93 protein-coding genes and 1 riboswitch (2 of these 94 running past the window's edge) are annotated in these 112,803 nt (G+C 68.7%); of the genes, 32 read left to right on the top strand and 61 right to left on the bottom strand.

The genetic code is table 11. The features are described 5' to 3' along the window. From ACFWZ1_RS01000 to ACFWZ1_RS00955, 10 genes are all read right to left on the bottom strand, one after another. Positions 1-521, bottom strand: partial view of a c-type cytochrome gene (locus tag ACFWZ1_RS01000; protein WP_439665122.1) — the 5' portion only. It extends 52 nt beyond the left edge of the window; 521 of the gene's 573 nt are visible here — the first part of the coding sequence; it begins with the start codon at positions 519-521; its stop codon lies beyond the left edge, outside the window. After that, a complete protein-coding gene (locus ACFWZ1_RS00995; protein ID WP_439665121.1) occupies positions 499-2,283 on the bottom strand; it encodes a methanol/ethanol family PQQ-dependent dehydrogenase in 1,785 nt (594 codons plus the stop codon). Before ACFWZ1_RS00995 ends, ACFWZ1_RS01000 begins: the two co-directional genes overlap by 23 nt. Beyond that, the gene (locus tag ACFWZ1_RS00990; RefSeq protein ID WP_439665120.1) at positions 2,280-2,594 is read right to left on the bottom strand and encodes a hypothetical protein; all 315 of its coding nucleotides are present in this window, start codon (positions 2,592-2,594) and stop codon (positions 2,280-2,282) included. The genes ACFWZ1_RS00995 and ACFWZ1_RS00990 overlap by 4 nt, the downstream gene beginning before the upstream one ends. Then, positions 2,591-2,986: a hypothetical protein gene (locus tag ACFWZ1_RS00985; RefSeq protein ID WP_439665119.1), complete on the bottom strand. Its 396-nt coding sequence runs from the start codon at positions 2,984-2,986 to the stop codon at positions 2,591-2,593. The genes ACFWZ1_RS00990 and ACFWZ1_RS00985 overlap by 4 nt, the downstream gene beginning before the upstream one ends. Then, entirely contained in the window at positions 2,983-4,218 is a 1,236-nt protein-coding gene (locus ACFWZ1_RS00980; RefSeq protein WP_439665118.1) for an NRAMP family divalent metal transporter, read from the bottom strand. The genes ACFWZ1_RS00985 and ACFWZ1_RS00980 overlap by 4 nt, the downstream gene beginning before the upstream one ends. 9 nt (positions 4,219-4,227) lie before the next feature. After that, positions 4,228-4,671, bottom strand: coding sequence for a hypothetical protein (locus ACFWZ1_RS00975; protein ID WP_439665117.1), 444 nt, complete (start codon positions 4,669-4,671; stop codon positions 4,228-4,230). Between the two features lie 219 nt (positions 4,672-4,890). After that, complete coding sequence (gene pbpC, locus ACFWZ1_RS00970; protein ID WP_439665116.1) at positions 4,891-7,305, bottom strand: penicillin-binding protein 1C; 2,415 nt, start codon at positions 7,303-7,305, stop codon at positions 4,891-4,893. A 228-nt stretch (positions 7,306-7,533) separates the two neighbouring features. Beyond that, a complete protein-coding gene (locus tag ACFWZ1_RS00965; RefSeq protein ID WP_439665115.1) occupies positions 7,534-12,519 on the bottom strand; it encodes an MG2 domain-containing protein in 4,986 nt (1,661 codons plus the stop codon). Between the two features lie 168 nt (positions 12,520-12,687). After that, positions 12,688-13,440 carry an anti-sigma factor family protein gene (locus ACFWZ1_RS00960; protein WP_439665114.1) on the bottom strand — a complete coding sequence of 251 codons (753 nt, stop codon included), beginning with the start codon at positions 13,438-13,440 and terminating at the stop codon, positions 12,688-12,690. After that, positions 13,437-13,952 carry an RNA polymerase sigma factor gene (locus ACFWZ1_RS00955; protein ID WP_231322794.1) on the bottom strand — a complete coding sequence of 172 codons (516 nt, stop codon included), beginning with the start codon at positions 13,950-13,952 and terminating at the stop codon, positions 13,437-13,439. The genes ACFWZ1_RS00960 and ACFWZ1_RS00955 overlap by 4 nt, the downstream gene beginning before the upstream one ends. 132 nt (positions 13,953-14,084) lie before the next feature. Between ACFWZ1_RS00955 and ACFWZ1_RS00950 the strand changes: the two genes are divergently transcribed. Together ACFWZ1_RS00950 and ACFWZ1_RS00945 are read left to right on the top strand one after the other, a co-directional pair. Next, a complete protein-coding gene (locus tag ACFWZ1_RS00950; RefSeq protein WP_439665113.1) occupies positions 14,085-15,143 on the top strand; it encodes a catalase family peroxidase in 1,059 nt (352 codons plus the stop codon). Further along, positions 15,140-15,703: a cytochrome b gene (locus ACFWZ1_RS00945; protein ID WP_439665112.1), complete on the top strand. Its 564-nt coding sequence runs from the start codon at positions 15,140-15,142 to the stop codon at positions 15,701-15,703. Before ACFWZ1_RS00950 ends, ACFWZ1_RS00945 begins: the two co-directional genes overlap by 4 nt. Positions 15,704-15,773: 70 nt before the next feature. Here ACFWZ1_RS00945 and ACFWZ1_RS00940 read toward each other — a convergent pair whose 3' ends face one another. From ACFWZ1_RS00940 to ACFWZ1_RS00865, 16 genes are all read right to left on the bottom strand, one after another. Next, the gene (locus ACFWZ1_RS00940) at positions 15,774-16,736 is read right to left on the bottom strand and encodes a sensor domain-containing diguanylate cyclase (RefSeq protein WP_439665111.1); all 963 of its coding nucleotides are present in this window, start codon (positions 16,734-16,736) and stop codon (positions 15,774-15,776) included. Between the two features lie 118 nt (positions 16,737-16,854). Then, positions 16,855-17,181: a cytochrome C oxidase subunit IV family protein gene (locus ACFWZ1_RS00935; protein ID WP_439665110.1), complete on the bottom strand. Its 327-nt coding sequence runs from the start codon at positions 17,179-17,181 to the stop codon at positions 16,855-16,857. Further along, a complete protein-coding gene (locus ACFWZ1_RS00930) occupies positions 17,178-17,825 on the bottom strand; it encodes a cytochrome c oxidase subunit 3 family protein (RefSeq protein ID WP_439665109.1) in 648 nt (215 codons plus the stop codon). The genes ACFWZ1_RS00935 and ACFWZ1_RS00930 overlap by 4 nt, the downstream gene beginning before the upstream one ends. After that, positions 17,822-19,420, bottom strand: coding sequence for a cytochrome c oxidase subunit I (gene ctaD, locus ACFWZ1_RS00925; RefSeq protein ID WP_439665108.1), 1,599 nt, complete (start codon positions 19,418-19,420; stop codon positions 17,822-17,824). The genes ACFWZ1_RS00930 and ctaD overlap by 4 nt, the downstream gene beginning before the upstream one ends. Further along, complete coding sequence (coxB, locus tag ACFWZ1_RS00920) at positions 19,407-20,339, bottom strand: cytochrome c oxidase subunit II (protein WP_439665107.1); 933 nt, start codon at positions 20,337-20,339, stop codon at positions 19,407-19,409. The genes ctaD and coxB overlap by 14 nt, the downstream gene beginning before the upstream one ends. Then, complete coding sequence (locus tag ACFWZ1_RS00915; protein WP_439665106.1) at positions 20,336-21,103, bottom strand: SCO family protein; 768 nt, start codon at positions 21,101-21,103, stop codon at positions 20,336-20,338. The genes coxB and ACFWZ1_RS00915 overlap by 4 nt, the downstream gene beginning before the upstream one ends. 92 nt (positions 21,104-21,195) lie before the next feature. Further along, positions 21,196-21,558: a hypothetical protein gene (locus ACFWZ1_RS00910; protein ID WP_439665105.1), complete on the bottom strand. Its 363-nt coding sequence runs from the start codon at positions 21,556-21,558 to the stop codon at positions 21,196-21,198. Continuing rightward, a complete protein-coding gene (locus tag ACFWZ1_RS00905) occupies positions 21,555-22,634 on the bottom strand; it encodes a hypothetical protein (RefSeq protein ID WP_439665104.1) in 1,080 nt (359 codons plus the stop codon). Before ACFWZ1_RS00905 ends, ACFWZ1_RS00910 begins: the two co-directional genes overlap by 4 nt. Continuing rightward, positions 22,631-23,227: a c-type cytochrome gene (locus ACFWZ1_RS00900; RefSeq protein WP_231322772.1), complete on the bottom strand. Its 597-nt coding sequence runs from the start codon at positions 23,225-23,227 to the stop codon at positions 22,631-22,633. Before ACFWZ1_RS00900 ends, ACFWZ1_RS00905 begins: the two co-directional genes overlap by 4 nt. A 134-nt stretch (positions 23,228-23,361) precedes the next feature. Next, a complete protein-coding gene (locus tag ACFWZ1_RS00895) occupies positions 23,362-23,898 on the bottom strand; it encodes a DUF3341 domain-containing protein (protein ID WP_439665103.1) in 537 nt (178 codons plus the stop codon). After that, positions 23,895-25,238, bottom strand: a complete 1,344-nt coding sequence (gene nrfD / locus ACFWZ1_RS00890; RefSeq protein ID WP_439665102.1) for an NrfD/PsrC family molybdoenzyme membrane anchor subunit — start codon at positions 25,236-25,238, stop codon at positions 23,895-23,897. Before nrfD ends, ACFWZ1_RS00895 begins: the two co-directional genes overlap by 4 nt. Before the next feature lie 91 nt (positions 25,239-25,329). Beyond that, the gene (locus ACFWZ1_RS00885; protein ID WP_439665101.1) at positions 25,330-28,251 is read right to left on the bottom strand and encodes a TAT-variant-translocated molybdopterin oxidoreductase; all 2,922 of its coding nucleotides are present in this window, start codon (positions 28,249-28,251) and stop codon (positions 25,330-25,332) included. A 22-nt stretch (positions 28,252-28,273) separates the two neighbouring features. Beyond that, complete coding sequence (locus ACFWZ1_RS00880) at positions 28,274-28,921, bottom strand: cytochrome c3 family protein (protein ID WP_231322764.1); 648 nt, start codon at positions 28,919-28,921, stop codon at positions 28,274-28,276. A gap of 213 nt (positions 28,922-29,134) precedes the next feature. Continuing rightward, complete coding sequence (locus tag ACFWZ1_RS00875) at positions 29,135-30,445, bottom strand: c-type cytochrome (protein WP_439665100.1); 1,311 nt, start codon at positions 30,443-30,445, stop codon at positions 29,135-29,137. Beyond that, the gene (locus ACFWZ1_RS00870; RefSeq protein ID WP_439665099.1) at positions 30,442-32,190 is read right to left on the bottom strand and encodes a GMC family oxidoreductase; all 1,749 of its coding nucleotides are present in this window, start codon (positions 32,188-32,190) and stop codon (positions 30,442-30,444) included. The genes ACFWZ1_RS00875 and ACFWZ1_RS00870 overlap by 4 nt, the downstream gene beginning before the upstream one ends. Before the next feature lie 11 nt (positions 32,191-32,201). Next, on the bottom strand, positions 32,202-32,918 hold the full coding sequence (locus ACFWZ1_RS00865; protein ID WP_439665098.1) for a gluconate 2-dehydrogenase subunit 3 family protein: 717 nt from the start codon (positions 32,916-32,918) through the stop codon (positions 32,202-32,204). A 357-nt stretch (positions 32,919-33,275) separates the two neighbouring features. On the opposite strand from ACFWZ1_RS00865, the gene ACFWZ1_RS00860 reads away from it, so the two are divergent. From ACFWZ1_RS00860 to ACFWZ1_RS00825, 8 genes are all read left to right on the top strand, one after another. Continuing rightward, complete coding sequence (locus ACFWZ1_RS00860; RefSeq protein WP_231322757.1) at positions 33,276-33,701, top strand: response regulator; 426 nt, start codon at positions 33,276-33,278, stop codon at positions 33,699-33,701. 142 nt (positions 33,702-33,843) lie between these two features. After that, positions 33,844-35,787 carry a PAS domain S-box protein gene (locus ACFWZ1_RS00855; RefSeq protein ID WP_439665097.1) on the top strand — a complete coding sequence of 648 codons (1,944 nt, stop codon included), beginning with the start codon at positions 33,844-33,846 and terminating at the stop codon, positions 35,785-35,787. 144 nt (positions 35,788-35,931) lie between these two features. Then, positions 35,932-36,204 carry a hypothetical protein gene (locus ACFWZ1_RS00850; RefSeq protein ID WP_231322753.1) on the top strand — a complete coding sequence of 91 codons (273 nt, stop codon included), beginning with the start codon at positions 35,932-35,934 and terminating at the stop codon, positions 36,202-36,204. 59 nt (positions 36,205-36,263) lie between these two features. Then, positions 36,264-37,331, top strand: coding sequence for a BON domain-containing protein (locus ACFWZ1_RS00845; RefSeq protein ID WP_439665096.1), 1,068 nt, complete (start codon positions 36,264-36,266; stop codon positions 37,329-37,331). A gap of 283 nt (positions 37,332-37,614) precedes the next feature. Then, the gene (locus ACFWZ1_RS00840; RefSeq protein ID WP_231322749.1) at positions 37,615-38,955 is read left to right on the top strand and encodes a sigma-54-dependent transcriptional regulator; all 1,341 of its coding nucleotides are present in this window, start codon (positions 37,615-37,617) and stop codon (positions 38,953-38,955) included. 1 nt (position 38,956) lies between these two features. Further along, complete coding sequence (locus ACFWZ1_RS00835; protein ID WP_231322748.1) at positions 38,957-39,676, top strand: hypothetical protein; 720 nt, start codon at positions 38,957-38,959, stop codon at positions 39,674-39,676. A gap of 371 nt (positions 39,677-40,047) precedes the next feature. Further along, positions 40,048-40,341, top strand: a complete 294-nt coding sequence (locus ACFWZ1_RS00830; RefSeq protein WP_231322745.1) for a KGG domain-containing protein — start codon at positions 40,048-40,050, stop codon at positions 40,339-40,341. A gap of 51 nt (positions 40,342-40,392) precedes the next feature. Further along, positions 40,393-41,043, top strand: coding sequence for a DUF4142 domain-containing protein (locus ACFWZ1_RS00825; protein WP_231322743.1), 651 nt, complete (start codon positions 40,393-40,395; stop codon positions 41,041-41,043). A 239-nt stretch (positions 41,044-41,282) separates the two neighbouring features. On the opposite strand, the gene ACFWZ1_RS00820 is transcribed toward ACFWZ1_RS00825, so the two are convergent. Further along, positions 41,283-42,134 carry an alpha/beta hydrolase gene (locus ACFWZ1_RS00820; protein WP_439665095.1) on the bottom strand — a complete coding sequence of 284 codons (852 nt, stop codon included), beginning with the start codon at positions 42,132-42,134 and terminating at the stop codon, positions 41,283-41,285. A 119-nt stretch (positions 42,135-42,253) separates the two neighbouring features. On the opposite strand from ACFWZ1_RS00820, the gene ACFWZ1_RS00815 reads away from it, so the two are divergent. Beyond that, positions 42,254-46,804 (top strand): DEAD/DEAH box helicase, encoded by a 4,551-nt coding sequence (locus ACFWZ1_RS00815; RefSeq protein ID WP_439665094.1) that lies wholly within the window; start codon positions 42,254-42,256, stop codon positions 46,802-46,804. Between the two features lie 67 nt (positions 46,805-46,871). On the opposite strand, the gene ACFWZ1_RS00810 is transcribed toward ACFWZ1_RS00815, so the two are convergent. From ACFWZ1_RS00810 to ACFWZ1_RS00800, 3 genes are all read right to left on the bottom strand, one after another. Further along, entirely contained in the window at positions 46,872-47,243 is a 372-nt protein-coding gene (locus ACFWZ1_RS00810; protein ID WP_231322737.1) for a nuclear transport factor 2 family protein, read from the bottom strand. A 152-nt stretch (positions 47,244-47,395) separates the two neighbouring features. Next, positions 47,396-48,991: a S10 family peptidase gene (locus ACFWZ1_RS00805; RefSeq protein WP_439665093.1), complete on the bottom strand. Its 1,596-nt coding sequence runs from the start codon at positions 48,989-48,991 to the stop codon at positions 47,396-47,398. Positions 48,992-49,068: 77 nt separating this feature from the next. After that, positions 49,069-49,929, bottom strand: coding sequence for an EamA family transporter (locus tag ACFWZ1_RS00800; protein WP_439665092.1), 861 nt, complete (start codon positions 49,927-49,929; stop codon positions 49,069-49,071). A 116-nt stretch (positions 49,930-50,045) separates the two neighbouring features. On the opposite strand from ACFWZ1_RS00800, the gene ACFWZ1_RS00795 reads away from it, so the two are divergent. Further along, positions 50,046-50,354 (top strand): DUF1272 domain-containing protein, encoded by a 309-nt coding sequence (locus tag ACFWZ1_RS00795; protein WP_439665091.1) that lies wholly within the window; start codon positions 50,046-50,048, stop codon positions 50,352-50,354. A gap of 84 nt (positions 50,355-50,438) precedes the next feature. On the opposite strand, the gene eda is transcribed toward ACFWZ1_RS00795, so the two are convergent. From eda to zwf, 4 genes are all read right to left on the bottom strand, one after another. Then, entirely contained in the window at positions 50,439-51,083 is a 645-nt protein-coding gene (eda, locus tag ACFWZ1_RS00790) for a bifunctional 4-hydroxy-2-oxoglutarate aldolase/2-dehydro-3-deoxy-phosphogluconate aldolase (protein ID WP_439665090.1), read from the bottom strand. Positions 51,084-51,147: 64 nt separating this feature from the next. Continuing rightward, complete coding sequence (edd, locus tag ACFWZ1_RS00785; RefSeq protein WP_439665089.1) at positions 51,148-52,965, bottom strand: phosphogluconate dehydratase; 1,818 nt, start codon at positions 52,963-52,965, stop codon at positions 51,148-51,150. A gap of 50 nt (positions 52,966-53,015) precedes the next feature. Further along, positions 53,016-53,729 carry a 6-phosphogluconolactonase gene (pgl, locus tag ACFWZ1_RS00780; protein ID WP_439665088.1) on the bottom strand — a complete coding sequence of 238 codons (714 nt, stop codon included), beginning with the start codon at positions 53,727-53,729 and terminating at the stop codon, positions 53,016-53,018. Between the two features lie 69 nt (positions 53,730-53,798). Further along, a complete protein-coding gene (zwf, locus tag ACFWZ1_RS00775) occupies positions 53,799-55,265 on the bottom strand; it encodes a glucose-6-phosphate dehydrogenase (RefSeq protein WP_439665087.1) in 1,467 nt (488 codons plus the stop codon). A 162-nt stretch (positions 55,266-55,427) separates the two neighbouring features. On the opposite strand from zwf, the gene ACFWZ1_RS00770 reads away from it, so the two are divergent. Both ACFWZ1_RS00770 and ACFWZ1_RS00765 read left to right on the top strand, forming a co-directional pair. Then, entirely contained in the window at positions 55,428-56,180 is a 753-nt protein-coding gene (locus ACFWZ1_RS00770) for a GntR family transcriptional regulator (RefSeq protein WP_231322719.1), read from the top strand. Between the two features lie 50 nt (positions 56,181-56,230). Beyond that, positions 56,231-57,862, top strand: coding sequence for a tetratricopeptide repeat-containing sulfotransferase family protein (locus ACFWZ1_RS00765; RefSeq protein ID WP_439665086.1), 1,632 nt, complete (start codon positions 56,231-56,233; stop codon positions 57,860-57,862). Between the two features lie 89 nt (positions 57,863-57,951). Here the strand turns inward: ACFWZ1_RS00765 and ACFWZ1_RS00760 are convergent, their stop codons facing one another. From ACFWZ1_RS00760 to ACFWZ1_RS00750, 3 genes are all read right to left on the bottom strand, one after another. Next, the gene (locus ACFWZ1_RS00760) at positions 57,952-61,035 is read right to left on the bottom strand and encodes a TonB-dependent receptor (protein ID WP_231322715.1); all 3,084 of its coding nucleotides are present in this window, start codon (positions 61,033-61,035) and stop codon (positions 57,952-57,954) included. A gap of 307 nt (positions 61,036-61,342) precedes the next feature. After that, positions 61,343-62,677 carry a hypothetical protein gene (locus ACFWZ1_RS00755; protein ID WP_439665085.1) on the bottom strand — a complete coding sequence of 445 codons (1,335 nt, stop codon included), beginning with the start codon at positions 62,675-62,677 and terminating at the stop codon, positions 61,343-61,345. Between the two features lie 400 nt (positions 62,678-63,077). Further along, entirely contained in the window at positions 63,078-66,083 is a 3,006-nt protein-coding gene (locus ACFWZ1_RS00750; RefSeq protein WP_439665084.1) for a TonB-dependent receptor, read from the bottom strand. Between the two features lie 279 nt (positions 66,084-66,362). Beyond that, a riboswitch (cobalamin riboswitch) is annotated at positions 66,363-66,591 on the top strand. A 130-nt stretch (positions 66,592-66,721) separates the two neighbouring features. On the opposite strand from ACFWZ1_RS00750, the gene btuB reads away from it, so the two are divergent. From btuB to ACFWZ1_RS00735, 3 genes are all read left to right on the top strand, one after another. After that, entirely contained in the window at positions 66,722-68,572 is a 1,851-nt protein-coding gene (gene btuB / locus ACFWZ1_RS00745; RefSeq protein ID WP_439665083.1) for a TonB-dependent vitamin B12 receptor, read from the top strand. Between the two features lie 251 nt (positions 68,573-68,823). Beyond that, on the top strand, positions 68,824-72,003 hold the full coding sequence (locus tag ACFWZ1_RS00740) for an efflux RND transporter permease subunit (protein WP_231322705.1): 3,180 nt from the start codon (positions 68,824-68,826) through the stop codon (positions 72,001-72,003). Positions 72,004-72,231: 228 nt separating this feature from the next. Further along, entirely contained in the window at positions 72,232-72,762 is a 531-nt protein-coding gene (locus ACFWZ1_RS00735; protein WP_439665082.1) for an acyloxyacyl hydrolase, read from the top strand. Positions 72,763-72,860: 98 nt separating this feature from the next. On the opposite strand, the gene ACFWZ1_RS00730 is transcribed toward ACFWZ1_RS00735, so the two are convergent. From ACFWZ1_RS00730 to ACFWZ1_RS00710, 5 genes are all read right to left on the bottom strand, one after another. After that, a complete protein-coding gene (locus tag ACFWZ1_RS00730) occupies positions 72,861-74,384 on the bottom strand; it encodes a DHA2 family efflux MFS transporter permease subunit (protein ID WP_231322700.1) in 1,524 nt (507 codons plus the stop codon). An 81-nt stretch (positions 74,385-74,465) separates the two neighbouring features. Next, a complete protein-coding gene (locus ACFWZ1_RS00725; RefSeq protein WP_439665081.1) occupies positions 74,466-75,659 on the bottom strand; it encodes an HlyD family secretion protein in 1,194 nt (397 codons plus the stop codon). A gap of 9 nt (positions 75,660-75,668) precedes the next feature. Next, a complete protein-coding gene (locus ACFWZ1_RS00720; protein ID WP_439665080.1) occupies positions 75,669-77,147 on the bottom strand; it encodes an efflux transporter outer membrane subunit in 1,479 nt (492 codons plus the stop codon). A gap of 22 nt (positions 77,148-77,169) precedes the next feature. Continuing rightward, complete coding sequence (locus ACFWZ1_RS00715; protein ID WP_231322695.1) at positions 77,170-77,625, bottom strand: MarR family winged helix-turn-helix transcriptional regulator; 456 nt, start codon at positions 77,623-77,625, stop codon at positions 77,170-77,172. Between the two features lie 73 nt (positions 77,626-77,698). Further along, entirely contained in the window at positions 77,699-77,947 is a 249-nt protein-coding gene (locus ACFWZ1_RS00710; protein ID WP_231322693.1) for a hypothetical protein, read from the bottom strand. A 259-nt stretch (positions 77,948-78,206) separates the two neighbouring features. Here ACFWZ1_RS00710 and ACFWZ1_RS00705 point away from each other — a divergent pair, with 259 nt between their 5' ends. Both ACFWZ1_RS00705 and ACFWZ1_RS00700 read left to right on the top strand, forming a co-directional pair. Next, the gene (locus tag ACFWZ1_RS00705; protein ID WP_439665079.1) at positions 78,207-79,061 is read left to right on the top strand and encodes a helix-turn-helix transcriptional regulator; all 855 of its coding nucleotides are present in this window, start codon (positions 78,207-78,209) and stop codon (positions 79,059-79,061) included. Between the two features lie 67 nt (positions 79,062-79,128). Continuing rightward, positions 79,129-79,491, top strand: coding sequence for a hypothetical protein (locus ACFWZ1_RS00700; protein WP_439665078.1), 363 nt, complete (start codon positions 79,129-79,131; stop codon positions 79,489-79,491). 117 nt (positions 79,492-79,608) lie between these two features. Here the strand turns inward: ACFWZ1_RS00700 and ACFWZ1_RS00695 are convergent, their stop codons facing one another. Continuing rightward, positions 79,609-82,029, bottom strand: a complete 2,421-nt coding sequence (locus tag ACFWZ1_RS00695) for a S9 family peptidase (protein ID WP_439665077.1) — start codon at positions 82,027-82,029, stop codon at positions 79,609-79,611. Between the two features lie 149 nt (positions 82,030-82,178). Between ACFWZ1_RS00695 and ACFWZ1_RS00690 the strand changes: the two genes are divergently transcribed. The 4 genes from ACFWZ1_RS00690 to hemC all read left to right on the top strand — a co-directional run bounded on the left by ACFWZ1_RS00690 (position 82,179) and on the right by hemC (position 85,836). Then, on the top strand, positions 82,179-82,844 hold the full coding sequence (locus tag ACFWZ1_RS00690; protein WP_439665076.1) for an alpha/beta hydrolase: 666 nt from the start codon (positions 82,179-82,181) through the stop codon (positions 82,842-82,844). Positions 82,845-82,969: 125 nt separating this feature from the next. Beyond that, positions 82,970-84,016 carry a sensor histidine kinase gene (locus tag ACFWZ1_RS00685; RefSeq protein WP_439665075.1) on the top strand — a complete coding sequence of 349 codons (1,047 nt, stop codon included), beginning with the start codon at positions 82,970-82,972 and terminating at the stop codon, positions 84,014-84,016. Next, positions 84,016-84,720 carry a LytR/AlgR family response regulator transcription factor gene (locus ACFWZ1_RS00680; RefSeq protein ID WP_231322682.1) on the top strand — a complete coding sequence of 235 codons (705 nt, stop codon included), beginning with the start codon at positions 84,016-84,018 and terminating at the stop codon, positions 84,718-84,720. The genes ACFWZ1_RS00685 and ACFWZ1_RS00680 overlap by 1 nt, the downstream gene beginning before the upstream one ends. Before the next feature lie 201 nt (positions 84,721-84,921). Further along, complete coding sequence (gene hemC / locus ACFWZ1_RS00675) at positions 84,922-85,836, top strand: hydroxymethylbilane synthase (RefSeq protein ID WP_439665074.1); 915 nt, start codon at positions 84,922-84,924, stop codon at positions 85,834-85,836. 181 nt (positions 85,837-86,017) lie between these two features. Here the strand turns inward: hemC and ACFWZ1_RS00670 are convergent, their stop codons facing one another. Next, the gene (locus ACFWZ1_RS00670) at positions 86,018-86,827 is read right to left on the bottom strand and encodes a DUF481 domain-containing protein (RefSeq protein ID WP_231322678.1); all 810 of its coding nucleotides are present in this window, start codon (positions 86,825-86,827) and stop codon (positions 86,018-86,020) included. Positions 86,828-86,920: 93 nt separating this feature from the next. Next, positions 86,921-87,835: a hypothetical protein gene (locus tag ACFWZ1_RS00665; protein ID WP_439665073.1), complete on the bottom strand. Its 915-nt coding sequence runs from the start codon at positions 87,833-87,835 to the stop codon at positions 86,921-86,923. Positions 87,836-87,960: 125 nt separating this feature from the next. Here ACFWZ1_RS00665 and ACFWZ1_RS00660 point away from each other — a divergent pair, with 125 nt between their 5' ends. Further along, positions 87,961-88,944, top strand: a complete 984-nt coding sequence (locus ACFWZ1_RS00660) for a helix-turn-helix transcriptional regulator (RefSeq protein ID WP_231322674.1) — start codon at positions 87,961-87,963, stop codon at positions 88,942-88,944. Positions 88,945-89,035: 91 nt separating this feature from the next. Here ACFWZ1_RS00660 and ACFWZ1_RS00655 read toward each other — a convergent pair whose 3' ends face one another. Beyond that, on the bottom strand, positions 89,036-90,802 hold the full coding sequence (locus tag ACFWZ1_RS00655; RefSeq protein WP_231322672.1) for an SLC13 family permease: 1,767 nt from the start codon (positions 90,800-90,802) through the stop codon (positions 89,036-89,038). 219 nt (positions 90,803-91,021) lie between these two features. Here ACFWZ1_RS00655 and ACFWZ1_RS00650 point away from each other — a divergent pair, with 219 nt between their 5' ends. The 3 genes from ACFWZ1_RS00650 (at position 91,022) to ACFWZ1_RS00640 (ending at position 94,216) form a co-directional block, all read left to right on the top strand. Beyond that, positions 91,022-91,927: a patatin-like phospholipase family protein gene (locus tag ACFWZ1_RS00650; RefSeq protein WP_439665072.1), complete on the top strand. Its 906-nt coding sequence runs from the start codon at positions 91,022-91,024 to the stop codon at positions 91,925-91,927. Positions 91,928-92,037: 110 nt separating this feature from the next. Further along, the gene (locus tag ACFWZ1_RS00645; RefSeq protein ID WP_439665071.1) at positions 92,038-93,165 is read left to right on the top strand and encodes a DJ-1/PfpI family protein; all 1,128 of its coding nucleotides are present in this window, start codon (positions 92,038-92,040) and stop codon (positions 93,163-93,165) included. Positions 93,166-93,226: 61 nt separating this feature from the next. Next, entirely contained in the window at positions 93,227-94,216 is a 990-nt protein-coding gene (locus ACFWZ1_RS00640; protein ID WP_439665070.1) for a GlxA family transcriptional regulator, read from the top strand. Positions 94,217-94,219: 3 nt separating this feature from the next. Here the strand turns inward: ACFWZ1_RS00640 and ACFWZ1_RS00635 are convergent, their stop codons facing one another. The 6 genes from ACFWZ1_RS00635 to ACFWZ1_RS00610 all read right to left on the bottom strand — a co-directional run bounded on the left by ACFWZ1_RS00635 (position 94,220) and on the right by ACFWZ1_RS00610 (position 98,496). Next, positions 94,220-94,588: a DUF488 domain-containing protein gene (locus ACFWZ1_RS00635; RefSeq protein WP_439665069.1), complete on the bottom strand. Its 369-nt coding sequence runs from the start codon at positions 94,586-94,588 to the stop codon at positions 94,220-94,222. A 104-nt stretch (positions 94,589-94,692) separates the two neighbouring features. Continuing rightward, the gene (locus tag ACFWZ1_RS00630) at positions 94,693-95,409 is read right to left on the bottom strand and encodes a glycosyltransferase family 2 protein (RefSeq protein ID WP_439665068.1); all 717 of its coding nucleotides are present in this window, start codon (positions 95,407-95,409) and stop codon (positions 94,693-94,695) included. 151 nt (positions 95,410-95,560) lie between these two features. Next, positions 95,561-96,427, bottom strand: coding sequence for a ParB/RepB/Spo0J family partition protein (locus tag ACFWZ1_RS00625; protein WP_439665067.1), 867 nt, complete (start codon positions 96,425-96,427; stop codon positions 95,561-95,563). A 2-nt stretch (positions 96,428-96,429) separates the two neighbouring features. Continuing rightward, positions 96,430-97,275 carry a ParA family protein gene (locus ACFWZ1_RS00620; protein WP_231322657.1) on the bottom strand — a complete coding sequence of 282 codons (846 nt, stop codon included), beginning with the start codon at positions 97,273-97,275 and terminating at the stop codon, positions 96,430-96,432. A 33-nt stretch (positions 97,276-97,308) separates the two neighbouring features. Beyond that, on the bottom strand, positions 97,309-97,971 hold the full coding sequence (gene rsmG, locus ACFWZ1_RS00615; RefSeq protein ID WP_439665066.1) for a 16S rRNA (guanine(527)-N(7))-methyltransferase RsmG: 663 nt from the start codon (positions 97,969-97,971) through the stop codon (positions 97,309-97,311). Positions 97,972-98,043: 72 nt separating this feature from the next. Next, the gene (locus tag ACFWZ1_RS00610) at positions 98,044-98,496 is read right to left on the bottom strand and encodes an SPFH domain-containing protein (protein ID WP_439665065.1); all 453 of its coding nucleotides are present in this window, start codon (positions 98,494-98,496) and stop codon (positions 98,044-98,046) included. Between the two features lie 181 nt (positions 98,497-98,677). Between ACFWZ1_RS00610 and ACFWZ1_RS00605 the strand changes: the two genes are divergently transcribed. Continuing rightward, positions 98,678-99,196: a gluconokinase gene (locus tag ACFWZ1_RS00605; RefSeq protein WP_439665064.1), complete on the top strand. Its 519-nt coding sequence runs from the start codon at positions 98,678-98,680 to the stop codon at positions 99,194-99,196. Between the two features lie 54 nt (positions 99,197-99,250). On the opposite strand, the gene ACFWZ1_RS00600 is transcribed toward ACFWZ1_RS00605, so the two are convergent. The 6 genes from ACFWZ1_RS00600 to ACFWZ1_RS00575 form a co-directional block, all read right to left on the bottom strand. Then, the gene (locus tag ACFWZ1_RS00600) at positions 99,251-100,084 is read right to left on the bottom strand and encodes a pirin family protein (RefSeq protein WP_231322649.1); all 834 of its coding nucleotides are present in this window, start codon (positions 100,082-100,084) and stop codon (positions 99,251-99,253) included. A gap of 152 nt (positions 100,085-100,236) precedes the next feature. Then, positions 100,237-100,995, bottom strand: coding sequence for a DUF4336 domain-containing protein (locus ACFWZ1_RS00595; RefSeq protein WP_439665063.1), 759 nt, complete (start codon positions 100,993-100,995; stop codon positions 100,237-100,239). 54 nt (positions 100,996-101,049) lie between these two features. Beyond that, positions 101,050-101,733, bottom strand: a complete 684-nt coding sequence (locus ACFWZ1_RS00590; protein WP_231322643.1) for a YecA/YgfB family protein — start codon at positions 101,731-101,733, stop codon at positions 101,050-101,052. A gap of 6 nt (positions 101,734-101,739) precedes the next feature. Continuing rightward, on the bottom strand, positions 101,740-102,510 hold the full coding sequence (gene xth / locus ACFWZ1_RS00585; RefSeq protein ID WP_439665062.1) for an exodeoxyribonuclease III: 771 nt from the start codon (positions 102,508-102,510) through the stop codon (positions 101,740-101,742). 61 nt (positions 102,511-102,571) lie between these two features. After that, positions 102,572-103,924, bottom strand: a complete 1,353-nt coding sequence (locus tag ACFWZ1_RS00580; protein WP_439665061.1) for a cation:proton antiporter — start codon at positions 103,922-103,924, stop codon at positions 102,572-102,574. Positions 103,925-104,052: 128 nt separating this feature from the next. Next, positions 104,053-106,110 carry a M3 family metallopeptidase gene (locus ACFWZ1_RS00575; RefSeq protein WP_439665060.1) on the bottom strand — a complete coding sequence of 686 codons (2,058 nt, stop codon included), beginning with the start codon at positions 106,108-106,110 and terminating at the stop codon, positions 104,053-104,055. Positions 106,111-106,205: 95 nt separating this feature from the next. On the opposite strand from ACFWZ1_RS00575, the gene ACFWZ1_RS00570 reads away from it, so the two are divergent. Continuing rightward, positions 106,206-106,736: a gamma carbonic anhydrase family protein gene (locus ACFWZ1_RS00570; protein ID WP_439665059.1), complete on the top strand. Its 531-nt coding sequence runs from the start codon at positions 106,206-106,208 to the stop codon at positions 106,734-106,736. Here the strand turns inward: ACFWZ1_RS00570 and ACFWZ1_RS00565 are convergent. Both ACFWZ1_RS00565 and aroE read right to left on the bottom strand, forming a co-directional pair. After that, positions 106,721-107,224 (bottom strand): energy transducer TonB, encoded by a 504-nt coding sequence (locus tag ACFWZ1_RS00565; protein ID WP_439665058.1) that lies wholly within the window; start codon positions 107,222-107,224, stop codon positions 106,721-106,723. The two genes, ACFWZ1_RS00570 and ACFWZ1_RS00565, sit on opposite strands and share 16 nt — an antisense overlap. A 237-nt stretch (positions 107,225-107,461) precedes the next feature. Further along, positions 107,462-108,301 (bottom strand): shikimate dehydrogenase, encoded by an 840-nt coding sequence (gene aroE, locus ACFWZ1_RS00560; RefSeq protein WP_439665057.1) that lies wholly within the window; start codon positions 108,299-108,301, stop codon positions 107,462-107,464. 116 nt (positions 108,302-108,417) lie between these two features. On the opposite strand from aroE, the gene ACFWZ1_RS00555 reads away from it, so the two are divergent. Both ACFWZ1_RS00555 and ACFWZ1_RS00550 read left to right on the top strand, forming a co-directional pair. After that, entirely contained in the window at positions 108,418-108,633 is a 216-nt protein-coding gene (locus ACFWZ1_RS00555) for a hypothetical protein (RefSeq protein ID WP_231322629.1), read from the top strand. A gap of 110 nt (positions 108,634-108,743) precedes the next feature. Continuing rightward, complete coding sequence (locus ACFWZ1_RS00550; protein ID WP_439665056.1) at positions 108,744-110,834, top strand: putative bifunctional diguanylate cyclase/phosphodiesterase; 2,091 nt, start codon at positions 108,744-108,746, stop codon at positions 110,832-110,834. 66 nt (positions 110,835-110,900) lie between these two features. Here ACFWZ1_RS00550 and ACFWZ1_RS00545 read toward each other — a convergent pair whose 3' ends face one another. Next, entirely contained in the window at positions 110,901-112,385 is a 1,485-nt protein-coding gene (locus tag ACFWZ1_RS00545; protein WP_439665055.1) for a RimK family protein, read from the bottom strand. A 254-nt stretch (positions 112,386-112,639) separates the two neighbouring features. On the opposite strand from ACFWZ1_RS00545, the gene ACFWZ1_RS00540 reads away from it, so the two are divergent. Next, positions 112,640-112,803, top strand: the start of a protein-coding gene (locus ACFWZ1_RS00540) for a GNAT family N-acetyltransferase (RefSeq protein ID WP_439665054.1). Its footprint extends 271 nt past the window's final position; only the first 164 of its 435 coding nucleotides appear in the window; the start codon lies at positions 112,640-112,642; its stop codon lies beyond the right edge, outside the window.

The following is a 112,803-nucleotide window of genomic DNA, read 5'->3' as shown; positions in this document are numbered from 1 at the left end:
GTCGGGATCTGCGTCAGCGGCGGCGTGGCCGCCATGCCATCGCGGCGGCTCGGCGCGGCGGCCTTCGACACGTTGCCCGACAGCGCACGCACGTAAGCGGAGAGCTGCCACGCCTGCTGGTCGGTCATCTTGCCGCGCCAGGACGGCATGCCGTTGGGACGGCCTTCCAGGATGCTGGCGTGGATCTGCTCGATGCTCCCGCCATAGCGCCACTGCCCATCCATCAGCGCCGGGCCGATCGAGCCACCGCCGTTGGCGTGGCAGCCGTTGCAGTTGAACCAGCGGTACAGCCGGCTGCCCTGGTTGATGTGGTAGGCGTTGTTCTCGTAATGCGCGCCGATCGGATCACCGGGGCTGGCCAGCCTGTCGCCCGGCTGGAGCGTCGACAGGCGCGGATGCGGCGGCGGGGCCTCGGTCGGCGCGGCATGGTATTCGCGGCGCTCGCGGTCGCAGCCGGCCGCAAGGAGCGCGCATGCCGCGATCGCGACCAGCGCGAGGTCACTGCGGAAGCGCGAAGACATACAGCGTCCCCCCCGGTCCGGTCTTGTCCTTGAGGTCGCGCGTGGCGTTGACGAATCCGCTCGCGCCGGTGGCATCGCGCGGGTCGAGGTTGCCGACTACGATCGCGCCCGCCCAGCCGCCGACGCCCGACAGCACCGCGATGTATTGCCGTCCATCCGGGCCGCGATAGCTCACCGGCTGGCCGATGATTCCCGAGCCGGTCTTGAACTTCCATTTCAGCGCGCCGGTGCGCGCGTCGACGGCCTTGAACCAGCCGTCCATCGTCCCGTAGAAGACCAGGTCGCCCGCGGTGGCCAGCGCACCGCTCCACACCGGCAGGTCCTCCTTGATTTCCCATGCCGCCTTGCGCAGCACCGGGTTCCACGCGGTGACCACGCCACGATTGCCGCCGGGTCCGGCGTACATGCGCTCGTCCATGCCGACGTAGGGCGTGCCGGCGATGTAGTTCACCTCCGACGGCTCCTCGTCCATGCACAGGTTGATGTGCGGGATGTAGACCAGGCCGGTGCGCGGCGAGAATGCCGAGGGGTTCCAGTCCTTCGCACCGGGCGAGGCCGGACAGATGTGGCGCGTGACGCGGCCGGCCTTGGGTTGCATGGCCGGGTTGTAGATCGCCCGTCCGCTCTTGAGATCGATGCGCAGGATCGAATTGACGAAGCCATAGGGATCGGCCGACAGCACCTGCCCCGTGGCGCGGTCCATGACGTAGAAGAATCCGTTGCGCTCGGCGCGCACCAGTACCTTGCGGCGCACGCCGTTGACCGGCATATCGAGCAGGATGCTCTCGTTGATCGCGTCGTAGTCGTGCAGGTCGTGTGGGCTGAACTGGTAGAACCAGCGCGCCTGTCCGGTATCGGGATCGCGCGCGAACATGCCCGACGTCCATTTGTTGTCGCCCGGCCGCTGGTCGGCGTTCCATGGCCCCGGGTTCGCCGTGCCGTAATAGATCAGGTCGAGCTGCGGATCGTAGGAAATCCATCCCCACACCGCGCCGCCGCCGATCTTCCAGGCTTCGGGCGGCCAGCTCGCGACGCCGAGGTCGGTGCCCCGATCGCTCGGGTAGAACGGCTTGAACGCAGGCCCGATCAGTACGTCCTTGTCGGGCCCGGTGTTGAATGCCTTCCACGCGATCTTGCCGGTGGCCGCATCGAGCGCGGCGATCCAGCCGCGCACGCCGAACTCGCCGCCGGAGTTGCCGACCAGCACCTTTCCCTTCACCACCAGCGGCGCCATGGTGATGCTTTCGCCCTTGTTGATATCGCCGAGCCTGGTTTTCCACAGCTGCTTGCCGGTGGCCGCATCGACGCCGACGGTGTTGCCGTCGAGCGTGTTGATGAACACCTTGCCCTGCCAGTACACCGCGCCGCGGTTGACCACATCGCAGCAGGCCACGCCCTGCGCGGCGGCTTCCGGGTGCGGTTCGTATTTCCATTTCAGCGGTGCGCCCGGCTTGGAGAGGTCCAGCGCGTAGATGACGTTCGGGTAGGGCGTGACGATGTACATCGTGTCGCCGACCACGATCGGCGCCGCTTCCTGGCCGCGGTTGACGCCGGTGTCGAAGGTGAACGCCACCGCGAGTTTGCCCACGTTGGTGTCGTTGATCTGCGCGAGCGGGCTGAAACGCGTGCTGGCGTAGTCGCCCGAGGGCATGGTCCAGTCGCCGCCGGCGGCTTTCGGCGCCGGCGAATCGCCCCGTGCGATGCAGGCGCCGCAGAGCAGGGCGATCGTCACCACGCAGGAACCTGCGAAACGGGCACTCATCGGTCCTCCGATCGGTAGGCGTCGAGTTTGCGGAAGCTGTCTACCGCCCCGCGCACGATGACAGCGTGAGCGTCCAGGACCACTACGCTCGACCACGGAATCGCCAGCGCATCGGGCTCTTTCCAACCCAGCCGCTCCAGCCATCCGCGTTTGCCACACAGCAGGCAATCGACCTTGCGCGCATCGTGGACCGGCTCGGTTTCCGCGCGGCCGGGGCTGCGGATCTCGAACACGTGGCCCAGGCGTGTGCCGTCCTCGGTGATCACGGGCAGGTCCTCCAGCCAAGCTAGCCGGTTGCCGGGCCCATTCATGGCGCACCTCGATCGCTGCCGGGCAGTTTTGCGACGAGCAGGCCCAGTCGACGGTCGGCGGTGCCCAACCCGAGCGCCGCGGCGCGTGAACGCAGCTTGATCTGCTCGCCAAGCTCGGACACCTCGCTCCACGGCACGCGCACGCACCGCCGGCCGAACAGGTGCGGAAGTGTCCGCGCGAGCAACGCCGGCAGCCGCGGCGCCCATGCGCCAGGGCCGACCAGCAACGCGGTGACGCGCAGCGGTTCGTTCGTGCCGTCGCGGCTCAGGCCACCTTCCACCTCGAGGTCATCGACGATGCCGCACGGCCAGTTGTCGGCATCCAGCAACGCGTGGTCGAGCACCTGCCGGTACAGGTCGACGTATTCCGGCGTGGGTTTGGCGCCTTTCATCCCTGCCCTCCGTGGGTCAGCACCAGCAACGGAATGGCCGCGACGGCGGCGATCGTGATCAGCACGAAATACAGCCAGCCCAGCGTGTTGGCGATCGGCCCGTTGACGTGCACGCCCATGACGTCCGGATCGCGCGAGATGGCCATCAGCGGGAAGTAGGTCAGCGGCAGGATCACTACCGAGAACACGATCGAGTATTCGACCACCTGGATCGGGTCCACGCCGGTCAGCACGACCAGTGTCGCCAGCACGAGCACGATCATCCACGCCAGCGCGAAGCGCGGGGCGTTGCGGGGCTTGCGGAACTTGCCCCAGGGCCAGCCGAAGAACTGCGCGATGTCGTAGGCCGAGCACATCGCGGTCTCGATGGCCGCGCCCGCGAATGCGAAGAACATGCCGCCGATCGCCAGCCACAGCCCGGCGCGGCCGAATTGGCTGGCCGCGGCGAGGGCGGCGGTGCCGGGCAGTCCCGCCTCGATATGCCGTGGCCCGAGGAACTGGTTGCCGATGATCATCAGCGCTGCCGCCAGCAGTCCACCCAGCGCGAAGCCGACGATGACGATGACGCGGTTGAGGTTGATGTCGCGTGGCGTCCAGTGATCCTCGATCGCACCGGACGCGTAGAAATACGTTTCGTACGGAAGCATCACCGAGCTGATCAACGCCACCGCGTAGTAGCCGTACAGCAGCTGTTTGTCGGTGGGGCCCGGGGGCAGGCTGGGCACGAGCCCGCCCGCGGCCTGCAACCAGTCCGGGTGCATCTTCCAGGCGACCACGATGAACACCACCATCAGCAGGCCGAACAGGCCGAAGACGCGTTCGATCGCCTTGAACGGCAGGAACCAGATCACCAGCAGCAGGAACACCATCGCGAGCAGGAGCAGCGCGCGGTACGGCCAGCCCGAAAGCAGCTCCCACACCAGCGCGATCGCGCCGATTTCCGCCGCGCAGGTAAGCAGGCACACCAGCGTTGCCGACACCAGCGTCAGCAGGCCCAGCCGCATCCCGGCGCGCTCGCGCACGACATTGAACACCGCCTGCCCGCGCACCGCGGCGACGCGTCCGGCAATCTCGCCGTAGACCATGATGCCGACGACGCCCAACGCGACCACCCACAGCAACTGGTAATGGAACTGGCTGCCCGCGTTCATCATGAAGGTCAGTTCGCCGATCTCGACGAACCCGCCCATGGCGGTGAGGATGCCCAGGAAAATTTCGAGAGTCTTGTTCACCCGGCTGCCTCAGCTCTCGCCGGGTTTGAGCTGCTTGTCCAGCGCGTCGAGCGCATCGGCCAGGCTGTCGAACGCGAATGCGCGCTTTGCGCCGTCCTCGCGCCCTAGCAACCCCAGCGCCCGCTGCAGCGCTGCGCCCAGCTTCTGCGCTTGCAACTTCTGTTCGGTCAGCCCCGCCTGCGCCGGCTTCTGCAGTTTGCCGTTGGTCGTGGCGACCTTGTCCGCCATCTGCTGCGCATGCTGGCGCAGGAAGCCCGGGGCGAGCCGGTCGGCGCGGGCGTTGTCGACCAGCAGTTGCGCTTGCGCCGCGCTGGAGCGCAGTTGCGCGACTTCGATGGCGAGGGTGTCGCGATCGAAGGGGCGATTCAGGCGCATGGCGAGCACCAGCGCGATCGCCACGCCCGCCACGACCAGCAACGTCCCCTGCACCCAGACAGCCTTGTTCGAACGCATGCGCTCGCGCCTCCCTGCGCGAACATAGGCAGCGCTCGGTGAAGGATTGATCAGAAAATCGCGTGCGCCAGCTGCACCTCAGTCTGCGTGCCGGTGTCGGCCTGAAAGGACACCCGCTGCTGCCGCTGCCGGACATCCGGCCGACCGCACACGGCACGATCCTCTGTTCCCATCTGCCGCGGCCGTCGAAACGCGCCGCGCCCGCAGCGGCCCGGCAAGCTAGCGGTTTGCCCGAGGACGCAATCCCCGCACTTCCGGTCCACGGTCCGGCGAGCCCAGCACGGTAAACCTCACGCTCTCCCACGCGCCGTCGCCCGCCAACGCGGTAAGTGCGTGCTGGCCCGGTTCGCGCAGGCCGAGGGTGATCGACCCATCACCCCGGGTGCTGCCCTGCAGGCGGCCGTCGAGGAGCCACTGCACGCTGCCTGGGCCGCCCAGCGCGCGGACGGCGAGGCGCAGGGGGCCGCTGCCGTTGGGGGCTTGGCGCAGGGTGGCGCCGTCGCGCAAGCCGATGATGAGGATGGGAGTCGCGACCGCGAGGGAGTCCGCGGCGCAGCCGGGGGCGAGCGGCGGCAGCGTGGAGGCCTCGCGGTCGGCGGCGGCAAGCCACGGGGTGGCGAGCGCGGGCCAGCGGGCGAGGGTTGTTCGGTGCTCGTGCGGCGCGTGGCATCCCGCGCTGAGGCGTCGGCCCCTGGCGTCGAGGCGCAGGTCGATGCGGCCGCTCATCCATGCGCCGGGGTCGCGTTCGGCAAAGGTCGGTGGCTGGGCGCCGTCGAGGGTCCAGGCGGAACGGCGCTGGCGGCACAGCGGGGCGGCGGTGTGCTCGGCAGGTTCGCCCAGGGGCCAGCAGATGTCGACCGCGCGCACGCTGGCCGGTCGCGGCGCATGCACGCCGCCGCGGGCGGGCAGCATGTCGGTGAGCTGGAACAGCAGCGGCAGCGCGGTGACAGCGCCGTACTGGCCGGGCGAGGGCGTGCCGTCCGGGCGACCGATCCACACGCCGACGGTCCAGCGGTCGGTCACGCCGATCGCCCAGGCGTCGCGGTAGCCGTAGCTGGTGCCGGTTTTCCAGGCAACCGTGGCGTGCCGGTCGATGGTGCCTTCCATCGGCGCGCCTTCGACGTCGGCAGGGTTGCTGGCCAGGATGTCGCGGATGATCCAGGCGGCGCCAGGCGAGAGCAGGCGCCGCGGGCGGGCAGGCTGGTCCGGCGTGTAGCGCGGGGCGCCGGCGATGCCGGCGTTGGCGAACGCGCTGTAGCCGCCGACGAGGTTTTCCAGCCTGGTGGCGGTGCCGCCGAGGATGATCGACAGGTTGGGCCGTGCGCCGTCTGGAAGCTGCAGCTCGACGCCCCCGCTGGCCAGACGCGCGACGAAGCGGTTGGGGCCGACGCGATCGAGCATGTCGACCGCCGGCACGTTGAGCGAGCGCTGCAAAGCTTCGCTCACGCTGACCGGACCGCTGAAGGCCTCATCGAAGTTGCCCGGGTGATAGCCGCCGAAGTCCTGCGGCGCGTCCACCAGCAGGCTTTCGGATGTGACCAGCCCGTCGTCCAGCGCCAGGCCGTACAGAAAGGGCTTGAGCGTGGACCCGGGCGATCGTGGCGCGCGCACCATGTCGACGTGGCCGGCGCGCTCCGGATCGGCGAACTCGCCGGTGCCGATGTAGATGCGCGCTTCGAGCGTGGCGTTGTCCACCGCGAGCACCGCGACCGAACTTCGTGGGGGCAGCCGGGCAAGGTAGCCGGCGACGTGGTCCTCCGCGGCGCGCTGCAGGTTGGCGTCGATGGTGGTGACGATGCGCCGCGCGCGCGGCTGCTGCCGGTGCAGGCGTTCGGCCAGCAGCGCGGCGGCGAGCGGCGCGCGCAGCGAGCGCGCGACCACCGGCTCGATCGCCGCGTCACTGACCTGTCCGGACGTCCAGACGCCTTCGTCGCGCAACCGGCGCAGCACCTTGTCGCGCGCGGCGCGGGCCGCCTCCGGGTGGCGGTCCGGCCGCAGCCGGCTGGGCGCCTGCGGCAGCACCGCGAGCAGGGCCGCCTCGGCGCGCGACAGGCGGCTCGCGCTCTTGCCGAGGTACGCCCACGAGGCGGCCTCGACGCCTTCGATGGTGCCGCCGAAGGGTGCGTGGTCGAGGTAGAGATCGAGGATCTGGGTCTTGTCGAGGTGGGCTTCGAGCTGCAGCGCGCGGAAGATCTGGCGCAGCTTGCCCGCGAAGCTGTGCGGGATCGGCTCGATGATGCGCGCCACCTGCATGGTCAGCGTGGAGCCGCCTGAGACGACGTGACCGTGCAGCGCGCCCTGCACCGCGGCGCGCAGCAAGGCGTACGGGTTCACGCCGGGGTGGCGGTAGAACCAGCGGTCCTCGTAGGCGAGCAGCGCCTGGCGATAGAGCGGCGAGACCTTGGCAGTGGTCGTGGGATAGCGCCACACGCCGTCGCTGTCGGCGAAGGCGCGCAGCGGCGTGTCGTCGCGGGCGAGCACCACGGTGCTGCCGGTGTCGGGGGCCGGCAAGGGGAGCGGGAACAGGCGATCGAGGATGACGGCCACGAGCAGGAGCGCGACCAAGGTGACTGCCGTAGCGCGCAGCCAGCGTCTGAGTCGGGATCGGCGGGGCTTCGGTGCTGGGTCGGTCATGGGGGCTGCCCTTCGAGGTTGGCTTGCGGCCTACGCTCAGGGCCAACGTTCTTTATCGGATCCGGAAAGCCATTGGCGTTGCGCGTTGCAGCGGATGGTGACGCCATGTCTGGTCTCTGCGGGAGGACGCGAGGCCGAAAGGCCTCGCCCTCGCCCCACCCCTCTCCACCCGTCGGAGCGGGAGAGAGGGGGCGGAGCCGCTGCGATGCGTACATCGTGCGCTGATGGCTAGGGCTCGACCACCGTGATCTTCGCCGGCACCGACTTGCCGATGCCCCGCAGGGCCGGCCGATACATGTCCTCCGCCAGCGGCGGCGGGACGGTGTATGTGCCGGGCGTGACCGCGCGGACCAGGTAGAACACGTGGGCGGCGTCGCCGCGGCGCAGGTGGAGGGCGGCGGCGTAGCGGTCGTCGCGGTACTCCTCGTGCACCAGGTCGGCGGCGCCGGTGTGCTGCTGCATGTCTATGCCATCGACGACGACGCCCTCCCACTGCTGCGCGCCGCCCAGGTTGAGGTTCTCCACTTCCAGGCCGCCGGGCAGCAGGTCGGTGACCAGTGCGTCGGGCATGTCGGTGCGCGCTTCCAGGGTGAGTTCGACGATGAGCGTGTCGCCTTCCTTCAGCGTGTCGCCGGTCCACGGCTGGCCGTCGGTGGTGAAGTAGCCGCGGCGCACGTCGACCTGGCGGTCGTCGGCGGCGGGCGGCTGCTGCGGGATGCCGGCGACGTCCAGCGTGGCGAACACGGTGGCCGTGCCGGCCGGCTGCACGCTGATGCCTTCCTTCAACTCGGCCAGCGTGAGTTCGCGCGTCCAGAGGCGCTTGTCGGCGGGCGCGGCCTCGCTCTTGCCGCCGATCGCGAGGGTGACCGCCAGCGGCGCGCCGCTGCCGGCGTCGAAGGCCCGCGCCACGCGGGCGATCGCCACCTGCTCCTGGGTGGAGAGGTAGGACCACGACCAGTGGTAATACGGCACCTCCTGCTTGTTGGCGTGGTCACGCGCGGTGGCGTTGCGTGCCCAGTCGATCAGCTTGGCGTCGTAGGGGGGTTTACTCATCCCGTAGCGATGGGTGAGCGCGACCATCAGCGCCAGGTCGCGCAGGTCCGAGCCGTAGTCGCCGACGTACCAGGGACGCTCCTTGTCCCAGGCGAAGGCTTCGTCGACCGCCTTCTGCGCGCGCTCGGTATCGCCCATCAGCTTGAGCGCCAACCCCAAGTGCACCAGCGGCAGCGGCCCGACCAGCTTGTCGCGGTCGTGGTCGAAGATCGCGCGCAGCGTGCCCAGCGGCGCGCGGTTGACGCGGGCCAGCACGAAGCCGGAGTAGGCCTCGTCGGCGATGCGCAGGTGGTCGTGGTGCTCGTAGCTGTAGTAGGCGTGACCGCCGCCGAGCAGGTCGTCGCTGAGGCGCTGCAGCGATTTCTGCAGCACGTCCTGCGGCACGGCGAAGCCTTCCTCGCGCGCGTCGAGCATGAAGTCGACCACGTAAGGCGTCATGAAGGTTTCGATCGGGCTGGTACCACCCCAGAAGCTGAAGTGGCCGTTGCTCGCCTGGAACGAGGCGATGCGCGCCAGGGCGCTGTCGACGGCGGAGCGGCGGGTCGCCTCGCTGATGGACAGCCCCAGTGCCGTGGCGGTCGCCGGGTCGAGTACCAGCGCGGCGTAGCCCTTGCTGGTGGTCTGTTCGATGCAGCCGTAGGGATAGCGCAGCAGGTCGCGCAGCGCCGAGCCGTAAGGCAGCGGCGGCAGCGTGCTCAGGGTGAGTTGCGCGCGCACGGTCGGCGGGAGTAGTCCGCCGGCGGCGCCGGCATCCAGGTGCGCGGGCTTGCCGGCCTCGATCGCCAGCGGCACGGTCGTCTGTTGCTCGGGCCAGGCCGGACGCACGGCGAACTCGAAGTGGCGGTCGACCGTGAAGTCGCCGAGCGTGGCGTGGATGTCGAGCTTGGCCACAGCCGCGCCGGCGCTCGCCGTCACCGGCATGGTGAGCGTGGTGCCGGCGCCGTCCTTGAGGGCCACCTCGCGGCTGGCGTTGGCGATGGTGATCGGGCCGGTGCCCTTGACCACCACCTTCGCCGTGCCGTCATGCCCGGAGAGGTTCTTCAGATCCAGGCTGATGCGCGCCTTGTCGCCGGCGGCCATCACCCTCGGCGTGCTCGGCTCGACCACCAGCGGCGCACGCACGGTGACCGCGCCCTCGGCGTTGCCGAAGCGGTCGGCGCTCCAGGCCAGGGCGGCCAGGCGCAGGCTGCCGTTGAAGTCGGGCACCTGCACGCGCAGCGTCGCCTTGCCCTGGGCATCGAAGGCGACCGGTGCGGCGAACAGGTCGACGATCTGCACCTCGGGATTGAGGCGTGCCGCGTGCGGCAGCGCCGGGCCGCTCATGTCGCCGCCGTAGCGCAGCCTGGCCTCGGCGCCGTCCATCGCCTCGATGATGCGGCTGTAGAGGTCGTAGGCATCCACGCTCAAGGCGCGCTTGGCGAACATCCAGGCCCACGCGTCGGGCACCGGGTAGTTGGTGATGTTGATGACGCCCTGGTCCACCGCCGCCAGGGTGACGTAGGCGTGCGTGTTGGCCAGACCCTTGGCCTGCACGGTCACCTCGAGCGGGTTGCCCGGGCGCATCAGCGCCGGCGCGCTCAGCGTGAGCGGGATGCGCCGGTCGTTGCGCTCCATCGCGACATGCTCGACGCCGAGTGCGCGGGCCGGCGTGGTGTGCTCCTGCGCCTCGCCGCCGCGGAACACCAGTGCGGAGACGTAGACGTCATGGCGCTCCCAATCCTTGGTGACCGGGATCTCGAAGGTGCTGCCGGCCTTGGCATCGATGTCGCGCACGTAGAGCAGGTGGTCCGATTCGACCAGCAGCAGGCCCGGGCCGTCATGCGGCGGCGTCACCGTCACTTTCATGGTGTCGCCGGCGCGGTAGCGCGCCTTGTCGAGCTGCAGCTTGACCTTGTCCGGGCGCGCCTCCTTGCCGAGGTTCTCGTCCTCCCAGCTCCAGCCGGCGAAGAACGGGAATACCGTGGTGAGCTTGGTTTCCGGGTCATAGACCTCCAGCCGGTAACCGCCCCACTCGACCGGGAAGTCGACGTGCACGCGCTGCCCCGGGGCCAGGTCGACGTCCCTCTCCTCGATCAGCTGCAGCTGCTGGTGCGCGTCGGATTTCCAGCCGTCGCCGTGCTCGTACAGCCAGTAGAAGTCGCGCAGGTCGCGCTGCAGCCGCACCTTCAGGTGATGGCCGGCGACCAGCTTGCCGTCGACGTCGGCGCGCAGGATCTCGAAACCCGCCTGGCCTTCGCTCTCGGCGCCTTGTTTGGGATCGAACAGCGGGCGCACGCCGACCAGTTGCGGCGCCGGCCAGTACACGCGCTTGAGCAGACGGGTGACGGCCCGGCCGCCGGTCTCGTAGACGCTGCCCGAGAGCGTGACGGCGAGCGGCGCGACCGGCTTGACGTCATCCGGCAACGCGATCGGCTGGGCGAGCTTGCCCTGCGCGTCGAGCCTGGCGTCGAGCACGTCGTCGGCGCTTCGGGGCAGGTCCAGCGTGGGGTCGCCGAAGAAGGTGTCCTTGAGGTTGTCCAGCGGATGCACTTCCGGCGCCACCAGCAACTTGGCGGTCACGCGGTTGCCGTCGGCTGGCGCGCCGTAGAGGTAACTGGAGGCGACCTCGAGCTTGAGCGGCTCGTCCGGCACCAGCCGCGCCTGCGGGCTGTCCAGGCTGAGCTTCAGGCGCTCGGGCAGGAACTCCTCGACGTGGAACGGGAAGGCCTCGACCGCCTCCTTCGCCGCCGGGTCCAGGCGGAATTCCAGTTGCCACAAACCGGTCGGCGCATCGGCCGGGATCGCCTCGGAAAGCGCGTAGTAGTTGAGGTTCGAAGGCGTCAGTTGCTGGTCGGCGAGCGTGCGGCCGTCGGGCTGTTTCAGGCGCACGAACAGCGACTGCGCCTTCATCGGCTTGCCGTCGTAGTCGCGCAGCAGCGCCGACACGCGCAGCGTCTCGCCCGGCCGGTAGAGGTCGCGGCCGGACCAGGCGTAGACCTCGAACGGCGCCTGCTTGCGGCCGGTCACGTCGAAGTTGGAAATGTCGAGCGCGGGGCGGTTGAACGGCAGCACCGACACGTCGTCGCCGTGGCGCGCGATCAAGACGTCGGATGGATCGAGCTTGTAGGCGATCAGCGCGTTGCCGTCGCCGTCGGTGGTCGCCTTGAGCCGCGCCTGCCCGTCCGGTCCATCGATCTCGATGGCCACGCCCTCCACCGGCGAACCGTCGCGCAGCGAGGCCACGTGCAGCAGTGCGTTGTCGCGGTACATGCGCAGGTGCAGCCCGAGGTCGCTGACGAAGAAGATCGCGCTGTCGTAGCTGCCCTTGAAGGTGCCGCCCTGCTTGACCACCGCCATGTACACGCCCGGCCGCTGCAGCTCGCGCACGCGCTGCACCGGCAAGTAGGTCACGGTGCGTTCGTTGTCGTCGCCGCCCAGCGTGTAGTGGTTGGCGTAGACCGAGTCGGCCATGTCGGTGATCGGCCGCTTGACGCGGTCGCCGTGCTCGCAGGTGTCCCAGCTGTTGATCTCGTGGTCGAGCTCGTAGCTGTCGCGGTGCTTGTTCGCCGGGTAGGCGCAGTAGAGGTCCGACAACGCATCGTCGTGCACGCGGAAGAACTCCACGTCGGCGTCGCGCACGTTGACCGATACCAGCGGCAGGCCGCGGCTGCCCCGCGCGGGCAGCACGCTGCCGTGCGAGGCGAAGCCGACCGCGGGCGGCACGCTGCCGGAGTAGATGTCGCGCTTGAGCTCGCGCCCGAGCGTGCGGCCGTCGGCGGCGAGCAGGCCGGCGTGCAGCAGCACGGCGTAGTGGGTGTTGGGCTGTACGAAGGGGAAGCGCAGCGTCTTGCCGTCGTCGTCCAGGCTCCAGCTGCCGCTGATCGGCTCGCCGTTGCCGCCGGTGACCGCCAGCTCGCGGTCGAACGGCTGCGCCGCCGCCAGCGGGGCGTTGAAGCGCAGCACCAGCGCGGTGCGCGTATCGCGCAGGTCGGCACCGGCCGAGGCCAGCGCGAACGCCGCCTTGCCGGCCGGCGCATGCGCGCTGGCGCTACCGGCGGGCGCGCCCTGCAGCGCCGGACTGTCCTGCGAGGAGCGGTTGCAACCGCCCAGCAACGCCAGCGCCAGCAAACCCAGACACAACCCGACCTGGCGCGACCTGCGCGCCACCGACACTTGCCACATGACGATCCCCTTTCCTTGAGGTGCGGGCGCATTATCGCCGGGTTTTGTGGCGGCCCGGGGGCGGGCGGAAGCCAGCCGCGGGGCTGTTTGCGTCGTCCCTGACCAGCGCGACGCGTGCGCTTCGGCCGACGATGGGGCGCGGTTGCCAGCGCCTGTTCACGACTGGCGTCAGATAAGTGGCTTCAAGGCGCGGGCGGCGATCCGGGCGTCGCTGCCCGCGGCGCGGCTGACCATCGCGTAGTTGTAGCCATTGCCCGAGCCGTACTGGGCGAGCAGGCCATCGTCGACGCGCTCGCCGCGCGGAAGCAGGTAGCGGCGCGGACCGGGCGGGCGCACGTAGAAGCTGATCGCGTGGCCGGCCGCGTCCTGGTAGAGCACCATCGCGGCCGTTCCCTGTTCGGTGGCGAACAGGCGGCCGCCGACCGGCCGGAAGCCGGCCGCGCGCAGGTCCGGCAGCGGCACGCCGCGTTCGAAATGCCGGTCCAGCCAGGCCTGCAGATCGCCCGGGTGTCGCGGCACCAGGTCCGGCCTGGCGCCGGGTTCGAGCGCGAGCATGCGATAGGCCGCAAGCGCGTCGCCCATCGGCGGCATCGCGCGGGCGACCTGCCAGCCGCGCACCTGCCAACCGCCCAGGCCACCGATGCCGACGCACAGCAGCAACGAGGCGGCCAGCGCGAGCCGCGACACGCGGCGGCGCTGCCGGCGCGCGCGGATCGCGGCCGGGTCCAGTGCCGGGTTGGCCGGCAGCGACCCGATCCCGGCAAGCGCGGCGCGCAGTTGCTGGGCGTCGTGCTGCCACGCCTGCACTTGCGCGGCGCGCTCCGGATGCCGGGCGAGGTAAAGCTCCACGGCGGCGCGGCGCTCGCCCTCGAGGCGGCCATCGACGTACGCTTGGATGTCGTGTTCGCTGGGTTCGTTCATTTGAGCACCCGCAGGGAGGGAGTGGTGGATTCGCCTTCGCCGAGACGGCGCAACGCGGCACGCGCGCGCGACAGGCGCGACATCACGGTGCCGACGGGTACGTCGAGGATCTGCGCGACTTCCTGGTAGCTCAGGCCCTCCACGGTGACCCACAGCAGCAGGCTGCGCTGTTCCGGGTTCAGCCGTCCAAACGCTTCGAGCATCGATTGCGCGATGGCCTCGCGCTCGGCCGAGGGCGCCTGCGGCTCATCCTCCGCGCGCAGGCGGCCGAGCAGCCAGGCGTGGCGCTGCGCGCGACGGCGGCCGTCGAGGAACTGCCGGTACAGGATCGCGAACAGCCAGCTGCGCAGCGAGGCGTCCTCGCGCCGGCTGGACCAGCGCGAGAGCGCGCGCTCGAGCGTGGCCTGGACCAGGTCGTCGGCGCTGGACAGGTCACGCGTCAGCCACAGCGCGAAGCGCCGCAACCGCGGCAGCAGTTCGCGCAGGGCATCGTCGAGCGGGTGGACAGGCATGGCCGGACTCCGGCGTGGGGCTTGGCCGATAGACGCGGCGGCGCGTGGATTATTCCACCGCATGGGAATAAATCGCCCGCCCGTGCGTCCAGCGTGCCATCACCACACGGCCGAGGGCCGGGAGCATCCTCCATGAAGATCCGTTTCAGACAGGCCGCGCCTTGGGCGCTGATTGGCGGCTTGGCGGCCGTCACCGTGGCCGCGTTCGGTTACGTCGGCGGCTGGCTGGCACCGCACCGGCTCACCCCGCAGCGCCTGGTCGATACCCTGCAGGACAACGCCGGCCTGCACCCGGGCTACCGCCGCAACCACGCCAAGGGCGTGTGCGTGGCCGGATGGTTCGAGGGCAACGGCGCGGCGAGCGCGTATTCGACCGCGGCGGTGTTCGCGCGCGGCCGCACGCCGGTGGTCGGCCGCTTCGCCATTCCCGGCGGGAACCCGTACGCCCCCGACGGCAGCGTGCCGATCCGCAGCATGGCGCTGCGCTTCAACCTGCCGGACGGCGAGCAATGGCGCACCGGCATGAACGCGATGCCGGTGTTCCCGGTGTCCACGCCGCAGGCGTTCTATGAACAGGCACTGGCGGGCCGGCCCGATCCGGCCACCGGCAAGCCCGATCCGGCGAGGCTCGCCGCGTTCTTCGCCGCGCACCCGGAAACCGCCGCGTTCCGCGCCTGGGCGAAACACGCGAAGCCGTCGGCCAGCTACGTGACCGAGCGCTACGACAGCATCAATGCGTTCTATGTGGTCGATGCGCAAGGACATCGTCGCGCGGTGCGCTGGGCGATGGTGCCGCAGGCCGGCGATGGGCGCCCGGGACCGGCCGGCGATCCCGACTACCTCGCCCGCGACCTGGACCAGCGCCTGGCCCGGGGACCGCAGCGATGGACCTTGCGACTGACCTTCGCCGCGCCCAATGACCCCGTCGACGACGCCGCGCGCGTCTGGCCGGCCGACCGCCCCGCGGTGGACGCCGGCACGCTGGTGATCGAGCGCATGCAGGCGCAGGACAGCGGCGCATGCCGCGACGTCAACTACGACCCGACGGTGCTGCCGGCCGGCATCGAGCCTTCGGCCGATCCCCTGCTGGCCGCGCGCTCGGCCGCGTATGCCGACTCCTACCTGCGCCGTACCGCCGAGGAGGCGCACCTGCCCGGCAGCGCGCGTCATACCGCGGAGGCCACCCGATGAACACGCCGACCACCTTCCATCCGCTCGCGCGGCTGCTGCACTGGACGATGGCCACGATGATCGTGGCGATGCTGTTCATCGGCGCCGGCATGGTCGCCACCGTGTCGCAAAAGCACGGCTGGTTGCTGGCGATCCACAAGCCGCTGGGCATCGCGATCCTGCTGCTGGCGATCGCGCGCCTGGCGTTGCGCTTGCGCCATCGTCCCCCGCCGCTGCCGGCGGATCTCCCGCTCTGGCAACGGCTCGCGGCGCTGGCCTCGCACTGGCTGCTGTACGCGCTGATGCTGGCGCTGCCGCTGCTCGGCTGGGGGATGCTGTCGGCCGGCGGCTACCCAGTGATGCTGGGCGACGCGCTGCGGCTGCCGGCGATCCTGCCGGAGAACGCCGCATTGTTCGCCTGGCTGCGCAAAGCGCACCGCTACCTCGCCTGGCTGCTGTTCCTCACCTTCGTGGCGCACATGAGCGCGGGGCTGTACCACGGGCTGATCCGCCGCGACGGCGTGCTGGCGTCGATGCTGCCGAGCCGTCGCGGCAAGGCGCCGATGGCGACCGGGGACTGACACTTCCGCGGCACCCGTAGGGTGGGTTTCATCCCACCGCGGCGGACGTGGCCGCATGGCCGAAGCCCGCCTACGAAAGGCGGTGCCGGCCGCGCTTGGCGTCGAGCATCAGCAGGTCCGCCTCGCGGTAGGCCTCGCCCAGGTCGCGGTCGGGACCGCGCCAGCTGTAGCCGAGCGTGGCGGCGACGCCGGCGGAGCGCAGCGCCTGTTCGATGCGGGCAGCCTGGCGTGCCAGTTCGGTGGGGCCCACGTCCAGGATCAGCACCACGAACTCGTCGCCGCCCAGACGCGCCACCACGTCCACCGCGCGCACGGCACGGGTGATTTCTGTCGCGGCGCGCTGGATGAGCTCGTCACCCGCGGCATGGCCCTGGCTGTCGTTGGTCTGCTTGAGGCGATCCAGGTCGACCACCACCACGCCGGCGGTGGTGTGTTCGTCGCGGCAGCGCTGCTCCTCCAGCGCGAGCAGTTCGCGCCAGCCGCGGCGGTTGAAGATGCCGGTCATCGGGTCGGTCATCGCTTCCAGCTCGGCGCGCTCGGCGCGGCGGCGGGTTTCCTTCAGATCGACGTCGTGGCACCAGAGCGTGGCGAGCATCTGCGCGCACAGCTGCACGATCGGCAGCCAGCGCTCCACGTCCACCGATACCGGCTGCGGATCGATGCCGCACAGGGTGCCGATCGCGCCATGGTCCAGATGCACGGGCACGCCCAGGTACGCGGCGATGCCGCGGCTGGCGATCGGCGCGGCGGCGTACGGCGCGTGGGCGCTGACGTCGGGCACCACGCAGGGGCCGCCGCGCACCATTCGCGAGCAGATCGAGTCCGCCCACTTGAGGGCGTCGCCGCTGCGCACGCCGAAGCAGTCGTCGGACGCCGCCAGCACCAGCCAGTCCTCGCCCTGGACGCGGGTGAGATACCAGGCGCCGACGCCGGTTCGCTCGCGCAGCATCGACAGGCAGGCCTGCGCCGCCTCGCGAAAACCGCCGAACGCGGACAGCGGCGGGAATGACAGGGTTTCGGGCGGCGTGCTCATGGGCGGAACGATGACAGGACCAGTCGCGGAGGCGGGGGTCACGATGCCTGCCACGATGGTGCCAGCATGCCGATGAATCGCCCCTGCGCGTGGAAAAGCAGAATCCATGCCACGCCTCCTACCAGGGCGCCAGCAGCGGGGTGCGGGTCAGCACGTCGGCCAGCGACAGCGCGATCATCACCGCCAGCCACGCAAACCCGACGCCGGCGACGATCCGCAGCAGCGCGTTGTCGGTTTTCAGGCGCATGAAGATGGTCAGCACCAGCAAGGCCTTGGCCACCGCGATGCCCAGGTTGGCCACGGTGTTGAAGGGGCCGAGCTCGAGCAGCGCACTGCCGGCGCTCAGTCCCAGCAGCACCAGCAGGGCGAGCAGCGTCCACAGGTTGCTGCCCAGCGAGGGAGGCCGCGGGCCGCTGCGGTGGGTACGTTGCGGACGCGCGTTCACCCGGCCCTCCCGACCAGGTAGATCACCGGATAGACGAAGATCCACACGATGTCGACCAGATGCCAGTACAGCGCGGTCAGTTCCAGCGGCGTGTGGTAGTCGGCATCGTAGGCGCCATGCCAGGTGCGCCAGGCCATCACGCCCATCAGCACCACGCCGATGGCCACGTGGATGCTGTGGAAGCCGGTGATGAAGTAGTACAGGCAATAGAAGATCGCCATGCCGTGCGCGTACACGCCGTGCTGGGTGTAGCGGATGCCCGGGATCAATCCCTCCTGGTACTCGGCGGCGTACTCGAAGCCGTGCATCACCAGAAAGCCGATGCCCAGCAGTGCGGTGAGGCCCAGCAACGCCGTGGCCAGCCGGCGGCCGCCCAGCTGTACCTCGCGCACCGACAGCGCCACCGCACAGCTGCTGGTCAGCAGCACGGCGGTCTCGATCGTGCCCAGCAGCATGTCGGTGTGCCGGCTGGCTTCGGCGAAGGCCTCGGGGAAGCGCACGCGGCACAGCGTGTAGCCGGCGAACAGCACGCCGAAGAACAGGATCTCGGTGGCCAGGAATGCCCACATGCCCAGGGTCGCGGCCTCGCGCTGCTGCACGGGGTCGTCGAACTGTTCGGGTACGGGATGGAGTCGGGCGTTCATCGGCGGTAGGCGTAGGGGCCTTCGGTGACGAGCGGGGTTTCGTCGAAGTTGTGCGGCGGCGGCGGCGAGCTGGTCTGCCATTCCAGCCCGGTCGCGTCCCATGGATTCGAACCGGCCCGTTCGCCGTGGCGCAGCGACCAGGCGAGATAGAGCAGCGGCAGCAGGTAGGCCACGCCGAGGATCGTCGCGCCGGCCGAAGACAGCACGTTCCAGACCTGGAACTGCGGCAGGTACTCGTGATAGCGCCGCGGCATGCCTTCCCAGCCGAGGATGTACTGCGGGAAGAAGGTGAGGTTGAAGCCGAAGAACATCAGGATGGCGGCGAAACGCGCCCACGCCTCCGAATACAGCCGCCCGGTGATCTTGGGCCACCAGTAGTGGATGCCGCCCAGGTAGGCCATCACCGCGCCGCCGACCATGATGTAGTGGAAGTGCGCCACCACGAAGTAGGTGTCGGTGAGGTTCACGTCCAGCGCGGTGGCCGCCAGGAACAGGCCGGTCAGCCCGCCCAGCATGAAAAGCCCGACGAAGCCCAGTGCGTAGAGCATCGGCGCGTCGAAGCTGATGTCGCCCTTGTACAGCGTGGCGGTCCAGTTGAAGACCTTGATCGCCGAGGGCACCGCGATGATGAAGGAGAGGATCGAGAACACGATGCTCGCGTACATCGACTGCCCCGCCACGAACATGTGGTGCCCCCACACCAGGAAGCCGACCACCGCGATGCCGATGATCGCGTAGACCATGAACTTGTAGCCGAAGATGCGCCGGCGCGCGCCGTGGGTGATCAGTTCGCTGACCAGCCCCATGCCGGGCAGGATCATGATGTACACGGCCGGGTGCGAGTAGAACCAGAAGAAGTGCTGGAACAGCACCGGATCGCCGCCCAGCGCCGGATCGAAGATGCCGACGCCGAACAACCGCTCCAGTCCGATCAGCGCCAGCGTCATCGCCAGCACGGGCGTGGCCAGGATCATGACCAGCGCCACCGCGTACATCGACCACACGAACAGCGGCAGCCGCATCCAGGTCATGCCCGGCGCCCGCAGCGTGTGCACGGTGACGATGAAGTTGAGGCCGGTGAAGATCGAGGAGAAGCCCACGATGAACACGCCGACCACCGCCATCATCACGTGCGAGTTGGAGAACATCGTCGAGAAGGGCGTGTAGAAGGTCCAGCCGGTGTCCACGCCGCCCAGCAGCAGGCAGGCCAGGGTGAACACGCCGCCGCCCATGTACAGGTACCAGCTGAAGAGGTTCAGCCGCGGGAAGGCCACGTCGCGCGCGCCGATCATCAGCGGCAGCAGGAAGTTGCCCAGCGTGGCGGGGATCGAGGGGATCAGGAAGAACCAGACCATCACCACGCCGTGGAAGGTGAACGCCTTGTTGTAGGTTTCCGCGCTCAGCAGGTCGCCGGCGGGCGTGACCAGCTCCCAGCGGATCAGCGCGGCGGCGAGGCCGCCGAGGAAGAAGAAGAAGGTGATGCCGATGCCGTACAGGACGGCGATGCGCTTGTGGTCGTGGGTCGTCAGCCACGATCGCAAACCGAAGCCTTCCTCCAGGTAACTGCGCGGCGTCAGCAGCTCAACGGTGCTCATCGGTGTCCTCCGCCGCGTGGGTGCGGGTCTTCAGGTACGCCACCAGGGCCAGCACGTCCTCCTCGCCGATGCGGCCCTCGAAGCTGGGCATGATCGGCGCGTAGCCGGCGGCGACCTGCTTCTTCGGCAGCAGGATCGCGTCGTGCAGGTAGCGCTCGTCGGCCAGCACCTGTGAACCGTCGGCCAGCGGCACGGTACGGCCGTAGAGGTCGTAGAGGTCGGGCGCGTGCACGCCCGACTGCGGATCGTGGCAGCCGCTGCAGCCGAGCTGCCGGAACAGGTCCGCGCCTTGCGCGGCCAGGCCGGTGCCCTGGTGCGCATGCAGCCAGCGCGCGTAGTCGGAGGGCGCCATCACGACGACGCGCCCCCGCATGCGCGAGTGGTCGGTGCCGCAGAACTCGGCACAGAAGAGGTGGTAAGTGCCCGCTTCGGTCGCGGTGAACCACAGCTGCGTGTAGCGTCCCGGCAACACGTCCTGCTTCACGCGGAAGGCAGGCACGTAGAAGCTGTGGATCACGTCCTGCGAGGTCATCACCAGGCGGATCGGCTGGCCTACCGGTACGTGCAGCTGGTCGATCTCGCGCTGGCCGCCCGGATGCTGCACCTTCCACATCCACTGCTTGGCGACCACGTAGACCGGCTGGGCGTCCTTCGGTGGCGTGCGCATGCGGATCCACAAATGCACGCTCCAGCCGAAGATGCCCATGAACAGGAAGAAGGGCACCAGCGTCCAGGTCAGTTCCACGCCAAGGTGCTGATGCGCCGGCGTGCGCACCGCGTCGGTGCCATGGCGGTACTTCACGCAGAACACGATCATCAGCGTGAATACGCCGACGACCACCAGGCCGCACAACAGCAGCAACGCGTCGAACAGATGGTCGACGTTCGGCGCGAAGGAGGACGCCTGCGGCAGCATCATGCGCGCCCCCTCGCCTTCAGCCAGGCCAGCCAGCCGGCCAGTGCCAGCGCGAAGGCCACGCCCAGCACCTGCATGGTGCGGCCGATCGCCAGGCTGTAGCGGCCGGTGGTCGGGTCGTAACCGCAGCACAACAGCACCAGCTGGTCGATCAGCGTGCCCAGCTGCCCGCGCGAGGCGCTGACCAGCGCCAGCCGCAACGAAGCCGGCGGCCAGGACACGCCGAAGAAGTACTGCGCGACCGTGCCATCCGGTGTGATCGCCACCAGGCCGGCGGCGTGGGCGTACTGGTGCAGGTGGTCGTCGTAGAAGTAGCGGAAGCCGATGGAATGCGAGAGCGCGGCGATGCTGTCCGGGTCGCCAGTAAGGAAGTGCCAGTGCCGCACGCGGGCGTCCGCGTGCATCCGCGCGAGCATCGCCTGCGCCTGGCGTGCGTCCGCCGGCGTTTCGGCCGGATCGATGCTGACGAAGGCCACCGCGAAATCGCGGCCGGGCTGCAGGTCGAGCCTGGACAGTGTGTGCGCCATGCCGTTCAGCACCACGTCGCAGAGGTTGGGGCAGCGGTAGTAGCCCAGCGCGAGCAGCAGCGGCTTGCCCCGGGCGAGCGTGCGCAGGTCGACGGACCTGCCGTCGGCGTCCTGGAAGCGCGCGTCGAGGGGGACATGGGCGCCCAGGCGCTGGTCGAAGCCGGCGCGCTGGGCGAGATCGCGGGGTGGTGGCGGCGCCTGCGTGGCCCACGCCACGGGCATCCACAGAAGGAAGAGCATGGCCAACCGCAAGAGTGCACCTCGTGCGCGGCCGCCAGGCACGATCGGGCCGCGCGGTCGCGCACAAGCGGCACTCCTGCAGGGGATCGACGTCATCGCGGACGCTCCGTGGAGGAAGCCGGCACCGGCCCACCCTGCCCCGCCGCGACCATCGCCATGGCTCGCGTGATGGGAATCCGCGCCACCGTGTGCGCCTTGTCCGCCCACATATAGCCGTCCAGACGCGAACGCTGCAGCGCGCGCTCGGCGGCGATGTCGGCGGCCGGATCGGGTTGCAACCGTGGCTGTGGGGGAATCGGCTGGGTCGGCGGCTCGCCCGCGGTCAGCACCGGCCGCGCCCACGCGTAGACCAGCAGCACGATCGCGAGCAGGCTGAGCGCCAGGATCGCCGCCGCCCAGTGCAGCACGCCGGCCGCCACCAGGTAGGACTCGTGCGAATCGGGTTCACGGCTCATGGCCTGACCTCCAGCGCCACGCGCCGCTGCGCGCCGTAGCCCAGCCACCAGAGCCCGCCGATGCCGATCCACGCCAGCGGGTCGCTCCAGGCCAGCGCGTGGTCGCGCAGGCCGGGCAGCACCAGCCAGGCGACATAGCCGACCTGGGCGAGGAACAGCCACAACGCCACGCCGGCCAGCCAGGCCACGCGCTGCTTGGCGTTGCGCGAGAGCAGCACGGCGAACGGCAGCGCCAGGTGGAACAGCACCAGGAACGCCCCGAGCCAGCGCCAGGCGGTCTTCACCCTGGGCAGGTACCACACCGTTTCGGACGGGAGGTCGGCGATCCATGCGGTGAGGTAGTCCATGAAGGCCAGGTAGCCCCAGGCCAGCACCAGCACCATCAGGATGCTGCCGAGGTCGTTCAGCCGTCTGGCCGTCCACGATGGTGCGGCGGCGTCGCGGCGCGTCACGCTGATCCACACGGCCAGCCCGGCCGCGGCCAACAGTTGCGCCGTGCCGACCAGGATGCCGAGCGTGGTCGAGTGCCAGCGCGGCACCAGCGATGCCACCCAGTCGATCGCCGCCACCGACACGGTCAGCGCGTAGAGGACCAGGCCCCCGGCGGCGAAGCGGCCAGCCGCGGGCGTGGCCAGCCGCCGTCGGATACCGTGCGCCAGCCACAGCCACAAGGCGAACACGACCACCGCGCGCACGAGGAAGAACGGCACATCGAGCCACCAACGCTGGTGGTCGAGGTTTGGATCGGCCGCCTGCGCGTCGGCCCAGGGAAAGAGCACTGCCACGCCGATCAGCACCGGCAGCAGCAGCACGGCCATCAGCGGCAGGCGGCGGCTGGCCGCCAGCAAGGCAGGACGCAGCGCGAAGCCCCAGTCGCCGCCGGTCAGCGCATGGATCAGCAGCAGGCCCACGCTGCCCAGCGCCGGCGCCAGCCAGAACAGCCAGGCAAAGAGATAGGACAGCAACACCGCGCGAGGCGCGTGCAGCCCCAGCAGCAGGCAACCGACCAGCGCGAGGACGCCGGCCACTGCCGCGATGCCTTCGCCGCGCGACACCCTGGGCCATCGGCGGCTCATCGGCGCGCCTCCGCCGGCAGGCGCGCCAGGTCCTGTGGCGTGAGCCGGTCGCGCGGGGCGTGCTGGGAGAGCTGCAGCGCACGGATGTAGGCCACGATCGCCCAGCGGTCGTGCGGACTGATGCGATCGGCATACGGATACATCACGCCGTAGCCGTCGCTGATGACCTGGTAGAAATGGCTGTCCGGCGCGTTGCGCAGGCGGTCGGTGTGGTAACTCGGCGGCGCGGGGAAGCCGCGCCGGGCGATCATGCCGTCGCCGTTGCCCGAGCGACCGTGGCAGGGCGCGCAGTAGATGTCGAAGCGCTGCTGCCCGCGTTCGAGCAGCGTCATGGTTACCGGCAGCGGGTTGGCGTAGCGGCGCTCGTCGACGTCCCCTTGCGCGAGGCTGCGGCCCTGCGCATCCAATGGCAGCGCCGGGCCGGGATCGGGCGCCAACGTCATCTGCCCGCGGCGGCCGCTCGCGGTATCGGCCCCCGCCCCCTGCGCCATCGGCACGCTGCCCGGCGGCGGCGTGCGGGCGCTGTTGCCGTCGGCGAAGAGGGGACTGGGTTCGAGCGGTTTGTACTTGGGCTGCGCGTACATGTCGTGCATGGACTGCTCGCAGCCGCCCAGGAGCGATAGGACAAGCAGAAGCGCGGCTTTCGTTGCAGAAGCAGCCTTGGGCGCCACCGCGACATCGCGGTCGCGTCCAGGAGCGCTCCTGCGGGGGAAAAGCCGGTAGCGCTTCATCGCCCTACCCTCTCGATCGCCAGCGGCGCCAGCCGCGCGAGATCGTCGTGTGCCAGGGTCGCGTCGAAACGCGGGTCGTCCGCACGCAGCCACACGAAGAAGCCGTCGCGGCTGGCCGCCTCGAAGCACGGCACGTCGAACAGCGGATGGTTGAGCCGCGGCAGGCCGTTGGCGAAGAACAGGCCGACGACGCCGAACAGCGCGGCGAACAGGATGGTCATTTCCAATGCGGCCGGAATGAAGGCCGGCCAGCTGGCGTCTGGCCGGCCGCCGACGTTGATCGGGTAGTCGATCACCGAGGCGTACCACTCCAGCAGCAGCGTGCCGAAACCGCCGACCAGGCCACCGAGCAACACCAGCAGAGGGATGCGGTTGCGCATCGGCCCCAGCGCCTGGGCGAGGCCTTCGACCGGGTAGGGCGTGTAGGCCTCCAGCTGCGTGTAGCCACGGCCGCGCAGTTCGCGCACCGCCATCAGCAGCGCCTCGGCATGGTCGAAGCGGGCCAGCCATCCCTGCTCGTGCAGCGTGCTCATGCGCCCTCCCGTTCGAGTCGCGCGCGCAGCTTGCGCAGTTCGAACATCGGCAACAGCGGGAGCAACCGCACGAACAGCAGGAACAACAGGAAGAACAATCCGATCGACCCTGCCAGGAAGGCGATGTCCCACACGGTCGGATAGAACATGCCCCAGCTCGAGGGCAGGAAGTCGTGGTACAGGCTGCTGACGATGAGCAGAAAGCGCTCGAACCACATGCCGATGAGCACCAGCAGCGCGATCACGAACAGCGCCGCGTGGCTGCGCCGCACGCGCTCGAACCAGATCGCCTGGATCGCCACCACGTTGCAGCCGATGATCGTCCAGTACACCCAGGCGTAGGCGCCGGTGAGCTCGGCCATGGCGTGCGCGATCTCGTAGCGGTCGCCGCTGTAGAACGCGTTGAACAGCTCCGAGGCGTAGCTGTAGTCGACGAACAGGCCCGCCGCCAGCATCAGCCTGGCCAGGTTGGCGATGTGCCGCTCAGTGATGAAATCCCCCAGGCCGAAGAAGCGCCGCAGCGGGATACCCAGCACCAGCACCATGCCGAAACCGGAGAACAGGGCGCCGGCGACGAAGAACGGCGGGAAGATCGTCGAGTGCCAGCCCGGCAGCAGCCCCTCGGAGAAATCCAGCGCCACCATCGAGTGCACCGAGAACACCAGCGGCACCGCCATTGCGGCGAGCAGCAGGTTGAGCGTCTCGAACCGCTGCCAGTGCCGCGCCTCGCCGCGCCAGCCGGCTGCGAGAAGCCCGTAGAACACCTGCTTGCCGCGCGTGGTGGCGCGGTCGCGCAAGGTGGCCAGGTCGGGGATCAGGCCGACGTAGAAGTAGAGCACCGAGACGATCAGGTAGGCGACGATCGCCGAGAAATCCCAGAACAGGGAGCTCTTCCACTGCGGCCACACGCCCATGCGATCGGGGTAAGGCGCGAGCCAGTAGAAGAACCACGGCCGGCCCAGGTGCAGGATCGGGAAGATGCCCGACACCGACACGGCGAACACGGTCATCGCCTCGGCGTAGCGGTTGAGCGCGTTGCGCCAGCCCTGGCGCGCCAGGTACAGGCCGCCGGAAATGAAGGTGCCGGCCATGCCGATGGCGATCCACCACACGTAGTCGGCGATGGCGAAGGACCACGCTACCGGGATATCCAGGCCCCAGATGCCGACGCCCTTCACCAGCAGCCACACGATGCCGACGCCCAGCCAGGCGGTGAGCACGAAGGAGAGCGCGAAGGCGAGCATCCACAGACGGCCGGTGGGGCGCTCGAGCACGATGGCGCTGACCTTGTCGGTGATCGACGCGTGGGTTTCGCACGGGGCGAGGAGCGGCGTGGTCATGCCGACGCCCCCCGCGCCACCGATACAGCTCCCTCTCCCACCCGGAGAAAGGGAGAGGAGCTGAGGCGAGCGTGAGGTACGCCAAGCAAGCTCATGCGTCATCCTCCAGCGCCGGGTGCGGGTTGCGGATCGCGGCGAGGTAGGTTGTGCGCGGGCGGGTGTTGAGCTCCTCCAGCAGCGTGTAGTGACGGGGCGAGGCCTTCTGCCGGCTGACCGCGCTGGCGCTGTCCTGCTGGTCGCCGAAGACGATCGCCTGGGTGGGACATACCGCCTGGCAGGCGGTCAGCACCTCACCGTCGGCGATGCGCCGGCCGTCCTTGTCGGCGGCGATGTGCGCGGTCTCGATGCGCTGGATGCAGTAGGTGCATTTCTCCATCACGCCGCGGTTGCGCACGGTGACGTCCGGGTTGCGCTGCGCCTTCAGCGTTTCGGTGGTGAGGTCGCTGTACTGCAGGAAGTTGAAGCGACGCACCTTGTAGGGGCAGTTGTTGGAGCAGAAGCGCGTACCCACGCAGCGGTTGTAGACCTGCACGTTGAGGCCTTCCGCATCGTGCACGGTCGCGCCGACCGGGCAGACCACCTCGCACGGCGCGTGCTCGCAGTGCATGCACGGCACCGGCTGGTGGTGAATGCGTGGCGCGCGCGCGTCGCCTTCGTAGTAGCGGTCGATGCGGATCCAGTGCATCTCGCGGCCGCGCCCGACTTCCTCCGCGCCGACCACGGGAATGTTGTTCTCCGCCTGGCAGGCGACGGTGCAGGCGCCGCAGCCGATGCAGGCGTTGAGGTCGACGCTCATGCCCCAGGCGTATTCGCCGGGCGGTCGGTCGGGGTAGAGGCTGGGCGGCGGCGGCGTGCGTTCCTGCGCAAAAGCAGGGTCGTCGCGGTAGGCGTCGAGCGTGGCAACGCGCACGGGCGCGCGGCCTTCCATGGCGTGGTGGCGCTGGGTGGTGGCGAGCGCGTGGTTCGCGCCGGTGCGGTTGATGCGCAGGCCGTCGCAGCGCCATGGCGCATCCGCGCTGCGCAACGCATAGGCGTCGAAGCCCAACTGCCCGCCCACGCGCCCGGCGTGGCGGCGGCCGTAGCCGAGCCAGACGGTGACGCTGCGTGCGGCCTGTCCCGGCATCACCCACACCGGCGCCTGGGTGTGGCGGCCGTCGATGCGCAGTTCCAGCGCATCGCCGTTCGCCAGGTCATGCGCGAGCGCGAGCTCGGTGCTGACCAGCGCGACGTTGTTCCAGGTCAGCGTGGTGAGGGGCTTAGGCAGCTCCTGCAGCCAGCCATTGTTGGCGTAGCGGCCGTCCCACACGGTCGGATCCGGAGCGAACAGCAGTTCCAGGCCAGGCTCGTCGGCCGGCGGCGCTACCTGCGCGAGGAAGCCGCGGTCCACGCGCGGCTGTTGCGTGGGCGGCGCGCTGTGCGGGATGACGCCGCCTTGCAGGATGGCCGTCCACGCCGCGGCGTCGGCCTGCCAGGTGGACTGCACGCGCGTGCGCGGGCTTTGCAGGTCGCCCATGAACATCGCCAGCAGTTCGTGCGCGCTGCGGCTGTCGTACAACGGCGCGATCACCGGCTGCACCACGCTGGCGGTGCCGTCGGCGGCGCGCAGGTCCGACCAGCTTTCCAGCGCATGCGTGCGCGGCAGGTGCCAGTGGCAGGCACGGGCGGTTTCGTCGCGGTAGAGGCCCAAGTGGATGCGGTGCGGCACCTTGGCCAGGTGCCGGGTGAACCCGGCATCGGCGGGCGTGGCGTAGGCCGGGTTTCCCTCGAGGATCAGCAGCGTGTCGACGCGGCCGGCGGCCATCGCCGCGGTGAGGTCGCGCAGGCCCTGCGCCGACGACTCCCACGGCTCGGGCGGCGCGTAGTACTCGACCGTGTGTCCGACGTTGCCGAGCGCCTCGTTGAGCAGGTGCGCGAGCGCGTGCACCCACGGCGGCTGCGTGCGTCCGGCGAGCACCAGCGAGCTGCCGTGCTGCGCGTCCAGATCCTGCGCCAGCGCGCGCAGGCGGCGGGCGGACAGGCCGCTGGACTGCGTGGCGTGCACGTCGGGCATGCCGAGCAGCTCGCCCAGTTCCAGCGCGGCCATGCCGATGTGCGCCGAACCCAGCGCCCAGCGGTGGTCGGCCTTGGCGCCGGTGAGCGAGGGCGAGGCTTCCATCACGTATAGGCGGCTGAAGTCCACCGACTGCGGGTCGCGGGCGGTGGTGAAGTCGCGTGCGTGGCGCAGGGAGCCGGGCATGGTGGCCAGGAAATCGGCCTCCAGCGCGAGAATCACCTGCGCGCGGTCGAAGTGGTAGCGCGGCCGCAATGGATCGCCGAAGGCCAGACGCGCGCCAGCCAGCGCGTTGTCTTCGTCGACCGCTTCGTACTGATGCCAGCGCGCGCCGGGGAAGCGTTGGAGCCAGGCCTCGCGCTGCGCCGCCAGTGTGGGGGAATCGATCCGGCCGCTCAGCACGTGCAGGCCGCGACCGTCGCGGGAGAAGCGCGCCGCGAGCGTGATGGCCTCCTCGCCGAACGCGTCCCAGCTGGTGGCCACGCCGTCGTGGACCGGGCTTTGCGAGCGGTCCGGGTCCCACAGCTCCAGCACGGCCGCCTGCATCGCCGGCGTGGTGGCGCCAAGGCTCGCCGGGTGCGCGGGATTGCCTTCGATCTTGGTCGGTCGCCCCTGGTGGGTTTCCACCAGCACGCCGGCCACGTCGCCGGCGCAGGCCAGCGTGCTGGCGTAGAAGCGCGGCAACGCCGGCGGCATCCCGTCGGGCCGGCGCACCCACGGCACGATCTCTTCCTGCGGCGGACGGCTGCAGGCGCCCAGGCCCGCCAGCGCCAGCGAGGCGCCGAGCAGCTTGAGGAAGCCGCGGCGGTCGAGCATGGGTTCGAGCTGGGAGAGCTGCGGGAAGGCTTCGCGCAGGCGATTGCGCCACGCCGGTTGCTCGACGAGTTCCTCCAGTGCGCGCCAGTAGTGCGGGCCGCGACTGTCGGCCAGGCGCGTGCGTAGGGCGTCGAGCGCGCCGGTCATGCGGGGCCTCCCGGAAGAGCGCTCATCGATGGCATACCGAGCAGTCCGTCAGCCGGCGGGTGTCGATGTGGTAGCGCTTGACCAACGCCAGGCCGAGTTTTTCCTGGTCCCGTGCCTGCCACCCCATGGCAAACTCCTGCTCGCGCGGGCGCAGGTATTTCTGCGGCGCGCGGTGGCAGTCCAGGCACCACTCCATCGACAGCGATTTCGTGCGCATCGTCAGCGGCATGCGGTCGACACGACCATGGCAGCTCTCGCAGCCGACGCCCTTGGCGACGTGAATGGAATGATTGAAGTAGACGAAGTCGGGCAGCTGATGGACGCGGTTCCAGTGCAGTGCCATGCCGCGCCGCCAGCTTTCGACCACCGGCTGGAGCACGGACTGGTCGGTGTACAGCTGCGAGTGGCAGGTCATGCAGGTGGAGATCGGCGGCATGCCGGCGAAAGCAGAGGTCTCCACCGTGTCGTGGCAATAGCGGCAGTCGATGCCGTCGTCGCCGACATGGTGCTTGTGGCTGAAGGGGACGGGTTGTTCCACGGCCTCGCCGATGCGATGCGGTCCGTTGGTCAGCCCGCGCCAGGCCAGCACGGCGGCGCTGGCCAGGATCAGCACGGCCAACAGGGTGAGCTTGACGAACAAGCCGAAGCGCGGATGGAAGATCTGGGTCATCGCCCTCTCGTGGTGGTCCTTTCCGGCGAGCGTTCGATGGCAACCTTCGCAGGGGTGGCGTGAAGCGCGCGCGGGTTTTTTTAAGTGCGCAGGCGCGAGGCGCCGACCTTCGCCTCCTCTCCCCGAGCGGGAGAGGGAGCAGAGCGCCTGAAACTCCCGCGAGCCCAACGGCTCACCCCCACCCTCTCCTCTCCGGAAGACGGGAGCACGGCGTCACGGCGATTCGCGCAAGGTCGCTCGCAGGTCTTCCACGTCGTCCGCATCCACGGCTCCGGCGTGATTGCCCCAGGCGTTGCGGATGTAGGTGGTGAGGTCGGCGATCTGTGCGTCGCTCAGGTGGTCGGCGAAGCCCTGCATCGCCAGGCCGGTGGGTTCGGCGGTAGTCCTGGGAATGCGTGCACCGTCGAGGATCACGCCGATCAGCGTGTCGGCGCTCGCGGCCTGCACGGCGGAGCTTTGCCGCAACGGCGGGAACGCGCCGATCTCGCCCTGGCCCTGCTTCAGGTGGCAACCCGCGCAGTTGTCCACGTAAAGCGCGGCGCCGCGATCGAGGGTGTTCTTGTCGACCGTGGCCACCGACGTGTCCTTGGGCGCCGGCAGGCTCTTCAGGTATACCGCGATCGCTTCCAGGTCGGGCTTGCTCAGGTACTGGGTCGACTGCTCGACGACTTCGGCCATGGGACCGGCGGCCGAAGTGCGGCTGTTCCGGCCGGTGCCCAGGTACTGCACGATGTCCTGCGTGGTCCAGCTGCCCAACCCATCGCGCGCGCCACCGGCCAGGCTCGGCGCATAGGCGTTCTCGGCATAGCCGCCCGTGGGCGACTCGTCCATGTCGGTGGCGCCGGCGAGGTTCTTGTCACCGTGGCAGGCGCTGCAGTGGCCAAGGCCCTTGACCAGGTACGCGCCGCGGTTCCATTGCGCCGAGCGTTTGGGATCGGGCTGGTAGGTGCCGTCGTCGAAGTACATGCCGTTCCACATCGCCATCAGCGCGCGCTGGTCGAGCGGCCACGGCAACGCGTTGCGGCGGTGGATCTGGCGCACGGGCGTCAGCGTGTCGAGGTAGGCCTTGATCGACAGTACGTCGTCGCGGCTCAGCCTGGTGTACCAGGGGTAGGGGAAGGCCGGATAGAGATGGTTCCCTTCCCGGTCGATGCCCTCGTGCATGGCGCGATAGAAGTCCTCGTCGGTCCAGCGGCCGATGCCGGTTTCCGGGTCCGGCGTGATGTTGCTGGAGTAGATGGTGCCGAAGGGCGTGGGGATGGCGCGGTCGCCGGCGAACGGCATGCCGTTGGGTGCGGTGTGGCAGGCCTCGCAGTCGCCGGCGCGGACCAGGTAGCGGCCGCGCGAGATCTCGCTCCACGGGCCGGCGCTCATGCGCTCGCCGAGCTTGATCGCCGAGGGTGCGCCCGCGTCGCGGTCATGGCTGCAGGCGGCGCACAGCATGGCGAGCAGGAGCAGGGCCGCGAGCGCCAGGTTCCTGCGCAGGGTCCCCGCTTGCCGGGAACGGGTACGTGCCGCGCTCATGCCGTCACCAGCGGGCCGGGGTTCTTCAGGTACCGCTTCATCGCTTCGGCCGACCAGTAGGTCAGCGCGCCGACCGTGCCGGTCGGGTTGTAGCCGGCGTTCTGCGGGAACACGCTCGCGCCCATCACCCACAGGTTCGGCACGTCCCAGCTCTGCAGGTAGCGGTTGACCACCGAGGTCTTCGGGTCGTCGCCCATCACCGCGCCGCCGGTGTTGTGCGTGGTCTGGTAAGGCACGATCGAGTACGGACCCTGGCGCTTCTTCTCGTGGATGCTGGCGCCGGGAATCGCGCGGCCGATCTGCGCGGCCTTGTCGGTGAGGAAGCCGGACATCTTCAGCTCGTTGGGCTGGAAGTCGAAGGTCAGGCGCAGCAGCGGGTTGCCGTAGACGTCGCGCCAGGTCGGGTCCAGGTCCAGGTAGCTGTTGCGATAGCTCATCACGCTGCCGTGGGTGGCGATGGAGCAGGCGGTGAGGTAGTTCTCGTGCATCGCCTTCTTCCACCCCGCGCCCCACTTGGGCGCGTTCTGGGGCAGGTAGTGCTGCAGGATCGGCCGCCCGCCGGTATTCCACAGCGCGATGTAGCCGCCACCGACGAAGCCGTGCGGGCCGTGGTCGAAGTTGTCGCCGTTGAACTCGTCGATCGCCTGGCCGAGCGCGCCGGCGCCCATGAACGGATTGAGCCGCTCCTTCTGGAACACGTCGACCGAGGACGTGATCTGGTAGGCGTAGTTGCGCCCGACCACGCCGGTGTTCGATACCGGGTCATACGGCTGGCCGATCTTCGAAAGCAGCAGCAGGTGCACGTTGTGCTGGGCGAAGGCGCACAGCACCACCATCTGCGCCGGCTGCTCGATCTGGTTGCCCTCGACATCGACGTAGGTAACGCCGGTGGCGCGCTTGCCGCTCGAATCGGTGTTGACGCGGGTGACGTTGCAGTGCGTGCGGAAGTGGAAGTTGTCCTTCTTCAGCAGGACCGGGAGGATGGTCGTTTGCGGACTGGCCTTGGAATAGTTGCCGCAGCCGAACCATTCGCAGTACCCGCAGTAGGTGCACTGGCCCATCTGCACGCCCAACGGATTGCGGTACGGCCGCGAGGCGTTGGCCGCCGGGCACGGAAACGGCTTGAAGCCCACCTCGCGCGCGGCCTTGTCGAACAGCACGGTGGAGGCGCTGCGCTCCAGCGGCGGCAGCGGATAGCCGCGTTGCCGCGCACCTTCGAACGGGTTGCCGCCGGCGACCAGCTGGCCGCCGACGTTACCGGCCTGGCCGGACACGCCGCAGAGGTATTCGAAGCGGTCGTAGTGCGGTTCCAGTTCCTCGTAGGTGACGCCCCAGTCCTGCAGGTTCATGTCCGCGGGAATGAAGCCTTTGCCGTAGCGCTGCTCGGTGTGCGTGCGTATCAGGAAGTCCTGTGGCAGGAAGCGCCAGCACTGGCCGTTCCAGTGCACGCCCGCGCCGCCCACGCCCGCGGCCGGCAGGAACGAGCCCAGGTGGCGCATCGGCAGCGCGGTCTGACTGGCGTTGTTGCGGAAGGTCAGCGACTCGCGCTCGGGCGATTCGAAGATCTGCTTGCGCACCGCATAGCGCAACTCGTCCTGGATGTGGTCGGTGGCGAAGTCGGGGACGGTGTCGCGCCAGGCGCCGCGCTCCAGCGCGAGCACCTGCACGCCGGCGTCGGTCAGTTCCTGCGCGATGATCGAAGCCGTCCAGCCGAAGCCGACCAGCACCACGTCTACCGGCGGCATCCGCCGCGCCATCAGGAAGCTTCCCCGGCATGGGCGAGCGCGGCGCCGGGCACGCGGCCGATCAGGCTGACGCAGGGCTGCGGGTACGGCTTGCCGTATTCGCCGATCTCGCGCACGTAGTTGTAGCGCGGGCCCGGGAAGCCGATCAGTTTCCAGCCGGCGAAGTCGCGGTTGCCGCCGTAGGCGGGGTCGGCGAGGAAGCCTTCCTGGGTGTTCTGCCAGAGCAGGTTGAAAAAGGTCTTCGACGGCACGTCGCCCAGGTCGACCTTGCCGTCTTCGAGCGCATGCAGCACCTGGTCCTGCTGGTCGGTCGTGAGCTTGGCGAACGGCTGGCGGTACTGCGTTTGGCAATGCTTGTCGATGCCGGCGATCGCCTGGCGATAGAGCTGCGCGGGCGTGAAGCGCAGCTGGTAGCCCTGGCCATCGATGCCGTTGGGCCAGGGGCCCTGCATGTACCAGCGCTCGGCGCGACCGTAGGGACCGGCCAGCTGCAGGTCGAGGAAGGTGGGAACGCCCGCCTTGTCGGCACCGGGGCCCAGCGTGTCGGCGGGAATCAGCCGCGCGGTGGCGGCCTGGATGAAATCCATCTCCCCGGCCGCGAAGAAGGCGTTGGACGGGCCGCCCTGCGCATCGGCGCCGCTGCCGCCGCAGGCGCACAACGCCATGCCGGCCGGTACCGTCACGCCGACGAGCCTGAGGAAATCCCGGCGTGCCGGATCGTGGTTCACGTCTGCCGCTCCTTGCCTTCACGGGAAAAAGATAGCCTAGGCAGGCGACGGTGAAGGGCCGGCGTCATCGGGGTGAAGATCGGGTGGTAGCCGTCGCAATATTTTGCGTTTTGGTTCAACGGTTTGCGACACCCGCCATCGGGGAGGAGTCCGCTGACCACACCTACCCGAACGCGCGGCAGGTTCAAGCGACCTCGACAGGAGCGCTACCGCAATGGCCGTGAAATTTTTTGAACCACAGGCCTAAGATCGCCTGCTTAATGCTTGACGCAGCAATGCTTTAGCCTGCACGCTTCCATCACTTCTGTATGGTCAGGATTCACGGTTCGAGCCGCGCTTGCGTGTGTGGGAGGTGTCATGGCGAAGGACAACCTTGTGTTGCTGGTGGAAGACGACTCGGACACGCGCGAAGTCATGGCGTTGCTCCTTGACGCGGCCGGTTATCAGGTGCTCTCCGCGCGCGATGCCAGCTCCGGCATCCGCCTGATGGACGAGCAGCCCGGGATCGACGTGATCGTCACCGACGTCAACATCGGCGCCGGCCAGGACGGCATCAGCATGGCCGAGGAGCTGCGCCGGCGCGGGTCGACCGCTGCCGTGGTGGTGATTTCCGGCGACCCGGAAGCGTCCAGCGAACGGCTGGGTCCGACCGCCACCTTCCTTCCCAAGCCGTACGACCGCAAGGCGCTGCTGGCGGCGATCGCCGATGCGCGCGCCAAGAATGCCCGCGCCTGCGCCGTCGCCGACGATGGCCGGCCGCCCTATCCCGGTTTATCTCACTAGCCAGTTGAGGTAGGTTCGGTCGAGGCCGGCCAAACCGGAAGGCGGTCGTGCTGCGACTGCAAACCTTTTGCCCGGGGAACGAATGCCGATGACACCGTCATGGACGGCCGTGGCGCGGTGCTTGCTGTGCAAGGACGGTGGCGTGGAAACAAGCGGGTCCAATTCCTACCAGCTGCTGGTGCAGTCCATCCTGGACTACGCCATTTTCATGGTCGATCCGCAGGGCCGCATCCGTAGCTGGAACGCCGGCGCCGAACAGATCCACGGCCACCGCGCCGCCGACATCGTCGGACGCCCGTTTGCCCAGCTGCATACCGAGGAAGAGCGCGCGGGCGGGCGGCCGGAGCTGATCCTGCACATGGCCGCCGCGCACGGCCGCTTCCAGGAAGAAGCCGAGCGGCTGCGCCGCGACGGCAGCCGCTTCTGGGCGCACGTGGTGTGCGACGCGGTGCGCGACGAGCAGGGTCACCTGCTCGGCTTCGCCATGGTCACCCGCGACATCACCGAGCGGCGCCTCACCGAAAAGCGCCTGCGCGAAGTGGAGCGGCGCTTCCGCCTGTTCGTCGACGGCGTCACCGACTGCGCGATCTGCATGCTCGACGCGCACGGCACCGTCACCGACTGGAACACCGGCGCCGAACGCATCAAGGGCTATACCGCGACGGAAATCATCGGCCGGCCGCTGACGCAGTTCTTCGTCAACCCGTTGGTGGCCCAGACGGCGATGACCGTGGCCAGCGAGAGCGGCCGCTACGACGTGGTCGACTGGCAGGTCCGCAAGGACGGTTCGCGGTTCATGGCCGAGATCGCCATCGACGCGATTCGCGACAATGACGGCCAGTTGCTGGGCTTTGCCAAGATCACCCGCGACATCACCGAACGCATGGAAGCGGAACGGCATCTGGAAGAAACCCGCGCGCAGCTGTTCCAGTCGCAGAAGATCGAGGCGCTGGGCCAGCTCACTGGCGGCATGGCGCACGACTTCAACAACCTGCTTCAGGGCATCATCGGATCGCTGGAAGTGGTCGAGATGCGCCTGGCCGCCGGTCGCCAGGACGTGGAGCGGTTCCTCGGCAACGCGCTCGATTCGGCCAAGCGAGCGGCCACGCTGACCCATCGCCTGCTCGCCTTCGCGCGGCGCCAGCCGCTGGCGCCCAAGAGCGTGAACCTCAACGACCTGATCGCGCAGATCGCCGAGCTGCTGCCGGCCACGCTGGGCGAGCGGATCGAGCTGAAGCTCGAACTGGCGCCCGCGCTGGTGCCGGTGCTGTGCGATCCGAACCTGCTGGAAAGCGCGATCCTCAACCTGGCCATCAACGCGCGCGACGCCATGCCCGACGGTGGCCAGCTGACCATCCGCACCGGCTCGGTGCCGCCCGGCGAAGGCCCGCTGCGCCGCCCGCACAGCCTGCGCGATGCGCCCACGTTGCTGCTGCAGGTGAGCGACACCGGCATCGGCATGACACCCGACGTGCGCGCGCGGGCCTTCGACCCGTTCTTCACCACCAAGCCCAAGGGGCGCGGCACCGGCCTGGGCCTGTCGATGATCCATGGCTTCGTCAGCCAGTCGCGCGGCGCCATCGAGCTGGACAGCGAGCCCGGCCACGGCACCACCGTGTCGATCTACCTGCCCAGCGGCGAGCGCCGCAGCGTGCGTGCGCTGGACGATCGAAACGCCGGCAAGCACTGGGAGCCTGCCGCCGGCGAGACCATCCTGCTGGTGGAGGACGAAGACGTGGTGCGCGACCTGATCGCCGGCAAGCTGCGCGACCTGCGCTACCGCGTGCTCGAAGCGCGCGACGGCCACGCAGGCCTGGCCATCATCGAATCGACCGAACGCATCGACCTGGTCGTTTCCGACATCGGACTGCCCGGCCTGACCGGCATGCAGATGGTCGACGTCGGCCGCCGCCACCGTCCGGACATGAAAGTGCTTTTCATGACCGGGTACGCCGAGACCATGCCCGATAACTGGACGCTCGACGCCAACACCGACCTGTTGACCAAGCCGTTCGAGTTCGACGCTCTGGTGCAGCGCATGCGCAACCTTCTGCCCGGCCCGCTGAAGCAGGCAAGCTCTCCGTAACAGGCAGGCGCCCGCCTGTAAAAACTGCCGGGGTCGGTAAAAGCTGCCAGTGCCGCGTGCACGGCCGGGCTCGCCGGCACCCGCTCGCCGGATTGGCACATGGCTTGAATGGTGGGTGATGTCCCTCTTCCACGAGGCATCCCCATGCACGCGTTCCTGCCCTGCCCGCCGCTGGTCAATCCGATCCGCGTGCCGCGCATGCCGCCGCCCGGCAGCATGGTGCCGTCCAAGCCGGTCGGTGACCCCGAATCACTGCCGCCCGACCCCACGCCGCCGCAGCCTTACGACCCGGGCGATCCGGTACGCGCGCCGAGGCCGCGCGAGCCGGACATGCCGGCCATCGACCCGCACGAGCCCGGCATTCCCATGCCGCGCATCGGCGAACCCGGCACGCCGCTCTGCCGCTGGTTGAACTGACAGCAAAAGTTGACACGAAGGCTGCAATTTTTTCGCCCACCCATCCCACCGGAGGTTCCATGAGCCGAGACGACGATCGACATGACGACGAAAGGTCACGCTATCGCACCCGCGAAGAGCGGATCCGCGAACGCAACCTGCGCGATCCGTACGAAGCGGGTCGGCAGGTCCGCGCGTACGGCGGCGACGAAGAACGCCCCTGGCAGGCCGCACACCCGCGCCGCGACTTCGAGGGCGGTCGCGCGCCCGACCGGAGCGAACAGCCGGCGCGCTACGGTGGCGGCTATCGCGAGGATGAAGAGCTGTGGGCACGTCCGCGCGACGCGCGCGGCGATGCGCGCTACGGCCTGGACACCGACGCCGAGCGCCACTTCGCGGAGGGCTATCGCGATGCGGACGACCGCCACCGCGCCCACGGCTACGGCCGCTCCGCCGGCACCTGGCGGAACGAGCCGCGCCACGGCCAGAGCAACAGCGGCTACGACGCCGATCGCGCCTACGGCCAGGGCAACCGGCAGGACGACGCGCGCAGCGATCGCATGCGCGCCAGCTGGACGCAGGAACACGACTACGAGGGCCCGCGCTACGGTGCGGAAGGCAGCCGCGCGTCATCCGGTCGTGGCGAGCTCGGCAGTCAATACGCGCGCACCGATACCTACGGTGGCGCCGGCTTCCGCCAGGAGGGCAAGCGCTACTGGTTCGACGAAGGCGACCAGCGTGGCCAGTTCCGCGGCACGCAGCCCCGCGGTTACGAGCGCAGCGACGAACGCCTGCGCGAGCTCGCCTGCGAGCGGCTGACCGACGCGGACCTGGACGCCAGCGATATCGAGGTGAAGGTGAACCAGGGGACGGTCACGCTCGAGGGGACCGTCCGCGCGCGGTGGATGAAGCACGCCGCGGAGGACATCATCGACGACCTGGGCGGCGTGAAGGACATCCAGAACCATCTGCGCGTGACTCGCGGCGATACGGACACCGGCGCGCAAGCCACGACAGCTTTGCCAGCCAGCGGGCCCGGCGGTACGTCGGCCACTGGATCGTCCGGTGGCGCGACCGGCGGTACGGCTCCCTCGGGCGGCGTCGCCGACAAGGGCAACGGCGACATCGGCGGACGCAGCCGACATTGACGCGCGCTGCACAAACCTGCCTGCACGGCAACGCAGACGGGCGCAACGCGACAAGCGCAGGCGCGCGTACGGCATACGCCACACGCGTGTCGGGCAACCCTTACAACTGGGAACATCTCTTCGACGCTACTTGCACTTCGCTTGGGGCATCGTCGGTTTCGTCCACGCCGACCTGCCAAGCGCTGCGCAGTTCTAGCTGTCGCCGTGGATCCACGGGCGCGCAGGCGCGCCCCGATTCCTCCACGAGACAGCTTGGGGTCACCGACCCCTCCCCGGTGAACCTGTGCCGACGACTGCTTCCATCCTGCTCGTTGACGACGACCTTCAATTCCTAGACGTGGTAACCGCCTTTGCCGAACCGAAAGAATGCACCGTCACCGGTGCCGCCAGCCTGGCGCACGCGCTCAAGCTCACGGCCGAACGGCGGTTCGATCTTTTGTTGCTCGACCTGTCGTTGCCCGATGGCAACGGCCTGGAACTGATCGACCGCCTGGACCCGCAACAGACCGGGCAGGTGGTCGTGGTCACTGGACATCCTTCGGTGGAGACCGCCGTGCGTGCGCTGCAATTGCCCGTGCTGGATTACCTGATCAAGCCGATCGAGGGCGCGCAGCTCACCTGCCTGCTCGACCAGGCGATCGCGGCGGCCAAGCTGCGCGCCGCCTCGCAGGAAGAGAGCGAGCGCTGCGGCGAGCTGATCGGCACGAGCGCGGTGATGCAACAGCTGTTCGAGAAGATCCGCCGCGTCGCGCCGCTGGACGTGACGGTGCTGATCCATGGCGAGAGCGGCACCGGCAAGGAACTGGCCGCGCGCGCGTTGCACCGGTACAGCGAGCGCAGCGGTCGCTTCGTCGCGGTCAACTGCGGCGCGATCGCACCGGACCTGCTCACCAGCCAGCTGTTCGGCCACGAGCGCGGCAGCTTCACCGGCGCGGTCAAGGACCACGCCGGCTTTTTCGAGCAGGCGCAGGGCGGCACGCTGTTCCTGGACGAATGCACGGAGATGCCGCTGCAGTTGCAGACGCACCTGCTGCGCGTGCTGGAGGAGCGCGACGTCACCCGCGTCGGCGCCAGCGCCAGCAAGCCGGTGGACGTGCGCGTGATCGCCGCGACCAACCGCGATCCGTTGCAGGCGGTGCGCGATGGCGTGCTGCGCGCCGACCTCTACTACCGCCTGATGGATTTCCCGCTGGCGATGCCGCCATTGCGCGAACACGCCAGCGACATCCCGCTGCTGGCCCAGCGCTTCCTGGACCGGCTCAACGAGCGCTACGGCACGGCGCGCCGCTTCGCCCCCGACGCGGTGCGCCGGCTGTTCACCTACGACTGGCCTGGCAACGCGCGCGAACTCAAGCACGCCGTGCAGCGCGCCTGGGTGATGTCCGGCGAAGAGCTGGACATGCACATCGCCCAACCACCGCAGCATCCGCTGCACCAGGCGCACGACCACGGCAGCATGCCCTTTCGCATCGGCATGACCATCGAGGAAATGGAAAAACAGATGCTCCTGCGCACGCTTGCGCATTTCGACAACGACAAGACGCGAACGGCCGAGGCGTTGGGGGTCAGCCTCAAGACGATCTACAACAAGCTGTCGCGTTACCAGCACGAAGACCGCGAATGAAATGAACGCACGACCGGCAAGCTCAGCCATTACCCCCATCCCCCTGCCGCTGCCGACAACGTTGCAAGCGCTAGACGCCTCCTCCGCCGAGGAAGCGATCACCCGCCTGCTGCAACACGTCAGCCTGCAATGGCACGCCGAAGTCTGCCTGCTGGTGGCGCCGCACCGGCCCAGCGGGCAGGGCCGCTACTGCTGGCAGCTGCCACCCCCACCGCCTTCGCGCCGCGATGCGCGGGCGCTGGCCGGGCAGGTGGCCACGCAGTCGCTGCGCTCGGCGCTCACCGTGGAGCGCAGCGATGCACGCGAACGCGACGGCAGCGCACGCCTGCGCGCGATCGCCCTGCCGTGCCGCCGCGCGCGCCGACCGGCAGCCGCGCTTGGCCTGGCGCTCTACCGCCCGCGCATGCTCGACGCGGAAGAACGCGCCGCGCTGGCGCACGTCGGTGCCTGGCTGGCGGTCCTGCTGCAGCGCGAACGGCGCGAATCGACCGAACAGGAACAGAACACCGATCCGGTGCCAGTGGTCGATGCGATCAACAACGCGCTTAACGTCATCCTGATGCGCACGGATCTCGCCGCGCTGATGCTCGAGCGCAAGGAACACGCCGGCGTGCTCGCCGTGCTGAACCAGATCGGCAGCGGCTGCCTGCGCTGCGCCGAACTGGCCCGTGGCCTGCTCGCCGAGCCGCCGCGCCCGCTTCGTCGTTCCGACCTGAACTAGCTGCCGCGGAGCATCGCCCACGGGTGGGCTCCCGAGAAAAAGCCGCGCGCTCCCCGTGGGAGCCTGCTCACGGGCAATGCATTTCGTTCCGCCGGGGCCAAACGTCTAGCCCCCATCCACACCGCCGTCACCGCCCGTAGCTGCCCGTCCCGGCAACTTTTCCAAGCGGCTTTGTAGTTTTGCCGCGACCGCTTGCGAGCAGGCGCGACAGCATCCGTCCTGTCGACGACGTTGGCCGCGAAACGGCGGCGTTCGGCGCACTTCCAGACTGGCATGGATGTTGCCACCAACACGGCAGTCGCCGCGCAACGCGGCGCGCCGTCGGGCCCCCACTGCTCGACGTCCCCCGAACGCATGAAGAGAGCACCGACATGTCCAGCAAGAACCCAGGCAGTAGCACCAGCAAGCGCGGCTTCGCCAGCATGGACGAGGAGCGCCAGCGCGAGATCGCCAGCGAGGGTGGTCGCGCGGCGCATGCCAGCGGCCATGCCCATCAATTCACGTCCGATGAAGCGCGTCGGGCCGGCCAGAAAGGCGGCGAGGCGGTGAGCGCCAACCGCGAGCACATGGCGGCGATCGGCCGCAAGGGCGGCGAGGCCAGCCACGGCCGCCGCGGCGATACCAAGTCCGGCCGGACGGAACAGAAGGATGAGGAAGGCGATTGATCGCGCCCCTGCCAGACCCGGGGGCCGCAAACCATCCAGAAGGAGAACACCATGACAGCACGACGCATCAGCCTGGTGCTCGGCACCGCGCTGGTCGCCGGCCTGTCGTTCGGCGCGATCGCGCAGAACGGCGCGGCCCACGACAGCAGCGACCGCATGACCCACAGCATGCAGAGCGATGGCAGCCACGATGCGGTGTTCATGCGCCAGGCCGCTGCCGCCAACATGGCCGAGATCCAGGCCGGACGCATCGCACTGGACAAGTCCGGCAATGCCCAGGTCAAGCAGCTGGCCCAGCGCATCATCGATGACCATACCAAGGCGGGCGACCAGCTGATGAGCATCGCCCAGCGCAAACAGGTGTCCCTGCCCACCGAGCCGATGCCGATGCAAAAGCAGGAAGCCGATCACCTGAAGTCGCTCAGCGGTACGGCTTTCGACCAGGCCTATGCGCAGGCGATGGTCAAGGACCACCGCGACGCCATCAAGTTGTTCGGCATGGAAAGCGCGAACGGCAGCGACCCGGACCTCAAGCAGTTCGCCAGCACCACGCTGCCGGCGCTGAAGATGCACCTGCAGATGGCCGAGCAGCTCCCCGGCGGTGGCATGCATCGCAATGGCGCGATGGACCACACCGGCGCCACGCCAATGGACGACAACGGCTCGATGCACATGCCGGCTTCGGGCAGCAGCACGCGTTGAGACGATGAACGCCACGGCCCACCAGCGCTGCGCCCACCCGGCCTGTCGCTGCAGCGTGCCGGTGGGCGACACCTACTGCTCCGAACATTGCCGTCAGACAGTCGACGAGCCGGCCGATGGGCCCTGCGGCTGCGGACACGCGCCCTGCGAGCCCGCCTCGAAGGACGGCATGGCGGACCGCGCAGGATAGGTTCTCCGCGGACGCGACCGGAAAGCCGCGGTCGCGTCCGGTGGCGTTTCTACGGGGACTGCTCCAGCCACGCTTCCAATTGAGCCAGCACGAGACCGCGCCCGGGTTCGGCTTCGTTGAACAGTTCGTGGAAGAGGTCCTCGTACACGTGCACCGTCAGGTGCCCACTGGCCCGCGCGGCGGCGGCGAACGCGTAGCTGCCGCGCGCATCGACCAGCCGGTCGGCGCCAGCCACCAGCAGCAGCGTGGGTACCGACAGCGTGGCGGCGACGTCGACGCAATGCCGACCGCTCTCGAAAATGAAGCGCGCCAGGCGCGGAGTGATCCAGCCCGAGCGCAACGGATCGTCCCGGTAGGCCGCGACCACCGCCGCCTCGTGTGAAAGCGCCTCGAAGGGCAGCCCGCTGCGCAGGGGCAGGTTCGGCAGCACCCGGGCGAGCCGTATCGCAAGCGCCTGTTCCCACGCGGGCGTCCACGCGCGCAGCGCCGGCGAGGAAAGCACCAGGGCAGGCGGCGCCACGCGTTTGTCGAGCACCGCGCGGAGCGCGACCAGCCCGCCCATGCTGTGGCCCAACAACAGCGGCGGCTCGGGCAGAGTGGCGGCGAAGTCGCCGTACACCTCGGCCAGGTCGTCGACCAATTCCAGCGGCCTCGACAGCGCGCCCCGCCGGCCAGGCGAGCGGCCATGCCCGCGCTGGTCGTAGCTGCGCACTGCATAGCCGCGCGCGTTGAACCACGCGGCCAGCGGACCGTAGCGGCCGGCGTGTTCGCCCAGCCCGTGCACGATCAGCACGCCGGCGCGGGCGCCGGCCAGCGGCCAGTCATGCGTGCACAGCCGCCGGCCGTCGGCCAGGGTCAGCCAGCCGAGCGTTTCACTGCCTGTGCGCCGCTGTGCATCCACGCGCCTGCCTCGTCTTCGCCTGTTCCTTAAGCTAGCCCGACGGCAGCGCCCTGAACAGGCTCGAAGTATGAGACGGGAGCCCCTATATCATCGGGAACGTCGCACCCGCCCTGGCCGCCATGCCGCTCGAACACTTCCATCCTGCCGTCGCGCGCTGGTTCCAGCGCAGCTTCCCGGCGCCCACCGCGGCGCAGGTGGGCGCGTGGCCGAACATCCACGCGGGTCGCCACACGCTGGTCGCCGCGCCGACCGGTTCGGGCAAGACGCTGACCTCCTTCCTCGCCGCCATCGACGCGCTGGTACGCGAGGGCGTGGCCAATGGCGGCGCGTTGCCGGACGAGACACGGGTGGTCTACGTCTCGCCGCTGAAAGCACTGTCCAACGACATCCACATCAATCTCGAAGCACCGCTGGAAGGCATTCGAGCCGAGCTCGAGGCGGAAGGATTGCCGGACGTGGCGATCCGCACCGCCGTGCGCACCGGCGACACGCCGCAAGCCGCCCGCGCGCTGATGCGCAAGGTGAGCCCGCACATCCTGGTCACCACGCCCGAATCGCTGTACGTGCTGCTGGGCTCGGCGTCCGGACGGGAGATGCTCAAGAGCACGCGCGCGGTGATCGTGGACGAGATCCATGCGCTGGCCAATTCCAAGCGTGGCACGCACCTGGCCTTGTCGCTGGAGCGGCTGGAGTCGTTGTGCCAGCGGCCTCTGCAGCGGATCGGGTTGTCGGCGACACAGAAGCCGATCGAAGAGGTGGCGCGGTTCCTGGTCGGAGCGCGCGCTGCCTCACCCGACCCTTCGGGCCACGTTCTCCCTGAAGGGGAAAAGGAAGCAACGCGCTGCGCGATCGTGGATGTGGGCCACACCCGCCCGCGCGATCTCGCCATCGAAGTCCCGCCCGTGCCGCTCGAAGCGGTGATGTCCAACGACAGTTGGGGCACCGTCTACGACCGCCTCGCCCAGCTCGCCCGCGAGCACCGCACCACGCTGGTCTTCGTCAACACCCGTCGCATGGCCGAGCGCGCCGCGCGTCACCTGGCCGAGCGGCTGGGCAAGGAGGCGGTGGCCGCACACCACGGCAGCCTGGCCAAGGAACTGCGACTCGACGCCGAGCAGCGCCTCAAGCGCGGCGAACTGAAACTGCTGGTCGCCACCGCATCGCTGGAGCTGGGCATCGACATCGGCGATGTGGACCTGGTCTGCCAGCTCGCCTCGCCGCGCTCGATCGCTGCCTTCCTGCAGCGTGCCGGACGTTCCGGCCACGCGGTCAACGGCACCCCCAAGGCGCGATTGTTCCCGACCAGCCGCGACGACCTGCTCGAATGCGCCGCGCTGCTCGACTGCGTGCGCCGCGGCGAACTCGATGCGCTGGTGCAGCCGGTGCAGCCGCTGGACGTACTCGCGCAACAGATCGTCGCCGAGGTGGCCAGCCAGGAATGGGACGAGGACGCGCTGTACGCGCTGGTGCGGGGCGCGCATCCCTATCGCGAGCTGCCGCGCGAGCAGTTCGATGCCATCGTGCGCATGCTCGCCGAAGGCTTCAGCACCCGCCGCGGCGCACGCGCCGCGTACATCCACCGCGATGCCGTGCATCGCCAGCTGCGTGCGCGCCGCAACGCGCGGCTGACCGCGGTGACTTCCGGCGGCACCATCCCGGACACGGCCGATTACCTGGTGGTGATGGAACCGCAGAACACCATCATCGGTTCGGTCAACGAGGACTTCGCGGTCGAGAGCCTGGCCGGCGACGTGTTCCAGCTCGGCAATACCAGCTACCGCATCCTGCGCGTGGAGCGCGACCGCCTGCGCGTGGAAGACGCGCACGGCGCGCCGCCGAGCATTCCGTTCTGGCTGGGCGAAGCGCCAGGGCGCAGCGATGAACTCTCCTTCGGCGTGGCGCGCCTGCGCGAGGAGATCGCCCATCTCCTCGACGCCGGCGGCATTGCCGCGGCACTGGCGTGGCTGCGCTCGACGCTCGGCATGGGCGAGGCGGCCGCGCAGCAGCTGGCCGACTATCTGCACCGCGCCAAGGTCGCGCTCGGCGTGCTGCCGACCCAGCACACGATCGTGTTCGAGCGCTTCTTCGACGAATCGGGCGGCACCCAGCTGGTGATCCACACGCCCTTCGGCAGCCGCATCAACCGCGCCTGGGGCCTGGCGCTGCGCAAGCGCTTCTGCCGCCAGTTCAACTTCGAACTGCAGGCGGCGGCGACCGAGGACGCCATCGTGCTGTCGCTCTCGACCAGCCACAGCTTCCCGCTGGAGGAAGTCTCCCGTTACCTGCATTCGAACTCGGCCGAGCACGTGCTGGTGCAGGCGCTGCTGGATGCGCCCCTGTTCCCCGCGCGCTGGCGCTGGAATGCCGTCACCGCGCTGGCGCTGCCACGCTACACCGGCGGCAAGAAGACCCCGCCGCAGATCCAGCGCATGAAGAGCGAGGACCTGCTCGCCACCGTCTTCCCCGACCAGGTCGCCTGCCTGGAGAACATCGTCGGCGAGCGGCAGATTCCCGACCACCCGCTGGTCAACCAGACCCTGCACGACTGCCTGCGCGAGGCGATGGATGTCGACGGCTTGCTGCGCATCCTGCGCGGCTTCGAGGCCGGCGCGATCACGGTGGTCGCACGCGACCTCACCGGTCCCAGCCCGCTCGCCTCCGAAGTGCTCACCGCCGCGCCGTACGCGTATCTCGACGACGCGCCACTGGAGGAGCGCCGCACGCAGGCGGTGCAGAACCGGCGCTGGAACGCCGAGGATGCCGACGACCTTGGCCGGCTCGATCCGGAGGCGATCGCCGCCGTGCGCGAGGAGGCCTGGCCGCAGGTGCGCAGCGGCGATGAAATGCATGAGGCGCTCACTCTGCTCGGGTTTGTCACGGATGCCGAAGTAGGCGTCAACACCGGTTGGCAGGAGCGCCTGGAAGCGCTCGCCAGACACCATCGCGCGACGCGTCTGGAGCTCCCCGCGAACCTCGACCTCTCATCCGCCCCCGCCGGGGCCACCTTCTCACCGCAGGAGAGAAGGAACAGGGGCGTGTGGATCGCGGCGGAGGCCTTGCCCCTGTGGCAGGCCATCCACGCCGACGCGCCGCGGCGTCCGCCCATCAGCGCCCCGCCCGATTACGCCGCCCAGACCTGGACGCGCGACGACGCCCTGCTCGAACTGGTCCGCCGCCGCCTGGGCGGCCTGGGTCCGACCACGCCCGCATCGATCGCCGCCTCGCTCGCCGTCGATCCGGCCGATATCGAACCGGCCCTGCTGCGGCTGCAATCCGAAGGCTACGTCATGCAGGGGCGCTTCACCCCTGACGCACCGGCCATCGAATGGTGCGAGCGCCATCTGCTCGCGCGCATCCATCGCTACACCATCGGCCGCCTGCGCCGGGAGATCGAGCCGGTCAGCCGCCGCGACCTGATCCGCTTCTTCGCCGACTGGCAGCACCTGACGCCCGACACGCGGCTGGAAGGCCCCGACGGCCTGATCGCCACCCTGCACCAGCTCGAAGGCTACGAAGCCGCCGCCGGCGCCTGGGAAAGCGAGGTGCTGCCCTCGCGCGTGGGTGACTACGCCAGTCGCTGGCTGGACGAGCTGTGCCGCGCCGGCCGCTTCGGCTGGAACCGCCTGCGTGCCGGTGGCGGCAGCGCCGGCCCCGTTCGCGCCACGCCGATCGTGCTGCTGCCACGCCGGCAGATGGCCATCTGGACGTCCATGGCGGCGGGCGAGCAGGCGCAGGACCAGCTGCTCTCCTCGCGCGCCCAGGCCGTGGCCGACGCACTGTCCAGCCATGGCGCGCTGTTCTTCGACGAACTGCTCGATGCCACGCACCTGTTGCGCACCGAACTGGAGAACGCGCTGGGCGAGCTGGTCGCCGCGGGCCGGGTCACCGCCGACAGCTTTGCCGGGCTGCGCGCACTGCTGCTGCCCGCGGCCAAGCGCGACTCGCGTCCACACCGGCGCGCGCGGCGGCATGCATTGAGCGAGATCGAGGATGCGGGACGCTGGTCGCTGGCGCGCCCATCCCTTCTTCCTTCCGGGGAAAAGGCGGCCCCGACGGGATCGGATGAGGGGTCGGGGCGCGCGGGGGGCTTCGTTGGAAACTCCCCGCAAGATCGACCCCTCACCTCAATCCTCTCCCCGGAAGGGAGAGGAGGCCAAGGAAGCGCTTCGCGCCGGCTTGATTCGGATGAAGCGGAACACGTTGCACGTGTTCTGCTTCGCCGCTACGGCGTGGTGTTCTGGAAGCTGCTCGAACGCGAAGCCCCGTGGCTGCCTTCCTGGCGCGAATTGCTGCGCGTGTACCACCGCCTGGAGGCGCGCGGCGAGATCCGCGGCGGGCGCTTTGTCGAGGGACTGGTCGGCGAGCAGTTCGCGCTGCCCGAAGCGATCGGTGCCCTGCGCGCGGTGCGCCAGCGGGAGGCCACGCAGCAGCTGGTGTGCGTGAGCGGCAGCGATCCGCTCAACCTGGTCGGCACCGTGCTGGCTGGCGACAAGCTGCCGGCGCTGGCTGGCACCCGCGTGCTGTACGAGGACGGCGTGCCTGTGGCTGCGCTGGTGGCGAACAAGCCGCAGTTCCTGCTGGAGGCCGATGGCGCCACCCAGCAGCGCTGGCGCAACGCGCTGCTGCGTCGGCCCGGCAGCGAGGCGCGGGGAATCGGACTGGCGGTGTAAGAAAGGTGGGCTGAGGACACCCTGCCCGGCGGCGCGTGGCGCGACGTCGGCGCAACAACCGCCCGCCTCAGTCGCTGATATCCGCGATATGCACCAGCAGTCCGTCGTGCACGCGAAACTCGCTGCGCCCGTTCAACGCGATCGTCTGCCCGGCCATGGCGCCATTGGGCAGGTCCAACGCGAACACGCCCTCGAACGCGATACCCACCTGCGCCACGCCGTTGCTTTCGACATAACCGGTGACCGTCTGCCGCCGCCGCGCGAACAGCGGCAGCGTGCTCTGCGCCAGCCGGCGAAACTCCTCGATGCCCTGGGTGCGCACGGTGGTGACGCCCGCGGTGACGTTCTCGAAGGTCACCTGCGGATGCAGCGTGGCCAGCATGCCGTCCACGTCCAGGCGGTTGTAGGCGTCGATGTAGCGATCGATCAGGGCGCGCATGGGACTTCACCGGCTTCGGGGGCGCCGGCAGCATAGCAAGCGCGCGATTCAAAACCCCTCTCCCCGAGGGAGAGGGCCGGCGTGAGGGTAGGCCCCCGTTCGATGGCTTTGCCCGTACCCCCGACCTTGGGATGCCTCCCCGTAGGAGAGCCTTATTTCACGTTGTCCGTCTGCTCGATGAACTTCGCCACGTTGTCGTGCAGTTCCTTCAACGACTGCTCGTGCGCATAGACCATGTGACCGGACGGGTACCAGGCGTAGGAAATGTTCTTCTGCAGCGAGGCCGGGATCGGCAGGTGGCTCATTTCGTATTCGGCCGCGAAGTAGGGCGTGGCCAGGTCGTAATAGCCGCCGTTCAAGAACACCTTGAGGTCCGGGTTGGTCTTCATCGCGATCGCCAGGTCCGGCATCACGTTGGTCGACTGCTGCAGCGCCTCGCCGTGCACCCCCGGGGCCTTGTGCGCGAAGTCCCAGTGATCGATGTCGGCGAACAGGCGGTATTGCATGCCGTCGCCGAATTTCAGTTGCCGGCGCACGTAGTCGTTGAAGGCCGACACGTAGGCCGAGCTGATCGCCGAGGACTGCGGGTCGTATTCGGAATCCTTGGCCAGCGGATCGAGCGCGGGACCGGAGAAGCGACTGTCCAGGCGGCCGGTGGTGAATCCGCCATCGAACTGCAGCTCGTGCTCGAACATGCCGCCGGTGACGCGCAGGTCGGCCTTGACCAGATAGTCGACGGGCAGGCCGGTGTACTGGTGCAGCTTCTCGGCCACGGCGCGCTTGCGCGCCTCGTCCAGGTGCGCGCCCTGCATCAGCGCGCTGGCGTAATCGCCCAGCGCGTACTGTTCCACCTCGCGCAGGAACGGCTCCAGTTGCGCCGGCGGCTGCGGCAGCTTGTGGTGGTAGTAGGCGGTGGCGGCGAAGGTCGGCAGCGCCAGCGCGTAGGGCAGGTCCACGCCCGGGTTGAACTCGGGGCCGTCGATGCTGGTGTCGAACGACAGGATCTGCGAGAGCAGGATCACGCCGTTCAAGTCGACGCTGTCCTCGTTCTCCAGGTCGTTGGCCAGCACCGCCGAGCGGGTCGTGCCGTAGCTCTCGCCGAACAGGTACTTGGGCGAATTCCAGCGGCCGTATTTGGAGAGGAACTGGGTGATGAACTGCGCGAAGGCCTTGCCGTCACCGTCGACGCCGTAGACGGCCTTCTTGCGCTTGTCCATCTGCTCGTCGCGCTTGGACTTGTCCTTCTCGTCGGCGATCAGGCGCGAGAAGCCGGCGCCGGGCGCGTCGATGAACACCAGATCAGAGGCGTCGAGCAGGCTGTAGTCGTTGTTGACCAGGCCGTAGGGCGCCGCCGGTGTGTGGCTGTCGTCGTTCGTGACCACGCGCCTGGGGCCGAACGCGCCCATGTGCAGCCACACGGTGGCCGAGCCGGGGCCGCCGTTATAGATGAAGGTGATCGGGCGTCGGGACGGATCCACGCCCTGCTTGAAGTAGGCGGCGTAGAACATGCTGACGGTCGGGTCGTCGCTCTGGTCGCCGTGCTCGTGCAGTACCAGCGTGCCGGCGACCGCCTTGTAGTCGACACGCTTGCCCTCGACGGTCACCGATCCGGTGCTCTCGGCGCTGCGCGGCTTGGCCAGCGCTGCATCGGGTTTGGTCTCGTCGGGTGCCTTGTCCTTGTCGGCGGCGAAGGCAGCGGGAACGATCAGCAGCGCGGTCAGCGCCGCGACGAGGGGAAGCTTGCGCATCGAACGACCTCACGGAGCACACGGAAGCGGCCAGCATAGGCGCGCCCGGCCGCCTCTTCATACCCCAGAAGTCACTCTCAGCCCCGCGCCAGCAGGGCAATCGCCACGACGGCCAGGCCCAGGCCCGCGAGGTTGACGCGCGAGAGCCGCTCGCGGAACACCAGCAGCCCCGCCAGCGCGCCCAACCCGACGACACCCAGGTTCATGCCCGCGAACACCAGCGCCGGCCGCCCCGGCAACGCCTGGTGCGCGCGCAGGTAGAACAGGATGTTGCCGAAGTTGAGCAAGCCAAGCAGCAGGCCCGCGGCGAGACTGCGGGCGCCCAGGTTCGCTCGGCCACGCGCCAGCCGCCATCCCTGCAGGGCGATCGAGACCAGCAGCGCCAGCGAGAAGATCGCCAGCAGCGCCGCCCCCAGCGGCACGCCCGCGCCAGCCACGCGCTTGAACAGCACGTCGACCACGCCGAAGCCCAGGAACACCAGCAACGGGTAGGTCCAGCGACCGCCGCCAGCGGACGCCTGGCCGTCACCGGCCGGCCGCCACACGAGGCTCACCAGCGCCCCCAGTCCAGCGGCAATGCCCCAGCCCTTGATGGCGCTCGGCGGTTCGCCGAACAGGACGAAGGCTGCCAGCAGGGAGATCAGCAGCGACAACCGCTGCGCCACTTCCGAGCGCACGATGCCGGCGTGGCGGACCGAGCCGGCCAACGCCAGGAAGATGGTCGGCAGCAGCAGGCCCAGCCCCGCCAGCGCCGGCCACGCGCCGGTGGCGGCGCGCAACGTCGATGGCGCTGGCGCGAACACCAGCGCGCTCGCCGCGGCGGCCACCACGTAGTTCCAGGCGATCGCCTGGCCCACGTCGACGTCCAGCCGGCGGGCAAGCTTGAGCAGTACCGAGACCAGCACGCTGCACAGCGCGGCGGCCAGGAGGAAGGGCATGGCGAAGTCCTGGGCAAAGACGGAAGAATAATGGGGACGCGCGGTTTCCCTCGCGCCATCTATGGTCCGCCGTTCGCACAGGCCCACCACGAACGCCTCTCCACCGGAGCCTTCCCATGCTCGAACTTCGCCCGACCTGCGAAAACTGCGACAAGCCGCTACCGCCCTCGTCGACCGACGCGCGCATCTGCTCGTTCGAATGCACCTTCTGCCACGACTGCGTCGAACAGGTGCTGCAGGGTGTGTGCCCCAACTGCGGCGGGGGCTTCGTGCCGCGGCCGGTGCGGCCGGCGCGGGACTGGAAGAACGGCCATTTTCTCGGCCGTTACCCGGCCACGGGCACGGTCACGCACAAGCCGGTGGATGCGGCGGCGCACGCGGCACTGGTGGCGCGACTGGATGGCCTCGCGCCCGAAAGGCGGTAAGCCTCCTGCAGAAACCCACCTGTGGGCGATGTGTTCTCTCCAACAAAGGTCGAGAGCATCGCCCAAGCGGGGTTCTGCAAGGAGCTAGGCCCGCAGGTTTGCGGCGGCGCGCGCCAGGGCCTCGATCCCGGCCCAGTCGCCGGTGGCGAGCTTGTCCGCCGGGGTGAGCCACGAGCCGCCCACGCACAACACGTTGGGCAGGGCGAGGAATTCGGCGGCGCTCGCCGCGCTGATGCCGCCGGTCGGGCAGAAGCGCAGCTGCGGCAACGGGCCGGCCCATGCGGCCAACAGCCTGGCGCCGCCGGCCGGCACCGCCGGGAAGAATTTCAGGTGGCGATAGCCGCGTTCCAGCAAGCCCATCGCCTCGCTGGCGGTGGCCGCGCCGGGGAGCAGGGCCAGCGGGACGTCCTCGGCCGCGTCCAGCAAGCGCGGGGTGACTCCCGGCGACACGGCGAAACGGGCCCCGGCCTCGTACGCCGCGCGCAGGTCGGTCTCGCCCAGCACCGTACCCACGCCGACCACCGCGCCCTCGACTTCGGCGGCAATCGCACGCACGGCTTCCAGCGCGGCGGGAGTACGAAGGGTCACCTCGATCGCGGGCACGCCGCCGGCGACCAGCGCACGCGCCATCGGCACGGCGGCGCGGGCGTCCTCGATCACGACCACCGGGATCACCGGCGCGAGGCGCATGAGGCTGGCAAGTTCGTTCTGGTAGGCATCCGAGGCCATGGGTTTTCCTGCGGTGAGGGCGTCTTGCGGGAGTCCACCTGGGGACTCCTGCAAGGTACCGGGGTTACAGCACGCCAGCGCCGAGGTCGGCGTTCATGGCGTTGCGGCGGAACATCTCGAACAGCTCGCGGCCGGTGCCGGCCTGGTGGGCGGCCTGGCTGCCCGCCGCGGGCGCGCGGGCAGCGAGTTCGGCGGCATCGACCAGGACGTCCAGACGTCCATTCACACAATCCAGGCGAACCATGTCGCCCTCGCGCACGCGCGCCAGCGGCCCATCCGCGGCGGCTTCCGGCGTGACGTGGATCGCCGCCGGCACGCGTCCGGAGGCGCCGGACATGCGCCCGTCGGTGACCAGCGCGATGCGATGGCCGCGATCCTGCAGCACGGCGAGCGTGGGCGTGAGCTTGTGCAGTTCCGGCATGCCGATCGCCTGTGGGCCCTGGAAGCGCACGACCGCCACGAAGTCGCGATTGAGTTCGCCGCGTTCGAAGGCGACGCGGACCGCGTCCTGGTCGTCGAACACCACGGCCGGGGCTTCGATCAGCAGGCGGTCCTCCGGCACGGCGGACACCTTGATGACCGCACGGCCCAGGTTGCCGTCGAGCAGGCGCAGGCCGCCATCGGGCCGGAACGGCTCCTCCGCGCCGCGCAGCACGCCGCGGTTGGCGCTCTGCTTGCTGACCGGCCGCCACGCCAGCCGTCCGGCGCCGTCGAGCTCCGGCACGCAGGTATAGGCAGCCAGGCCCTTGCCGGCGAGCGTCTGCACGTCCGCATGCAAGAGGCCGGCATCGAGCAGCTGGTCGATCAGGAAGGCCATGCCGCCGGACTCGTGGAACTGGTTCACGTCGGCGTAGCCGTTCGGGTACACGCGTGCCAGCAGCGGCACCACCGAGGAGAGCGCGTCGAAGTCGTCCCAGCTGAGCACAATGCCGGCGGCACGCGCCATCGCGACCAGGTGCAGCAGGTGGTTGGTCGAACCGCCGGTGGCGTGCAGGCCGACCACGCCGTTGACGATCGCGCGCTCGTCGACGATGTGGCCCAGCGGCAGGCGCGTGGCCGGCGCCGCATGGGTAATCACCGCCTGCACCGCGGCGCGGGTGAGTGCGTCGCGCAGTGGCGTGTCGGGCGCCACGAAGCTGGATCCGGGCAGCTGCAGGCCCATGATCTCCATCAGCATCTGGTTGGAATTGGCGGTGCCGTAGAACGTGCAGGTGCCGGGGCTGTGGTAGGAAGCCGCTTCGGCTTCCAGCAACTCCGCGCGCGTCGCCTTGCCCTCGGCGTAGGCCTGGCGCACTTTCGATTTCTGCTCGTTGGGAATGCCGCTGGGCATCGGACCCGACGGCACGAACGCGCCGGGCAGGTGGCCGAAGCTGAGCGCGCCGATCAGGAGGCCCGGCACGATCTTGTCGCATATCCCAAGGTAGAGCGCGCCATCGAACATGTCGTGCGAGAGCGCCACGGCGGTGGCCATGGCGATCACGTCGCGCGAGAACAGCGACAGCTCCATGCCGGCGCGACCCTGCGTGACGCCATCGCACATCGCCGGCACGCCGCCGGCGACCTGTGCCGTGGCGCCGGACTCGCGGGCGAGTTCGCGGATCAGCGCCGGGTAGCGCTCGTAGGGCCGATGCGCCGAGAGCATGTCGTTGTAGGCGGTGACGATGCCGATGTTCGGCGCGCGGCCTTCGCGCAACGCGGCCTTGTCCGTGCCGGTGCAGCCAGCGAAGCCGTGCGCGAGGTTGCCGCAGGACAGTTGCGCGCGATGCGGGCCGTCACCTCCCGCGGCCGCCTCGATGCGTGCGAGGTAGGCCGCGCGGCTCCCGCGGCTGCGCTCGATGAGGCGTGCGGTGACTTCGGCGACGACGGGATGCAGCGAACTCATTGCAGGAACTCCAAAGCGTTGCCGGCCACAGGTCGGCGATCAAACGACAGTCAGGGACACCAGTAGACGGCGACCGGCACCGGCGAGCGCGCCAGCACGGTACGCACCGGATAATGCGCGGCCGCACCCAGCCCCAACCGGGCCTGGGCCAGCACGTCGCGCTTGTCTTCGCCTTCGATGTGCAGAAACAGGTGGCGGGTCTGGAGCAGGGTGGCCAGCGTGAGAGTGATGCGTGGCTCGCCGGCGTCGGGCGCGCGCATCGGCAGCACGCCGCTGGGCTGGTTCGGATCCAGCGCCGCTTCGAGCTGGTCGCCGCCCGGGAAGAACGAGGCGGTGTGGCCGTCCAGGCCCATGCCCAGCACGACCGCATCGAATGGCAGCGGCAGTGCATGGATGCGCCGACCGGCCTCGGCCTGGCCTTCCTCCGGCGTGGCGGCGTCGGTGTACAAGGGCACAAAGCGGGCCGTGGCTGCGGCGTGCTGCAGCAGCTGCTCGCGCACCAGGCGCGCGTTGGAGCGTGGATCGCTTTCGTCCACCCAGCGCTCGTCGACAAGGGTCACCTGCACCCGCGACCAGTCCATCGGCGCCTGCGACAGCAGCTCGAAGAAATGTAGCGGCGTGCGTCCGCCGGACACGGCGAGCAATGCGAAGTCGCGCTCGAGCAACCCCGCGCGCAGGCGATCGGCCACGCGCCCGGCCAGTGCCGTGGCGAGCGCACGACCGTCCGCGAAATGGTGGGTGTCGCCGTTGTTCAAGATCGTCATGGGCACACTGGCGGAGAAAGGGTTCGACAGTGTCGGGAGCGCGTTGCCAGCATCCGGTGAAACCTCGCGCTATTCGCTGTCTTCGTTCCACGTGCGCCCGTCGCGCTCGATGAGCGCCACCGCCGCACTCGGCCCCCAGCTCCCGGCCGCATACGGGCGCGGCGGCTCGCCGGCCGCGCCCCAGGCGCCCAGGATCGGATCGATCCAGCGCCAGGCGGCCTCGACTTCGTCGCGGCGCATGAACAGCGTGGGATTGCCGCGCACCACATCCAGCAGCAGGCGCTCGTAGGCGTCCGGCTGCTGCACGCCGAAGGCTTCGGCGAAGCTCATGTCCAGCGGCACATGGCGCAGGCGCAGGCCGCCCGGGCCTGGGTGCTTGATGGTCAGCCACAGCTTGACGCCCTCGTCGGGCTGCAGCCGCAGCACCAGCCGGTTGTGCGCCAGCGGGCCGGCGGAGGCGTCGAAGATCGAATGCGGCACCGACTTGAACGCGACCACGATTTCCGACAGCCGCGCGGACAACCGCTTGCCGGTGCGCAGGTAGAACGGCACGCCGGCCCAGCGCCAGTTGGCGATCTCCGCCTTGAGCGCCACGAAGGTTTCGGTGTTGGACTGGCCGTCTTCCAGTTCCTCCAGGTAGCCCGGGACGCGCTCCCCATCGATCGCACCGGCCTTGTACTGGCCGCGCACGGTGAGCTGCGCGCTGTTGCGCATGTCGATGGGCTTCAACGCGTGCAGCACCTTGAGCTTCTCGTCGCGCACGGCGTCGGGGGAGAGCGAGGCCGGCGCTTCCATCGCCACCATGCACAGCAGCTGCAGCATGTGGTTCTGCACCATGTCGCGGAGTGCGCCGGCACGGTCGTAGTAGCCGGCGCGGCGACCCAGCCCCAGCGTCTCCGCCACGGTGATCTGCACGTGGTCGATGTGGCCGGCGTTCCACAGCGGCTCGAACAGCGCGTTGCCGAAGCGCAGCGCCAACAGGTTCTGCACCGTCTCCTTGCCGAGGTAGTGATCGATGCGGAAGGTCTGCGCTTCGGAGAACACGCGCCCGACCGCCTCGATGATGCACATTGCGCTGGCCAGGTCGCGGCCGATCGGCTTTTCCAGCACCACGCGCGAATTGGGTCCATTGAGGCCGTTGGCGCCGAGCCGGTTGCAGATGTCGACGAACAATTCCGGCGAGGTCGAGAGGTAGAACACGCGGATGTGCTCGGGCTGCTCGTTGATCAGCGCGGCGAACGCATCCCAGCCCTCGTCCTTGCGCGCGTCCAGCGGCAGGTAGTGCAGCAGCGGCAGGAACGCATCGATGCGCTCGTCCGCGGCGCCGCCGTCGGCGAGTACGTCGCGCACCAGGCCGCGATAGCCGGCATCGTCCAGTGCTTCGCGCGCCACGCCGATGATCCGGCTGGCGGCGGGCAGCTGGCCATCCACGAACCGGTGGAACAGCGCCGGCAGCAACTTGCGCAGGGCCAGGTCGCCGGTGCCACCAAAAATCACCAGGTCGAACGGGTCGACGGGCGGGGGAGAAGCCGTCACGGTTCACCTCGATTGCGGGTTGGGCAGACGGAATGGGCCATCCCGCCTGGGCGCCGAGGATGGTACCAGTGAAATACCAGATTACGCAGCCATGCGTGGACGCTATGCATACGTTTTCATGGCGGCTTGCCGCAAATGGTGTGAGATTGGTATGGTTCCGGCATGGAAACCGCGCTCGCCGCCGAATACCGCCGCCTCTGCGACAGCCCCGAGACGCGCCAGCCGCTGGCATACCTTAGGCTGCGCCGGGCGATCCGCACCGTGGTCGAGCACCGTGACATCGAGCCGGGCCAGGCGTTGCCCAGCGAACGCGATCTTTCCCACGCGCTGGGCCTCTCGCGCGTGACCGTGCGCAAGGCCATCGCCGGCCTGGTCGAGGAAGGCCTGCTGACCCAGCGCCACGGCGCCGGCACCTTCGTCGCCGAGCGCATCGTCAAGCCGATGTCGCGGCTGACCAGCTTCACCGAGGACCTGCGCGCGCGCGGCCTGAATCCGCGATCGGAGTTCTTCGAGCGCGGTATCGGCGAAGTCACGCCGGAGGAGGCAATGGCGATGAATCTTTCGCCCGGCGCCGCGGTGGTGCGATTGCATCGCGTGCGCTACGCCGGCGACGAGCCGCTGGCGATCGAGCGCAGCGTGGTGCCCGCCAGCGTGCTGCCCGATCCCATGGCGGTGCGCGATTCGCTCTACGAAGCGCTGGAACAACGCAACGCCCGCCCCCGTCGCGCCCTTCAGCGCCTGCGCGCGGTCTCCCTCAGCGCCCAGCACGCCCGCCTGCTGCACGTGGCCCCCGGCAGCGCGGGCTTGAGCATCGAGCGGCGCAGCTTCCTGGACGACGGTCGCGTGGTGGAGTTCACCAGCTCGTGGTATCGCGGCGACATCTACGATTTCGTGGCCGAGCTACACACCGATTGACACGGGCTCGGCGGCCGCCGCCCCGCTGACCGGCCGGCTAATATGGCTGCATGACCACCTCCGCCAGCCCCGGCTCGCTCGCTTCGCTTCGGCAACGTGCCAAGACCTGCATCGAGAATGAGCAATGGGTCGCCGCGCAGGCCATCCTGGAATCCGTCCTGCAGCAGGCTCCGAATGACCTTGCCTCGAGCATCCAGCTTTCGGAGGCACTGTTCCGCCAAGGACGGATGCAAGCGTCGACCCGCCCATTGCTGGCGGCGCTCGGTCGCCTGCCAAGGGATGCGCCCCTGATCGCCATCCTGGTGCAGTATCTGGTCGCCCGGGGGGAAATCGTGGCGGCACGTTCGTGCCTGGAGTTGTTGGCGCAGGCACCCGACCCCCCGGCCGACCTGCTGGCCACGCAGGCGAATCTGCGCTTCATGATCGGGGATGTACCCGAAGCACTCCAGATGGCCGAGCGTGCGATGACGGCCGGCATCCGGACGCCCGACTCCTGGCGCCTGTATGCGATGTTGCTCCATTTCAGCGGACGAGCCGAAGCTGCTGGCGCGATGCTCGAGGAATGCCTGAAGCAGTGGCCACAGTTTGGTGATGCGGCCGCCGTTCTCGTCGATCTGCGGCGACAGACGGTCGAGTCGAACCACCTGGCGCGGTTGTACGAACAACTGGGCACCATGCCGGACCCGCCGTCGGATCCAGCGTCGGCTTTCACGCGCGCCGAGTTCGAGTACTCGGTCTTCAAGACCCTCGACGACCTGGGGCGTCACGAGGAGGCGTGGGAAGCGCTCGCGCGGTGCAACGCGCTGATGAGCCGGCTGAACCCGTATGACGCGGCAACGGAGGAAGCGCTGACCGATGCGCTCCTGAAGCTTCCGCCGGACGAGCCGCATCACGCGGAAGCTCCTGCTTTTGGTGGACCGACACCGATTTTCATCGTCGGCATGCCTCGCTCCGGTACCACCCTGCTCGACCGCATCCTGTCCAGCCATTCGCAGGTCGCCTCGGCGGGCGAGATTGTCGACTTCTGGCGGCAGCTTCACTGGGTCGCGGACGTCCTTCCCGCAAACGCCCGCAGCCTGCTCAAGGTCGTCGGCCGCATCGGCGACATCGATCTTCGCCAGGTGGGCCAGCGCTATCTCAGGCAGACACAGTGGCGGGCGCGTGGGCGGCGCTACTACATCGACAAGTTGCCGGGAAACATCCAGTTGGTTGCGTTCATCCGTCGTGCGCTGCCACATGCGCCTATCCTGCATATGGTCCGCGACCCGATGGATACGTGCTTTTCCAACTTCAAGGCGATGTTCGGCAACATCTCGCCCCACAGCTACGATCTGGGAACGCTGGCTCACTATTACGGACAGTACGCGCGCCTGACACGTCACTGGCACGCAACCCTGCCTGGCGCGATGCTGGATGTCCCTTACGCCCAGCTCGTGGAAGCCCCGGGCGCGACCATCCAGCGGGTCCTGGCCCACTGCGGTCTGGAGGTGGAGGAGGCCTGCCTGCAACCCGAGCGCAATACGGCGCCGGTCGCCACGCCGAGCAGCGCGCAGGTGCGTGAATCGATCCATACCCGCAACCTGGGAAGGTGGCGTGATTACGCCGCTCAGCTGGAGCCCCTGCGCATGGCATTGGCCACGCAGCCTGCCGCGGTGGAGGGAAGGGCCGGGCAGTCGTCTTAGAACTGTGCTTCTTCTGCGGGTGCCGGTGTCTCAAAAAAAAACCACCGGCCGCAAGGGCCGGTGGTTCTATGCAGCACAACCAGCGTTCGTCAGTAGTCGTAGGTTACCGAAAGCCGAATGGTCCGGGGCTCTTCGTAGAAGAGCGCGTCGCCGTAGGAATTGTTCACGTAGACGATGTCCGGAACCGTGTTGCCATCGGCATCGACGCCGCCGTTGTAAGCCGCCTCGCCCGCTGGGTCGGTCTGGGCCGCCTTCTGCTCGTTGAAGACGTTGAAGATGTCCAGGTTGATGCCCAGCTTGTGGTCGGCGAAGCTCGGCGAGTAGTGGATGCCGAGGTTTAGCGGCTTGGTCCAGGGTGTATGCCCGGTCGAACCTGGGGGCATGCGGATGCCGTGACACCAGTGGTAGTTGCCGCTGCCGCCGGCGTTGTATCCGGTCGGGTCACCGACGCCATCCGGCCCGTAGTAGCCCAGGCACTCCTTCGGCACGCCAGACTGGGCCAGCAGGGTACCGGAGATCAACCATTCCGGACTGATCTGGTATGCGCCGCGGATGCGGATCTGGTGCTTGCGCACATTGATCAGCTCGCCGTTCTGGCCATCCATCAACTCGGCCGAATCCCAGTCCTCGGTCTTGGACACGTCCTGCTGACCGAAGTCGGAGCGTACCTGGCCTTCGGTATTGCCGAAACCATGGGTGTAGGTGTAGTCGACGCGCGCCTGCCACTTGCCGTCGAACGGGTGCTCCAGGTACAGGTTCAAGGAACCGACCTTGCGCTTGACGCCTTGCGAGTATCCCCAGTCTTCCTTGGACATCGGGACGAGGACGCTGCTCGCACCATCGTCCGCGACGATGAGCATGTTGTTGGTCTGGCCCGGGTTGATCAGACGGCAGTACGCAGAGCCATACAGCGAGTTGTAGTAACCGGAGGCAGAATCGAAATCCTCCGTCGTCGTGATCAGCCCCAGGCTGCGCATCTTGTCCTCGATGCGGCTGGGCGAGCATTCGTCGTCGATGGCGCTTTTAAGGTCGCGCCACATCGCCTTGGCGCCGAACGTCCACTCATCGTTGAGCTGCATGTCGAAGCCGGCGATGTACTCGTCCAGGTATTCCGGCTTCAGGTTGCGCGCGGTGACCTGCTGCGGATCTTTCGGATCGCCGTATTCGCCATCGGGCGAGGTCTCGGGCGTACGAATGGTCAGGCCCGTCGGTATGCCGTTCTCATCGATGCCGGTGTAGTAGTACGTGGTGGTCAGGAATGTGGACGCGTTCGCGGCGCGCTCGGCGGCGTTGTCGGGAAGCGCCAGGTAGTAGCGACCGACGTTGCCATAGATCTTGAGCGAGGAATCGCCGTTCACGTCCCAGCTGACGCCGATGCGCGGCTCCCACTGGTTCTTCTCGTCGACGAAGGCTTCGCCCACGTCGTTGAAGTTGGTGAAGTGGTCGTTGCGAAGACCGATGTTCAGCAGCACGTTCGAGGTCACCTGCCAGGCATCCTGCAGGTACCAGGCCTTCTGCGACATCGACATGCTGGTTTCCCAGCCGATCTCGCGCTTCTGAACGTAGCCCGGATAGTAGCGCCAGTAGTAGTTCAGGTCCGGATTGAACGGGTTCTGCTGGTTCTGGCCGCGGTTCTTTGCCGCGTAGTGCATGTTGTCGATACCTGCCGACAGGTCATGGTCGCCCAGGCGGTAGTCGAAGTCGATGCGCAGGCCGCGCGTGGAATCTTTCGCGTTATCGGAGAACCAGGAGACGTTGGTCTGGCCGTTTACGATGGGCGTACCGCCGTTGAGCGCCGGGTCCTGGTTGTACGAGCGCGAGATGAAAGGCAGCCCGCTGTCCGCGCCCCGACCGTAGATCGTCGGGCCCTTGAAGTCGGCCTTGCCGTACAGGACGCTCAGCGTCGCGTTGTCGGTGATGTAGCTTGTGAAGTGACCGATGTAGAAGGTCGCATCGTTCTTGACTACATCGTTGGTCGTGACGAAATCGCCGGACTGCAGCGTGTCGTAGTTGAAATCGTAGGTGCGGCCGGCACCGGTGTTATTGTTGTTCTTTAGCGCGGTGAGCTCGAAGACATTGTTGTCGGTGATGTTCCAATCCAGCTTTCCGTAGAACTTGGTATTCCTGTCCTGGTTGTACTGGACCTTGGCCAGGTCATCCGTTTCCACGTTGGTCGAATGGTTCCTCGTGATCTCGCCAGCCAGGAACATGAACAGCTTGTCCTGAATCAGCGGACCGCCGACGTAAGCCGAGTAGACGGTTTCCCATTCCTTGTTGTCGTTGCGGTACTGGTGCAGCGTGCCCGGCTTGCTTGGATCTTCCAATTCATAATGGGTCAGGCCGTCGGCGCTGTTGGCGTTGGGGATCGCGGACGGTACGGCGGGGTTCCCGTAATAGTTGTTGCGAGGGCTCGCCTGGAGAGAGCGCGGCTGCCAGACCACCTGGGCGCCGAAATGCCACTCGTTGGTGCCTCGCTTGCCGATCTGGTTGATGACACCGCCGTCTGAGCGCCCGTATTTAGCGCTGTAGCCGCCGGTCAAGGTTTCCTGCTGGTCGATCGCGCCATAGGGCAACTGGAAACCGCCGATATTGCGGTAGGGCTCGCCCGTGTTGTATCCGTTCACGTAGTACGCGTTCTCGGACACGCTGGAACCGCCGAACGCGACGGCATTCGCGAAGTAGCCGCTACCTTTGACCGTGCCAGGAGCAAGCAACGCAATCGACTCCGCGTTACGCGTGACCGGAAGCTTGGCAAGGTCTGCGGCGGTGATGATGGTGCTGGAGTTGACGCTTGTAACATCGATCGCGGGCAGCGCGCTGGCCACCACCTGCACGGTGCCCAGGTTCTGCGCGTTCTCCGCGGTCGCAGCAGCGAAGGGCACCTGCGTACCGCCGCCGGGTGATACGGCAACGTTCTCCTGGGTCGCCAGCACCTGCCCGTCCTTGCGCAGCGTGACCGTGTACCGACCTACGGGCACGGTGACCGAATAGCGGCCGCTTTCGTCCACGGCGACTTCGCGGCTGGCGCCGTTGGCTCCCTGGACCAGGACCGTTTCGCCGGCGGCGACCGGCGCGGTGCCGAAGATGCTGCCGGTGGTGGCTTGGCCGAAGGCAAAGCCGGTGAAACCCAACCCCATGGCAAGCGCAACCGTCAGGGTTGTGCGGCGGGGCATGGCCCCCCGCGTGATGTGTCGCTCGTTCATTATGAGATCTCCCCAGATCGCCCGTTTCCGGGCTCGAAAGGCAAGCACAAAGAGAACTGGACCCACGCGCAATTGGAAACCGGCAAAACAGCGCACCAGCCTCAACCACTTAGCCACCCACTGCAATTCCCAACCTAGCGCCGCGTCCGACGACGTGTCAACTTTTTTTTATCATCTCTTTAGCAGTGAGACGGGCATTGCAGCAAGCCGATCTTCACGCAGTTGTCACAAGAGGTATCGTCCACCGGACTCGGCCGCACGGGCCGCAGGGGCTTGCTTAATGGTCCACGGAAATTGTCCGGTCCGACAGTAACTTGCCTTGTGGGCCACGGGCGGAAAGTCGATATTGCCCAGGAAATAGATACAAGTCAGCAGCCGAATTCGGGTGGATAAAAGCGTACCTGTCCGCGGGTATTGCTTGATCATTTTCCCCCTGATAACGCGCCTCGACGACACAAGGAATCACCGCCTTGCACAACTGGGTACGTATCGGGTACGGGCGCCGCTGCCCGCCAAGGTCCATCCAGTCCGGCCGCTGCGTGTTGACTATGTGCGCAGTCATCGGAAAAGGCTGGTTGGCGTCCCGGATAATGACCTGGCTTCGCAACGAACCGCTATCGAGTGCGGATTTGCGCTCCGAGGGAAGGATAACGCTGACGTCGTATTGGGCTGGCGCAGCCGCCCAGATGCGCCCGCCATTTTTGTTTACGAGCACCGTAGGTCCCTTCGGACGAAAGGTGCGGATAAGCTGCAGGTACTGCTGATCGATATTTGGAAATTGTTCGCGGAATTGGGTCTGGTCGATTGAGAAAGGCTGTTCTCCGATCATGTTTCCGAGCAGCATCCCCATGGGTCGCACATTGCCCAACCGCCCCTCTTTCTTGTCGATATGGGCATACCCTGCGTGCACGAAAACTCGCGCTGACGCATCCTTGCGAAAAATCGAATCAAACAGGTTTCGAGCCTGATCCTCCTCACGTTTCTGAACATCGCGCTGCGAGGAGTCGTAGGGGACGATCGTATAGCCCAGGCGTATGGCCTCGCGAATGATTTCGCCATATAGAGGCTCGTGGAGATACTCCGATCCGCTGGCGGAGGTCGGGTAGCCGCGTTTCTCCAAGGCATCGTCCGGTCCCAGCGCCTCGGCGGCGAAATACTTGAATCCGGCGGCTCGTAATTTCGGAAGCAGCAGTAGCGTCAGTTGTCTCGTGTGCGCGTCATGGTGGGCCTCGTTGATCATTACCAGGCGATGGCCGGTGGCCGCTTCGGCGATAGCGTCGGCGGCGTCTGCCGGTTGCCACGCGGCGGGGCTGGGCAGCGTCAACCCGGCTATCGGCGCGCTGCGCAGCGGATAGTCCCGCAACGCTTCGTTATAGAGGCCGAGCTCGTTCTCGGTAAAGGCATACAACTGCAACGCGAAGCTGTATTCCCCGGGCGGGCTCGTGAGCAACGCATGTGACAGGTATTGGTACCTGGCCAAGTCGCTCTTCTGCGAGTGGGCCTCCTTGAACAACGTGGTCAATCCCGGTCCGAACGGTTTGGAGGCTTCGCAGCTGGCGACGCAGAGCAGCCACAACAGCTGCGCAAGAATCATCTGACGGTGGAAGCGCATGACTCCTCCTCGTTCCCTTGGGCGGCAGCGTGGGCTGCGGAGCGTTACTGAGCATTGCCACTCGACGACCGATATTGCGCAACAACGCGGCGCCTGACAATCACGCGCATTCGGAGCGGCCGGGTCTTCCGCAGTCCGCTTGATGGTGCGCGAATGATCCAGGGTTGTTTCTCCGGCGAGGTTATCGCCCCGGTACGCATCCACCAGGCACGCGGTAAGGGACGAGCCGACCGAGCTCCAAGTCATCCAGGGCATGAACAGCCGCATCAAGTATTAAGCGCGTGGTCGGCTATTCAGGCGCTGCCTGTTGCTTTCGCCGAAATCAGGCCGCGCTTCCCGGGCTGCAAAAAAAAGGCCGGGACTTTCGTCCCGGCCTCGTTTACTTCGACCACTCGACCTCTTAGAAGTCGTAGCTCACGCCGAAGCGGATGTACCGCGGCGTGGTGAAGCCACGCGGACGGCCATAGCTGGACGTGTTGTACTCGTACTGGTACGTGGTTTCCTGGCTGTTGAACACGTTGTAGACGTTGGCATTGAACGCCAGCTTGTGATCAGCAAACGCAGGACGGTACTCGACATTGAACGAGGCGATCTTCTGCCACGGCAGGCGACCGGCGGTACCGGACGGCGAAGGCTGACCCGCGCACCAGTGGTAGTACGGGCCGGCGTAGGCCGGGGCGGTGCCATCCGGGCCATAGAAGTCAAGGCAGCTGTACGGCGCGCCCGAGAGCACGGCGATGTTGCCCGAGACGTTCCACTCCGGAGTGAACTGGTAGCCGCCATAGATCTTCAGCTGATGCTTGCGATCGTTATGCAGCAGGCCGCCCGCGTATTCCATGAGCGACGGGTAGTCCCAGTCCACCGTTGCAGCGATGTCGGACTGGCCGATATCGGAACGGACCTGACCTTCGGAGTTGCCGTAGCTCTTCGAGTAGGTGTAGTCGACGCGGCCCCACCAGGTGCCATCGAACGGATGGTCGAGGTACAGGTTCAGTGCGTAGAAGTTGCGCTTGGCCTGCGGGAAGCCCAGCTCTTCCTTCGTGAAGGACATCTCGCCGAAGCCGCCGTTGCCATCGGGGACCTGGAAAGTAGCGCCGCGACCCGGGTTGAAGAAGTAGCAGCCACGCAGGTTCGCCGTATCCAGACCCAACGACTCGGCCTTCGCGGTGAAGAGCTCGATATTGCAGGTATCGTCGATCTCGTTCTTCAGGCTGCGATAAGTCGCCTTCGCACCATAGGTCCAAGCCGAGTTCAGCTGCTTGTCGAAGCCCAGGATGTACTCATCCTGATACTGCGCCTTCAGCGAGGTGGCGGTGACCGTACGCGGATCCGGCGCCTGACCGTACTCGTTGTTTTCCGAGAACTCGGCACCGACGCCGTTGATGGTGTTGATCGGCGTCAGACCAGTCGGATAACCGGTGGCCTGGTCGATGCCCGTGTAGGTGTAGAACACGCGGGTGTAGTACGAACCGGAAGCACCACGGAGAGCCACGCTGGTCGGGAGCGCGAGGTAGTAGCGGCCCGCGTTACCGTAGATCTTGAACGTCGAATCACCGTTGACGTCCCAGCTGAAGCCCACGCGAGGAGCCCACTGCGGCGTGGTCTGGCGGATGTAAGCCTGGCCGTCGCTATTGAAGTTGGTGAACTGGTCGTTGCGCAGACCAAGCTTCACCAGCCAGTTGTCGCTTACCTGCCACGCGTCCTCGACGTACTGGGCGCGCTGTTCCACGCGAACCGAAGCGGCCGTACGGAAGCGGTACTGGGCGACGTAGTAACCATCCGCGCCACCGGGGTAGTTGGACGGCGAATCGACCTGGCCCTCGCTGATGTCAGCGCTGGGATCGTTCAGCTTGTTGTATTCCCACGCGTAGCCTGCGTTCGTGGGGATGTAGTCGCCATCGGACAGATCCTGCGTACGCTGGTTGTCGATACCGGCCGTGAGGGTGTGATCACCCAACACGTAGGTGACGTCCAAGCGATAGTTCGTGCCCTTGGTCTGGTGCGCCGGATCGGTGGTCGTGAGTACGGTCTGCGTGTTGCCGATGCCCGCGCCGCCGCCGGAGTACGCAGGATTCTGCTGATCAGGGCTCAGCACCGCGATCAGGTCCGCGTTGAAGTCGGCCGGAAGCTGGGTGTACAGGTCGGTGTTCTGCTTGCCGAACTGTGCCGAAACAGTCAGATCGTCAGTGAGGTAACCGGTGTACTTGGCGATCCACATAGAAGCGGCGGTCTTCGTATGCGTATCGGCATACAGGTAGTCGCCCATCGTGCGGGTGTCGTTGTCGTACCCGTAGATGTTGCCGTTGTAGCTGGTCTTGGTGGACGCGCCGGTCAGCTCGAGCACGTTGCTGGAATTGATGTTCCAGTCGATCTTGCCGTACCAGCTGGGATCGTTGTACGAGTAGACCGTCTCGGTGCCGCCTGCGGCCGTGCCCACGCTCTTGCCGTTGGTGCGATGACCCTCGGCCGAGGCGAACATGTACAGGCGATCCTGGATGATCGGGCCGCCAACGTAAGCGCTCTCGACGATTTCGGAGGTCTTGTTGTCGTTGCGGTACTGGTAGAGCGAGCCATTGCTCGGAACGTAGATGTTGCGCGGATCCGAGCGCAGGCTGCCCGGCGTGTACAGAGCCTGGGCGCCGAAGTGCCACTCGTTGGTACCGCGCTTGCCGATCTGGTTGATCACGCCACCATCGGAACGACCGTACGCTGCGCCGTAACCGCCGGTCAGCACTTCTTCCTGGTCGATCGAGCCGTAGGGCAGGTTGATGCCGCCAAGACCATTGAGCGGATCGGTAACGTTCATGCCGTTGATGTAGTAGGCATTCTCGGTTACCGAGGAACCGCCGAACGAAACCAGGCTGTTGCCGGTCGGGCCGGTGAAGAAGCTCGAGCCCTGGACTGCGGTCGGTGCCAGCAGCGCGATCGCTTCGGCGCTGCGCGCCAGCGGCAGCTGACGAAGCTGCTGGGCGGTGATCACGGTGCGCGAATCGACGCCAGTGACGTCGATCGACGGCAGCGAGTTGGCCGTGACGGTGAGACCTTCCAGGTTCTGCGCATTCTGGGCGCCGTCGAAGGAAACATCCGTGCCGGTGCTGACCTTGACCGTGACGTTGTTCCGGGTCGAGACCGTCTGGCCGTCACGCATCAGCGTGACCGTATACATACCGACCGGCAGCGAATTGGCGCTGTAACGACCCGACTCGTCCACCGTCACCGTGCGCGCGATGCCCGACTGACCGGTGATCACCACGGTTTCACCCGCGGCAACCGGCGCACTACCGAAAATGCTGCCGGTCGTGGCCTGACCATAGGCGAGGCCGGTAAAGCCCAAACCCAAGGCCAGAGCCACGGTAAGAGCGCTGCGACGAGGCTGGGCCCCGTGCTGAAGGTAACGCTTATTCATTAACAGATCTCCCCAGATCGACTCGAAACGAGTCCAATAAAAGCTCACGTGCCCACAGACGGCACGCCAGATGACCCCGACGAAAGCCCCGCTTCCCGTTGGCTGGCTTGGAACTATCGCCCGCCCCCCCGATCAGGGCTTTGTCTGATCCGCAATCACGCAAAGCGATGAGTTGCTCTTGGAACGTAGCGCCCGCCGTAACGGTATGTCAACTTTTTTTTAGCGTTCCCATCCCAATTCCAGAGCGATGCGGGCTTGGCACCGGTGGGCTGAAATTCCTACTATTGCCTGGTTTCGGGTGTCCCTGCTGGCCCAAGAGCTGGCGGGATGAAACGGGAAGCCGGTGCGTTGTGCGATGCACAACAATGCCGGCGCTGCCCCCGCAACGGTAAGCGAGTCGAACGGACGGCACCACGCCACTGTGCTCATGAGCATGGGAAGGCGCCGTCCGGCAGGCACAGAGCCTGCGCCCGCGAGCCCGGAGACCGGCCCGAAGCATTTGCCTGGTGGACCTGCGGTGGGCGGGCCGGACCTCGTGCGTGGCCTCGCGCCTGCCCGTCGTTCCCCCTGCCTCCGGCCGCCAGCTCATCCACGCTTGAGGCCGTGCGTGGGCGCGCGGCCAAGGAACGCACACATCCATGAAGAAGACACTGCTTGCCGTCGCCCTGTGCGGCAGCTCGTTCGCCGCGCTGGCGACCGGCACCTCGGATCCGGTCGCGCTGTCGCCGGTCATCGTCACCGCCACGCGCACCGCGATCACCGTCGACGATGCGCTGTCGTCGGTCAGCGTGATCACCCGCGAGGACATCGATCGGCTGCAGCCGGTCTCGCTGATTGACCTGCTCCAGGGCCTGCCCGGCGTGACCTTCGCCCAGGCTGGCGGACTCGGCCAGCAAAGCTCGCTGTTCCTGCGCGGCACCAATTCCTCGCATACGCTGCTGTTGATCGACGGCGTGCGCGTGGGCACGGTGAGCGCCGGCATTCCTGCCTTCGACCAGTTGCCGCTGGACCAGATCGAGCGCATCGAAGTGGTGCGCGGGCCACGCTCGAGCCTGTATGGCGCCGACGCGATCGGCGGCGTGATCCAGATCTTCACCCGGCACGGAACGCGCGATAGCGGCCTGGCGCCATCGCTGCGGCTGGGCGCCGGCAGTCGCGACTACGCCGACGGGCAACTCGGGCTGGCCGGCGGCGACAAACACGCCTGGTACAACCTGAGCCTCGGCAGCCAATACACCCGCGGCATCAACGCCTGCCGCGTGGGTGCAGGCACGGTCTTCGCCGGCTGCTTCACCGACGAGCCGGACGCCGATGCCTATCGCAACCGCAATGCCCTGGCCAACGCCGGCTACCGCTGGGACAACGGCACGGAGCTGACCGCGACCTGGCTGCGCAGCGACAGCCGCGCGGAGTTCGACGGCGCTCCCTACGGCAACCAGCACCACAACCGCCAGCAGGTCGCCGGCGCGCAGTTGGGCTTCGATCCGCTTTCCTTCTGGAAGGTCACCCTGGCGGGCGGTCAGAGCCTGGACGAACAGCACACCGACAACGACGGCGTGTTCGTGCGCTACGGCAACTCGCGCCGCAACCAGGCCTCGTGGCAGAACGACCTGAGCCTGGCGGACAACCAGTTGCTGACGCTGGGCGTCGACTGGCAGCGCGAGCACCTGTCCAGCGATACCGGCTACCTGGACGACAGCCGCAGCGACACCGGCGGCTACGTGCAATACCAGGCCAACTTCGGTCGCCACGAAATGCAGCTGTCGCTTCGCCACGACGATAACCAGCAGTTCGGTGGTCATACCACCGGCGCGGCGGCGTGGGGTTACGCGTTCGACCACGGCCTCAAGCTGTCAGCCAGCTGGGGCAGCGCCTTCCACGCGCCGACGTTCAACGACCTGTACTACCCCTACGGCAGCGGCAACCCGGACCTGCAGCCGGAAACCTCGCGCAGCGCCGAACTCGGCCTGGCGCAGCAGCAGAACGACTGGCACTGGGCGCTCAACGCCTACCAGACCACCATCGACCAGCTGATCTCGCTGGATGCCAATTACTTCCCCCGCAACATCAGCCGCGCGCGCATCCGCGGACTGGAAGCCCAGGCCGGAACGGCGCTCGCCGGCTGGCGGGTTGAAGGCTACCTGACGCTGCAGCGGCCAGAGAACCGCGATGGCGGTGCCAATGATGGCCATCTGCTGCCGCGCCGTCCCGAGCGCACCGCGCGGCTGGAGCTCGACCGCCGCTTCGGCGCGTTCGGCGTGGGCGCCACCCTACTTGCCGCCGGCGCGCGCTACGACGACCTGGCCAACCGGCACCGGCTGGGTGGCTATACGACCGCCGACCTGCGCGCGAGCTACGCGTTCGCGGGCGACTGGCAGGTCGAGGCACGGCTGGCGAACGCGTTCGATCGGCACTACGAAACGGTCTACTACTTCAACCAGCCAGGCCGCAGCTGGTATCTGACGCTGCGGTACACGCCCGGGGGTTGAGGTTCCCGCGAGCCTGCCCCATCCGCCCGTCGGGCATCTTCCTCCGCAGGCGGGGGAAGGACCCGCCTCATCCGGCCCTGCCTTTCGGCAGGGGCCGGACTTCAGGCACATCCTCCGCCGCGAGCACCCGGCATAACGTGCCGCATGACCCTGCCCATCCTCTGGCCCACGAACCACGTGGCAGCAGCGCGCTACGCTAGCCATCCCGGCGCGGCACCTGCCGCGCGCCCTCCCCGCGGTACGGACGCCCCGTGAACATCTTCGCCCCCCTGATCCGCCGCCCGATCGGCACCTCGCTGCTGGCGCTTGGCCTCACCCTCGCCGGCGTGTGGGCCTACCTGCTGCTGGGCGTGGCGGCATTGCCGTCACTCGATTTTCCCGGCGTCTACGTGGTGGCCAACCAGCCTGGCGCCAGCGCGCAGACCATGGCCAGCACCATCCTGGCGCCCCTGGAGCGCCACCTGGGCCGCATCCCGGGCGTGGATGAGATGTACGGCAACGCCACCGAGGGGCAGGCCTCGGTGATGGTCCGCTTCACCTTCGACCGCACCGCCGACAGTGCCGCGCGCGACGTGCAGGCGGCGATCAACGCGGCCGCGCCGGACCTGCCCTCTGGCATGCCCGGACCACCGCAGTATTTCAAGTTCGACACGGCGCAGATCCCGATCCTGTTCATTACGCTGACCTCCTCGGGCATGCCGCAGGACCAGCTGTTCGACTTGGCCGACACGCTGCTCAAGCCCGCCGTCTCGCAGATCCAGGGCGTGGCGCAGGTGCAGGTGTTCGGCGGCACGCCGCACGCGGTGCGCATCGAGCTCGATACCGACGCGTTGGCAGCCAAGGGCCTGACCTCCAACGATGTGGCCAACGCCCTGCGCGCGGCCAACGTCACCTCGCCGCAGGGCACGCTGAGCGACGGCCGCACGCAGATGACCGTCACCGCCAGCGACGGCCTGCAGACGCCGGATGAGTTCGCCCACTTGCTGATCGCCATGAAGCATGGCGTGCCGGTACGCCTGTCCGACGTCGCCCACGTCTACGGCGGCCAGCAGGACAAGTACCAGAGTGCCTGGTTCGCCGACGCCAGCGGCAGCGCGCGCACGGTCGGCCTGCAGATCAGCAAGCGTCCGGAGGCCAACGCGGTGGCAACGGTGGAGGCGATCCGCGCCAAGCTGCCGCAGCTGCGCGCCTCGCTGCCGGCCAGCCTGCAGATGAACGCGGTGTTCGACCTCACCCAGACCACCAAGTCGGCGCTGCACGAGGTGGAGGTCGCGCTGCTGATCTCGATCGTGATGGTGGTGCTGGTGATGCTGGTATTCCTGCGCCGGCTGCGACCGACGCTGATCGCCACGCTGAGCGTACCGCTGTCGCTGGCCGGCGCGTTCGTGGCGATGTGGGCGCTCGGCTACACGCTCAACACCTTGTCGCTGGTCGCGCTGGTCCTGTGCATCGGCTTCGTCGTCGACGATGCGATCGTGGTCATCGAGAACATCGTGCGCCACATGGAACACGGCATGCCGCCGCTGCAGGCGGCGCTGACCGGCGTGCGCGAGATCGGCTTCACGGTGGTGTCGATCACGTTGTCGCTGGTGGCGGTTTTCGCGCCGCTGCTGTTCGGCAACAACATGCTGGTGATGCTGCTGCGCGAGTTCTCGGTAACCCTGACCGCGGCGGTGGTGATCTCGGCGATCGTCTCGCTAACGCTCACGCCCGCGTTGTGCGGCCGGTTGCTGACCGCCGAACCGGCCAACCCGCCGCCGCCCGGGCGCATCGAGCGCGCGGTGGAGAATTTCGACCGTGCGCTGCTGAAGCGCTACGAGCGCGCGCTGGATTGGGCGATGCACCATCGCCGGCTGATGCGCTGGCAGCCGCTGCTCCTGCTGGTGCTGACCGTGCTGCTGGGCATCGCCGTAGGCAAGACCGCCGGCGGCACGTTCATGCCCGACGAGGACACCGGCCAGCTGCAGGCGCAGGTCACCGCCGATGCCAACATCTCGCCGGAGCTGCTCACCGAGCGCGTGCTGCAGGTGGCCAAGATCATCAAGGAAGACCCGGCGGTCGAGGACATGCTCACCATGCTCGGTGGCGATGGCGGCGGCGGCGGCGCGGTCGGCAACTCGGCGCAGATGTTCATGGACCTGAAGCCGCGCGGCGACGCGCCGGGCGACCGTCGCATCGGCGCCAAGGAAGTGGTCGAGCGCCTTTCCAAGCGGCTGGACAAGCTTGCCGGCGTCGAGGTCGAGCTCAGCATCGCGCAGTTCCTCGGCGGTGGCGGCAGTGGCGACAAGGGCGGCCAGTACGAATTCCAGCTGGTCAGCGACAATGGCGGCGACCTGCAGCCGTGGACGCTGCAGATGGTCCGCCAACTGCGTGAGAACAAGGAATTCCGCGACGTCGGCAGTGACTTCGACCAGGCCGGCAAGCAGCAGATGCTCAAGGTCGACCGCGAAGCCGCCGGCCGCCTGCACGTGAGCATGGGCGACATCGACTCGGCGCTGTACAACTCGTTCGGGCAGAACCCGGTGTCGGTGATCTATTCGGACATCAACCAGTACCGGGTGGTGCTGACCTCGGCCGGCGCCGAGTCGATCAGCCCGCAGTCGCTGCTCAACATCCACGTGCGCAACAGCCGCGGCGAGATGATCCCGCTCTCCGCGCTGGCGCGGATCGAGCCCAACATCGCGCCGATGCGCATCCGCCACCACAACCAGCTGGAAGCGGCCACGGTCACCTACAACCTGGCCAAGGGCGTGGACCAGCAGCGTGGCGTCAAACTGGTCGAGCAGGCCGCCTTCGCGGTGCACTTGCCCGACGGCTTCCGGGTCGACTTCACCGGCGCCAACCAGCGACTGCAGCAGGCCAAGTCCAACGGCTTCATCCTGCTGCTGGCCTCGATCGTTGCGATGTACATCGTGCTGGGCATCCTCTACGAAAGCCTCGGCCATCCGCTGACCATTCTTTCCACGCTGCCGGCCGCGGGCATGGGCGCGTTCCTGGCCATGCTGGTGACGCAGACCCAGCTCTCGCTGATGGCGATCATTGCGATCCTGATGCTGATCGGCATCGTCAAGAAGAACGCGATCCTGATGGTCGACTTCGCACTGGTCGCCCAGCGCGAGCGCAACCTGGCGCCGCCCGATGCGATCCGCGAAGCGGCGTTGGTGCGCTTCCGTCCGATCACGATGACCACGCTGGTGGCGATGGGTGCGGCGCTGCCGCTGGCGATCGGCTTCGGCATCGGTTCGGAAATGCGCCAGCCGCTGGGCATCGCGATCGTGGGCGGCCTGCTGGTCTCGCAGCTGTTGACCCTGCTCAGCACGCCGGCCATCTACCTGTGGGGTCACGACCGCAAGATCCGCAAGGCCGCGCGCAGGCAGCGGCGTGAGGAGAAGAAGCGGCTCAAGGCACTGGGCAAACAGCAGACCGCCTGAACGGTGTCCCGAGCAGGGAACCACTTGTGGCGAACGCTTTCTGCCTGTCAGTGGCATCGCCCGCAGGTGGGTCCTGGCCGGCTTCGGCATCGCCATCGCCACGACCGTTATGACTGATCCGTGGAACACAGCGTTCGCCAGCATGCACGGCGCGCTTCACCCAACGACGACGGGATAAAATAAACTATTCAGTACACGAACTTGCCTGCCCCAGGAAAGGGTTCCCACATGCTCCCCGCCTCCTCGCGTCTTCGCGGCGCGCTGACGCTGCTCCTGACCCTCGCCGCGCTGCCCGCGGCCGCCGCCCACGTGGAAGTGCAGGGCGGGCGCAGCTACATGGACGACCATGGCGCCAACACGGCGTTCGTCGAAGCGACGTTCGCGCCGCACGCGATCGGACGCAGCGGCCGGCTGGACTGGTCGCCGGACATTTCCGCCGGCTGGATCGACAATCGCGACGTGAGCCGCTACCGCAACGCCGAGTTCGATACCCGCGATTCGGTGGCGCTGCTGGCGGCCGGCGCCCGCTTCCACTACGGCGCGCCCGATGCCTGGTATCGCCCGCTGTTCTTCAGCTTCCAGCTGGCCGGCACCAACCACACCACCCAGGCGCTGTCGAGCCATTACCAGTTCGTCAGCACGCTGGGCTGGCAGGGCGAACACCTGAGTTTCCAGCTGCGGCACGTGTCCAACGGCGGGCTCAACGGACCCAACCGCGGCGAGACGATGGCGCTGGTCGGCGTCGGCTTCGACCTCTGAGACGTAGCGGTTCGGAGGGCGGCTTTCGCCCACCGCCCGGATTCGCGGACGGCTGTCATCCCTATAAAGAGAAAGGCGCCCGCGGGGCGCCTTTCTTTTCAGTGCCCGCCGCTGGCGGCCGGTCCGGCCTTGGCGAGGAACGGCGGCCGGGTCAGCCAGATCACCAGCACCAGGCTGATGAAGACCCAGCCCAGCACGTGGAAGACCTCGTTGAAGGAGATCTGGTAACCCTGCTGGGTCGCCATCTGATTGATCATGGCAGCGGCAGTCTGGGGATCGCCCATCGACTCCATCGCCGCGCGCGTGCCGGGATCGTACGCGGTGATGTGCTCGACCAGTTGCTCGTGGTGGGCCACTGCGCGGCGTTCCCAGAACAGCGTGGTGATCGACGCGGAGAAACTGCCGCCCAGCGTACGCAGGAAGGTCGCCAGGCCCGAGCCCGAGGCGATCTCGTTCTGCTGCAGGTCCGACAGCAGGATGGTCAGGATCGGCATGAAGAACAATGCCACGCCCAGGCCCTGGATCAGCTGCACCAGCGCCACGTGGTAGAAGTCCACGCCGATGTAGAAGTCCGAGCGCATGAAGCATGTCACGCCCAGCACGATGAAAGCCACGGACGCCACCGCGCGCAGGTCGAATTTCGGCGCGAACTTGCCCACGAAGAACGTCAGAAGAACCGGCAGCACACCGATCGGCGCGGTGGCGAAACCGGCCCAGGTCGAGGTGTAGCCCAGGTTCCGCTGCAGCCACAGCGGCATCAGCAGGCTCATCGCGAAGAACGCCGCGTAGGCGAGGACCAGCGCGATCGTGCCGTAGGTGAAGTTGCGGTGGCGGAACAGCTTGAGATCGACGATCGGGTCCTTGTCGGTCAGTTCCCAGATCAGGAAGATCGCGATACTGATCGCCGAAACGATGCTGGTAACGATGATGAAGGTGGAGTTGAACCAGTCCTCGTCGTTGCCCTTGTCCAGCACGACCTGCAACGCGCCTACGCCGATGATCAGGGTGATCAGGCCCACGTAGTCGATCTTCGGGCGCTCGGTCCTGTCCACCCGCCCGCGCATCTGGTTGCCCACCACCATGCTGGCGAAGATGCCGATCGGCACGTTGATGAAGAAGATCCACGGCCACGAATAGTTGTCGGTGATCCAGCCGCCCAGGATCGGGCCGGCGATCGGCGCGACCACGGTGACCATCGCCAGCAGCGCGAGCGCCATGCCGCGCTTGGCCGCCGGATAGATCGAGATCAACAGGCTCTGCGTGATCGGGTACATCGGGCCGGCCACCGCGCCCTGGATGGCGCGGAACACGATCAGCATGCCCATGCTCTGCGACACGCCGCAAAGGAACGAGGTCAGCGCGAACAGCAGGGTCGACCAGATGAACAGCTTCACCTCGCCGAAGCGGCGGGTGAGGAAGCCGGTCAGCGGCAGCGAGATCGCCATGCTCACGGCGAAGGAGGTGATCACCCAGGTGCTCTGGTTGACGCTCACGCCGAGGTTGCCGGCGATGGTCGGCAACGACACGTTGGCGATGGTGGTGTCCAGCACCTGCATGAAGGTGGCCAGCGAAATGCCGACCGTGGTGAGCGCCATGCTGGGTGGACGGTATTGGGTAGTCATCGCAGGGATTCGCTCTCTTGCAGGAGTGCCTTGGGCGCGACCGAAATCCGGTCGCGCTCAAGGGGCGCTCCTGCAGGTGGATTACTTGCCGCTGCCGGCCATGTTCGCGTGGACGATCTGCGCGATCAGGTCGTCGGCCTTGTGCAGCTGCTTCTCGTACACATCGGTGCTGAAGGCCGGCTTGGACGGCGGCTCGACCGCCAGCATCGGGCCCTGCTTGTCGTGCAGGTTGACCGTCACGTCGGTGGACAGGCCGATCCGCAGCGGATGCTTGCCCAGCTGGCCCGGATCGGCGAACACCACGCGCACTGGCACGCGCTGGACGATCTTGATCCAGTTGCCGGTGGCGTTCTGCGCCGGCAGCAGCGAGAAGGCGCTGCCGGTGCCCACGCCCAGGCTCTGCACCATGCCCTTGTAGGTCACGTCCCCGCCATACACGTCGGCGTGGATTTCCACCGGCTGGCCGATGCGCATGCCGGTCAGCTGGGTTTCCTTGAAGTTGGCGTCGATCCACACCGCGTTGAGCGGCACCACGGCCATCAGCGGCGTGCCGGGCGCCACGCGCTGGCCCAGCTGCACCGAGCGCTTGGCGACGTAGCCGTCGACCGGCGCCACGATGGTGGTGCGCATCGCGTCGAGGTAGGCGGCGCGCAGCTGGGCCGCGGCCGTCTGGACGTCCGGATGCGAGGCGACCACGGTGTCGTCGACCAGCACCTTGCTGGTCTGGTACTGCTGGGTGGCCGCGTTCAGCGCGCTTTCGGCGGCGGTCATCTCGTCGCGGGCGTGCGCCAATTCCTCGGCCGAGATCGCACCGGACCTGGCCAGGTCGCGGCGGCGGTTGTAGTCGGCACGGGCCTTCTGCACCGCCACCTTGCGCGCGGCGACGTCCGCCTGCGCACCGGTCACGGTGCTGTACAGGCCGCGCACCTTGCGCACGGTGCTGGCGAGGTTGGCCTTCGCCTCGGCCAGTGCGACCTGCGCATTGCTCGGGTCCAGCTTGATCAGCGTCTGGCCTGCCTTGACGCGGTCGCCGTCGTCGGCGCCGATCGACACCACGGTGCCCGGCAGCTGCGGGGTGATCTGCACGATGTTGCCGTTGACGTAGGCGTCGTCGGTGCCTTCGTACCAGCGGCCGTCGAAGTAGTACCACAGGCCCCAGCCGATCAGGGCGAGCAGAACCACCACGCCGAGCGCGCGCAGCAGGAAACCGCGCTTGTTCTTCGCGGCCGGCGCAGGGGTGGCGCCGTTGGGTTGGGAAGCAGGCTGGGTGGACATGGAGAAGCCTTAGGAATGAGCGGGGGCGGAGGGGGTGGATGCGGTGGGCTGGTCGGCGGTGGGCTGGCCGGCCGTCGACTCGGGGCGGTAGCCGCCGCCGAGGGCCTGGATCAGCTGCACCGAAAGATCGACCTGCTGCGCCTTGAGCGCGGCCATGCGCTGCTCGGCGAGGAGCAGCTGCTGGCGCACGCTGAGCGCCTCCAGGTAGCTGCCCACGCCGGCGCGATAGCGCTGCTCGGCAAGGCGCCAGGCGTCGTTGGCGGCATCCAGCGCACGCTGTTGTGCCGCGACCTGGGTGGCCAGCGACTGCTGCGCGGCGTAATCGTCGGCGACCTCGTTGAGCGCGCCGACCAGGGTCTGGTTGTACTGCGCCACGACCAGGTCGTACTGCGCATCCTTGGCCGAAAGGTTCGCGCGCAGACGGCCGCCGTCGAAGATCGGCAGACTGAGCGACGGGCCCGCCTGATAGAACAGCGAGGAGGCGCGGAGCAGCGGGTTGCCGCCCATGGCGAGCAGACCCGCCATGGCTCCCAGCTTCACGTTGGGCAGGAATTCGGTCTTGGCCGCGGTGATGTCCTGGCCGGCCGCCTCGACGCGCCAGCGCGCGGCGACCAGGTCGGCGCGATGACCGACCAGCTCGACCGGCAGGTCGGTCGGCACCGCGACGGCGTCGGGCGTCAGCGGCTGCGGGCGGGCAATGTCCAGCCCACGGTCCGGGCCCTTGCCGAGCAGCACCGACAGTGCCGAGCGGGCCGCGTCGATGGCGCGCTGGGCGACCGCCAGCTGCTGTTCGGCGGTGGCTACCTCGGCATCGCCCTGCTTGAGCTGCAACTGGCTGTCGAGGCCGGCGCGGACGCGCTGGGCGGTCAGTTCGCGTGCCTTGCCGGCGCGCTCGAGTTCGTCCTGCGCCAGGTCATGCTGGGCAAACGCGTAGCCCAGCTGCGCATAGGCGCGCGCGACGTTGCCTGACAGCTCGATGCGCGCCGCGCGCGCCTCGACTTCTGCGGCGCGCGCCTGGCCCAGCGCCGCTTCCCATGCGGCGCGCTGGCCGCCCCACAGGTCCAGGCCCCAATCGAAGCTGAGGTAGCCGAACTTGGCGACCGAGAAATGTGCGTTCTCGCCGAGCAGGCCCGACGGCGGCTTGGCGCCGGCCACGCTGGCACCCAGGCCCAGTTGCGGTTGGCGCGCCGCGTCGGCGAGGCCGGCCGCCGCCTGCGCGGCGCGGGCACGCGCGTCGGCCGCGGCCAGGCCCGGATTGCCGGCCAGCGCTTCGTCGATCAGGGCATCCAGCTGCGCATCCCCAAGGCCGCTCCACCACGCCCGGTCCGGCCAGGCGGCCGGCGTGAGCGAGGCTTCGCCCAGGCTGCGCTGGGCCTTCAGCGTGGACGGTTCGGGCAGCTTGCCGTCCGGATGCAGGCCGCCGCTGCTGGCGCAACCGGCCAGAACGAGGGTCAGTGCGGTGGCCGCCGCAAGGAGTTGCAGACGCATGTGTGGGGATTCCGGGTGAGAGTCAGTCTTTGTCGCGCAACGCGTGCAACACGCGCGTCAGGTAATCGTGCAGGTGCCGGCGCTCGGCTTCGCCGAGCGAGCGCTGTGCCGCTTCCAGCACGCGCTCGTTGCAGTCGGTCAACTGCTGCCACAGCGCGTTGCCCTGTTCGGTCAGCTCGATGCGCAGCGCGCGCCGGTCCTGCTCGTGCGGGCAGCGGCGCAGGTAGCCCTTGCCTTCGAGCTGATCCAGCTGACGGGTCATGGCCCCGCCGTCGAGCTCGACCGCGCGGGCCAGTTCCGAGGCGGTCATCGGCCCCAGCCGGGCAAGCCGCTTGAGGATCAGGAACTGGGTGAAACGCAGCTCCACGCCCAGTGCCGCCAGCTCCGCCTCCATCGCGCGCACGATTTCCGAGCGGACCAGGCCGAGCAGGACGCCCAGGCTTTCCTGGGCGGTGTAAGCGAGCGAGTCGTTTTCCATGCCGCGCATTCTATTGCCGTAAGAATATTTGTCAAGGCAAATATCGTGGCGGCGACATTTGTTCGGGCAAGAGTCAGGCAGCGCGCGCCTGGCGCGCCGCCAGTTCGTCGCGCACCAGCGTGGCCAGCGCCGGATCGCGGATCGTGAACAGCTCGAAGACGCCCAGCGCGTGCAGTGTCGGCAGCAGCGCGAGCAGTCGCGGCTCGGCCTGGCAGCGCACCGGCTCGGGAGTGGCCGGGTCGAGCATGAGTTGGGCATGCACCACGAAATCGACGAGCGCGTCGGTGTCGGGCGCGGCGGGTGGCGGAGTGATGAGCGACATGCCGATCTCCTTAGGTGGGGCATTGTCGGGACGGCCCCGGTCGAGCGCTTGAACCGAAGGGCTGACCTTTCGCACGTAGGACGTGGCAACAGGCAGCAACGTGACAGCGTCCGGTGCGGCCGGCGGATGGGGATGTCCGCGACGGGCCCGCGCACGAGGCGTGCGCCGGCACGCAACATTAGCCGGCGGCGGTTACCATGGGCAGGCAGCCGATACTGCTGGTACCCCCACTACCACCCGTCCTCTCCCGGGGCTCACGATGAGCACGCGCATGCAACGCATCGAGTTGAAGGCCTTCCTGCGCGCGCGGCGCGCGGCGCTGGCGCCCGAGGCGGTCGGCCTGCCGCGCGGGCAGCGTCGGCTGACGCCCGGCCTCCGTCGGGAGGAAGTGGCCGCGCTCGCCGACGTGGGTCTCACCTGGTACACGTGGCTGGAGCAGGGACGGCAGATCAACGTCTCGGCCGCCGCACTGGCGCGCATTGCCCGCGCGCTGGCGCTGTCGTCCAGCGACGAGGCCTATCTGTTCGCGCTGGCCGGGCTCACGCGGCCCGAACCGGCACCCGCCCGGATCCAGGTGCCGGCGCCCATCCTGGGCATGATCGAACGCTACCAGGGCCCGGCCTTCGTGCTCGATCCGCTGTTCGACCTGCTCGCCTACAACCGCTACGCCGATTTCCTGTTCGACTTCGAGGCGGTGCGCGGACCGTTCTCACGCAACCACGTCTGGAACGCCTTCATGCATCCACCGCGGCGGGTGCTCTACCAGCCGCATTTCATGCGCAGCGCGGCCAACCTGGTGGCGATCTTCCGCATGAGCCACGCCGCGCACCCGGACGATCCGCGCTTCGACGACCTGGTCGAGACGCTGGTGCAGACCAGCGCGGAGTTCGCCGGCCTGTGGGAGCAGCAGGAAACCGCGCCGCTGTCCGCTCTGGAGCTGCCGCTGTACGACGCGCGGCTGGGCCATTTCTGCGTGCATTCGACACGCCTGCCGATCCGCGATGGCCAGGCCGACGGCGCCACGGTGTTCTGCTTCGTGCCGGCCGACCCAGCCTCGGCGGCCTGTTTCACGCGCCTGGTGGAACGGGTCGACGAGGCGGCGTTGCCGGCCTGAACGGCTGACACCGGCATCACGCAGCCGGATCGACGATCGTCGCGCTATCCCGCAAAGGAGCGCGACCATGGAACCGATGTTGAGCATGCGTACCGCGGCGGTGCTGCTGGCGCTGGCCGCACTGGGTGGCCTGCTGATGGCCGGCATCCGCTTCGCCGGCAAGCCGCACCCGCCGACCTGGCTGGCGATGGGGCACGGTTTCATCGCCGGCGCGGCCGTCACGTTGCTGGTCTACGACTACTTCACCACGGGCCTGCCGGGACTGGCGCAGCTCGCCCTGCTTCTGTTCGTGCTGGCGGCCGCCGGCGGCATCGTGATGAACCTGGGCTACCACTGGAAACAGCTGCCGCTGCCCAAGTGGCTGGTGGTGGTGCACGCGCTGATCGCGATGATCGGCTTCGTGCTGCTGCTGATCGCGGCCTGGCGCTGACTCAAGGTGGGCTTCGGCCCACCTTTCCCGCGGGGCGCCGGTGGGCCCCGAAGCCCACCCTAGGTTGCGTCTGGCGCCGCGCTCCCTCTCCCTCCGGGAGACGGACGTTGCGGCGCCTTACCTGACCGGCTTGACATAGGTGTCGAACAACTCCTCGATGCGCCGGTATTCGTCGTACCACGAGTCCGCGTGGACGAAGCCGTGCCGCTCCATCGGGTAGAGCGACATCCAGAAGTTCTTCTTGTGCAGCTCGATGAAGCGCTGGTAAAGGCGGATCGAATCGGCCGCCAACACGTTGTCGTCGATCAGCCCGTGCTCGATCAGCAGCGGGTCGGCCAGCTGGTCGGCGAAGTTGATCGGCGAGCTGATCGCGTATGCGTGCGGGTCGAGCTCCGGCGAATTGAGGATGTTGGCGGTGTACTCGTGGTTGTACAGCCGCCAGTCGCTGACCGGGCGCAACGCGGCGCCGGCGGCGAACTCGCCCGGCGCGCGCAGGAGCGCCATCTCGGTCATGAAGCCGCCGTAGCTGCCGCCGTAGATGCCCACGCGCCTGGGGTCGACTCGGTGGTTCTTCACCAGCCATGCCTTGCCGTCGAGCAGATCTTCGAGCTCCGGATGACCCATCTGACGGTAGATCGCGTCGCGCCAAGCGCGGCCGTAGCCTTCGGAGGCGCGGTAATCCATGTCCAGCACCACGTACCCCTTCTGCACGAGCATGTTGTGGAACATCTGCTCGCGGAAGTAGTAGGGCCAGGACTCGGTGACGTTCTGTGTGTAGCCGGCGCCGTGCACGAAGATCACCGCGGGCCTGGTGTCGGGGTTCTCGTCGGCGGGGCCGTAGTACTTGGCGTAGATGGTGCCGGCGCCGTGGCTGGAAGGCACCTCGACGATCTTCGGGGCGATCCAGTCGTGCGCAGTGAACGCGCTCTTCATCGTGCGGGTCAGCTCGCGCGGCGTGCCGCCGGCGGCCGGCTGCACGGCCAGCTGGTCGAGCACGTAGGCCGAGGAATGCAGCACTGCCAGGCGGCTGCCATCGGGCGACAGCTCGAACCCGTCCATGCCCTGGTAACGCGTGACGCGAGTGAGTTCGCCACCATCCCTCGGCACGCGATAGACGTCATAGCTGTAGGGCGCGACCTGGTTGGTGCGCAGGTAGAACCACTGGCCATCCGGCGACAGTTGCGGGTGGCTGACCTCGAACTTGCCGGACGTCAGCGCCTTCGCCTTGCCGTCCAGCGATTTGACGTATAGCTGCGACCAGCCGCTCTCCTCGGACAGGTACCACAGGGTGCGGCCGTCCTTGAGCCAGCCGAAATCGTTGAAGTTCCAGTTGATCCAGGCGTCGTCGTGCAGGCGCTGCTGGTTGACCAGCGCGTGGTTCGTGAAGTCGACGCTGGCGATCCAGCGGTCCTTGTTGTCGATCGCGCGCAGCTGGATGGCGAGGTTCCGGCCGTCCGCGCTCCACACGATGCCGCCGCCACCGCCGTCCTCGGCACTGGAGACGATGCGCACCGGGCGCACGTCGGGAGCCTTGAGCGCCTTGGCCTGCTCGTCCTTGCCAGCCTTCGTCAGGGCCGCGACGGTCTGCGCGCGGATCGCGGCGAGCGGGTCGTCCTTGATGCCTGGGAGGTTCTCGACCGGCAAGGCGTAGTGCCGGTGTTCGCGCAGGTCCAGCAGCATGAGCGACTGCGCCGCCGGTTCGTTGTGGCCGACGTAGACGTGCGTGTCCTCACCCTCGGCGTAGCCCGAATCGGTGACGTAATGGGTGAGCTTGGGCTGGCGACCCGCCTCATAGGCTTTCGGCCGCGTGACCACCAGCAGCCAGCGGCCGTCGGGCGAAAGTTCGGTGTCTACCGCCACGATCTTGTCGCCCAGCCAGAACGGCTGCGGCGCGCGGCCCGGGTCGGCCGCGGCCAGCGCCTTGGCGTTGGCCTTTTCGGCGTCCTTGTCGGCCTTGAGCTGGCGCAACGTGGAGAAGAGTTCGAGCTGTTCGTCTTCCAGCGCGTCGGTCTTTTTCCCGTCCGGGTCATCGGCGAATTTCAGCACCGCCACCGGCGTGCTGACGCCGCGGGCCAGGTCATAGCTGTACCAGTCGTCGCCGGAGCGGTACTGCAGCGCGCGGCTGTCGGCGGAGAACTGCGGCGCCGATTCGTCCTCGACCGTCTGTGTCACCTGCACGGTGCGCCCATCGGCCAGCGTGCGCAGGAATACGTCGCCATGGCGCACGAACGCGGCATAGCGGTGCGTGCGGTCGTACACCGACGGGCCGTCGGCGTTGGCCACGCCGGCGGGATCGAGCTTCTCGCTGCGGCCGGTCACCGGATCCACGCGGTACAGGTCGCGGACCTCGCTACCGTCACGCTTGAGCTGGTAGTAGATCGCCTGCCCGTCGGCGCTCCAGTAGGGCGACTCCACCGCCTGCCCGATCCAGTCGGGATTGGCCATGATCGTTTCCAGAGCCAGCGGCGCGGCGGGCGACGCCGCCAGCGCCGGCAGCGCGGTAAAGGCGGCCAGGCCCGCCAGGAAAAGTCGACGCATGGAAGCGCTCCGCCAGTTGCAAAACACCCGAGCATAGCCAAGCCTGCCTGTCCCGCAAGCGCCACAAGTCCCGGCGAAGGCCGCGCGGGTTGGCGATCACACAATCCATAAGCGACACTGATCGACTTGCGCACACCACGGCAACATCCATGAACCTGCTCCCCAGCGTCGAACACGAGACCGGCCCGGACCCACGCCACAGCGTGATCTGGCTGCACGGGCTGGGCGCCGACGGCAACGACTTCACGCCGATCGTGCCGGAACTGGTGGACAGCGCCTGGCCCGCGCTGCGGTTCGTGTTCCCGCACGCACCGGTGCAGCCGGTCAGCGTCAACGGCGGCGTGCCGATGCGTGCCTGGTACGACATCTTCGGTTTCGACGCGCGCGCGCCGCAGGACGAGGCGGGCATCCGCCGCGCGATCGGGGCCGTGGAGGCGCTGATCGCGCGCGAGCACGAGCGCGGCGTGCCGAGCGAGCGAATCGTGCTGGCCGGCTTCTCGCAGGGCGGCGCCATCGCACTGGCCGCCGGGTTGCGCCATGCGCAGCCGCTGGCCGGCATCGTGGCGCTCTCCACCTACCTGCCGATCAGCGCCACGCTGGCGCCCGAGCGCAGCACCGCCAACGCGCGGGTGCCGATCTTCTGGGGCCATGGCACCGCCGACCCGATCGTGGTGCTGCAGCGTGGCCTCGATTCGCGCAGGTTGCTGGCCGGGTTGGGCTACACGGTCGACTGGCACACTTACCCCATGCCGCATTCGGTCTGCGCCGAAGAAATCACCGACCTGCGCCACTGGCTCACCGATCGCCTCGGCTAGCTCCCTCTCCCCTTCGGGAGGGGCTGGGTTAAGGGACGGCGCTCGCCCCGAACCCCATCACACGTGGGGATTTCCCCGCCCACGCCATGGCGGGAGAACCGGCAAATGCCGGCATACTGATCCGCATGAGCGCCCAGTCCGCCCGCCCCACCACGCCGCTGCCCGACTTCTGCCGCCTGCCGGCGGTCGCCGCGCTGTTCGCGGTCGGCGCGCTCACCGTCACATTGATGTGGCTGGCGCCGGACAACACGCGCGACTGGCGCGGTTACAGCGTGGGCATGTTGTTCGTGACCTGGTTGTCGATGCTGATCGCCCTGGCGCTGTGCTACGCGCGGCCGTGGCTGCAGCGGCTGGGCGGCTGGATGCCCTATGCCGGCGTGTGGCTGCTGATCGAGCTGGTGGTGGCGCTGGCCAGCGCGCTGGCCCGCTGGATGGACCTGGCCCTGCAACTGAACCTGGTGCATGGCGCGCCGATGGCCTTCGTGCGCGACAACTTGCTGATCGCCGCGCTGCTCGGCGCGGCGATGCTGCGCTACTTCTACGTGCTGGCGCAGTGGCAGGCGCGGCTGGCCGCGGTCGCGCACGCGCAGGTCGATGCGCTGCAGGCGCGCATCCGCCCGCACTTCCTGTTCAACAGCATGAACACCGTGGCCGCGCTGGTGCGGGTCGATCCGGCCGCGGCCGAGCGCACCATCGAGGATCTTTGCGAATTGTTCCGCGCCGCGCTCGGCCAGTCGGGGAGCCGCGACGGCACGCTGGGCGAAGAGCTGGCGCTCGTCGAACGCTACCTCGCCATCGAGCAGCTGCGTCTGGGCGAGCGTCTGCGCGTGCGCCGCGAACTCGACGGGTTGCCGATGGACTATCCGCTGCCGCGATTGCTGCTGCAGCCGCTGGTGGAGAACGCCGTGCGCCACGGCATCCAGCCCCGGCGCGAGGGCGGCGAGATCGTGCTGGGCGGCGCGCTGGACGGTCGCGCGTTGCTGATCGACATCAGCAACCCGCTGTCGAATGCGCCGACCACGCCCGGCCACGGCCACGGGCTGACCAACGTGCGCCAGCGCGTGGCCTACCGCTATGGCGCGCGCGCCGCGGTCGACGCGGGGCCGGACGCGGACCGCTTCGTGGTGCGCCTGCGCCTGCCGCTCGATCCTCCACCGGCGGAGTCCGCCTGATGCGTGTGCTGATCGTCGACGACGAACCGCTGGCGCGCGCGCGCCTGGCCGCGCTGCTGGGCGAGTGCGATGAGGTGGTGGTCGCCGGCAGCGTGGCCGACGGCGAAGCCGCGCTGGCAGCCATCGGCGAAACGCAGCCGGACCTGCTGCTGCTGGACATCAACATGCCGGGCCTGGACGGTGCCGCGCTGGCCGCGCGGCTGGCCGGGCATGCGCGTCCGCAGGTGGTGTTCTGCACGGCGTACGAAAACCATGCACTGACCGCCTTCGAGCTGGGCGCGGTCGACTACCTGCTCAAGCCGGTGCGACTGGAACGCCTCCGCGAAGCCCTGCAGCGCGCCCGTCAGCGCCTGGCCGCGGTGCCGGCCGAACCGGTCGGCTACCTGCGCGGCCGGCTGCGCGGCCAGCAGGTGCGCATCGCGCTGACCGAGGTGGTGTGCCTGCTCGCCGAGGAAAAATACGTGGTCGTGCGCCATGCCGGCGGCGAGCTGCTGATCGAGGAATCGCTGCGCCAGCTGGAGGAGGACCACCCTAACCAACTGGTGCGCCTGCACCGCAACTGCCTGGTGCCGGCACCGCGGCTGCTGGGCCTCAAGACCCTCCCCGACGGCCGCGTGCTGGCACGGCTGGCCGGCACCGAGTTCAGCCCCGAGGTGAGCCGGCGCAACCTGCCGGCGGTGCGCAAGCTGCTGCGCGCGGGTTAGAAGTTCGGGCGGTGGAAGGGTCTGCGCGGAGGGCTCGCCGCGCGGTCCTTTTTCGACGCTTCGTCGAGCCACAGTGGCCCACGGCCGCGCGGAAGGGGGTGAGCTTGCCTGCGCAGGCGTTGCGGCCTGGGGCGCCACGCCGCACGCGCGCTGCGGCGATTGCGGCGACAATAGGCATTCAGCGTCATCGCCGGAGTTCCCATGCAGCCTTCCATCCTGCGCATCGCCACCCGCAAGAGCGCCCTGGCGCTATGGCAGGCCGAGCACGTCGCCGCGCGTCTGCGCGCCGAGCACCCGGGCCTTGCCGTCGAACTGGTGCCGATGACGACCCGCGGCGACGAAATCGCCGACCGCCCGCTTGCCACCATCGGTGGCAAGGGGCTGTTCCTGAAAGAGCTCGAAGTGGCGATGCTGGAACACCGCGCGGACCTGGCGGTGCACTCGCTCAAGGACGTGCCGGCCGAACTGGAACCGGGTTTCGTGCTGCCGGCGATGCTGCCGCGCGCGGATGCGGCCGATGCGTTCGTCAGCAACGACCACGCCACGCTGGATGCGCTGCCTCTGGGCGCCCGCGTGGGCACCTCCTCGCTGCGCCGTCAGGCGCAGCTGCGCGCGACGCGGCCGGATCTCGAGCTGCTCGACTTGCGCGGCAACGTCAACACGCGGCTGGCCAAGCTCGACGCCGGCGACTACGACGCCATCGTGCTGGCCTGTGCGGGGCTCGAGCGGCTGGGCCTGGCAGCGCGCATCCGCCAGCGACTGGCCGCGCCGGATTGGCTGCCGGCACCGGGCCAGGCGGCGATCGCGATCGAGGCGCGCGCGGATCAGCCGGCCGTACTGGCGCTGCTGGCGGCACTGGACGATGCGGACACGCGTGTGACGGTCAGCGCTGAGCGCGCGATGAACCATGCGCTCGGTGGCAGCTGCACGGTGCCGGTGGCGGCATGGTGCGTGCTGGGCGAGCGCGGCCTGCATCTGCGCGGGCTGGTCGGCGATGCGGCGAGCGGTCGGCTGGTGCGAGCGGAGGCAGGCGGGCCGGCCGACCAGCCAGAGATGCTCGGTCGGGCGGTGGCCGATGCTTTGCTGGCGCAGGGCGCCGGCGACATGCTCGGCTGAACCGCTTCGCTCCCTGTCCCCGCCCGGGAGAAGGACCGGAATGCGCGGGCTCACTGGCCGGAAGGCGAGTCCAAAGTCAAGCGCTCTGCTGCCGACGCAAGATTGCCCCTCACCTCAATCCTCTCCCCGATGGGGAGAGGAAGCCAAGGAGGCGCTTCGCGCCACGAAAGCTTGATCGAGGCTAGAAGTTGTAGACCAAGTTGGTCGTGGTGAGCGTATCGGTGCTCTGCGTGCCCGGCTGCGTGTCGGAGTTGTAGCGCACCTGGAAGCCCAGCTTGAGCGCCAGCTTCTTGGTCATGCTGACCGACAGGCCCGCGTCGTTCTGGTAGTACTTGTTCTTCGAGCCCGCTTCGACCAGCAGCGTGTCCTCGAAGGCGGTGTTGTCGGTCAGGCGGTATTTGAAGTTGATCAGGCCGCGGCCGACCAGTTCGCTCTCGGTGGGCTGGCGCACGTCGGTCGCCACGCCGTTGACCAACACGGTGGTGTCGGCCGGGCGGTAGCGCTTGTAACCGGGACCGATTTCGAAGGACAGCTCCGTGCGCTCGTTCTTCAGCGCGATGTAGCCATAGCCCAGCGAAACGATGCCCTGCCACAGGTTGGCGCCGAAGTCGTCGTGCTCGTAGCGGCCCGCGCCGACGATGTAGCTGCGCGGATCGAGCTTGTAGCCGACCGAGGCGCCGCCGTCGTAGCGATTGGCGGTGGTGGTGAAGCGATCGACCGTGTTGCCGCTGGCGTCGAGCACGGTGACTTCGCCCTTGGAACGCATGCCGTTGAGGAAGAAATTGTTCTTCCAGTACTCGTTTTCCTGGTTCAGGCCGAGCTTGGCGTTGACGTTCTCGGTGCGCGAGTTGCCGCGCGCCGAGGCGAAGCCGAACTCGCCCGAACCGGTCCAGCCGCCGTTGTCGGTGGCCGTGGTGGTGTCGGCGTCCTGCGCCTGCACCACGCCGGCGAAGGCGAACAGGCACGCGGCTGCGATCAGGGTCTTGGTCATCGGGCGATCCATGAATGGGGCGAACAGAGAGCCCGCCACCTTAATGCGGCGGATTGAACTAGCAGTGAATACGCACGATTCTGGCGTGCATCGTTACCGAACCCGGGCGGATGCAGCGTCGGCGCGGCACAGCCGCGCCAGCGCCGCCTCATAGGCGCGTTGCTCGATGGTGCGGCCCAGCAGGCAACTCGCGGCAGCCAGCGCCACCAGCGCCACGCCCGCGTCGGACAGGTCCACCACCAGCAAGGCCAGGCTGGGCACGGCGTAAGTGAACAAGGCCGCGACGAAGCGAGCGGTGCGTCCGCGCATGCGTTGCGGCGGCGAGCGTCCCCCCGATGGGCTGAGCGCCTGCCAGCGCAGCCCCTCGATCAAGCCCAGCAGCAGTGCCAGCACGAGCAACACCATGATCCAGGGCCGCGTGCCGGCCGGGTGCACGGCGCCATCCTGCGCGGCCAGGCACAACCACAACCACAGCCCGCCCGTGTACCAGGACGCCACTACCCGGCTCACCGGCAGTTGCGCGGAACAGCGCGCCACACCGTCCGACAACCGCCGGCGGTAGCTGTGCACCGTGTAGACCAGGCTTGCGGCGCTGCATAGCGCCAGCGCCGCGCCGGCCACGCGGGTCGCCCAGAACGTGTTCTCGCCACGCACCAGGCCGGCCACCGCCAGCATCGGCAGGTACGCCGCCAGCGCCAGCAGCGCCTCGCGCGTGGGTCGGCTGCGCCGTGCGGGGAACCAGCCGTGCCACTCGGACAGCCCCCGAAGGTGCAGGCAGGCGACCACCAGGCCCGCACTGACGAACGCCGCACCCAGCGCCAGCGGCACCAGCGCCTCGCTGCGCCCACCACGGTAGATGCCCAGCGCCAGCGCCAGCCCCAGCAACATCCACAGGCCGTAGCCGGACAGCGCCAGGGTGCGCAGCAGCGAGGCCGGATAAGCCGGGGGCAGCGGGTGCTCGCGCGCGGTGGCGGAGACACAGGCCTGCATGTCGCTGGATGGATGCATCACATCGAAGGCTCGGCGGCTGGGGAAAAACCGCGACCCGGCTCTCGTGCCGGGCCGTGCGACGGACTTGCGGCCGCCGCGGGCCGTACCCATGCTACACAAAGCTCCCACCCCAGCGGTATGCCATGGATCGCTACGAACGCATTCTGACCCTGCACCGGGTTCTCAAATCGGCACATTACCCGGTCCCGCTGGCGCGGCTGATGGACGAGCTGGAATGTTCGCGGGCCACGCTCTATCGCGACGTCGCCTTCCTGCGCGACGGCCTGGGCGCGCCGATCGAAAGCGCCGGCACCGACCAGGCCGCGTTCCGCTACGAAGTGGGCGAGGGCGAGCGCTTCGAGCTGCCGGGGTTGTGGCTGACCTCCGACGAGCTGGCCGCGTTGCTGGCGCTCAACGAACTGATCGGCCGCTCCGGCCCCGGCGTGCTGGCCGGCGCGCTGGCTCCGTTCAAGGCGCGCATCGAGCGCCTGCTCACCGGGCAGGAAAAGGCCCGGGCGCTGCCGATCGAGCGCATCCGCGTGATCCCCTGGGGCGAGCGCAAGCTCGACCAGCAGGTGTTCCGCGTAACCGCCGGCGCGGTGCTCGAACGCAGTCGCCTGCGTTTTTCCTACCGCGCGCGCACCACCGATTCGGACAGCAAGCGCACCGTCTCCCCGCAGCGACTGACGCATTACCGCGACAACTGGTACCTGGACGTGTGGGATCACGACCGCGAGGCGTTGCGCAGCTTCGCGGTGGATCGCATCCGCGAGGCGCACGCGCTGGACGAGCCGGCGATCGACGTGCCGGAAACCGATCTCAACGAACTGCTCGCCTCCAGCTACGGCATTTTCGCCGGCAAGCCCAAGGCCTGGGCCACGATCCGCTTTTCCGCGCACGCCGCGCGCTGGGTGGCCGACGAGCACTGGCATTCGCAGCAGAAGGGCGACTGGCTGCCGGACGGGCGCTACGAGCTCAAGGTGCCGTACTCGAAGTCGCGCGAACTGCTGATGGACGTGCTCAAGTACGGGCCGGACGCCGAAGTGGTGGCGCCGCTGCCACTGCGCGAGGAGATGAAGAGCCTGCTGCACATGGCCCTTGGCGCCTACCAGCAAGGCGCGCGCTAACGCGGCTGAAGCCCTCTCCTGCGTCGGGGAGAGGGCGCTGAAGCTTCCGTCGCCTATCTTCCGGTCCCGATCGACTTCCGGTTGTCGGCCGTCACGGATGGAACGGCCAGAACTGCGGGATCAGCCACATCGATAGCGTGCAGAACAGCGCGATCAGCGGGATGCCGACCTTCATGAAGTCGGTGAAGCGGTAGCCGCCGGCGTAATACACCATTGTATTGGTCGGATAGCCCACTGGCGTGGCGAACGAGGTCGCGGCGGCGAACGCCACCGCCACCACGAACGGACGCGGGTCGGCATGCGCGGCATGCGCCACCGTGACCGCGATGCTCACCATCAGCACCACCGAAGGGTTGTGGCCCATCAACTCGGTGAGCAGCGCGGTCAGCAGGTAGACCATCAAGAGCGCCGCCAGCGGACCGTGGCTGCCGACCAGCCCCATCGCACCCTGCACCACCACGGTCGACAGGCCAGTCTTCTCGATCGCCAGTCCCAGCGGCAGGATCGCGCCGAGCAGGATGATGATCTTCCAGTCCATCCCCTCGTAGATGTCCTTGCGGCCGAAGCAGCCGGTCAGCGCCATCGCGGTGGCGCCGCACAGCGCGGCGATCGGGATCGGCAGCCAGTGCATGCCGGAGGTGATCACCACCGCGGCCATGATCGCCGCGGCGATCCACGCCTTGCGCGTGCTGCCACGCGCGTCGTCGCGCTCGCTGAGCACGATGAACGCATCGTCGGTACGCAGCTTGGGCATGCCGCCCTCGTCGACCAGCGCCAGCAGCACGTCGCCGACCGCCAGGTCGGTATTGCTCAGCTTGTCGCGCAGTACCTGGCCGCGCCGGTGCACCGCCAGCACGGTGGCGCGATAGCGCCAGTCCAAACCCAGTTCGGCCAGGCGCCGGCCCTCGGCGGGGCTGCCCGGCGCGACCATCAGTTCGGCCAGCACGCGCGGGCGATCGCCGTCGCGTTCGTAGTGCTGGTCGGGGGCGTTGCGCAGGCGCGCGCGGCGCTGGAATTCCTCGATCTTGTCCCAGTCGCCACGCACCAGCAGCACGTCGCCGGCGGCCAGTTGCTGCTCGCGCGGGGACCACATGCGCCGCTCGCCGCGCAGCAGCTCCAGCGGATAGACGCCGTACTTGTCGCCCAGCTGGGCATCGGCGATGCGCGTGCCCAGCAGCGGCGAGTCCTCACCCACCACCAGCTCGGTCACGTACTTGCCCACGTCGCCGCCTTCGGGAAGCGCGGCGTCGATGTGCTTGGGCAGCAGCTTGCGGCCGATCAGCATCATGTAGGCCATGCCGGCGACCGCCAGCAGCGCACCCATCTTGGTGAATTCGAATACCCCGAACGGGGGCAGGCCGTGCTTCTGCGCCAGGCTGTCGGTGAGCAGGTTGGAGGAGGTACCGATCAGCGTGCACACGCCGCCCATCTGCGCGGCGTAGGCCATCGGCATCAGCACGCGCGCCGGCGAGGTGCCGGTGCGCTGGCACACGCGCAGCGCCAGCGGCAGGAAGGTGGCGACCAGCGCGATGTTCTTGACGAACGCGCCCAGCGGGGCGATCGCCAGCATCATCGCCAGCGTCAGCAACCAGGGCTTGCGGATGCGCATCAACAGCCGCGTCAGCGGCTCCAGCGCGCCGGAGCGCTCGATGCCCAGGCTCAGCGCGAACATCGCCGCCACCGTCACGGTGGCCTCGTTGCTGAAGCCGGACAGCGCCTCCTCGGGCGTGACGATGTGCAGCACCACCAGCGCCGCCAGCGCGAGCAATGCGACCAGGTCGATGCGCACCTTCTCGCTGGCGAACAACGCCATCGCGCCCACGATGATCGCCACCGTGGCCCAAGCCTGCCAGCTCATGCGCGCTCCCCCCGACGGCGAGCGGGGCGGCGCGGGGCCGGCGGACGGGGCCGGGCGTGCAGGCGGGTCTTGGCTGGCATGGTTCCTTTGGGCTGCCTGGTCGATGGCGCGGACGCCGAAGGACCATCATAACGGTCGCGACCGCTGACGTCCGGACGCAGACTTCACCACAGCCCCACGCTAACGTATCGTGAGGACTCGCCCTTCACAGGCTACCGCATGAGCCAGCCCGCCTCCGCGGATGCCCCGCGCAAACCGACCGTCGCACTGGCGCTTGGCGCCGGCGGCGCCAAGGGGCTGGCGCACATCGGCGTGATCGAGGAGATCGAGCGCCAGGGGTATGCGATCGGCGCGATCGCCGGCACCTCGATGGGCGCGCTGATCGGCGGCATCTACGCGATGGGCAAGCTTCCGGTCTACCGCGACTGGGTCTGCAAGCTCGCCCGCTTCGATGTGCTGCGGCTGGTCGACTGGACCTTCCGCGGCGGACTGATCAAGGGCGAGAGAATCATCGAGACGTTGCGCGAGCTGATCGGCGACGCGCGCATCGAGGACCTGCCGCTGGCCTATACCGCCGTGGCTACCGACATCGACCGCGAACGCGAGGTCTGGCTGACCCGCGGCCAGCTGTTCGACGCGATTCGCGCTTCGATCGCGATTCCCACCATCTTCCGTCCCCACACGATCGACGGCCGCCGGCTGGTCGACGGTGCGTTGCTCAACCCGGTGCCCGTGACGCCGCTGATCCGCGAGCGCGCGGAAGTCCTCTTTGCGATCAGCCTCGATGGCCGCTCCAACATGCTGGCCCCCGAGCGGGATGCCAAAGCCGATCCGGATGCGGATCCGGATGAGGAATCCGGCTGGCTCGGCCGGCTGCTCTCGCACCGCGAGGACAAACCCGCGCGCGTGCACGAACCAGGCGCACTGGCCCTGCTGAACCAGGCAATGGACCTGATGCAGTCGAACCTCTCGCGGCTGCGCCTGGCCGCGTACGAACCCGACCTGCTGATCGAGATCCCGCGCGACGCCGCGGCTACCTATGAGTTCTACCGCGCCAGCGAGCTGATCGAACTGGGGCGGACGCGCACCCGCGAGGCGCTGGAACGCTGGCGACCCCAGGGTTGAGGCAACGCGCCTGCGGGCGCCGATCTGGCAGGTTTTGACGGTTTTGTGTCAGGAGCGCCAAGCGCCGGCCGGTGACACTGGCGTCCAACCTTCTTGCCGGATCACCTTCCATGCGCCTGCGCTTGCTTGTCCTGTTCGCCGCCGCGATAGCGGGCACGCCCGCCTTCGCACGACCACCCGCGCCCGCGCCCGCCGCAACGAACCACATCGCGGCGTGGCAACCGCGCTTCGGACGCGCGCGGCCACTCGTGGCGGTGGTCGGTGAAAACGGCAGCGACGACAGCACCACCGAACTGGCCGACTACGTGCTGCCGCTGGGCATCCTGCGCGCCTCGAAGGCCGCCGAGGTGGTTTCGCTGGCGACCGCCTCCGGTCCGCTCGTGCTGCGTCCGGCCCTGCGCGTCCAGCCGCAGGCCACGGTGGCCGCGTTCGACGCCGACTACCCGGACGGCGCGGATTACGTGATCGTGCCGGCGGTGAGCCATCCGCGCGACCCGGCACTGCTGGCCTGGCTGGCGTCCCAGGGCGCCAAGGGCGCGACCCTGGTCAGCATCTGCGACGGCGCGCTGGTGGTGGCAAACACCGGCCTGATGGACGGTCACCGCGCCACCGCCCACTGGGATACGCAGGCGCTGCGGGCCAAGGTGTACCCGCAGGTCGCGTGGATGAGAAACATCCGCTATGTCGCCGACGGCCGCATCGTTTCCAGCGCCGGCATCAGCGCTGCCATGCCGGTCGCGCTGGCGCTGGTCGAGGCGATCGCGGGCACGCCGCGCGCGGCGGCGGTCGCGCGCACGCTCGGCGTGGCCGACTGGAGCGACGCGCACGACAGCGACCGCTTCCTGCCGCAGTGGGGCAACCTGCGCGCGTTACTCGCCACGAACTACACCAATCACTGGCTGCACCGTACCCAACGCCTCCGTCTGCCGGTCGCAACGGGGGTGGACGACATTGCGCTGGCCCTGGCGGCCGACGCGTACTCGCGCACCGGCCGCAGCCGCGTCTATACCGTGGCCGCCTCGCTGGATCCGCTGACGACGCGCCATGGCCTGCTGCTGTTGCCCGATCTGCGCGCCGATGCGGCCCCCGTCCATGGCGATCGCGAGCTGGCCTGGCAGGCGTCGATCCCGCCGGCGCACTTGCTCGACCGGGCACTGGCGGACATCGCCAGCCGCTACGGTCGCAGTACCGCCTACGGCGTCGCGCTCGATCTTGAATATCCGGGCTTTCGCCGGTGAGCTTCCACGGCGCACCGCCGCGCCCGCGCACCGTCGGCCCCAAACCCCGACAATGCCCGCCATGATCGCAACCCGCCGCATCGTCCTGCTCGCCTATGACCAGATGAACCTGCTGGACCTCTGCGGCCCGCTGCAGGCGTTGACCACCGCCAACCGCCGCGCAGGCAAAACGCGGCCCTACGAGACCGTCACCGCCTCGGCCACGGGTGGCCTGGTAACCACCAGCGCCGGCCTGCCCTTGCTGACCGTACCGGTGGCCTCGCTGCAGGACGCACCGATCGACACGCTGATCGTGCCGGGCGGCTGCGAAGGCGAAACCTACCGGGCGCCAGCGGCGCTGGTCTCGTGGGTGGCCGAGCGCGCGCCGGCGGTGCGGCGGCTCTGCTCGGTGTGTACCGGCGCCTTCCTGCTCGCAGCCGCCGGCCAGTTGGACGGGCGCCGCGTGACCACGCACTGGGACTGGGTGGAACGCCTGCAAGCGGCCTATCCCACGGTACGGATCGAGGCCGACCGCATTTTCGTGCGCGATGGTGCGGTGTGGACTTCCGCCGGCGTCAGTGCCGGCATCGACCTGACGCTGGCGTTGATCGAGGACGACCTCGGCCACCAGGCCGCAATCGACGTGGCGCGGCAGCTGGTGGTGTTCGTCAAGCGTCCGGGCGGGCAGTCGCAGTTCAGCGCGCCACTGGCCGAGCAGGCGCGTGGCAATGGCGACTTCGCTGCTCTGCACGCATGGATCGCCGCACATCTGCACGAGGACCTGAGCGTGGAGCGGTTGGCCGAGCAGGCTTGCATGACGCCGCGTACGTTCGCGCGGCTGTATGCCGCCCGCCAGGGACGCACGCCAGCCCGAGCGGTGGAGGCGATCCGGATGGAGGCGGCCTGCCGCGCGCTGGAACAAACCGGCCTGCCACTGAAGCGCATCGCCGCCAACTGCGGCTACCGCGAAGAGCAGAACCTGCGGCGTGCCTTCCATCGCCGCTTTGGCATTACCCCGGCGCAGTACCGGCTGCGCTTTTCGGCGCACGCCACTGGGCGAGAACCAGCCTGACGTTCAATGCGGGCCGTGCGCGGCCAGGTAGCTTTCCAGATACGCCTTCAGCGCCACGGCGTTGTTGTGCTCCTCGTCGCGCGCGCCGAACAGCAGGGTCACCTGGTGGCGGCGGGCTTTCTCGGCCAGCGACTGCCAGCTTTCCGGAACGGCATCGAGTTCGCCCGCGTAGCGGTGGCGAAACCCCTCCCAGCGCGTCGGCTCGTGGCCGAACCACTCGCGCAGCTCGCGCGAGGGGCCGACCTCCTTCGCCCACAGGTCGAGCGCCGCGTCGGCCTTTTTCAGCCCGCGCGGCCACAAGCGGTCGACCAGCACGCGGTAGCCGTCCTTCGGCGCGGGCGGATCGTAGACGCGTTTGACGGCCAGGCTCATGGCGTCCCCCGTGGAAGGAACCTGCCCCAAGCTTACGCCCGCCGGGTGAAAGGCCCGTCGGGCCTAGGGTGGCGGCGGGTCGAATCCCATCCTACGGTCCGGGCCTAGAGCTCCTCGACGCGGGTGATCTTGGCGCGGCGCATCAGCCAGGCCACGCCACGCAGGTCGGCCAGGCCGACCCACAGGCGGTCGAGCATGCCGTACTTGGAGGTGCCCGCGGTACGCGGGCGATGGCCGACCGGCACGCTGCGGCTCTCGAAGCCCGCGCGGCGCACCAGCGCCGGCAGGTAGCGGTGCATGTGGTCGAAGTAGGGCAGGCGCAGGAACGTCTCGCGCTCGAACAGTTTCAGGCCGCAGCCGGTGTCGGGCGTGGCGTCCTTGAGCATGCGCGAGCGCACCGCGTTGGCGATCTTCGAGGAGATGCGCTTGTTGAAGCTGTCGCGGCGCGTGGTGCGCCAGCCTGCGAACAATTTCACCTCGGGCGGCGCGTTCTTGCGTGCATCGAGTAGTCGCGGGATGTCGGCCGGATCGTTCTGGCCGTCGCCATCGAGCGTGGCGATCCAGCTGCCGCGCGCGGCGCGCACGCCGTTGGACACCGCCGTGCTCTGACCGCTGCGGCTGACGTGGTGCAGCACGCGCAGCTCCGGGTAGCTGGCCTTCTGGGCGGCGAGCACGGCGCGGCTGTCGTCGGTGGAATCGTCGTCCACGTAGACGATCTCGAAATCCGCCTGGCCGCGCAGCGCGGTGGCGATTTCGGCAAGCAGCGGAGGGATGTTGTCGCGCTCGTTGAACACGGGCACGACGACGGAAAGCTCGGGCATGGGGCCAGTCCGGGGGAACGATTGGGCGGGGATTATCGCCGATGCGAGGCGCGGGCGCAGGCCAAGACCGTGGCTTGCCTGCCGGAGCGCCCTTGGGCGCGACCGTGATGGATGGCGGTCGCTCCCAAGGGCGCTCCCACAAGAGGCCGGCTCAGCGCAGCTTGCCCAGGATCCCGTCCAGCTCGTCGTTGCTGTGGTAGTGGATCACCAGCTTGCCGCGCCCGCCGCGGCCCTGGGCCAGCTCCACGCGGGCGGCGAAGCGTTCGCCCAGCTCGCGCTCCAGCGCATCGATGTTGGGATCGCGCGGGCCGGCCTTGGCCTTGCCCTTGGGCGCGGCCTGCGCGCGGCGCGCGGCTTCTTCCAGTTCGCGCACGCTCCAACCCAGCGTCGAGGCCTGGCGCGCCAGCGGCACGGCGATGCGCTCGTCCAGCGTGAGCAGGCAACGGGCGTGGCCCATCTCCAGCTTGCTCTCGTCCAGCAGCTTCTTGATCGGGGCGGGCAGGTCGATCAGACGCAGCAGGTTGGACACCGCCGCGCGCGAACGGCCGACCGCATCGGCGGCCTGCTGGTGGGTGAGGTCGAAGTCGTCGATCAGCCGCTTGAGCGCATCGGCTTCTTCGAGCGGGGTAAGGTCCTGGCGCTGGATGTTCTCGATCAGCGCCATCGCCGGCACGGCGGCCTCGTCGACCGTCTTGACCAGCGCCGGGATGTCGCTCATCTGCGCGCGCTGGGCCGCGCGCCAGCGGCGTTCGCCGGCGATCAGCTCGTAGCTGTTGCTGCCGATGGCGCGCACCACCACCGGCTGGATCAGGCCCTGCGCCTTGATCGAGGCGGCCAGTTCGTCCAGCGCCTCCTCGTTCCAGTGCCGGCGCGGCTGGTACTTGCCCGGCTGGATCTGCTGGATCGGCAGGGTGCGCAGCTCGCCTTCCTGTTCCAGCGGCGACGCGGTGCCGGCGCCATCGCCGCCGAGCAGCGCGTCCAGCCCGCGGCCGAGTCCCCGTTTCTTCGCGGCGGCCATGGTTACTCCTGGTGGATGTCGGCCGCCGCGTCGAGCGGCTCGCCGGTGTCGTGCATGTCGTTGAGCGCGGCCACGGCCGCCTGTGCGCCGCGTTCGCGGCGGATGATCTCGCCGGCCAGGCCGATGTAGGCGATCGCGCCGCGCGAGCTTCGGTCGTACAGGTGGATCGGCTGGCCGTGGCTGGGCGCCTCGGCCAGGCGCACGTTGCGCGGGATGATCGAGCGCAGCACCTTGTCGCCGAAGTGCTGGGTCAGCTGCGCCGAGACCTCGTTGCCCAGATTGTTGCGCACGTCGTACATGGTGCGCAGCAGACCCTCGATCTCCAGCTTAGGGTTCAGCCGCTGGCGCACCGCCTTGACCGTGTCGAGCAGACTGGAGAGCCCCTCCAGCGCGAAGTACTCGCACTGCACCGGCACCAGCACCCCATCGGCCGCGGTCAGCGCGTTGAGCGTGAGCAGGTGCAGCGAGGGCGGGCAGTCGATCAGGATGGTCTGGTACTTGTCGCTGACCTTGGCCAGCTGTTCCTTGAGCCGGCTTTCGCGGGCGATCGCGTCCATCAGCTTGAGCTCGGCGGCGGTCAGGTCGCCGTTGCCGGGCAGCAGGTCGTAGTGGCCCTCGGTGCCAACGATGGCGCGCTCGATCGGCGACTCGTCCAGCAGCACCTCGCAGCCGTTGGGCTTGGCTTCGCGCTTGTCCACGCCCGAGGCCATGGTGGCGTTGCCCTGCGGGTCCAGGTCGACCAGCAGCACCTTGCGCTTGGCGGCCGCCAGGGCCGCAGCGAGGTTGACCGCCGTGGTGGTCTTGCCGACGCCGCCTTTCTGGTTGGCGACAGCGATGATGCGGGCCATGGTCGTCTTAACTTGCAACAAAGGACGGGTAGATTAGCAGGGCGCGCCGGAGCCTGATCCATCGGCCCCGGTGCGCTGGATCACGATCAGGCTGCGCTCGGCGCCCAGGCCGGGCACTTCCAGCGCGTGGGTGGCCTGGACCGCGAAGCCGGCCGGCAGCGCGGCCATCTCGTCGGCCGCCGGCTTGCCCTTCATTGCCAGCCAGCGGCCGGACGGGGCGAGCAGGTGACCGCCCCAGCTGAGCATGTCGGCCAAGCTGGCGAAGGCGCGCGCGGTGATGCAGTCGAACTGGCCCTCGACCTCCTCCACCCGCGACTGCACGGCGCGCACGCCCTCGAGCTTGAGCGAACGGATCGCCTCGCGCAGGAAGCGCACCTTCTTGCCGTTGGAGTCGACCAGCAACACCTCGCGCCCGGGCGCGGCGATCGCCAGCGGGATGCCGGGCAGGCCGGGGCCGGTGCCCAGGTCCGCGAGGCTCCCGCTCCGCACGTAGGGCAGGATCGCCAGCGAGTCGAGCAGGTGGCGGGTGACCATCTCGGCGGGGTCGCGCACGGCGGTGAGGTTGTAGGCGCTGTTCCAGCGCTCGAGCAGCGCCTGATAGTCGAGCAGCCGCTCGACCGCGCCGGGCGGCAGCGCCAGGCCCAGCGCTGCCAGACCCTGTTCGAGCCGGTGTTGCAGGACGGGGCGTGGGCTCATGGGCGGTCCGGGCGCGGGCAGGACCGCGAAGTATCCGCGCGCGCGCGCATCGAAGCCAGCGCGCTGGCCGCCTCAGGCCAATTCCAGCTCCACCCGGGTGACCATCAGGCCGCGTTCGCGCAGCATGCCGTTCAGGGCGCGCTTGAGGCTGCTGCCCAACGCACGCTGGTCGGCGGGTCCGGGTCCGGGCTCGCCATGCAGGGCCTGCAGCGCGCTGTTGCGGATCAGTTGCGCCGCCTGCTCGATCACCGGATCGACCCGCTCCGGCTCCAATACCTGCCAGTAGACGCGGCCGCGGACGCCGCGGGCATCGGCCAGCGCGTCCTGGAACTGCAGGATCTGGCCGGTCAGGTCGATGCGGTGCCCGGCCCGGTCCAGGCCGGGCCACAGCAGGTGCAGGCCCGGTTCGAGCAGGCGCGGCGGATGACCACGGCGGTGGACGACCTGGACGTGGCCTGTCGGCACCCGGCGCAGCACGGCCAGCAGCAGGCAGACTAGGGCGATGGAAACCAGGAGCGCGAGCATGGCGGATGGCCGGTGGGTTGCGGATGACTCGGCAGGGGTCCGATGCTAGGGCGGCCTGTGCCGGGCAGGATTAATGGCTTTTTAACTCCCCTCGCTCAGCACATCGGCCACCCGCTCCTCCGCTTGAGTGCCGGAACGTGACTGCACGCACATTTCTCCCGCTTGCCACCGCCGGGTACCGATGAGCGATCCGGTGATGCTGGTGGTGATGGGCGTGTCCGGCTCGGGCAAGAGCACCATCGCGCGGCGGCTGGCCGAGGCGCTGGGTTATGCGTTCCTGGACGGCGACGACCTGCACCCGCTGGCCAACGTCCTCAAAATGAGCGCAGGCATGCCGCTGGAGGACTCCGACCGCATCCCCTGGCTGGACACGATCGCCGCCTGGATGCAGCGGGAACTGGCGGCCGGGCGCAGCGCCGTTGTGGCCTGTTCCGCGCTCAAGCGGACCTACCGCGAACGCCTGCGGCAGGCCGGGCCAGCGGTGCGGTTCGTCTATCTGGACGTCGACCACGACGAGCTGGCGCGGCGCATGCGCGGGCGCGAGCACTTCATGCCGTTGACGTTGCTGGGCAGCCAGTTGGCCACGCTGGAGGAACCGGACAGCGACGAGCCGGCAGTGCGGGTCGACGCCAACGGCTCGATCGAGGCGACGGTGACACGGGCGCTCGATGGCCTCGCGCAACAAACCCTGCGGCCGTAACGCCGTAGGGCGGGCTTCAGCCCACCCTGCGCGGCACGTCCTGTGGCAGCGGGCTCAGAACCGCCCGGCGCGGAAGTCGGCAATGGCTTCCTGGATCTGCGCAGGCGTGTTCATCACGAAGGGCCCGTAGCGCGCGACGGTTTCGTTGAGCGGGCGGCCGGCGACCACCAGCAGGCGCGCGGCGCTGGTGCCGGCGCCCAGGGTCAGGCGGTCGCCCTCGGAGAGCACCGCCAGCTCGCCGCGCGAGAGCGGCTCGCCACCGACCTCGGCCGACTCGCCCTCGAACACGTAGGCAAAGGCGTGGTGCTCCTCGGGCAGGTCCAGTTCGAAGCGCGCGCCGGCGGCCAGCGTGATGTCCAGGTACAACGGGTCGGTGGCAATGCCCTGCACCGGGCCGACCGCCTCGCCCAGCCGTCCGGCGATCACCCGTGCCTGCACGCCGGGCGCCGGTTCGACGCGGGCGATGCGTTCGGGCGCGATGTCCTGGTAGCGCGGCGCGGTCATCTTGTCGGCGGCCGGCAGGTTCACCCACAGCTGGAAGCCCCACATCAGGCCGTTCTCCTGCTGCGGCATTTCCGAATGCAGGATGCCGCGGCCGGCGGTCATCCACTGCACGCTGCCGGGGCCCAGGTCGCCCTGGTTGCCGTGGTTGTCGCCGTGGCGCATGTGCCCGGCCAGCATGTAGGTGACCGTCTCGAAGCCGCGGTGTGGGTGCTCGGGGAAGCCGGCGAGGTAGTCGCCCGCCTGGTCGGAGCGGAACTCGTCCAGCAGCAGGAACGGATCGAGCATGTCCAGATTGGGCTGGCCGATGATGCGCTTGAGCTTCACCCCGGCGCCGTCGTTGGTGTCGATGCCGCGCACGCGGCGGCTGATGGTGCGTTGGCTCATGGGGAACGCCTCCGGCGTGGAAGGATGTCCACGAGCATGGGGCCGCTGGCGATCGGGGCCAAGCGTGGCGACGTGAACGGATTGTTCGCCGGGAGCTTCCTGTAAGAGCGCACCTGTGCGGGACCATGGGCACGATCGCGCACAGGTGCGCTCTACGAGGGGCTCAGCCAGGCGAACGCACGGCGCAGCTCGGCCTCGCCGTGTTCCATGAAGCAGCGCCCGTGCGCCAGCACGATCCGCTGCGGCTGCCAGCCCAGCATGCGTTCGATGCAGGCGCGCGCTTCAGCCCTGTGTCCCAGGTAGGTCAGGCGCATGTCCAGCGGCATCTTGCCGTTGGGCGCAAGCACGCCGCCCAGGCGCGCGATCCAGCGCATCGGCGCATCGAGCCGGCCGGCTTCGAAGTTCTCGATCAGGTCGGCCAGGATCAATGTGGCGCTGGGCCGGTGCAGGAACACCACCTCCTCGATGGCGCGGCTGCCCTTGAAGCGCAGCTGGTCGAGCGAGCCGGCCCAGGCCGTCGGCGCGGCGTCCTCCAGCTCCGCGTCGAAGTGCGCCTCGATGCGCTGGCCCGCGGCGCGCTCGCGCACGCCCGGCGAGGCCCATGCGATCGCCTGCGGGTAGCGCTGCTTCCAGGCGGCGATGTGCGCGTAATGCAGCTTGTTCGGCGAGACCAGGTGGCGCACCGGGCCGAGCGCGTCGACGGCCTCGAACAGCTCCGCGTCCGGCGCGACCGGCGAATGGCACCACAGCGCGCCATCGGGCAAACGCGCCAGGGTCATGCGGGTCGGAAACGGCGCGCTGGTGCCCAGCGGCGCGGCCATGCGCACGATCGGGCCGTCGACGATCCACAGTCCCGGCGCGATGGGCTTGAGCGTGTTGATCGGTTCGTAAAGCGCCGTGTCCATGGCCATGCCTCGGTCCCTTGCCGGAATCCTGCGAAGAACGGCCCTGCAGCTTGGGCGGTTTCAGTGCACCCAGTGTCCGCTGCGCTGGCGCGGCGGCGGCGGCGCTTCCTCGCCGGGCGGCGCGGGAGTGCGGGTGAGCGCGGCCAGCTCCGCTTCGGTGGCTGGATGCTCGTGCCAGTAGTGGTCGACCGCACCGAGCACCGGCGCCACCTGCGCCAGGCACTCGTCGTATTCCTCGTCGCTGAGCTTTTCGAACTCCGCCTCGGCCGAAAGGATGCCCTCGTCCACCGCCAGCGCCATCACGGGCCCAAGCATTTCCATCAGCTGCGGATCCTCGGCCAGGCGCTTCTCCCACAGCGTGGCGCGCAGGTCGATGCCGCGGCTGAAGCCTTCGCACCAGCCGGCGGCGGAGAGCACCGGGCCGGTGTCGGTGTCGACTTCGCCCAGGATCGGTTCGTAGGCGTCCACGTCCAGTTCGACGCGGATCGAATCGTTCAATTTGGCCAGCAGTTCCAGCACGCGGTTGCCCTCGGCCTCGTTGGCAAAGGCATCGTGCAGAACCTCGGGCAGCCATTCGTCCGGCAGCACCTCGAGCGGGCCGACGGCGATCGCCGAAAGCATGCCGTGCACGCCGTCGAGCAGCAGGCGGCCTTCGTCCGCGTGGCCGCGCAGGTAGCGGTCAAGTTCGTCCAGTTCCTCGTCGGTGAGGGAGCTGGGCCATTCTTCAGGCGGAGTGCTGTTCATCGTTCCTCAGATATCCAGATCGAGCGTCACCGGGGTGTGATCGGACGGGCGTTCCCATTTGCGCGGCACGCGGTCGATGGCGGCCGCGCGCGCGGTGCCCTTCAACGCATCGCCGAGCAGGATCAGGTCGATGCGCAGGCCCAGGTTGCGGCGGAAGGCGGCCTGTCGGTAGTCCCACCAGCTGTGGTGGCCGGCGTCCTGTTCGAACAGGCGGAAGCTGTCATGCAGGCCCAGGCCGGTTATCGCGCCGAGCGCCTCGCGCTCGGGCACCGAGCACAGCACCGAGTCGCGCCAGGCGACCGGGTCGTGCACGTCGCGGTCTTCCGGCGCGATGTTGAAGTCGCCCAGCACGACCAGGTTCGGATGGCGCTCGTGTTCGCGCGCGATGAATTCGCGCACCTTGGCCAGCCAGTCCATCTTGTAGGTGTACTTCGGATCGCCCACCGCCTTGCCGTTGACCACATACAGGTCGATCACGCGCAGGTCGCCGATGGTGGCGGCCAGGATGCGCCGCTGCGGATCGTCCAGGTCCGGGATGTCGGTGACGACGTCGGTGGGCGCATGCGCGCGGGCGAGGATTGCCACGCCGTTGTAGGTCTTCTGCCCGGAGAACACCGCGCGGTAGCCAGCCGCGGCCAGCTCGTCGACCGGGAACTTCGCGTCCTCCAGCTTGGTTTCCTGCAACGCCACGACGTCCGGCTGCGCCTCGGCCATCCACTGGGTCAGCTGCGGCAGGCGCACTTTCAGCGAGTTCACGTTCCACGAGGCGATCTTCATCGGCGCATTGTAGGGGATGCATCCGGCTAGCCCGAAGACCGCGCGCCCCGTCGACCCGGCGTCACCCCTCGCGTGACTGCTCCCGCTCGATGCGGCGCCGCCGCCAGGCCAGCAGGGGCTGCGCGCTGAACCCGTGCACCACGGTACTCAGCGCGGTCACGGTAACGATGATGCCGGCCAGGTGCCCGGCCTGCGGACCGTTCACGCCGTGGGTGATCGCGTAGCAGAGGTAGTTGATGCCGCCGATGCCGCGGATGCCCAGCCAACCGACCATCACCCGCCGCTGCCAGTGCCAGCCGCTGCCGATGGTGACCAGCCACACGGCCAGCGGACGCACCAGGAAAAACAGTACCGCCGCGACGGCGAGACCATCGATGTCCCAGTGACGCGCGACCGCGATGCCTAGCAGCAGGACGAGCAAGGGTGCGAGCAGGTGCTCCATGGTGTCGCCGAAGATCAGCGCATCGCTCATCAGGCGGCCGACGGCCTGTACTGGTTCGCCCCGGTCCTTGCGGCCGACCACCGGCGAGCCGGCCACGAACTCGGCCGGCAGCAGTTCGTCGCCGCGCTCGCGGCGCCGCAGGCGCGGGTGCGGATGCTCGCGGACCACGCCGACCTCGACCATGCGCATGCCGGCGCCGGCGGCGAAGGCGGCCAGGAAGCCGAGCGCGCCGACGCTCTGGGCGGCCGCATAGGTCAGCGCGATCAGCCCGAGGGTCAGCAGCGCGCTCGGGCCCGGGTCGCGCTGGATAAGCATCAGCCGGGTACTCAGCCAGCCGACTGCCCAGCCCATCGCGAAGCCGATCCCCAGGCCGCCGACCACGCCCCAGAGCAGCTCCAGCAACGCCCAATGGCCGAACACGCCCCACGACCATGGCGTGCCCAGCAACGTCAGGCCCAGCAGCAGGAACGGCATCGCGCTGCCGTCGTTCATGCCCGCCTCGCCGGACAGCGCCACGCGCAGTCCGTCGCGATCGGCGGCATTGTCCACGGCGATCACGCTGGCCAGCACCGGGTCGGTGGGCGCCAGCATGGCCGCGAGGATCAGCGCGAACGGCCAGTCCAGCCCGAGCAGCAAGCGCGCGGCGAGCGTCATGCCGGCAATGCTCAGGAACATCGCCGGAAACGCCAGCCGCCGGGCCATCGCGGCGGGGCCGGCGTCCAGCGGCACGCGCAGTTTCAGGCCGCCCACGAACAGCGAAATGATCAGCGCCACCTCCGTCAGGCGCTCCATCCACCGCGCGTCACGCAGGAAGTCGACTTCCAGCAGGCCCAGTCCCCACGGCCCGACGATCGCGCCGACCGCCAGGTACAGCGCGAAATGGGTCACCGGCAGCGGTCGGATCCAGCCGGTCGCCAATGACATCAACAGCAACAGCCCACCGACCGCCGCCATCCATCCGAGAAAACCCATGTCGGTCCCAGCCAGCTGGACAGACCCCGGATCGTCGCGACATGGGCATTCAGGCGGAATGAAGGTCGCCGCGACGCGCGCTCGCGCCGGCGGCGCAAGCGGCCCGCGCCGCCGCCGGGCGGCCGGCCTCAGGCGAGCCCGTGGCTGCGCAGCAGCGCCTCCGGTTCAGGCTTGCGGCCGCGGAAGGCGATGAAGCTTTCCAGCGCGGGGCGGCTGGCGCCGACGGCGAGGACCTCGCGGCGGAAGCGCTCGCCGGTGGCGCGGTCGATCACGCTGCCGCCGTGTTCGGTGAGCGCCTCGAACGCGCCGAAGGCATCGGCCGACAGCAGCTCGGCCCACAGGTAGCTGTAGTAGCCGGCCGCGTAGCCGCCCGAAAAGATGTGCGTGAAGGCATGCGGGAAGCGCTGCCAGGCCGGCGGATGCAGCACCGCGACCTGGTGGCGCACTTCCTCCAGCACCTCCATCGTGCGCGCGCCGCGGGCCGGGTCGTATTCCAGGTGCAAGAGGAAGTCGAACAGCGCGAACTCCAGCTGGCGCACCAGGAACAGGCCGGCGTGGTAGTGCCGCGCGGCGAGCATGCGCTCGTACAGCTCCTCCGGCAGCGCCTCGCCGGTCTGCCAGTGGCGCGCGAACATGTCCAGCGCCTCGCGGTTCCAGCCGAAATTCTCCATGAACTGGCTGGGCAACTCGACGGCATCCCACTCCACGCCATCGATACCGCCGATCGAGGGCAGGGCGATCTCGGTGAGCAGGTGGTGCAGGCCGTGGCCGAACTCGTGGAACAGGGTCAGCACGTCGTCGTGCTTGAGCAGCGCCGGCTTGCCTTCGGTGGGCGGCGCGAAGTTGCAGGTCAGGAAGGCGATCGGCAGCTGGTGCGCGGCGGCGTCGTCGAAACGCGCGCGGCAAACGTCCATCCACGCGCCGCCACGCTTGCCGTTGCGCGCGTACAGGTCGACGTAGGCCCCGGCGAACACCCGGCCGTCGGCGTCGCGCACGTCGTAGTAGCGCACGTCCGGATGCCACACGTCGACGCCGTCGCGGGGGCTGAGCGTGATGCCGTAGAGCTTGCCGGTGAGGGCGAACAATCCGTCGATCACCGCTGGCAGCGGGAAGTAGGGCTTGAGTTGCTCCTCGTCCAGCGCGTAGCGCTGCTGGCGCAGCTTTTCTGAAACGTAGGCGATGTCCCACGGTTCGAGATTGTCCAGGTCCAGTTCCGCCTGGGCCCAGGCGCGCAGTTCGTCCAGCTCCGCTTGCGCCACCGGCCGCGCACGCGCGGCCAGGTCGTGCAGGAAGTCCAGTACCTCGGCGGGCGAGCCGGCCATCTTGGTGGCCAGCGACTCTTCGGCGGCGTTGGCGAAGCCGAGCAGCTGCGCCGCCTCGTGGCGCAGCTTCATGATCTCCTCGATGCGCTGGCCGTTGTCGAACTTGCCCGCGTCCGGGCCCTGGTCGGACGCCCGGGTCTGGTAGGCCCAGTACACGCGCTCGCGCAGCGTGCGGTTGTCGGCGTAGGTGAGCACGGCCTGCACGCTGGGCTGCTTGAGGGTGACCAGGAAGCCATCCAGTTCCTGTTCGGCGGCATAGCGGCGCAGCACCGCGCGCGAGGACTCGGGCAGGCCTTCGAGATCACGCTCGTCGGTGATGTGTTCCTGCCACGCCTCGGTGGCGTCCAGCACCGCGTTGGCGAATTCGGTGGACAGGCGCGAGAGCGTCACGCCGATCTCGCGGTAGCGCGAGCGCGCCGGTTCCTCCAGCGCGACGCCGGACAGCTTGAAGTCGCGCAGCGCGTGCTCGACCAGTGCGCGCTCGGGCCGCGGCAGCGAGGCGAACGTGGGCGCGTCGGCCAGCGCCTGCACCGCCGCATACAAGGCACGGTTCTGGCCCAGCTCGATGGCGTGGTCGGTGAGTTTTTCCTCGGCCGGCCCGTACACCGCGCGCAACGCTTCGCTGTCGGCGACCGCATGCAGGTGCCCGACCGGCGCCCAGGCGTGTGCCAGGCGTTGCTCCAGCCGCTCCTGGGTCAGCATCACCGTGGCGAAGTCCTTCGGCGCCTCCGGTCCGGTCAGCGCGTCGATGCCGGCGCGGTAGTCGGCCAGGATGGCGTCGACCGCCGGTTCCACGTGCTCGGGCTTGATCTGCGAAAAGGCGGGAAGCGGCTGGTCGGCGAGCAACGGGTTGGTCTGGTCCATGAAAGGCTCCTTGGGATCGTTCCAGCGTGGCGACCGGACTGGGCGAATTCAAGCCGCGCGGCACCGCCGGTGTGTGCTCACTTACAATCGGGCGGATGAACAATCTGCGTATCTACAAGGGCATCGCGCCCACCCTGGGCCAGCGCGTGTACGTCGATCCCGCCGCCAGTGTGATCGGCGACGTGGTGCTGGGCGATGACGTATCGGTGTGGCCGGGCGTCGTGCTGCGCGGCGACGTGCATTACATCCGCGTCGGCGCGCGCACCAACATCCAGGACGGCACCATCGTGCACGTCAGCCATGAAGGCCCCTATGGCCCGGGCTTCCCCTGCCTGATCGGCGAGGGCGTGACGATCGGCCACGCCGCGGTGGTGCACGCCTGCACCCTGGAGGACTACTGCCTGATCGGCATGCACGCGACCGTGCTCGACGGTGCGGTGGTGAAGCAGCACGGCTTCGTCGGCGCCGGCGCGGTGGTCCCGCCGGGCAAGGTGGTGGGCGAGCGGGAACTCTGGCTCGGCAACCCGGCCAAGTGCGTGCGCGTGCTCAGCGACACCCAGGTCGAGCAGTTGCACTACTCGGCCGACCACTACATGCGTTTGAAGGACGCCTACCTGGCCGGCTGAGCGGCCGGCCGCGCCTGTCGCGCCTGCAGGATCGCCGCGCGTGCCTCGTGCCGGCGCACTTCCAGATGGCGCTGTGCGGTGAGTTTGCCTGCCAGCAGCGCCAGCAGGTAGTTGTCGGCATCGAAGTCGCGCAGCAGGCGCAGTTCGCGCTCGGCCTCGTCCAGCTCGCCTCGGTCGATCGCCTGCTCGACGACCTTCGTGGCCGCGGGGAACAGCCGCTGCAACGCCTCGCGCGTGGCCGCATCGTCCGGCTCCAGGCCGAGCACGCTCAGGTAGAACTCGTAGGCGTTGCTGCCGGCCGGAGCCAGCAGATGGTGTTCACGCTCGGCGGTCTGCGCCAGCGCCAGGAGGATGCCGCGACCGCTCCCGTCGTCGTCGGCCACGGGCCGGACGGGTGGACGCCGGAGCAGGCCCAACGCGGCCAGCAGCAGAAGCAGGGCGCCGACGGCCAGCCAGGGGCGGCGGGCGGGCGCGAAGGAAACGGACATGCGGGGATCGCCAGTGGCTCCGCGCAGGGGCGCGGCGGGCGCACGGTAGCGAGGGCAGGTTGCAATGGCGTGACTCGCGCGCTTCCGGTCATCGCTGCGCGGGGCCGTTGCCGGGTCAGCGCCATCGGCTGCAGCGGTGCAGAGCAACTGCGTGAAACTGTGCGGGGTTGCCCTTCCCTGCGGGAACGCCCTTGGGCGCCCCTACCAATGAAGTCCTCGTGTTGCGGTGCGTGGACCTCAGGCCAGCGTTGCGCGCAGGTGCGCGTATACCGGATCGGTCTCCGGCCGGCGGCCGTGCCACAGCGCGAAGGCATCGGCGGCCTGCTCCACCAGCATGCCCAGTCCGTCGCACGCGGCCCTGGCGCCGGCGGCCCTGGCCCAGGCCAGGAAACTCTGTGCGCCGCTGCCGTAGGACAGGTCGTAGCCGACCGTCTGCGAAGTGGCCAGGCTGGGCGGCAGCGCCAGCGCCTGGCCGAGCACGCCGGCCGAGGTGGCGTGCACGATCAGGTCGAAGCTGCCCAGTTCGTCGAGGTCCTGCCAGTAGCGCGCGCGTGCCCGCGTCACGCCCAGTGCGCCGGCGAGCGCCGCGGCGGTGTCCGGCGTGCGGTTGACGATGGTCAGCTCTTCCACGCCGGCGTCGAGCAGCTCCCACGCTACCCCGCGCGCCGCACCGCCGGCGCCGAGCAGCAGCACGCGGCTGCCCTGCAGCGCGCATTGCTGGCGGCCGGTGAGGTCGCGCACCAGGCCGGCACCGTCGGTGTTGTGCGCTAGCAGGCGGCCGTCCGCGAGGCGGGTCAGCACGTTGGCGCTGCCGGCACGGCTCGCCGCCGCGCTGCGCTCCTGGGCCAGCGCGAAGGCCGCGGCCTTGTGCGGCAGGGTGACGTTGGCGCCATGGGCGCGCGCCAGGAAGCGGCGCACGGTATCGGCAAACGCTTCGGGCGCCACGTCGATCGCGGTGTACTCGAGCGTGATGCCGCATTGCTCGCCGAACAGCCGGTGGATCGCCGGCGACAGGGAATGACTGATCGGATGGCCGAACACCGCATAGCGTGCGGGAAGGTCGGTGCCGTGCGGCATGGGCGGTCCCAGGGTCGGTTGGTGGGCGCATTCTAGGCGCGCGCGGGGCCCGTCGCAGCCGCTGAGATGGGTGCCGCGCAGCATGGCTTTCCCGCGTCCCGTCCGGAGTCCAGGCCATGCCCGTTTCCCGTTCCCAGGCGTTCACGTTCCAGCTGGCCGCCGGTGCCGGCCTGTGGGTGCTGCTCGGCACCTTCCTGCTCGCGCTGACGCCCATGCCCGCGCATACCGATGCGCTCGGCTGGGCGCCGCTGTTCTGGCTGCTGGTCGCACCGCTGTGCGTGCTGGGCGGCCTGCGCCTGAGGCGGCTGGCACTGGCCCTGCCAGGCGTCTGAAGGTTCAGCTGGGGGCAGGCGAATGCCGCACCCGGACGTGTCCGTTGTGCTACAACGCGCGATCGATTTCGCGACGCGCTGGCGTCCGGCAGGGGGCCGGCAACCCGGGCATGATGGCGGTCAGTTACAACCCGTGGCTGATGTTGCTGTCGCTCGCGCTGGCGGCGCTCGATGCCTATGTCGCGTTCAGCGTCGTCGGTCGCATCGCGCGCTCGCGTGGGCCGGGCGCCGTGCTGTGGACCGCGTTCGGCGCCTTGGCGATGGGCTCGGGCGTGTGGGCCATGCACTTCATCGGCATGCTGGCGCTGCAGGTGCCGATCCCGCTCGGCTACGACAGCCAGCGGACCACGTTGTCGGCCGTGCCGGTGGTGGTGGCCACCGGCGCCACGCTGTGGTTGCTGGCCCGGCATCCGACCCGGCGCGGCGCGGTTCTCGCCGGTTGCGCCATGGGCGTGGGCATGACCGCCATGCATTACCTGGGCGTGAGGGCGCTCGACATGCAGCCGGCGATCGCCTGGCGCGCGCCATGGACCATCGCCTCCCTGTTGTTCGCGCTCATCGGCTCGATCGCCGCGATCGGGCTGCACAGCGTCATCTGGCGTAGCGATCGGCGCCGCCGCTGGTGGCTGCGCGTGCTGTCCGCGCTGATGCTCGGCGGCACCGCCACCGGCGTGCACTACCTGGGCATGATCGCGATGCAGTTCGCGCCCGGCGCGGTGAGCCTGCAGGCGCGCACCGGCCTGCATGGGCTGGGCCTGGGGTTGGCGGTGAGCCTGGTGTCGGGCCTGCTGCTGTTGCTGACGTTGGGCGTGAGCCTGGCGCACCGGCAATTGCAGCGACACACCGAGGCCATCTCGCGAGAACTGGGCCAGGCCCGCGATGCATTGAGCTGGCTGGCCTATCACGACGAACTGACCGCGCTGCCCAACCGCGCCAACGTGCTCGATCTGCTCGACCGGTTGCTGCCGCTGGCACGCGACGAGCGCTTCGAGGTGGCGGTGATGTTCGTCGACCTGGACGGTTTCAAGTCGATCAACGACACGCTCGGCCACGAGGTGGGCGACGAGTTCCTGCGCTCGGTCGCCGACGCCCTGCGCGCCAGCGTGCGCAGCCGCGACACCGTCGCGCGCTTTGGTGGCGACGAGTTCGTGGTGGTGCTCGAGCGCTACCGCAGCGAGCAGAACCTGAGCGCGATCTGCCAGAAGATCCTGAGCCTGGTCAGCCGGCCGGTGACGGTCGCCAGCCACGCCGTGAGCGCCACGCCCAGCATCGGCGTGGCGATGTTCCCGCGCGATGGCGAGGACGCCGCCAGTCTGCTGCGCCACGCGGACCTGGCGATGTACAGCGCGAAGGAGCATGGCAAGGCCGGCTACTGCTTCTACCAGCCGTGCATGAGCGAGCAGGCGCGCGACCGCCTGCTGCTGTCGGCCGAGTTGCGCGAGGCGCTGCAGCGCGAGGAGGTCGTCGTCCACTACCAGCCGAAGGTGGCGCTGGACAGCCGGCGCGTGGTCGGGCTGGAGGCGCTGGTGCGCTGGCCGCATCCCGAACGCGGCCTGCTGCTGCCCAAGCACTTCGTGTCGCTGGCCGAAGGCAGCGGGTTGATCGGCCAACTCGGACGCGTGGTACTGCGCCAGGTCGCGCGCCAGTTGGCGCAGTGGCGTGCGCGCGGGCTGCCGCTGGTGCCGGTGGCGATCAACGTGTCGTTGCAGGAGATCCAGGATGGCCATTTCGTCGCCGGGCTGCTCGGTACGTTGCGCGAGTTCGGCCTGCACCCGAGCCTGATCGAGTTCGAGATCACCGAGTCGGCGGCGATGAAGAACGCCGAGCACACGCTGCGCCAGTTGCGCCAGCTGGAAGTGCTGGGCTTCCGCATGGCGATCGACGATTTCGGCACCGGCTTCTCGAGCCTGAGCCACCTGCGGCAGTTGCCGACGCAGACGATCAAGATCGACCAGAGCTTCGTGCAGGGCGCCGAGCGCAATCCGGCCGACCGCGACATCACCGAGGCGATCATCGCGCTGGCGCGCAAACTACGGCTGACCACCGTGGCAGAGGGCATCGAGACCGAGGCGCAGGCCGCGTGGCTGCGCGAGGCCGGCTGCGAAATCGGCCAGGGTTTCCTGTTCGTGCCGCCGTTGCCCGCGTCGCAGGTGCCGGCGCTGCTGCTGGGCGAGCGCACGCCGGCGACCAGCGCCCTGTAGGAACGCCCTTGGGCGTGACCCCGCGTTCAAGCTTGCCGCGTGGCCGGCATGGCGGCCGCGCAGGATCTACCGGCCGATGCCCAGGCGCTTGTGTTCCATGCGCCGCAGGAACTCCTGCATGACGCGACGGTACAGGTCCACGCCCAGGTAGGCGTCTTCCACGCCGGCATCGATCGATGGATTGTCGTTGACCTCGATCACCACCGGCTTGTTGCCGACCTGCTTGAGGTCGACCCCGTACAACCCATCGCCGACCGCCTGGGTCGCCTTGAGCGCCAGCTTGACGACTTCGGCCGGCGCGTCGCGCACGGCCACCGTCTCGAAGCCGCCGGACTTGGCGGTGCCCTTGGCGCCGTGGTTGTAGATCTGCCAGTGCCCGCGCGACATGTAGTACTTGCACGCGTACAGCGGCTCGCGGTTGAGCACACCGATGCGCCAGTCGAATTCGGTATAGACGAACTCCTGCGCCAGCAGCAGGGCGCTGTGCGAGAACAGCTCGCCCGCCGCCTTCTCCAGTGCGTCGGCGTTCTCCACCTTGACCACGCCGCGCGAAAACGAACCGTCGGGAATCTTCAGCACCAGCGGGAAGCCGAGCTTGGCGGCGGTTTCCTTCCACGCCTTGGCGTTGTCGCGGTAAAGGATCTCCGTGCGTGGCACGGCGAGCTTGCGCGAGACCATCAGGTCGTTGAGGAAGATCTTGTTCGTGCAGCGCAGGATCGAGGTGGGATCGTCGATCACCACCATGCCTTCCTTCTCCGCGCGGTGGGCGAAGCGGTAGGTGTGGTTGTCGCTCGCCGTGGTCTCGCGGATGAACAGGCCGTCGTACTCGGCCAGGCGCGGGTAGTCGATCTTGCCGATCGGGTCGACCTCGATGCCCAGTTCCTTGCCGGCGGCGATGAAGGTCTTGAGCGCCTTCTTGTTCGACGGCGGCATCGCCTCGTCGGGATCGACCAGCATCGCGATGTCGTAGCGGTACAGCTTGCGCGTGCGCGGCTTGCGCCAGAGCTTGCGCGAGAAGCGGTCCAGCTCCGCGGCAAAGGCGTCCTCCTGCGCGTCGTCCAGCGTGTGCAGGCCGACCGGCTTGATCGAGGCGACCTGCCACACGCGCTCGCGCTCGAACTCGATGCGCAGCAGCGGGCAGGGGAACATCTCGAACAACTGCCGGGCAAGGTCCTGCAGCGCCGGATAGGCGGTCTCGCCGAAATACACCAGGATGCCGAAGTCGGTGGTATCGCGACCGCCGGCAGGCAGGAAGTGGGTGAGCTTGCTGTTGAGGTCCTCGATGTCCAGGCCGTACAGCGAGCGGCGGCGCAGGTCGTTGATGGTGCGCACCGAGGGCAGCACCTTGTGCCCACGCGCCTCGGCCAGCAGCGAGACGTAGTAGCCGGTGCCCAGGTACTTGTAGCTGCGGCACAGGTTGATCACGTGGGTACGCTCGTCGTCACCGCCGACCGGTTCGCGCAGGTAGTCCATTGCGCTCATGACGTCCACGGAGGGGTAGTAGGCACTCCAGTCGGAGGCTTTCTCGACGACGATCACCAGGCGGGTCATGGCACCTCGCTACACGCAAAAGGGGATGCCGTCGCGCCACGGAACGAGGCGGCAGGGCGCAAGTGGCGAAGTGTGGGCATAGGCGCGGCGGCGCGCAACGGTGGTGCGCGCCATCGGTTCAGCGTGCCGTCGCCGTCGGTAGGCGCCGCTCGGTCGCGATGCCGATGGGCTGAAGTCCGTCGCGTGATTCTGCGTAGACTTGCGCCATGACGCTTGCTCCCGCCCACGTCCTACCGGTCCCCGTGCGTCGCGCCATGCCGACGGACCTCGATGCGCTGGTGACGCTGGAACTGCGCGCCTTCAGCGGCGACCGCATGAGCCGCGCGCAGTACCGACGCCACCTCGCCAGCCCGCGCGCCGCCGTGCTGGTCGCCGACCTGCCGGGCGAAGGCTTGCTCGGCAGCGCGCTGGTGTTCTT

The organism is Frateuria sp. GZRe14 (genome assembly GCF_051900395.1).
GTDB lineage: Bacteria > Pseudomonadota > Gammaproteobacteria > Xanthomonadales > Rhodanobacteraceae > Frateuria_A > Frateuria_A edaphi.
The sequence above is the reverse complement of the archived record's forward strand: the minus strand, read 5'-3'. Positions and strand labels throughout refer to the sequence as shown.

What these genes read in the sequence shown, in the direction of transcription:
- coxB (WP_439665107.1), bottom strand. Translation starts at nt 20,339, where the DNA reads ATGATGCTGCCGCAGGCGTCCTCCTTCGCGCCGAACGTCGACCATCTG.
- ACFWZ1_RS00600 (WP_231322649.1), bottom strand. Translation starts at nt 100,084, where the DNA reads ATGAGCCAACGCACCATCAGCCGCCGCGTGCGCGGCATCGACACCAAC.
- ACFWZ1_RS00875 (WP_439665100.1), bottom strand. Translation starts at nt 30,445, where the DNA reads ATGAGCGCGGCACGTACCCGTTCCCGGCAAGCGGGGACCCTGCGCAGG.
- ACFWZ1_RS00895 (WP_439665103.1), bottom strand. Translation starts at nt 23,898, where the DNA reads ATGAGCACGCTGCACGAGCAGGGATGGCTGGCCCGCTTCGACCATGCC.
- ACFWZ1_RS00685 (WP_439665075.1), top strand. Translation starts at nt 82,970, where the DNA reads ATGAGCGCCCAGTCCGCCCGCCCCACCACGCCGCTGCCCGACTTCTGC.
- ACFWZ1_RS00650 (WP_439665072.1), top strand. Translation starts at nt 91,022, where the DNA reads ATGAGCCAGCCCGCCTCCGCGGATGCCCCGCGCAAACCGACCGTCGCA.
- ACFWZ1_RS00940 (WP_439665111.1), bottom strand. Translation starts at nt 16,736, where the DNA reads ATGAGCACGCCGCCCGAAACCCTGTCATTCCCGCCGCTGTCCGCGTTC.
- ACFWZ1_RS00990 (WP_439665120.1), bottom strand. Translation starts at nt 2,594, where the DNA reads ATGAATGGGCCCGGCAACCGGCTAGCTTGGCTGGAGGACCTGCCCGTG.
- ACFWZ1_RS00850 (WP_231322753.1), top strand. Translation starts at nt 35,932, where the DNA reads ATGCACGCGTTCCTGCCCTGCCCGCCGCTGGTCAATCCGATCCGCGTG.
- ACFWZ1_RS00755 (WP_439665085.1), bottom strand. Translation starts at nt 62,677, where the DNA reads ATGCGCTTCCACCGTCAGATGATTCTTGCGCAGCTGTTGTGGCTGCTC.
- ACFWZ1_RS00845 (WP_439665096.1), top strand. Translation starts at nt 36,264, where the DNA reads ATGAGCCGAGACGACGATCGACATGACGACGAAAGGTCACGCTATCGC.
- ACFWZ1_RS00805 (WP_439665093.1), bottom strand. Translation starts at nt 48,991, where the DNA reads ATGCGCAAGCTTCCCCTCGTCGCGGCGCTGACCGCGCTGCTGATCGTT.
- ACFWZ1_RS00950 (WP_439665113.1), top strand. Translation starts at nt 14,085, where the DNA reads ATGAAGATCCGTTTCAGACAGGCCGCGCCTTGGGCGCTGATTGGCGGC.
- ACFWZ1_RS00710 (WP_231322693.1), bottom strand. Translation starts at nt 77,947, where the DNA reads ATGTCGCTCATCACTCCGCCACCCGCCGCGCCCGACACCGACGCGCTC.
- ACFWZ1_RS00610 (WP_439665065.1), bottom strand. Translation starts at nt 98,496, where the DNA reads ATGCTCGCGCTCCTGGTTTCCATCGCCCTAGTCTGCCTGCTGCTGGCC.
- ACFWZ1_RS00880 (WP_231322764.1), bottom strand. Translation starts at nt 28,921, where the DNA reads ATGACCCAGATCTTCCATCCGCGCTTCGGCTTGTTCGTCAAGCTCACC.
- ACFWZ1_RS00570 (WP_439665059.1), top strand. Translation starts at nt 106,206, where the DNA reads ATGAACAATCTGCGTATCTACAAGGGCATCGCGCCCACCCTGGGCCAG.
- ACFWZ1_RS00860 (WP_231322757.1), top strand. Translation starts at nt 33,276, where the DNA reads ATGGCGAAGGACAACCTTGTGTTGCTGGTGGAAGACGACTCGGACACG.
- ACFWZ1_RS00910 (WP_439665105.1), bottom strand. Translation starts at nt 21,558, where the DNA reads ATGAGCCGTGAACCCGATTCGCACGAGTCCTACCTGGTGGCGGCCGGC.
- ACFWZ1_RS00670 (WP_231322678.1), bottom strand. Translation starts at nt 86,827, where the DNA reads ATGACCAAGACCCTGATCGCAGCCGCGTGCCTGTTCGCCTTCGCCGGC.
- ACFWZ1_RS00720 (WP_439665080.1), bottom strand. Translation starts at nt 77,147, where the DNA reads ATGCGTCTGCAACTCCTTGCGGCGGCCACCGCACTGACCCTCGTTCTG.
- ACFWZ1_RS00700 (WP_439665078.1), top strand. Translation starts at nt 79,129, where the DNA reads ATGGAACCGATGTTGAGCATGCGTACCGCGGCGGTGCTGCTGGCGCTG.
- ACFWZ1_RS00555 (WP_231322629.1), top strand. Translation starts at nt 108,418, where the DNA reads ATGCCCGTTTCCCGTTCCCAGGCGTTCACGTTCCAGCTGGCCGCCGGT.
- pbpC (WP_439665116.1), bottom strand. Translation starts at nt 7,305, where the DNA reads ATGACCGACCCAGCACCGAAGCCCCGCCGATCCCGACTCAGACGCTGG.
- ACFWZ1_RS00870 (WP_439665099.1), bottom strand. Translation starts at nt 32,190, where the DNA reads ATGCCGCCGGTAGACGTGGTGCTGGTCGGCTTCGGCTGGACGGCTTCG.
- ACFWZ1_RS00765 (WP_439665086.1), top strand. Translation starts at nt 56,231, where the DNA reads ATGACCACCTCCGCCAGCCCCGGCTCGCTCGCTTCGCTTCGGCAACGT.
- ACFWZ1_RS00730 (WP_231322700.1), bottom strand. Translation starts at nt 74,384, where the DNA reads ATGACTACCCAATACCGTCCACCCAGCATGGCGCTCACCACGGTCGGC.
- ACFWZ1_RS00995 (WP_439665121.1), bottom strand. Translation starts at nt 2,283, where the DNA reads ATGAGTGCCCGTTTCGCAGGTTCCTGCGTGGTGACGATCGCCCTGCTC.
- ACFWZ1_RS00735 (WP_439665082.1), top strand. Translation starts at nt 72,232, where the DNA reads ATGCTCCCCGCCTCCTCGCGTCTTCGCGGCGCGCTGACGCTGCTCCTG.
- ACFWZ1_RS00630 (WP_439665068.1), bottom strand. Translation starts at nt 95,409, where the DNA reads ATGCCCGAGCTTTCCGTCGTCGTGCCCGTGTTCAACGAGCGCGACAAC.
- ACFWZ1_RS00815 (WP_439665094.1), top strand. Translation starts at nt 42,254, where the DNA reads ATGCCGCTCGAACACTTCCATCCTGCCGTCGCGCGCTGGTTCCAGCGC.
- pgl (WP_439665088.1), bottom strand. Translation starts at nt 53,729, where the DNA reads ATGACGATCTTGAACAACGGCGACACCCACCATTTCGCGGACGGTCGT.
- ACFWZ1_RS00975 (WP_439665117.1), bottom strand. Translation starts at nt 4,671, where the DNA reads ATGCGTTCGAACAAGGCTGTCTGGGTGCAGGGGACGTTGCTGGTCGTG.
- ctaD (WP_439665108.1), bottom strand. Translation starts at nt 19,420, where the DNA reads ATGAGCACCGTTGAGCTGCTGACGCCGCGCAGTTACCTGGAGGAAGGC.
- ACFWZ1_RS00660 (WP_231322674.1), top strand. Translation starts at nt 87,961, where the DNA reads ATGGATCGCTACGAACGCATTCTGACCCTGCACCGGGTTCTCAAATCG.
- nrfD (WP_439665102.1), bottom strand. Translation starts at nt 25,238, where the DNA reads ATGACCACGCCGCTCCTCGCCCCGTGCGAAACCCACGCGTCGATCACC.
- ACFWZ1_RS00800 (WP_439665092.1), bottom strand. Translation starts at nt 49,929, where the DNA reads ATGCCCTTCCTCCTGGCCGCCGCGCTGTGCAGCGTGCTGGTCTCGGTA.
- ACFWZ1_RS00945 (WP_439665112.1), top strand. Translation starts at nt 15,140, where the DNA reads ATGAACACGCCGACCACCTTCCATCCGCTCGCGCGGCTGCTGCACTGG.
- ACFWZ1_RS00565 (WP_439665058.1), bottom strand. Translation starts at nt 107,224, where the DNA reads ATGTCCGTTTCCTTCGCGCCCGCCCGCCGCCCCTGGCTGGCCGTCGGC.
- eda (WP_439665090.1), bottom strand. Translation starts at nt 51,083, where the DNA reads ATGGCCTCGGATGCCTACCAGAACGAACTTGCCAGCCTCATGCGCCTC.
- ACFWZ1_RS00915 (WP_439665106.1), bottom strand. Translation starts at nt 21,103, where the DNA reads ATGCTCTTCCTTCTGTGGATGCCCGTGGCGTGGGCCACGCAGGCGCCG.
- ACFWZ1_RS00725 (WP_439665081.1), bottom strand. Translation starts at nt 75,659, where the DNA reads ATGTCCACCCAGCCTGCTTCCCAACCCAACGGCGCCACCCCTGCGCCG.
- ACFWZ1_RS00705 (WP_439665079.1), top strand. Translation starts at nt 78,207, where the DNA reads ATGAGCACGCGCATGCAACGCATCGAGTTGAAGGCCTTCCTGCGCGCG.
- ACFWZ1_RS00760 (WP_231322715.1), bottom strand. Translation starts at nt 61,035, where the DNA reads ATGCCCCGCCGCACAACCCTGACGGTTGCGCTTGCCATGGGGTTGGGT.
- ACFWZ1_RS00770 (WP_231322719.1), top strand. Translation starts at nt 55,428, where the DNA reads ATGGAAACCGCGCTCGCCGCCGAATACCGCCGCCTCTGCGACAGCCCC.
- ACFWZ1_RS00625 (WP_439665067.1), bottom strand. Translation starts at nt 96,427, where the DNA reads ATGGCCGCCGCGAAGAAACGGGGACTCGGCCGCGGGCTGGACGCGCTG.
- ACFWZ1_RS00645 (WP_439665071.1), top strand. Translation starts at nt 92,038, where the DNA reads ATGCGCCTGCGCTTGCTTGTCCTGTTCGCCGCCGCGATAGCGGGCACG.
- ACFWZ1_RS00795 (WP_439665091.1), top strand. Translation starts at nt 50,046, where the DNA reads ATGCTCGAACTTCGCCCGACCTGCGAAAACTGCGACAAGCCGCTACCG.
- edd (WP_439665089.1), bottom strand. Translation starts at nt 52,965, where the DNA reads ATGAGTTCGCTGCATCCCGTCGTCGCCGAAGTCACCGCACGCCTCATC.
- rsmG (WP_439665066.1), bottom strand. Translation starts at nt 97,971, where the DNA reads ATGAGCCCACGCCCCGTCCTGCAACACCGGCTCGAACAGGGTCTGGCA.
- ACFWZ1_RS00955 (WP_231322794.1), bottom strand. Translation starts at nt 13,952, where the DNA reads ATGCCTGTCCACCCGCTCGACGATGCCCTGCGCGAACTGCTGCCGCGG.
- ACFWZ1_RS00960 (WP_439665114.1), bottom strand. Translation starts at nt 13,440, where the DNA reads ATGAACGAACCCAGCGAACACGACATCCAAGCGTACGTCGATGGCCGC.
- ACFWZ1_RS00545 (WP_439665055.1), bottom strand. Translation starts at nt 112,385, where the DNA reads ATGACCCGCCTGGTGATCGTCGTCGAGAAAGCCTCCGACTGGAGTGCC.
- ACFWZ1_RS00695 (WP_439665077.1), bottom strand. Translation starts at nt 82,029, where the DNA reads ATGCGTCGACTTTTCCTGGCGGGCCTGGCCGCCTTTACCGCGCTGCCG.
- ACFWZ1_RS00635 (WP_439665069.1), bottom strand. Translation starts at nt 94,588, where the DNA reads ATGAGCCTGGCCGTCAAACGCGTCTACGATCCGCCCGCGCCGAAGGAC.
- ACFWZ1_RS00640 (WP_439665070.1), top strand. Translation starts at nt 93,227, where the DNA reads ATGATCGCAACCCGCCGCATCGTCCTGCTCGCCTATGACCAGATGAAC.
- xth (WP_439665062.1), bottom strand. Translation starts at nt 102,510, where the DNA reads ATGAAGATCGCCTCGTGGAACGTGAACTCGCTGAAAGTGCGCCTGCCG.
- btuB (WP_439665083.1), top strand. Translation starts at nt 66,722, where the DNA reads ATGAAGAAGACACTGCTTGCCGTCGCCCTGTGCGGCAGCTCGTTCGCC.
- ACFWZ1_RS00900 (WP_231322772.1), bottom strand. Translation starts at nt 23,227, where the DNA reads ATGCACGACATGTACGCGCAGCCCAAGTACAAACCGCTCGAACCCAGT.
- ACFWZ1_RS00830 (WP_231322745.1), top strand. Translation starts at nt 40,048, where the DNA reads ATGTCCAGCAAGAACCCAGGCAGTAGCACCAGCAAGCGCGGCTTCGCC.
- ACFWZ1_RS00930 (WP_439665109.1), bottom strand. Translation starts at nt 17,825, where the DNA reads ATGAACGCCCGACTCCATCCCGTACCCGAACAGTTCGACGACCCCGTG.
- ACFWZ1_RS00550 (WP_439665056.1), top strand. Translation starts at nt 108,744, where the DNA reads ATGATGGCGGTCAGTTACAACCCGTGGCTGATGTTGCTGTCGCTCGCG.
- ACFWZ1_RS00590 (WP_231322643.1), bottom strand. Translation starts at nt 101,733, where the DNA reads ATGAACAGCACTCCGCCTGAAGAATGGCCCAGCTCCCTCACCGACGAG.
- ACFWZ1_RS00965 (WP_439665115.1), bottom strand. Translation starts at nt 12,519, where the DNA reads ATGTGGCAAGTGTCGGTGGCGCGCAGGTCGCGCCAGGTCGGGTTGTGT.
- ACFWZ1_RS00835 (WP_231322748.1), top strand. Translation starts at nt 38,957, where the DNA reads ATGAACGCACGACCGGCAAGCTCAGCCATTACCCCCATCCCCCTGCCG.
- ACFWZ1_RS00665 (WP_439665073.1), bottom strand. Translation starts at nt 87,835, where the DNA reads ATGCATCCATCCAGCGACATGCAGGCCTGTGTCTCCGCCACCGCGCGC.
- ACFWZ1_RS00620 (WP_231322657.1), bottom strand. Translation starts at nt 97,275, where the DNA reads ATGGCCCGCATCATCGCTGTCGCCAACCAGAAAGGCGGCGTCGGCAAG.
- ACFWZ1_RS00750 (WP_439665084.1), bottom strand. Translation starts at nt 66,083, where the DNA reads ATGAATAAGCGTTACCTTCAGCACGGGGCCCAGCCTCGTCGCAGCGCT.
- ACFWZ1_RS00690 (WP_439665076.1), top strand. Translation starts at nt 82,179, where the DNA reads ATGAACCTGCTCCCCAGCGTCGAACACGAGACCGGCCCGGACCCACGC.
- ACFWZ1_RS00985 (WP_439665119.1), bottom strand. Translation starts at nt 2,986, where the DNA reads ATGAAAGGCGCCAAACCCACGCCGGAATACGTCGACCTGTACCGGCAG.
- ACFWZ1_RS00655 (WP_231322672.1), bottom strand. Translation starts at nt 90,802, where the DNA reads ATGAGCTGGCAGGCTTGGGCCACGGTGGCGATCATCGTGGGCGCGATG.
- ACFWZ1_RS00605 (WP_439665064.1), top strand. Translation starts at nt 98,678, where the DNA reads ATGAGCGATCCGGTGATGCTGGTGGTGATGGGCGTGTCCGGCTCGGGC.
- ACFWZ1_RS00680 (WP_231322682.1), top strand. Translation starts at nt 84,016, where the DNA reads ATGCGTGTGCTGATCGTCGACGACGAACCGCTGGCGCGCGCGCGCCTG.
- ACFWZ1_RS00825 (WP_231322743.1), top strand. Translation starts at nt 40,393, where the DNA reads ATGACAGCACGACGCATCAGCCTGGTGCTCGGCACCGCGCTGGTCGCC.
- ACFWZ1_RS00715 (WP_231322695.1), bottom strand. Translation starts at nt 77,625, where the DNA reads ATGGAAAACGACTCGCTCGCTTACACCGCCCAGGAAAGCCTGGGCGTC.
- hemC (WP_439665074.1), top strand. Translation starts at nt 84,922, where the DNA reads ATGCAGCCTTCCATCCTGCGCATCGCCACCCGCAAGAGCGCCCTGGCG.
- aroE (WP_439665057.1), bottom strand. Translation starts at nt 108,301, where the DNA reads ATGCCGCACGGCACCGACCTTCCCGCACGCTATGCGGTGTTCGGCCAT.
- ACFWZ1_RS00575 (WP_439665060.1), bottom strand. Translation starts at nt 106,110, where the DNA reads ATGGACCAGACCAACCCGTTGCTCGCCGACCAGCCGCTTCCCGCCTTT.
- ACFWZ1_RS00905 (WP_439665104.1), bottom strand. Translation starts at nt 22,634, where the DNA reads ATGAGCCGCCGATGGCCCAGGGTGTCGCGCGGCGAAGGCATCGCGGCA.
- ACFWZ1_RS00595 (WP_439665063.1), bottom strand. Translation starts at nt 100,995, where the DNA reads ATGGCCATGGACACGGCGCTTTACGAACCGATCAACACGCTCAAGCCC.
- ACFWZ1_RS00810 (WP_231322737.1), bottom strand. Translation starts at nt 47,243, where the DNA reads ATGCGCGCCCTGATCGATCGCTACATCGACGCCTACAACCGCCTGGAC.
- ACFWZ1_RS00885 (WP_439665101.1), bottom strand. Translation starts at nt 28,251, where the DNA reads ATGACCGGCGCGCTCGACGCCCTACGCACGCGCCTGGCCGACAGTCGC.
- ACFWZ1_RS00580 (WP_439665061.1), bottom strand. Translation starts at nt 103,924, where the DNA reads ATGGGTTTTCTCGGATGGATGGCGGCGGTCGGTGGGCTGTTGCTGTTG.